Annotated in this window: 77 protein-coding genes (1 of these 77 cut by a window edge); 22 read left to right on the plus strand and 55 right to left on the minus strand. The window is 60.9% G+C overall.

What is annotated here, in order from left to right:
• The 4 genes in view from truD to L6D74_RS21165 are tightly spaced (at most 55 nt apart) and all read right to left on the minus strand, a layout consistent with a single transcriptional unit that may run on beyond the window.
• On the minus strand, window positions 1-88 hold the 5' end (the start) of the coding sequence (truD, locus tag L6D74_RS21150; protein WP_011332702.1) for a tRNA pseudouridine(13) synthase TruD. It extends 971 nt beyond the left edge of the window; 88 of the gene's 1,059 nt are visible here — the first part of the coding sequence; the start codon lies at window positions 86-88; the stop codon falls past the left edge of the window.
• Window positions 85-558, minus strand: coding sequence for a 2-C-methyl-D-erythritol 2,4-cyclodiphosphate synthase (gene ispF, locus L6D74_RS21155; RefSeq protein ID WP_007954821.1), 474 nt, complete (start codon window positions 556-558; stop codon window positions 85-87). The genes truD and ispF overlap by 4 nt, the downstream gene beginning before the upstream one ends.
• 43 nt (window positions 559-601) lie before the next feature.
• Window positions 602-1,447 carry an S-formylglutathione hydrolase gene (gene fghA / locus L6D74_RS21160; RefSeq protein WP_085647801.1) on the minus strand — a complete coding sequence of 282 codons (846 nt, stop codon included), beginning with the start codon at window positions 1,445-1,447 and terminating at the stop codon, window positions 602-604.
• Between the two features lie 55 nt (window positions 1,448-1,502).
• The gene (locus L6D74_RS21165) at window positions 1,503-2,615 is read right to left on the minus strand and encodes an S-(hydroxymethyl)glutathione dehydrogenase/class III alcohol dehydrogenase (protein WP_007954819.1); all 1,113 of its coding nucleotides are present in this window, start codon (window positions 2,613-2,615) and stop codon (window positions 1,503-1,505) included.
• A gap of 116 nt (window positions 2,616-2,731) precedes the next feature.
• Between L6D74_RS21165 and L6D74_RS21170 the strand changes: the two genes are divergently transcribed.
• Window positions 2,732-3,628, plus strand: a complete 897-nt coding sequence (locus L6D74_RS21170) for a LysR family transcriptional regulator (RefSeq protein WP_007954817.1) — start codon at window positions 2,732-2,734, stop codon at window positions 3,626-3,628.
• Here the strand turns inward: L6D74_RS21170 and ispD are convergent.
• The 23 genes from ispD to rpsB all read right to left on the minus strand — a co-directional run bounded on the left by ispD (window position 3,625) and on the right by rpsB (window position 29,775).
• On the minus strand, window positions 3,625-4,332 hold the full coding sequence (gene ispD / locus L6D74_RS21175) for a 2-C-methyl-D-erythritol 4-phosphate cytidylyltransferase (RefSeq protein ID WP_064593799.1): 708 nt from the start codon (window positions 4,330-4,332) through the stop codon (window positions 3,625-3,627). The genes L6D74_RS21170 and ispD overlap by 4 nt on opposite strands.
• Window positions 4,329-4,607, minus strand: coding sequence for a cell division protein FtsB (gene ftsB / locus L6D74_RS21180; RefSeq protein ID WP_003222158.1), 279 nt, complete (start codon window positions 4,605-4,607; stop codon window positions 4,329-4,331). Before ftsB ends, ispD begins: the two co-directional genes overlap by 4 nt.
• Window positions 4,608-4,778: 171 nt before the next feature.
• Window positions 4,779-6,068: a phosphopyruvate hydratase gene (gene eno / locus L6D74_RS21185; protein ID WP_007954808.1), complete on the minus strand. Its 1,290-nt coding sequence runs from the start codon at window positions 6,066-6,068 to the stop codon at window positions 4,779-4,781.
• Between the two features lie 156 nt (window positions 6,069-6,224).
• A complete protein-coding gene (gene kdsA / locus L6D74_RS21190) occupies window positions 6,225-7,070 on the minus strand; it encodes a 3-deoxy-8-phosphooctulonate synthase (protein WP_007954807.1) in 846 nt (281 codons plus the stop codon).
• Between the two features lie 5 nt (window positions 7,071-7,075).
• Complete coding sequence (locus L6D74_RS21195) at window positions 7,076-8,707, minus strand: CTP synthase (RefSeq protein ID WP_011332696.1); 1,632 nt, start codon at window positions 8,705-8,707, stop codon at window positions 7,076-7,078.
• 274 nt (window positions 8,708-8,981) lie between these two features.
• On the minus strand, window positions 8,982-10,310 hold the full coding sequence (gene tilS / locus L6D74_RS21200) for a tRNA lysidine(34) synthetase TilS (RefSeq protein WP_236190252.1): 1,329 nt from the start codon (window positions 10,308-10,310) through the stop codon (window positions 8,982-8,984).
• A 146-nt stretch (window positions 10,311-10,456) separates the two neighbouring features.
• Window positions 10,457-11,404, minus strand: coding sequence for an acetyl-CoA carboxylase carboxyltransferase subunit alpha (locus tag L6D74_RS21205; RefSeq protein WP_011332694.1), 948 nt, complete (start codon window positions 11,402-11,404; stop codon window positions 10,457-10,459).
• 139 nt (window positions 11,405-11,543) lie between these two features.
• Window positions 11,544-15,065, minus strand: a complete 3,522-nt coding sequence (gene dnaE / locus L6D74_RS21210; RefSeq protein ID WP_236190254.1) for a DNA polymerase III subunit alpha — start codon at window positions 15,063-15,065, stop codon at window positions 11,544-11,546.
• Between the two features lie 76 nt (window positions 15,066-15,141).
• Window positions 15,142-15,768: a ribonuclease HII gene (gene rnhB, locus L6D74_RS21215; RefSeq protein WP_039769682.1), complete on the minus strand. Its 627-nt coding sequence runs from the start codon at window positions 15,766-15,768 to the stop codon at window positions 15,142-15,144.
• Between the two features lie 11 nt (window positions 15,769-15,779).
• Window positions 15,780-16,910: a lipid-A-disaccharide synthase gene (lpxB, locus tag L6D74_RS21220; RefSeq protein ID WP_039769681.1), complete on the minus strand. Its 1,131-nt coding sequence runs from the start codon at window positions 16,908-16,910 to the stop codon at window positions 15,780-15,782.
• A 2-nt stretch (window positions 16,911-16,912) separates the two neighbouring features.
• Window positions 16,913-17,689, minus strand: a complete 777-nt coding sequence (gene lpxA / locus L6D74_RS21225; RefSeq protein ID WP_039769679.1) for an acyl-ACP--UDP-N-acetylglucosamine O-acyltransferase — start codon at window positions 17,687-17,689, stop codon at window positions 16,913-16,915.
• Window positions 17,686-18,126, minus strand: a complete 441-nt coding sequence (gene fabZ, locus L6D74_RS21230; RefSeq protein ID WP_003222142.1) for a 3-hydroxyacyl-ACP dehydratase FabZ — start codon at window positions 18,124-18,126, stop codon at window positions 17,686-17,688. The genes lpxA and fabZ overlap by 4 nt, the downstream gene beginning before the upstream one ends.
• A 106-nt stretch (window positions 18,127-18,232) precedes the next feature.
• The gene (lpxD, locus tag L6D74_RS21235) at window positions 18,233-19,288 is read right to left on the minus strand and encodes a UDP-3-O-(3-hydroxymyristoyl)glucosamine N-acyltransferase (RefSeq protein WP_236190256.1); all 1,056 of its coding nucleotides are present in this window, start codon (window positions 19,286-19,288) and stop codon (window positions 18,233-18,235) included.
• Between the two features lie 3 nt (window positions 19,289-19,291).
• Window positions 19,292-19,795 (minus strand): OmpH/Skp family outer membrane protein, encoded by a 504-nt coding sequence (locus L6D74_RS21240; protein ID WP_003222140.1) that lies wholly within the window; start codon window positions 19,793-19,795, stop codon window positions 19,292-19,294.
• 45 nt (window positions 19,796-19,840) lie between these two features.
• The gene (gene bamA / locus L6D74_RS21245) at window positions 19,841-22,231 is read right to left on the minus strand and encodes an outer membrane protein assembly factor BamA (protein ID WP_039769675.1); all 2,391 of its coding nucleotides are present in this window, start codon (window positions 22,229-22,231) and stop codon (window positions 19,841-19,843) included.
• Window positions 22,232-22,305: 74 nt separating this feature from the next.
• Window positions 22,306-23,658, minus strand: a complete 1,353-nt coding sequence (gene rseP / locus L6D74_RS21250; protein WP_064593789.1) for a sigma E protease regulator RseP — start codon at window positions 23,656-23,658, stop codon at window positions 22,306-22,308.
• 53 nt (window positions 23,659-23,711) lie between these two features.
• Window positions 23,712-24,902, minus strand: coding sequence for a 1-deoxy-D-xylulose-5-phosphate reductoisomerase (ispC, locus tag L6D74_RS21255; RefSeq protein WP_064593787.1), 1,191 nt, complete (start codon window positions 24,900-24,902; stop codon window positions 23,712-23,714).
• Complete coding sequence (locus tag L6D74_RS21260; protein WP_236190258.1) at window positions 24,899-25,705, minus strand: phosphatidate cytidylyltransferase; 807 nt, start codon at window positions 25,703-25,705, stop codon at window positions 24,899-24,901. Before L6D74_RS21260 ends, ispC begins: the two co-directional genes overlap by 4 nt.
• Window positions 25,705-26,460 carry a polyprenyl diphosphate synthase gene (gene uppS / locus L6D74_RS21265; protein WP_007954779.1) on the minus strand — a complete coding sequence of 252 codons (756 nt, stop codon included), beginning with the start codon at window positions 26,458-26,460 and terminating at the stop codon, window positions 25,705-25,707. The genes L6D74_RS21260 and uppS overlap by 1 nt, the downstream gene beginning before the upstream one ends.
• 14 nt (window positions 26,461-26,474) lie before the next feature.
• Window positions 26,475-27,032, minus strand: coding sequence for a ribosome recycling factor (gene frr, locus L6D74_RS21270; RefSeq protein WP_011332684.1), 558 nt, complete (start codon window positions 27,030-27,032; stop codon window positions 26,475-26,477).
• Window positions 27,029-27,772, minus strand: coding sequence for a UMP kinase (gene pyrH, locus L6D74_RS21275; RefSeq protein ID WP_011332683.1), 744 nt, complete (start codon window positions 27,770-27,772; stop codon window positions 27,029-27,031). Before pyrH ends, frr begins: the two co-directional genes overlap by 4 nt.
• 211 nt (window positions 27,773-27,983) lie before the next feature.
• Window positions 27,984-28,847 (minus strand): translation elongation factor Ts, encoded by an 864-nt coding sequence (tsf, locus tag L6D74_RS21280; RefSeq protein WP_064593783.1) that lies wholly within the window; start codon window positions 28,845-28,847, stop codon window positions 27,984-27,986.
• Between the two features lie 190 nt (window positions 28,848-29,037).
• Window positions 29,038-29,775 carry a 30S ribosomal protein S2 gene (gene rpsB / locus L6D74_RS21285; protein ID WP_008052780.1) on the minus strand — a complete coding sequence of 246 codons (738 nt, stop codon included), beginning with the start codon at window positions 29,773-29,775 and terminating at the stop codon, window positions 29,038-29,040.
• Window positions 29,776-30,149: 374 nt separating this feature from the next.
• Here rpsB and map point away from each other — a divergent pair, with 374 nt between their 5' ends.
• From map to L6D74_RS21310, 5 genes are all read left to right on the plus strand, one after another.
• Complete coding sequence (gene map / locus L6D74_RS21290; RefSeq protein ID WP_039769663.1) at window positions 30,150-30,932, plus strand: type I methionyl aminopeptidase; 783 nt, start codon at window positions 30,150-30,152, stop codon at window positions 30,930-30,932.
• A gap of 40 nt (window positions 30,933-30,972) precedes the next feature.
• On the plus strand, window positions 30,973-33,675 hold the full coding sequence (locus L6D74_RS21295; protein ID WP_236190260.1) for a [protein-PII] uridylyltransferase: 2,703 nt from the start codon (window positions 30,973-30,975) through the stop codon (window positions 33,673-33,675).
• 43 nt (window positions 33,676-33,718) lie between these two features.
• Window positions 33,719-34,918, plus strand: a complete 1,200-nt coding sequence (gene dapC, locus L6D74_RS21300) for a succinyldiaminopimelate transaminase (protein ID WP_236190262.1) — start codon at window positions 33,719-33,721, stop codon at window positions 34,916-34,918.
• A gap of 167 nt (window positions 34,919-35,085) precedes the next feature.
• Window positions 35,086-35,820 (plus strand): zinc metalloprotease, encoded by a 735-nt coding sequence (locus tag L6D74_RS21305; protein ID WP_064593776.1) that lies wholly within the window; start codon window positions 35,086-35,088, stop codon window positions 35,818-35,820.
• Between the two features lie 178 nt (window positions 35,821-35,998).
• Window positions 35,999-36,673: a zinc metalloprotease gene (locus tag L6D74_RS21310; protein WP_064593769.1), complete on the plus strand. Its 675-nt coding sequence runs from the start codon at window positions 35,999-36,001 to the stop codon at window positions 36,671-36,673.
• 22 nt (window positions 36,674-36,695) lie between these two features.
• On the opposite strand, the gene L6D74_RS21315 is transcribed toward L6D74_RS21310, so the two are convergent.
• Window positions 36,696-38,327 (minus strand): Na+/H+ antiporter, encoded by a 1,632-nt coding sequence (locus tag L6D74_RS21315; protein ID WP_236190264.1) that lies wholly within the window; start codon window positions 38,325-38,327, stop codon window positions 36,696-36,698.
• A gap of 181 nt (window positions 38,328-38,508) precedes the next feature.
• Between L6D74_RS21315 and L6D74_RS21320 the strand changes: the two genes are divergently transcribed.
• From L6D74_RS21320 to L6D74_RS21335, 4 genes are all read left to right on the plus strand, one after another.
• On the plus strand, window positions 38,509-38,871 hold the full coding sequence (locus L6D74_RS21320; RefSeq protein WP_003222107.1) for an ArsC family reductase: 363 nt from the start codon (window positions 38,509-38,511) through the stop codon (window positions 38,869-38,871).
• A gap of 31 nt (window positions 38,872-38,902) precedes the next feature.
• Window positions 38,903-39,937, plus strand: coding sequence for a 2,3,4,5-tetrahydropyridine-2,6-dicarboxylate N-succinyltransferase (gene dapD / locus L6D74_RS21325; protein WP_007954762.1), 1,035 nt, complete (start codon window positions 38,903-38,905; stop codon window positions 39,935-39,937).
• A gap of 150 nt (window positions 39,938-40,087) precedes the next feature.
• Complete coding sequence (locus L6D74_RS21330) at window positions 40,088-41,293, plus strand: aminotransferase class V-fold PLP-dependent enzyme (protein ID WP_236190266.1); 1,206 nt, start codon at window positions 40,088-40,090, stop codon at window positions 41,291-41,293.
• Window positions 41,290-41,694, plus strand: a complete 405-nt coding sequence (locus L6D74_RS21335) for a SufE family protein (protein ID WP_236190267.1) — start codon at window positions 41,290-41,292, stop codon at window positions 41,692-41,694. The genes L6D74_RS21330 and L6D74_RS21335 overlap by 4 nt, the downstream gene beginning before the upstream one ends.
• Before the next feature lie 25 nt (window positions 41,695-41,719).
• Here L6D74_RS21335 and tcdA read toward each other — a convergent pair whose 3' ends face one another.
• Window positions 41,720-42,538 (minus strand): tRNA cyclic N6-threonylcarbamoyladenosine(37) synthase TcdA, encoded by an 819-nt coding sequence (gene tcdA, locus L6D74_RS21340; protein WP_236190268.1) that lies wholly within the window; start codon window positions 42,536-42,538, stop codon window positions 41,720-41,722.
• Between the two features lie 274 nt (window positions 42,539-42,812).
• Between tcdA and L6D74_RS21345 the strand changes: the two genes are divergently transcribed.
• From L6D74_RS21345 to L6D74_RS21360, 4 genes are all read left to right on the plus strand, one after another.
• Window positions 42,813-45,404, plus strand: a complete 2,592-nt coding sequence (locus L6D74_RS21345) for a glycosyltransferase (RefSeq protein WP_064593757.1) — start codon at window positions 42,813-42,815, stop codon at window positions 45,402-45,404.
• Window positions 45,405-45,502: 98 nt separating this feature from the next.
• Window positions 45,503-46,654, plus strand: a complete 1,152-nt coding sequence (gene dapE, locus L6D74_RS21350) for a succinyl-diaminopimelate desuccinylase (RefSeq protein ID WP_221398802.1) — start codon at window positions 45,503-45,505, stop codon at window positions 46,652-46,654.
• On the plus strand, window positions 46,654-47,463 hold the full coding sequence (locus L6D74_RS21355) for a putative RNA methyltransferase (protein ID WP_236190269.1): 810 nt from the start codon (window positions 46,654-46,656) through the stop codon (window positions 47,461-47,463). The genes dapE and L6D74_RS21355 overlap by 1 nt, the downstream gene beginning before the upstream one ends.
• 75 nt (window positions 47,464-47,538) lie before the next feature.
• Window positions 47,539-47,916: a hypothetical protein gene (locus L6D74_RS21360; RefSeq protein ID WP_236190270.1), complete on the plus strand. Its 378-nt coding sequence runs from the start codon at window positions 47,539-47,541 to the stop codon at window positions 47,914-47,916.
• Window positions 47,917-48,008: 92 nt separating this feature from the next.
• Here the strand turns inward: L6D74_RS21360 and L6D74_RS21365 are convergent, their stop codons facing one another.
• Entirely contained in the window at window positions 48,009-48,218 is a 210-nt protein-coding gene (locus L6D74_RS21365) for a cold shock domain-containing protein (RefSeq protein ID WP_007954750.1), read from the minus strand.
• Between the two features lie 237 nt (window positions 48,219-48,455).
• On the opposite strand from L6D74_RS21365, the gene plsB reads away from it, so the two are divergent.
• From plsB to L6D74_RS21380, 3 genes are read left to right on the plus strand one after another with little or no spacing between them, the layout of a single operon-like run.
• Window positions 48,456-50,960, plus strand: coding sequence for a glycerol-3-phosphate 1-O-acyltransferase PlsB (plsB, locus tag L6D74_RS21370; RefSeq protein ID WP_103386562.1), 2,505 nt, complete (start codon window positions 48,456-48,458; stop codon window positions 50,958-50,960).
• 51 nt (window positions 50,961-51,011) lie between these two features.
• Window positions 51,012-51,410, plus strand: coding sequence for a YbaY family lipoprotein (locus L6D74_RS21375; RefSeq protein ID WP_127797051.1), 399 nt, complete (start codon window positions 51,012-51,014; stop codon window positions 51,408-51,410).
• Between the two features lie 26 nt (window positions 51,411-51,436).
• Window positions 51,437-52,126: a DUF4197 domain-containing protein gene (locus tag L6D74_RS21380; protein WP_011332665.1), complete on the plus strand. Its 690-nt coding sequence runs from the start codon at window positions 51,437-51,439 to the stop codon at window positions 52,124-52,126.
• Here the strand turns inward: L6D74_RS21380 and L6D74_RS21385 are convergent.
• From L6D74_RS21385 to L6D74_RS21395, 3 genes are all read right to left on the minus strand, one after another.
• The gene (locus L6D74_RS21385; protein ID WP_236190271.1) at window positions 52,123-53,517 is read right to left on the minus strand and encodes a Fic family protein; all 1,395 of its coding nucleotides are present in this window, start codon (window positions 53,515-53,517) and stop codon (window positions 52,123-52,125) included. The genes L6D74_RS21380 and L6D74_RS21385 overlap by 4 nt on opposite strands.
• A 582-nt stretch (window positions 53,518-54,099) precedes the next feature.
• A complete protein-coding gene (locus L6D74_RS21390) occupies window positions 54,100-57,168 on the minus strand; it encodes an efflux RND transporter permease subunit (RefSeq protein WP_236190272.1) in 3,069 nt (1,022 codons plus the stop codon).
• Window positions 57,169-57,174: 6 nt separating this feature from the next.
• On the minus strand, window positions 57,175-58,275 hold the full coding sequence (locus L6D74_RS21395; protein WP_064593735.1) for an efflux RND transporter periplasmic adaptor subunit: 1,101 nt from the start codon (window positions 58,273-58,275) through the stop codon (window positions 57,175-57,177).
• A 94-nt stretch (window positions 58,276-58,369) separates the two neighbouring features.
• Here L6D74_RS21395 and L6D74_RS21400 point away from each other — a divergent pair, with 94 nt between their 5' ends.
• Complete coding sequence (locus L6D74_RS21400) at window positions 58,370-59,005, plus strand: TetR/AcrR family transcriptional regulator (protein ID WP_236190273.1); 636 nt, start codon at window positions 58,370-58,372, stop codon at window positions 59,003-59,005.
• Between the two features lie 45 nt (window positions 59,006-59,050).
• Here the strand turns inward: L6D74_RS21400 and L6D74_RS21405 are convergent, their stop codons facing one another.
• Entirely contained in the window at window positions 59,051-59,833 is a 783-nt protein-coding gene (locus L6D74_RS21405) for a class I SAM-dependent methyltransferase (protein WP_236190274.1), read from the minus strand.
• Window positions 59,834-59,926: 93 nt separating this feature from the next.
• Here L6D74_RS21405 and L6D74_RS21410 point away from each other — a divergent pair, with 93 nt between their 5' ends.
• Entirely contained in the window at window positions 59,927-60,541 is a 615-nt protein-coding gene (locus tag L6D74_RS21410; protein WP_064593729.1) for a hypothetical protein, read from the plus strand.
• A 4-nt stretch (window positions 60,542-60,545) separates the two neighbouring features.
• On the opposite strand, the gene L6D74_RS21415 is transcribed toward L6D74_RS21410, so the two are convergent.
• The 7 genes from L6D74_RS21415 to ppc form a co-directional block, all read right to left on the minus strand.
• Entirely contained in the window at window positions 60,546-61,238 is a 693-nt protein-coding gene (locus tag L6D74_RS21415) for an extensin-like domain-containing protein (protein ID WP_236190276.1), read from the minus strand.
• A gap of 2 nt (window positions 61,239-61,240) precedes the next feature.
• Window positions 61,241-62,077 (minus strand): isocitrate lyase/PEP mutase family protein, encoded by an 837-nt coding sequence (locus tag L6D74_RS21420; RefSeq protein ID WP_236190278.1) that lies wholly within the window; start codon window positions 62,075-62,077, stop codon window positions 61,241-61,243.
• 32 nt (window positions 62,078-62,109) lie between these two features.
• Window positions 62,110-62,970 (minus strand): DUF72 domain-containing protein, encoded by an 861-nt coding sequence (locus L6D74_RS21425; RefSeq protein WP_039769627.1) that lies wholly within the window; start codon window positions 62,968-62,970, stop codon window positions 62,110-62,112.
• Window positions 62,970-63,278: a hypothetical protein gene (locus tag L6D74_RS21430; RefSeq protein WP_007954720.1), complete on the minus strand. Its 309-nt coding sequence runs from the start codon at window positions 63,276-63,278 to the stop codon at window positions 62,970-62,972. The genes L6D74_RS21425 and L6D74_RS21430 overlap by 1 nt, the downstream gene beginning before the upstream one ends.
• Window positions 63,279-63,508: 230 nt before the next feature.
• Window positions 63,509-64,183 (minus strand): tRNA (adenosine(37)-N6)-threonylcarbamoyltransferase complex dimerization subunit type 1 TsaB, encoded by a 675-nt coding sequence (gene tsaB / locus L6D74_RS21435; RefSeq protein ID WP_236190279.1) that lies wholly within the window; start codon window positions 64,181-64,183, stop codon window positions 63,509-63,511.
• Between the two features lie 93 nt (window positions 64,184-64,276).
• A complete protein-coding gene (gene adk / locus L6D74_RS21440) occupies window positions 64,277-64,927 on the minus strand; it encodes an adenylate kinase (protein ID WP_064593717.1) in 651 nt (216 codons plus the stop codon).
• Window positions 64,928-65,215: 288 nt separating this feature from the next.
• Complete coding sequence (gene ppc, locus L6D74_RS21445) at window positions 65,216-67,846, minus strand: phosphoenolpyruvate carboxylase (protein ID WP_221398791.1); 2,631 nt, start codon at window positions 67,844-67,846, stop codon at window positions 65,216-65,218.
• 214 nt (window positions 67,847-68,060) lie between these two features.
• Here ppc and L6D74_RS21450 point away from each other — a divergent pair, with 214 nt between their 5' ends.
• The 3 genes from L6D74_RS21450 (at window position 68,061) to lptF (ending at window position 70,025) form a co-directional block, all read left to right on the plus strand.
• Window positions 68,061-68,405: a hypothetical protein gene (locus tag L6D74_RS21450; RefSeq protein ID WP_011332654.1), complete on the plus strand. Its 345-nt coding sequence runs from the start codon at window positions 68,061-68,063 to the stop codon at window positions 68,403-68,405.
• Between the two features lie 365 nt (window positions 68,406-68,770).
• Window positions 68,771-69,175 carry a DUF4398 domain-containing protein gene (locus L6D74_RS21455; protein WP_011332653.1) on the plus strand — a complete coding sequence of 135 codons (405 nt, stop codon included), beginning with the start codon at window positions 68,771-68,773 and terminating at the stop codon, window positions 69,173-69,175.
• A 55-nt stretch (window positions 69,176-69,230) separates the two neighbouring features.
• On the plus strand, window positions 69,231-70,025 hold the full coding sequence (gene lptF / locus L6D74_RS21460; protein WP_039769619.1) for a lipotoxin F family OmpA-related lipoprotein LptF: 795 nt from the start codon (window positions 69,231-69,233) through the stop codon (window positions 70,023-70,025).
• A 68-nt stretch (window positions 70,026-70,093) separates the two neighbouring features.
• On the opposite strand, the gene L6D74_RS21465 is transcribed toward lptF, so the two are convergent.
• From L6D74_RS21465 to L6D74_RS21530, 14 genes are all read right to left on the minus strand, one after another.
• Complete coding sequence (locus tag L6D74_RS21465) at window positions 70,094-70,423, minus strand: PA3694 family proteiin (RefSeq protein ID WP_011332651.1); 330 nt, start codon at window positions 70,421-70,423, stop codon at window positions 70,094-70,096.
• Window positions 70,420-71,334, minus strand: coding sequence for an alpha/beta hydrolase (locus L6D74_RS21470; protein WP_103386452.1), 915 nt, complete (start codon window positions 71,332-71,334; stop codon window positions 70,420-70,422). Before L6D74_RS21470 ends, L6D74_RS21465 begins: the two co-directional genes overlap by 4 nt.
• Before the next feature lie 64 nt (window positions 71,335-71,398).
• On the minus strand, window positions 71,399-72,676 hold the full coding sequence (locus L6D74_RS21475; RefSeq protein ID WP_064593712.1) for a flavohemoglobin expression-modulating QEGLA motif protein: 1,278 nt from the start codon (window positions 72,674-72,676) through the stop codon (window positions 71,399-71,401).
• 33 nt (window positions 72,677-72,709) lie between these two features.
• Window positions 72,710-73,264: a hypothetical protein gene (locus L6D74_RS21480; RefSeq protein ID WP_064593709.1), complete on the minus strand. Its 555-nt coding sequence runs from the start codon at window positions 73,262-73,264 to the stop codon at window positions 72,710-72,712.
• 141 nt (window positions 73,265-73,405) lie between these two features.
• The gene (locus L6D74_RS21485; protein ID WP_011332647.1) at window positions 73,406-74,110 is read right to left on the minus strand and encodes a TetR/AcrR family transcriptional regulator; all 705 of its coding nucleotides are present in this window, start codon (window positions 74,108-74,110) and stop codon (window positions 73,406-73,408) included.
• A 118-nt stretch (window positions 74,111-74,228) separates the two neighbouring features.
• On the minus strand, window positions 74,229-75,731 hold the full coding sequence (lysS, locus tag L6D74_RS21490; protein WP_039769614.1) for a lysine--tRNA ligase: 1,503 nt from the start codon (window positions 75,729-75,731) through the stop codon (window positions 74,229-74,231).
• Between the two features lie 69 nt (window positions 75,732-75,800).
• Window positions 75,801-76,896, minus strand: a protein-coding gene (gene prfB, locus L6D74_RS21495; protein ID WP_102621447.1) for a peptide chain release factor 2 whose coding sequence is annotated in 2 segments (ribosomal slippage) — window positions 75,801-76,823 and window positions 76,825-76,896 — 1,095 coding nt in all. Because the reading frame shifts where the segments join, the coding sequence is not laid out codon by codon here.
• 106 nt (window positions 76,897-77,002) lie between these two features.
• Window positions 77,003-78,004 (minus strand): response regulator, encoded by a 1,002-nt coding sequence (locus tag L6D74_RS21500; protein WP_011332645.1) that lies wholly within the window; start codon window positions 78,002-78,004, stop codon window positions 77,003-77,005.
• Between the two features lie 48 nt (window positions 78,005-78,052).
• Window positions 78,053-79,063: a chemotaxis response regulator protein-glutamate methylesterase gene (gene cheB / locus L6D74_RS21505; protein WP_085647776.1), complete on the minus strand. Its 1,011-nt coding sequence runs from the start codon at window positions 79,061-79,063 to the stop codon at window positions 78,053-78,055.
• Window positions 79,060-81,354 (minus strand): hybrid sensor histidine kinase/response regulator, encoded by a 2,295-nt coding sequence (locus L6D74_RS21510; protein WP_236190280.1) that lies wholly within the window; start codon window positions 81,352-81,354, stop codon window positions 79,060-79,062. Before L6D74_RS21510 ends, cheB begins: the two co-directional genes overlap by 4 nt.
• A complete protein-coding gene (locus tag L6D74_RS21515; protein ID WP_007954679.1) occupies window positions 81,351-82,034 on the minus strand; it encodes a chemotaxis protein CheW in 684 nt (227 codons plus the stop codon). The genes L6D74_RS21510 and L6D74_RS21515 overlap by 4 nt, the downstream gene beginning before the upstream one ends.
• Window positions 82,031-83,308 carry a CheR family methyltransferase gene (locus L6D74_RS21520; RefSeq protein ID WP_236190281.1) on the minus strand — a complete coding sequence of 426 codons (1,278 nt, stop codon included), beginning with the start codon at window positions 83,306-83,308 and terminating at the stop codon, window positions 82,031-82,033. The genes L6D74_RS21515 and L6D74_RS21520 overlap by 4 nt, the downstream gene beginning before the upstream one ends.
• The gene (locus tag L6D74_RS21525; RefSeq protein WP_236190282.1) at window positions 83,305-83,841 is read right to left on the minus strand and encodes a chemotaxis protein CheW; all 537 of its coding nucleotides are present in this window, start codon (window positions 83,839-83,841) and stop codon (window positions 83,305-83,307) included. The genes L6D74_RS21520 and L6D74_RS21525 overlap by 4 nt, the downstream gene beginning before the upstream one ends.
• On the minus strand, window positions 83,841-85,463 hold the full coding sequence (locus L6D74_RS21530) for a methyl-accepting chemotaxis protein (protein WP_074691247.1): 1,623 nt from the start codon (window positions 85,461-85,463) through the stop codon (window positions 83,841-83,843). The genes L6D74_RS21525 and L6D74_RS21530 overlap by 1 nt, the downstream gene beginning before the upstream one ends.
• Window positions 85,464-85,998 lie beyond the last annotated feature (535 nt).

The raw sequence follows: 85,998 nt of genomic DNA on the forward strand, positions 1-85,998 counted from the left end.
CCTGGAAATCTTCGGCGATGGCTTTCAGGACCGCGGTGCCGAGGGCATCGCCATAGGCCCGCGGGCCGAGCAGTTGCAGTTCGTTCATGCGCGCAGCAACAAGGCAACGGAATGCACGGCGATGCCTTCTTCGCGACCGACGAAGCCGAGCTTCTCGGTGGTGGTGGCTTTCACGTTCACTTGATCCAGTTCTACTTGCAGATCCGCGGCAATCAGCGCGCGCATCGATTCGATATGAGGGGCCATTTTCGGCGCCTGGGCAACGATGGTGTTGTCGACGTTGCCGACCTTCCAGCCTTTGGCGTGGATCAGACTGACCACGTGACGCAGCAGCACTCGGCTGTCGGCGCCCTTGAATTGCGGGTCGGTATCCGGGAAATGCTTGCCGATATCACCCAGCGCAGCCGCGCCGAGCAAGGCGTCGCTCAAGGCATGCAGCAGGACGTCACCGTCGGAGTGAGCGAGCAGCCCGAAGCCGTGTGCGATTCGCACGCCGCCCAGAGTAATGAAATCGCCTTCAGCGAAACGGTGCACATCATAGCCGTGGCCAATACGCATAAAAAAACGCCCCGAATTTTGTCAGGGCGTGATTCTACCTGCATTAACCCTTCAGGGCGCGTGCGTGATGCTGCAAGTGGTCGTCAATGAAGCTGGCGATGAAGAAATAGCTGTGGTCGTAGCCCGGTTGCAGACGCAACGTCAACGGATGACCCGCTTGTTTTGCCGCTTGTTGCAGGGCTTCGGGTTTTAGTTGGGTGGCGAGGAAGTCGTCGCGGTCACCCTGATCGACCAGCAGTGGCAGTTTCTCGTCCGCTTCGGCGATCAGTGCACAGGCATCCCACTCGCGCCACTTCGAACGGTCTTCGCCCAGATAGCGGGAGAACGCTTTCTGGCCCCACGGACAATCAATCGGATTATTGATCGGCGAGAACGCTGACACTGACTGATAACGCCCCGGATTGCGCAACGCACAGACCAGCGCACCGTGACCACCCATGGAATGGCCGCTGATGCTGCGTTTGTCCGACGCCGGGAAATGCGCTTCAACCAGTGACGGCAATTCCTGCACAACGTAGTCATGCATCCGATAGTGCCGCGACCAGGGTTCCTGCGTGGCATTCAGATAAAACCCGGCACCGAGGCCGAAATCCCAGGCCCCGTCGGGATCACCCGGTACATCCGGGCCGCGCGGACTGGTGTCAGGTGCCACGATGATCAGCCCCAGTTCAGCCGCCATGCGCATGGCACCGGCCTTCTGCATGAAGTTCTCGTCCGTGCAGGTCAGGCCCGACAGCCAGTACAGCACCGGCAACTTGCCGCCCTGCTCTGCCTGCGGCGGCAGATACACGGCAAACACCATGTCGCAGCCCAGCACTTCGGAGCGATGGCGATAGCGCTTGTGCCAACCGCCGAAACTTTTCTGACAGGAGATGTTTTCCAGACTCATGTAAGACTCCTACGCAGCCACGGCTGCACATCGGCAGCCGTCGTATCGCGATTGATCAGAAATGAATGACGGTGCGGATGCTCTTGCCTTCGTGCATCAGGTCGAAGGCTTTGTTGATGTCTTCCAGGCCCATGGTGTGGGTGATAAAGGTATCCAGCGGGATTTCGCCGCTTTGCGCCATGTCGACATAGCTTGGCAGTTCGGTCCGGCCACGCACGCCACCGAACGCCGAACCGCGCCAGACGCGACCGGTCACCAGTTGGAACGGACGGGTGGCGATTTCCTGGCCGGCGCCGGCAACACCGATGATCACCGACTCACCCCAACCTTTATGGCAGCACTCGAGGGCCGCGCGCATCAGTTGCACGTTGCCGATGCATTCGAAGGAGAAGTCGACGCCACCGTCGGTCATGTCGACGATCACTTCCTGGATCGGACGATCGAAATCTTTCGGGTTCACGCAGTCGGTAGCGCCCAGTTGTTTGGCGATTTCGAACTTGGCCGGGTTGATGTCGATAGCGATGATCCGTGAGGCCTTGGCCTTCACTGCACCGATCACGGCCGACAGGCCAATGCCGCCGAGACCGAAGATGGCCACGGTGTCACCCGGCTTCACCTTGGCGGTGTTGATCACCGCACCGATACCGGTGGTCACGCCGCAACCGAGCAGGCAGACCTTTTCCAGCGGTGCATCCTTGGAGATCTTGGCCACGGAGATTTCCGGCAGCACGGTGTATTCGGAAAAGGTCGAAGTACCCATGTAGTGGAAAATCGTTTGGCCCTTGTAGGAAAAGCGCGAAGTGCCGTCCGGCATCAGGCCCTTGCCCTGGGTGGCCCGAATGGCCTGACACAGGTTGGTCTTGCCCGACTTACAGAATTTGCACTGGCCACATTCCGGGGTGTACAGCGGAATCACATGGTCGCCGACGGCCACCGAGGTCACGCCTTCGCCGATCGCTTCAACGATGGCGCCGCCTTCGTGGCCGAGGATCGACGGGAAGATACCTTCCGGGTCCGCGCCGGACAGGGTGTAAGCGTCAGTGTGGCAAACCCCGGAAGCCACCACGCGCAGCAATACTTCACCGGCCTTGGGCATGGCGACATCGACTTCTACGATTTCCAGCGGCTTCTTGGCCTCGAAGGCAACGGCGGCGCGCGACTTGATCATGCTGACTCTCCTGTGAATCCATTGAATAAAAAAGCAGACAAGGAGTGTAGTCCAGCGCTGCTTGATGAATAATCCGGGCAAAAGCAAAACATTATTGCCATACAGGGATAATCCCCATGTCCGAAAACCGCTGGGAAGGTATCGACGAGTTTGTCGCCGTTGCCGAATGCAGCCAATTCACCGCCGCTGCGGAACGCCTGGGCGTTTCTTCCTCGCACATCAGTCGACAAATCGTACGGCTGGAGGAGCGTTTGCAGACGCGACTGCTGTATCGCAGTACTCGGCGCGTCACCCTGACCGAGGCGGGTCAGACTTTCCTGCAACATTGCCAGCGTCTGCAAGACGGTCGTGAAGAAGCGTTGCGTGCAGTCGGCGATCTGACCAGCGAACCCAAAGGCATGCTGCGCATGACCTGCGCCGTGGCCTATGGCGAACGCTTCATCGTGCCGCTGGTGACCCGGTTCATGGGGCACTACCCGCAACTGCGCATCGACATTGAATTGACCAACCGCCAGCTCGATCTTGTGCATGAAGGCCTGGATCTGGCGATCCGTCTTGGTCGACTTCAGGATTCCCGGCTTGTAGCGACCCGACTGGCACCGCGGCGCATGTATCTGTGTGCGTCGCCTTCCTACCTGGAACGGTACGGGCGCCCACACAGTTTGTCGGAACTGGGACGGCACAATTGCCTGATCGGCAGCTCGGACATCTGGCAGCTAGAACAAAACGGGCGGGAATTTTCCCAGCGGGTGCAGGGAAACTGGCGCTGCAACAGTGGGCAAGCGGTGCTGGATGCGGCGCTACAAGGCGTCGGACTGTGTCAGTTGCCGGACTATTACGTGCTGGAGCATCTGCACAGCGGCGCGTTGATTTCTTTACTGGAGGCGCATCAACCGCCGAATACAGCGGTGTGGGCGTTGTATCCGCAGCAGCGGCACTTGTCGCCGAAGGTGCGCAAACTGGTGGACTTTCTCAAGGAAGGTTTGGCCGAACGGCCTGAGTATCGGATTTAACGACGGTTGGTCCAGCGCTGGCGCAGCCATTCCAGATCTTCAGGCCGAGTGACCTTGAGATTGTCCGCACGACCTTCGATCAGACGCGGCGCCATGCCGGCCCACTCCATTGCCGAGGCTTCATCGGTGATCACAGCATCAGCCACCAGACTGTCGGCCAGTGCACGGTGCAAGGCACCGAGGCGGAACATCTGCGGCGTGTAGGCCTGCCAGATCACGCTGCGATCCACGGTTTCCACCACACGACCGTGCTTGTCGACCCGTTTCAGGGTGTCGCGCGCCGGCACGGCCAGCAAGCCGCCGACCGGATCGTTCGCCAGTTCAGTAAGCAATTTGTCGAGATCGTCACGGCTCAGGTTCGGTCGTGCCGCATCGTGCACCAGCACCCAGTCCTCGTCGTCGGCACCTTGCGCATGCAGATGCAGCAAGGCGTTGAGCACCGAGCCGGAACGCTCGGCACCACCGTCAACCCGTTGAATGCGCGGATCGCTGGCGCTGGCCAGATTCGGCCAATAAGGATCATCAACGGCAAGACTGACCACCAGGCCCTTGAGGCTCGGGTGATCGAGGAAACAGCCGAGGCTGTGTTCGAGAATTGTGCGCCCGCCCAGTTGCAGGTATTGCTTGGGACGGTCCGCAGCCATTCGGGCACCGACGCCCGCGGCAGGAATCACGGCCCAGAAGGCCGGCAGGGAGTCGATCATTGGGCCAACTGGTAAAGGGTTTCGCCGTCCTTGACCATGCCCAGTTCGTGACGAGCCCGCTCTTCAACGGTCTCCATGCCCTTCTTCAACTCGCTGACTTCAGCGTCCATCACCCGGTTGCGCTCCAACAAGGCTTCGTTCTCGGCGTGTTGATCAGCAATCTGCTGATTCAGTTCGGCGACTTGCGCCAGACTGCCATTGCCCACCCACAGGCGGTACTGCAGACCGGCCAGCAGCAAGAGCAAAACGAGAAACAACCAGTAAGGACTGCGCATCGAATATCAGGTATCCAGTGAAAAAAGACAGCCACGCCAAAACTTTGAAGCATCTGATAGCACGAAGCCTGGAATATCCAGGCTTGTGCATATAAGGCATCAGATTAGTGGCAAATCCATCGCTGTCACGACTTTTCCGACACAATCCGGTGTCTTTCTATCATTTACTGCTCAGCCGCGAAACTCGCTGCGACCGTTGTACTTGGCCTTGCCATTCAACTGCTCTTCGATACGCAGCAGTTGGTTGTACTTGGAAACACGGTCGGAACGGCACAGCGAACCGGTCTTGATCTGGCCAGCCGAAGTACCCACGGCCAGGTCGGCAATGGTCGAGTCTTCGGTTTCGCCGGAGCGGTGCGAGATCACGGCGGTGTAACCGGCAGCCTTGGCCATCTGGATGGCTTCCAGGGTTTCGGTCAGGGTGCCGATCTGGTTGAACTTGATCAGGATCGAGTTGGCGATCTTTTTATCGATGCCTTCTTTCAGGATCTTGGTGTTGGTCACGAACAGGTCGTCGCCGACCAGTTGGGTCTTCTCGCCGATCTTGTCGGTGAGGATCTTCCAGCCAGCCCAGTCGGACTCGTCCAGACCGTCTTCGATCGAGATGATCGGGTAACGCTCGGTCAGACCTTTGAGGTAGTCCGCGAAACCTTCAGCGGTGAACACCTGGCCTTCGCCGGACAGGTTGTACTTGCCGTCTTCGAAGAATTCGCTGGCTGCGCAGTCCAGAGCCAGGGTCACGTCGGTGCCCAACTTGTAACCGGCGTTGGCAACAGCTTCGGAGATCACTTTCAGTGCGTCTTCGTTGGACGCCAGGTTCGGCGCGAAACCACCTTCGTCACCGACGGCGGTGCTCAGGCCACGGGCCTTCAGCACAGCTTTCAGGTGATGGAAAATCTCGGTGCCCATGCGCAGACCTTCCGAGAAGGACTTGGCGCCAACCGGCTGAACCATGAATTCCTGGATGTCGACGTTGTTGTCGGCGTGTTCGCCACCGTTGATGATGTTCATCATCGGAACCGGCATCGAGTACACACCCGGAGTGCCGTTCAGATTGGCGATGTGAGCGTACAGCGGCAGGTCCTGATCCTGTGCAGCCGCCTTGGCCGCGGCCAGGGATACGGCGAGGATGGCGTTGGCGCCCAGGGTCGCTTTGTTTTCAGTACCGTCCAGCTTGATCATCGCGTGATCCAGGGCTTTCTGGTCGCTTGGGTCGGTGCCCAGCAGCAGATCGCGGATCGGACCGTTGATGTTGGCTACCGCCTTGAGCACGCCCTTGCCCAGGTAACGGCTCTTGTCGCCATCACGCAGCTCGAGCGCTTCACGCGAGCCAGTGGATGCACCGGACGGCGCACAGGCGCTGCCGATGATGCCGTTGTCGAGAAGCACGTCCGCTTCCACGGTGGGATTGCCACGGGAGTCGAGAACTTCACGACCTTTGATGTCGACGATTTTTGCCATTGTTGTAAACACTCCAAAGTTGACGAAAACGACGCAGCTAGAGGAAATCTTTTTACCGTCGGCAAGTGGTGTGCAGCGGGCAGCTTGCAGACGACAACGCTCATACCCGAGGGCATGAGCGACAAATCGTGCGGTACTTTACCGGAGAATTGAGGTTTACGCGGTTTCTACCGTCGGAAAACTCTTCACCAGTTCGTCCAGGGCTTTGAGCTGGGCCAGGAATGGCTCCAGTTTGTCCAGACGCAAGGCGCAAGGGCCGTCGCATTTGGCGTTGTCGGGATCCGGGTGCGCTTCGAGGAACAGGCCCGCCAGCGACTGGCTCATGCCAGCCTTGGCCAGGTCGGTGACCTGGGCGCGGCGACCGCCGGCGGAATCGGAACGACCGCCAGGCATCTGCAGCGAATGGGTCACGTCGAAGAATACCGGGTACTCGAACTGCTTCATGATGCCGAAGCCGAGCATGTCGACCACGAGGTTGTTGTAGCCGAAGCTCGAACCGCGCTCGCAGAGGATCAACTGATCGTTACCCGCTTCCACGCACTTGTTCAGGATGTGTTTCATTTCCTGAGGCGCGAGGAACTGGGCTTTCTTGATGTTGATGACGGCATTGGTCTTGGCCATCGCGACGACCAGATCGGTCTGGCGCGACAGGAAGGCCGGCAGCTGGATGATGTCGCAGACCTCGGCGACGACCGCGGCCTGGTCAGGCTCGTGGACGTCGGTGATGATCGGTACGCCGAAGGCTTGTTTGATGTCCTGGAAGATGCGCATGCCTTCTTCCAGGCCAGGACCGCGATAGGAGGTCACAGAAGAACGGTTGGCCTTGTCGAAGCTGGCCTTGAAAACGTAAGGGATACCGAGTTTTTCGGTGACCTTCACGTACTCTTCGCAAACCTGCATGGCCATGTCACGACTTTCCAGCACGTTCATGCCGCCGAACAGCACCATGGGTTTGTCGTTGGCAATCTCGATGTCGCCGACGCGGATGATCTTCTGTGCCATCGGGGTTACGCCTTCTTCTGGTGTTGAGCCAATGCCGCTTTGACGAAGCCGCTGAACAGCGGATGGCCATCGCGTGGCGTCGAGGTGAACTCAGGGTGGAACTGGCAAGCGACGAACCATGGATGATCCGGCGCTTCGACCACTTCAACCAGCGCGGCATCGGAAGAACGACCGGAAATCTTCAGGCCGGCTTCAATGATTTGCGGCAGCAGGTTGTTGTTCACTTCGTAACGGTGACGGTGACGCTCGACAATCACATCCTTGCCGTAGCAGTCGTGCACCTTGGAGCCGGCTTCGAGCAGGCATTCCTGAGCGCCGAGACGCATGGTGCCACCCAGATCGGACGCTTCGGTACGCACTTCAACGGCACCGGTAGCGTCTTCCCACTCGGTAATCAGGCCGACAACCGGATGGCCGCTGGCACGATCGAACTCGGTGGAGTTGGCGTCTTTCCAGCCCAGCACGTTACGGGCGAACTCGATGACCGCCACTTGCATGCCCAGGCAGATACCCAGGTACGGAACCTTGTTTTCGCGAGCGTACTGAACGGCAGTGATCTTGCCTTCCACGCCGCGCAGACCGAAGCCGCCCGGTACGAGGATCGCGTCGACGCCTTCCAGCAGCGCGGTGCCCTGGTTCTCGATGTCTTCGGAATCGATGTAGCGCAGGTTGACCTTGGTGCGGTTGGTGATGCCGGCATGACTCATCGCTTCGATCAGCGACTTGTAGGCATCCAGCAGTTCCATGTACTTGCCGACCATCGCGATGGTGACTTCGTGCTCTGGGTTCAGCTTGGCATCGACAACTTTTTCCCACTCGGACAGGTCGGCGCCATTGCATTGCAGGCCGAAACGCTCGACGACGAAATCGTCCAGACCCTGGGCGTGCAGTACGGCCGGGATCTTGTAGATGGTGTCGACGTCTTCCAGGGAGATCACCGCACGCTCTTCAACGTTGGTGAACAGCGCGATCTTGCGACGCGACGACACATCCACCGGATGGTCGGAGCGGCAGATCAGCACGTCTGGCTGCAGGCCGATCGAACGCAGTTCCTTCACGGAGTGCTGGGTCGGCTTGGTCTTGGTCTCGCCAGCGGTGGCGATGTACGGAACCAGGGTCAGGTGCATCAGCATCGCGCGCTTGGAGCCGACTTCCACACGCAGCTGGCGGATGGCTTCGAGGAACGGTTGCGATTCGATGTCACCCACGGTACCGCCGATTTCCACCAGGGCCACGTCGGCATCGCCGGCGCCCTTGATGATGCGACGCTTGATTTCGTCGGTGATGTGCGGAATCACCTGGATGGTTGCACCCAGGTAGTCACCACGACGCTCTTTGCGCAGCACGTGCTCGTAGACACGGCCGGTGGTGAAGTTGTTGTTCTGGGTCATGGTCGTGCGGATGAACCGCTCGTAGTGGCCCAGGTCCAGGTCGGTCTCGGCGCCGTCGTGGGTGACGAACACTTCACCGTGCTGGAACGGGCTCATGGTGCCCGGGTCGACGTTGATGTACGGATCCAGCTTCAGCATGGTGACCTTAAGCCCCCGCGCCTCCAGGATGGCCGCCAATGAAGCCGATGCAATGCCTTTCCCCAAAGAAGAAACAACACCGCCCGTGACGAATATGTAGCGCGTCATGAAAAACCCTAGAAGTCTGCGTTAAAGCGGTCCGAGCCGCCGGGGAAAGCGAAGGAAGGCCGAAGCCCCCGATCACCTGCATTAATCACAGTGCACCTTTCAAAAAAACCGCCGCGTTGGGACAGACCGGAAGTGAAAACACCGGTACGTTGCTCGCTACACATTTTTTGGAATCGCCCAGCAAAGACTGCTTGGTAATCGGCAACTCCTGCAATTCAGGCGAATCCACAGAAGTTGTATCAAGAAGGGAGCGTAGTCTACCGGAATGCCCCCTTCATCTCAAACCTTGATCTTCGTCCGAAGGCTGCCAATGCAATCGCCAGCCTTCCAGCACATGGCCGTCGAGCCCCGGCAGGTTCGCCACGGCGAGCAATTCTTCACCGCGAAACAGCAGCGGCAATCTGCCACGCACGAAGCCCGGCACCGCGCGCTCATTAAGCAGGCGCTTGAGATCACGATGACCGCGATCCGCCAGATGCATCACCTCGCCGCCCTGCCGATAGCGGACTTGCAGCGGCCCGGCGGGAGTCTGACCGCTGAACATGACACGTCCGTTATCGGGCAAGCGTAGCGCCAGCGACGGCTCGTGCCAGTCGCCGCTGACCACCGGTGTACGCAACCATTGTCCGCTGAGCCACCACAGGCGACCGGCGCTTCGGTGCAGCTCGCCATCCGCCAGACGCCAGATCGGCGAGGCATCCTTGCCGGCGTCACGCACATCGACCCAACCCGACCAATGGTCGGTATCCGGCAGTCGGGTCAAAGGTCCAAGCCAGTGGCTGAGTGCATTTCGCTGACGGGCATCGGACAATTTCGCGATGGCCGCAAACTCCAGCGATGGCAATCCCGACCACTCGAACTCAGCGGGCAATTTCGCAGTAGCCAGATCGATTTGCGCCAGCTCATCGAGCAAACCTTGCGCCTCACGCAGATGCGCCGCGCTGCGGGCCATGCTGGCGTGCGCCTGAGGCCAGCGACCGCTCAGCAACGGCAGAACCTGATGCCGTATGTAGTTGCGCGAAAACTGTCGATCCTGATTCGAAGGGTCCTCGACCCAGCGCAAGCCGTGGTCCTGCGCATAGGCTTCCAGCTCGGCACGTGTGACGTCGAGCAACGGCCGCACCAGACTGCCCTGCCCCAGCGCTCGCGTGGCCGGCATTCCGGACAACCCACGCACGCCGGCGCCACGCAGCAGACGAAACAACAGCGTTTCAGCCTGATCGTCGCGATGCTGCCCGGTCAGCAGCACATCATTGGCCTGAGTCGCCGCACTGAACGCCGCATAGCGAGCATCCCGTGCCGCGCGCTCTACACTCGCCCCCGGCTGCACCTGCACACGCTGCACTTGCAACGGCACCGACAGTTCGTCGCAGACATCCTGACAATGCGCCGGCCACGCATCGGCCGCAGCCTGAAGGCCGTGATGAACATGAATGGCGCTTAGCGCCGGAAGGGATTCGGTTTTGGCGAGATTGGCCAGGAGGTGCACCAGAACGGTGGAGTCGAGGCCGCCGGAGAAGGCGATGCGCCAATGGGAAGCACCGAGCCAGGGCTTGAGATTGCGCAGAAGCCTGGAAGGCAAATCAATCGAGGGCTGACCCATTTTTCTACCTTTTCACAAACCAAATGTGGGAGCGGGCTTGCTCGCGAAAGCGGTGAAACAGCCAACACAATTGTTGAATGTTACATCGCATTCGCGGGCAAGCCCGCTCCCACAGTGTTTTGCATCGTTGGCCAAAACGGCTCGACTTAGAGACCGTAGCTCATCAGACGATCATAACGACGCTTGAGCAGCGCTTCGTTGTCGAACTTCTTCAGCATCGCCAGTTGCGAGCTCAGCTCGGCGCGGATCGATGCTGCGGCAGCGGCCGGATCACGGTGGGCGCCACCCAGAGGCTCGCTGATCACCTTGTCGACGATGCCCAGACCTTTCAGACGCTCGGCGGTGATGCCCATCGCTTCAGCAGCATCCGGCGCCTTCTCTGCGGTTTTCCACAGAATCGAAGCACAGCCTTCCGGCGAGATCACCGCGTAAGTCGAGTACTGCAGCATGTTCAGCTGGTCGCACACGCCGATCGCCAGTGCACCGCCGGAACCACCTTCACCAATCACGGTGGCGATGATCGGGGTTTTCAGGCGGGCCATGACGCGCAGGTTCCAGGCGATCGCTTCGCTCTGGTTGCGCTCTTCAGCATCGATGCCAGGGTAGGCGCCCGGGGTGTCGATGAAGGTCAGGATCGGCATCTTGAAACGCTCGGCCATTTCCATCAGGCGGCAGGCCTTGCGGTAGCCTTCCGGACGCGGCATGCCGAAGTTGCGGCGTACCTTTTCACGCACTTCACGGCCCTTCTGGTGACCGATCACCATCACTGGCTGGTCTTCCAGGCGTGCCACGCCGCCCACAATGGCCGCGTCGTCGGAGAAGTGACGATCACCGTGCAGTTCGTCGAACTCGGTGAAGATGTGCTCGATGTAGTCCAGGGTGTAAGGACGTTTCGGGTGACGCGCCAGACGTGCGATCTGCCAGCTGGTCAGCTTGCCGAAGATGTCTTCGGTGAGCGTCTTGCTCTTGTCCTGCAGGCGGGAGATCTCATCGCCGATATTCAGCGAATTGTCATTACCGACCAAGCGCAACTCTTCGATCTTGGCTTGCAGGTCGGCGATCGGCTGTTCGAAATCTAGAAAATTCGGGTTCATAGGCGTCCGTCTTGGGTCGTGTCCCAAATGAGCTTGGGCCGGCCGGTTGTCTATTCGCGCCCTACCTTAAGGGAGAGGCGCGCTGAGGTCGAGATTAAAAATTCAGGTTGTGGGCAGGCGCTTTGATGGCACCTGCCGGTCAACGGTATTGGAGGAAGACGTTGTCTCGCCCGAACTGGTCACGCAGGGCTTGAATCAAGGCATCCGCCGGGTCAATCCGCCAGGTCTCGCCAAACTGCAGCAAGGTCTTCGCATCGGGACTGGTGTATTCCATGGTGATCGGGCACGCACCGCGATGACGCTTGAGCAAATCACCCAACCAGCGTAGCTGATCGCCTTTCAGATCCTGTGTCTGCAACTTCAGGCGCAGGCTCTCGGCAAGATTGGTGCGTGCATCTTCCATGCTCATCACCCGCTTGACCCGCAGGCGCAGGCCGCCGGAGAAATCGTCGTTGCTGACCTCGCCTTCGACCACCACCATTGCGTCGGTCTGCAGCAGCGATTGCGCGGAGTGGAACGCATCGGCGAACAGCGATGCCTCGATCCGCCCGGAGCGGTCGTCGAGGGTGATGAAGCCCATCTTGTCGCCCTTTTTGTTCTTCATCACCCGCAGGGCGATGATCATCCCCGCCACGGTCTGGGTGTCCCGGGCCGGTTTCAGGTCGATGATGCGCTGGCGGGCGAAACGGCGGATTTCGCCTTCGTATTCGTCGATCGGGTGGCCGGTCAGGTACAGGCCCAAGGTGTCTTTTTCACCTTTGAGCCGTTCCTTGAGGGTCAGCTCTTTCGCCTTGCGGTGGACCGCGTAAACGTCCGCGTCTTCCTCGACGAACAACCCGCCGAACAGGTCGGCGTGACCACTGTCGCGGGTGCGCGCGGTCTGCTCGGCCGACTTGATCGCCTCTTCCATCGCCGCCAGCAGCACGGCGCGGTTGCGGTCGATATTGGCCTGGTAAGCCTTTTGCTCGTCATGGAAGTACGGGCCGAGGCGATCCAGCGCGCCGCTGCGGATCAGACCGTCCAGCGTGCGTTTGTTGATGCGTTTGAGGTCGACCCGGGCGCAGAAGTCGAACAGATCCTTGAACGGACCGGCCTGACGGGCCTCGGTGATCGCTTCCACCGGGCCTTCACCGACACCTTTGATCGCGCCCAGGCCATACACGATGCGGCCTTCGTCGTTCACCGTGAACTTGAACTCCGAGGTGTTCACGTCCGGCGCGTCGAGGCGCAGCTTCATCGTGCGCACTTCTTCGATCAAGGTCACAACCTTGTCGGTGTTGTGCATATCCGCCGACAGTACCGCGGCCATGAACGGCGCCGGGTAGTGGGCTTTCAGCCAGGCGGTCTGGTACGAGACCAGGCCGTAGGCGGCGGAGTGGGATTTGTTGAAGCCGTAACCGGCGAATTTTTCCACCAGATCGAAAATGTTACCGGCCAGATCCGCGTCGATATTGTTCGACGCACAACCCTCAATGAAACCGCCGCGCTGCTTGGCCATTTCCTCGGGTTTCTTCTTGCCCATCGCCCGACGCAGCATGTCCGCACCACCGAGGGTGTAACCGGCCATGACTTGGGCGATCTGCATCACCTGTTCCTGATACAGGATGATGCCGTACGTCGGCGCCAGTACCGGTTGCAAACCTTCGTACTGGTAATCCGGGTGCGGATACGCAAGTTCAGCGCGACCGTGTTTACGGTTGATGAAGTCATCCACCATGCCCGACTGCAGCGGGCCCGGACGGAACAGGGCCACCAGTGCGATCAGGTCTTCGAGGCAGTCGGGCTTGAGTTTTTTGATCAGCTCTTTCATGCCGCGGGATTCGAGCTGGAACACCGCGGTGGTTTCAGCTTTTTGCAGCAGCTGATAAGTCGGCTTGTCATCCAGCGGGATGAACGCGATGTCCAGCGGCGGTTCGTTGACCTTGGCGCGGTCGCGGTTGATGGTCTTCAGCGCCCAGTCGATGATCGTCAGGGTCCGCAGGCCGAGGAAGTCGAACTTCACCAGACCGGCCGCCTCGACGTCGTCCTTGTCGAACTGGGTCACCAGACCGTCGCCGGCCTCGTCGCAATAGATCGGCGAGAAGTCGGTCAGCTTGGTCGGCGCGATTACCACACCACCGGCGTGTTTACCGACGTTCCGCACCACGCCTTCGAGCTTGCGCGCCATCTCCCAGATTTCCGCCGCTTCTTCATCGACCTTGATGAAGTCGCGCAGGATTTCTTCCTGCTCGTAGGCTTTTTCCAGGGTCATGCCGACTTCGAACGGAATCATCTTCGACAGGCGATCCGCCAGGCCGAACGACTTGCCCTGGGCCCGCGCCACGTCGCGGACCACAGCCTTCGCCGCCATGGAACCGAAGGTGATGATCTGGCTCACCGCGTTGCGGCCGTACTTTTCGGCCACGTAGTCGATCACCCGGTCGCGACCATCCATGCAGAAGTCGACGTCGAAGTCGGGCATCGATACCCGTTCCGGGTTGAGGAAACGTTCGAACAGCAGGTCATATTCCAGCGGGTCGAGGTCGGTGATCTTCTGCACATAGGCCACCAGCGATCCGGCACCCGACCCCCGGCCCGGGCCCACCGGCACACCGTTGTTCTTGGCCCACTGGATAAAGTCCATCACGATCAGGAAGTAACCGGGGAACCCCATCTGGATGATGATATCCAGTTCGAAATTCAGCCGGTCAACGTAGACCTGACGCTTGGCCTCGTAGTCCTCGGTGGTGTCCTTGGGCAGCAGCACGCTGAGGCGCTCCTCCAGGCCATCGAAAGAGACCTTGCGGAAATACTCGTCGATGGTCATGCCATCGGGAATCGGGTAATCCGGCAGGAAGTGCTTGCCCAGCTTCACATCAATGTTGCAACGCTTGGCGATCTCGACGGTGTTCTCGATCGCATCCGGCAGGTCGCTGAACAGCTCGGCCATTTCCTCGGCGCTTTTCAGATACTGCTGGTCGCTGTAGTTCTTCGAACGCCGCGGATCGTCGAGGGCCCGGCCCTCACCGATGCAGACGCGGGTTTCGTGAGCGGCGAAGTCTTCCTGCTTGATGAAGCGCACGTCGTTGGTGGCTACCAGCGGCGCACCAAGCTTGTCGGCCAGGGCCACGGCACCGTGCAACTGTTCTTCGTCGTTCGGACGATTGGTACGCTGAATTTCCAGATAGAAGCGATCCGGGAACACCGCCATCCATTCGCGGGCAAGCGCCTCGGCTTCGGCGGGGTTGCCGCCGATCATGGCCATGCCGATCTCGCCTTCCTTCGCGGCGGACAGCATGATCAGGCCTTCGTTGGCCTCGGCGACCCACTCGCGCTCGATGATGACCATGCCGTTGCGCTGACCGTCGATGAAACCACGGGAAATCAATTCGGTCAGGTTGCGATAGCCCTGGGCATTCATGACCAGCAGGCTGATGCGGCTCAGCGGACCATCCGGGTCCTTGTTCGACAGCCACAGGTCGGCGCCGCAGATCGGCTTGATCCCGGCACCCATGGTGTTTTTATAGAATTTGACCAGCGAACACATGTTGTTCTGGTCGGTCACCGCAACGGCCGGCATGCCCATGCCGGTCAGGGCCTTGACCAGCGGCTTGATCCGCACGAGCCCATCGACCAGGGAGTATTCAGTGTGCAGGCGTAGATGAACGAATGAAGCCGGCATAGTGATCCTGTCCAGTTACATAGAGACAACAAGGCCCGGATTGTACCGGGCCCCGAAAAAAACATCAGCCTTGCCGCTAAACCTGCGTCAGGCCTTGCAGCGCTTCGTAAGCCTGACGCACCGGGGCAAACGAACGCCGGTGAATCGGCGTCGGCCCGAGGCGTGACAGCGCTTCCAGATGAACGGGGGTCGGATAGCCTTTATGGCCGCCGATGCCGTAACCCGGGTAGATCAATTCAAACGCCGCCATCTCGCGGTCGCGGCTGACCTTGGCCAGAATCGATGCCGCTGCAATCGCCGGCACCTTGCCGTCGCCCTGCACCACCGCTTCGGAACGCATCGGCAGTTTCGGGCAGCGGTTGCCGTCGATCATCGCCAGTTTCGGCTGGATGTGCAGGCCAGCGACTGCGCGTTGCATCGCCAGCATGGTGGCGTGAAGGATGTTCAGCTCGTCGATTTCTTCGACCTCGGCGCGGGCGATGCACCAGCTGAGCGCCTTCTCGCAGATTTCGTCGTAGAGCTTTTCGCGCTTGGCTTCGGTGAGTTTCTTCGAGTCGTTGAGACCGAGAATCGGCCGGTTCGGATCGAGGATCACCGCTGCGGTGACGACCGCGCCGCACAACGGGCCGCGACCGACTTCATCCACGCCGGCCACCAGTTCTTCGACTTCGGCGACCAGGGTGAAATCCAGGCCCATCTGCATGCTTGTCTTGCTCATCGTGTTTGCCCGATCAGGTTCAGAACGGCGTCAGCCGCCTGATTGGAAGCGTCCAGGCGCAGGGTGCGATGGATCTCGTCGAAGCCACGGGTCTGCTCTTCGCCACCGTCGATCAATGGCGACAGGGTCTGGGCAAGCGCCTCGACCGTCGCATCATCCTGCAACAATTCCGGCACCAGCAGTCGCTGGGCCAGCAGGTTCGGCAGTGAGACGTACGGACTCTTGACCATACGTTTGAGAATCCAGAACGTCAGCGGCGCAAGACGGTACGCCACGACCATCGGGCGCTTGTACAGCAGCGCTTCGAGGGTCGCTGTACCCGACGCGATCAGGACCGCATTGCACGCCGCCAGGGCCAGGTGGGATTTGCCATCGAGCAGGGTCACTGGCAGATCGCGGCCAGCCAGCAATTCTTCAAGCTGGGCACGACGCTCGGGGCTGGCGCACGGGATGACGAAACGCACACCCGGGCGCATGGCCCGCAAGCGCTCGGCGGTATCAAGGAACAACGCACCCAGACGGCTGACTTCGCCGCCCCGGCTGCCAGGCATCAATGCCACCAGCGGACCGTCCGGCAGACCGAGTTCGGCCCGCGCAGCAGAGCGATCGGCCTCCAGTGGAATGGTGTCGGCCAGTGTATGGCCGACGAACCGCACCGGTACGCCCTTCTCTTCGTAGAATCTGGCTTCGAACGGCAGCAGCGTGAGCATCAGGTCGCAGCCTTCGCGGATCTTCAGCACCCGCTTCTGCCGCCACGCCCACACCGACGGGCTGACGTAGTGCACGGTCTTGATTCCGGCCTGACGCAGCTTGAGTTCGATATTGAGGTTGAAATCCGGTGCGTCGATGCCGATGAACACATCCGGTTTTTCAGCGATAAGCGTGGCGATCAGGTCTTTGCGGCGCTTGAGCAGTTCACGCAAGCGTCCCAGGACCTCCACCAGGCCCATGACCGACAGACGCTCCATCGGAAAATAGGAAGTCAGGCCTTCGGCCTGCATCAGCGGGCCACCGACACCGATGAACTCCACCGCAGGGTGCTGTGCCTTGAGGGCCCGCATGAGGCCTGCGCCCAGAATGTCACCGGAAGCCTCCCCCGCCACCAGCGCAATACGCAGATTGGCCATGGTCAGCGGGTGATGCCGCGGGTCGACGACTGGATGGAGTCACGAAACATCGCGACCTCCGGGAACTGGGCGGACGGCTCGGCCAGTTCGGCCAGCGCCTGCTCGACGGTCAGGCCCTGGCGATACACCGTTTTGTACGCACGTCGCAGCGCGTGAATGGCGTCTTCGCTGAAACCGCGACGACGCATGCCCTCGAAGTTCATGCTGCGCGCTTCGGCCGGGTTGCCGAATACGGTGACGAACGCCGGGACGTCCTTGCCGATCGCCGTACCCATGCCGGAAAAGCTGTGGGCACCAATGTGGCAGTACTGATGAACCAGGGTGAAACCGGACAGGATCGCCCAGTCATCAACGTGCACATGGCCGGCCAGCGCGGTGTTGTTGACCAGAATGCAGTGGTTGCCGATGACGCTGTCATGTCCAATGTGGGCATAGGCCATGATCAGGTTGTGATCACCCAGAGTCGTTTCGGAACGATCCTGAACGGTACCACGGTGGATTGTCACACCTTCACGGATGACGTTGTGGTCACCGATCACCAGACGGGTTTCTTCGCCCTTGTATTTCAGGTCCGGCGTGTCTTCGCCTACCGAGGAAAACTGGTAGATGCGGTTGTGCTTGCCAATACGGGTCGGACCTTTGAGGATCACGTGTGGCCCGATGACCGTACCCTCGCCGATTTCCACACCTGCACCGATGATCGACCACGGGCCGACCTCGACGCCTTCAGCCAGGACGGCCGACGGATCGATGATTGCGCGAGGGTCAATCAAACTCATAGCTTGCGTTCCGCACAGATGATTTCAGCAGAGCAGACCGGCTTGCCGTCGACCGAAGCCTGGCATTCGAACTTCCAGATCTGACGCTTGCAGCTGATGAACTTGGCTTCGAGGATCAACTGATCCCCCGGCAGCACTGGCTGGCGGAAACGCAGTTTGTCGGAGCCGACAAAGTAATAAAGGGTGCCGTCGGCCGGTTTCACGTCAAGCATCTTGAAACCGAGGATCCCGGCAGCCTGAGCCATGGCTTCGATAATCAGCACGCCCGGCATGATCGGGTGCGCTGGGAAGTGACCGTTGAAGAACGGTTCGTTGATGCTGACATTCTTGTAGGCGCGAATGCGCTTGCCTTCCGTATCCAGCTCCACTACCCGGTCCACCAGCAGGAACGGGTAACGGTGAGGCAGGTATTCGCGAATCTCGTTGATGTCCATCATTTCGGGGGGAAGCCTATGTAAAGATTGGGAGCGCGACTGACGCGCACTCCTCTAGCAAATCAAGGAGGCAGTCCAGAGGCTGTGCACACTTGATATGGAAATGGTATCAGCCTTCAGATGAAGCATTACCGCCAGGGGTCACTTCCCCGGAGCGCTTTTCCAGCTGTTTCAAACGTCGCGCGATGTCATCGAGCTGACGAATACGGGCCGCGCTTTTGCGCCATTCGGCCGCCGGTTGCATGGCTGTGCCGGAAGAATAGGCACCCGGCTCGGTAATCGAGTGGGTCACCATGGTCATCCCGGTCAGGAATACGTTGTCGCAAATATCGATGTGCCCTACCAGGCCAACACCCCCGGCGAGCATGCAGTGCTTGCCGATTTTGGTGCTGCCGGAAATCCCCACGCACGCGGCCATGGCGGTGTGGTCACCGACCTGCACGTTGTGGGCGATCTGAATCTGGTTGTCGAGCTTCACGCCATTGCCGATCACGGTATCGGCCAGCGCACCGCGGTCGATGGCGGTATTCACGCCAATCTCCACATCGTCACCGATGGTCACGCCACCGATCTGGGCAATTTTCTGCCAGATGCCCTTCTCGTTGGCGAAGCCGAAGCCTTCACCGCCAAGTACGGCACCAGACTGGATCACCACCCGCTTGCCGATCCGCACATCGTGATACAGCGTGACTCGCGGGGCCAGCCAGCCGCCCTCGCCGATTTCACTGCGCGCACCGACAACGCAATGCGCGCCGAGTGTCACATCCGCGCCAATTCGAGCACCGGCTTCGATCACCACGAAGGGACCGACACTGGCGCTCGGATCGACCACGGCATCCTCGGCAATCACTGCCGTCGGATGAATGCCGGCAGCGGCCTTGGGCTTCGGATCGAACAGATGGGAAATGCGTGCGTAAGCCAGGTACGGATCCGGCACCACCAACGCATTACCGGCATAACCTTCCGCGTCGGCAGCCTTGAGCAACAGGGCTGCGGCCTGCGAGCCAGCCAGGTATTTACGGTATTGGGGGTTTGCCAGAAAGCTCAACTGAGCTGGGCCAGCCTCCTGCAAGGTGGCTAGCCCAGTGATTTGCTTCTCGGGGTCGCCACTCAGGGTGGCGCCGAGGAACTCGGCCAACTGGCCGAGCTTGATAGTCACGGTCATGGGTTACTTCAGCTGATTCATGCGCTCGATAACCTGGCGCGTGATGTCGTACTGAGGTTTGACATCGATCACTGCGCCACGCTCGAACACCAGGTCAAAACCACCTTTCTTGATGACTTCTTCCACTGCGCTATCCAGTTTCGGCTTCAGTTGCTTGAGCATTTCGCGGTCGGCAACAGCCTTGGCTTCGTTCAGCTCCTTGGACTGGAACTGGAAGTCACGAGCCTTTTGCTTGAACTCAAGCTCCAGACGCTCGCGCTCGCCTTGCTGCATCTTGTCGCCACCGGCCATCAGACGATCCTGAATGCCCTTGGCACTGCTTTCCAGGGTCTTGAGCTTGGTCAGTTGCGGGCCAAACTTCTTCTCGGCATCCACGGCGTACTTCTTCGCCGCGTCGGATTCCAGCAGAGCCATCTGATAGTTCAGGACGGCGATTTTCATGTCGGCAAATGCCGGGCCTGCCACCAGTACGGAGGCCAGGAGAACCAATTGAGTCAACTTACGCACGATGCACTCCTACAAAATCCATTGTCGTTGTCTTGGGTCAGACGCTTAGAACGTCTGGCCCAGGGAGAATTGGAACACTTGAGTTTCAGCTTCATCCGGTTTCTTGATCGGCATCGCCAGTGCAAAGCTCAGCGGGCCCAGTGCGGTGACCCAGGTCACGCCGACACCGACGGAACTGGCCATGTTGCTCAGACTGATGTCGTTGCACTGAGTGGCAGAAGTCGAGCCGACAGTCGCGTTGGTAGTCTTCTCGCACTTGGAGTCAAATACGTTACCCACGTCCCAGAATACCGAAGTACGCAGCGAACGCTGATCCTTGACGAATGGCAGCGGGAACAACACCTCGACACCACCCTGGATCAACACGTTGCCACCGAACGGCAGCGGATCCTGATCCGGGTCACGCAACGTACCGGCGTTACCGGTCACACCGGCGCCACGACTAGGGGTACTGCGTGGACCCAGCGTGCTGTCTTTAAAGCCGCGGACCGAGTTGAAACCACCAGCATAGTAGTTTTCATAGAACGGCAAGCCGTCGGTCGAACCGTAACCATCGCCATAGCCCAGCTCGGTGTGCAGGCGCATGGTGTAGTTCTCGCTCAAAGGCTGGAACAACTGGCCACGGTAATCGAGCTTGAAGAACGACAGATCGCTGCCTGGAATGGTGGTTTCCAGGGTCAGGCTCTGGGAACGACCACGGGTTGGCAGCACACCCTTGTTCAGGGTCGACTCGGACCAGCCGGCCGAAGCCTTGAAGTTCAGGTAGTTGTCGCCTTCACGCTTAACGAAGTCGAAAATCTCGTCAACGGTGTACTGGCCGGTCTTGATCTTGTCCTGCTGAGCGGACAGGCCGAAGGTCAGACGCGAAGTCTCGCTGATCGGGTAGCCCACGTTCACGCCGGCACCCAGGCTGTCTACCGCATAGCTCGCTACGTCGACATCGAGGTCTTTGTAGTCGGTGGTGCGATAGAAAGCGTTGTAACCCAGGCTCACGCCATCGGCGGTCCAGTACGGGTCAACGTAGCCGAAGTTGTAGCGGCTCTGGTATTCGCTGCGGGTCAGGCCGACGCTGACGCGGTTACCGGTACCGAGGAAGTTGTTCTGGGTGATCGAACCACCGAGGATCAGACCGGCACTCTGGGCGAAACCGACGCTGGCGGTGATCGAACCGGAAGCCTGCTCTTCAACGCTGTAGTTCACGTCAACCTGGTCATCGACACCTGGCACAGCCGGGGTCTCGACGTTGACTTCTTTAAAGAAGCCCAGACGCTCCAGACGGGTCTTGGACTGGTCGATCAGGTAGGTCGAAGCCCAGCCACCTTCCATCTGACGCATTTCACGACGCAGCACTTCGTCCTCGGACTTGGTGTTACCACGGAAGTTGATGCGGTTGACGTAGGCACGCTTGCCCGGATCGACAGCGAACAGGATATCGACGGTGTGATCTTCATCGTGCGGTTGTGGCACGCCGTTGACGTTGGCGAAGGTGTAACCCTCGTTACCCAGACGACGGGTGATCAGTTCGGAAGTGGTGGTCATCAGCTTGCGCGAGAACACCTGACCCTTCTGCACCAGCAACAGCGACTTGACCTGGTCCTCAGGGACTTTCAGGTCACCGCTGAGCTTGACGTCACGAACGGTGTACTTCTCGCCTTCATTGACGTTGACGGTGATGTAGACGTGCTTCTTGTCCGGGGTGATGGACACCTGGGTCGAAGCGATATCCATGTTGATATAGCCACGGTCCAGGTAGTAGGAACGCAGACGCTCCAGGTCACCGGACAGTTTTTCACGGGCATACTTGTCGTCGTTCTTGAAGAACGACAGCCAGTTGGTGGTTTTCAGTTCGAACAGGTCGGTCAGGTCTTCCTCGGGGAAAACCGTGTTGCCCACCACGTTGATGTGCTGAATGGCGGCGACGGTGCCTTCGTTGATCTTCACTTTCAGGCCGACGCGGTTGCGCGGCTGCGAGACCACTTCGGTATCGACGGTAGCCGAGTAACGACCTTGTGCAACGTATTGACGTTGCAGCTCGTTACGCACGCCTTCGAGGGTCGCGCGCTGGAAGATCTCGCCTTCGGCCAGACCGGATTGCTTGAGGCCTTTCATCAGGTCTTCGGTGGAGATCGCCTTGTTGCCTTCGATCTCGATGCTGGCGACCGAGGGACGCTCGACGACCGTGATCACCAGAACGTTGCCTTCGCGGCCCAGCTGGATATCTTGAAAGAAACCGGTTTTGAACAGCGCACGAGTGGATTCCACCAGGCGACGATCATCCGCCTGCTCGCCGACGTTCAACGGCAAGGCACCAAAGACGCTACCCGCGGAGACCCGCTGGAGGCCATTGACGCGAATATCAGAGATAGTGAAGGACTCGGCGTGAACTTCGGCGATCATCAATACGGTGAGAACCGCAGTTAGCAGCAGACGTTTCATGAAGTCCTTTCTTATTCCAACTGGCAATAAACAAACTGCCGCAAAATGCGGCAGATTCGCAATTCAGCGAAGCGTTACAGACGACCCAGATCGTTGACCAGAGCAAGCAACATCACCCCGACCACCAAGCTGATACCGATCTGTATCCCCCAACCTTGCACCCGATCCGACAAGGGACGACCACGCGCCCACTCGATCAGATAAAACAACAAATGCCCCCCATCCAGTACAGGAATGGGCAGCAAATTCAGAACCCCCAGGCTAATACTCAGATAAGCAAGGAAATTCAGGAAATCAGCGACGCCCGACTGGGCAGAAGCGCCCGCCACTTTAGCAATGGTTATCGGTCCACTCAAGTTTTTTACCGAGAGCTCGCCGAAGAGCATTTTCTTCAGTGAATCCAGCGTCAGTACGCTCATGGTCCAGGTACGACGGGCACCCTCGCCAATCGCCGCCAAAGGCCCGTAACTGACCTCGCGAATCATTTCCGGCGGCCAGTCGACAGCCTTCACGCCCGCCCCAAGGTAACCGCTTGGCGACTTTTTATCGCCACGCGCAGCCAATGTCACAGGGACGTCGATTTGAACACCGTCGCGCTCGACGCGCAGCACGATTTTGGTATCAGGACGCGTACGAACGGTATCGACCACCTGCTGCCAGTCATCCAGCGCCTTGCCATCCAGTTTCAGCAGACGATCGCCGGTTTTCAGCCCGGCTGTCTGGGCCGGGCCTTTCGGATCAAGTTCAGCCAGCACCGGCGGCAATGCCGGGCGCCAAGGACGAATACCGAGGGAGCGAATCGGGTCCGGCTCGTCAGCCCCTTTGAGCCATTTATCAAGCGCCAGCTCACGAGGCGAGTCAGCCGTGGAGCCCGGCTCGCGCACCATCAATTGCAGTGAGCCACTTTCCCCCAGGCGTCGCACCAACTGCAGGTTGACCGCAGCCCAGCCCGAGGTCGGCTCTCCGTCGATGGCGACGATCTCCTGACCGGCGCTCAGCCCAGCCGTTGCGGCGATGCTGCCGGACTCCACCGAACCGATGACCGGACGAATCTGCTCGCTACCGAGCATGGCCAACACCCAGAAGAACACCAGCGCGAGCAGGAAGTTGGCCACAGGGCCGGCCGCGACGATGGCGATGCGCTGACGCACGGACTTGCGATTGAATGACTGATGAAGCTGATCGGCCGGCACTTCGCCTTCGCGCTCGTCGAGCATCTTGACGTAGCCACCCAGCGGAATCGCGGCGACTACAAACTCCGTACCCTGCTTGTCGTGCCAGCGCAGCAGCGGCATGCCGAAGCCAACGGAGAAACGCAGAACCTTGACGCCACAGCGACGCGCGACCCAGAAGTGGCCGAATTCGTGAAAGGTGACCAGCACACCCAGAGCGATCAGGGTGCCGGCAATCATATAGAGCGCGCTCATCTACTTTCTCCGCAATCCTGTCCAGTGCCGCGTGAAGCCATGTATTGCAAGACCTATCGGCCGTGACGACTCAACCACTGCCCGGCCAATGTCCGGGCGGTTGCATCAGCGGCGAACACCGCATCGAGATCATCCAGCGCCACCACAGGCTCGAGATTCAAGACTTCCTCGATGATACTCGCGATTTCCAGGTAGCGAACCCGTCCGTCGAGAAACGCGGCAACCGCCACTTCATTCGCCGCGTTGAGCATGGCCGGGGCACTGTTTCCCGCCTCGGCGGCCTGCCGCGCCAGGCGCAGGCACGGGAAACGCTCCTCGTCGGGAGCTTCGAAATCCAGGCGCGCCACAGCGAACAGATCCAGCGGCGCCACGCCCGAATCAATGCGCTCTGGCCAAGCCAGGGCGTTGGCAATCGGCGTGCGCATATCGGGATTGCCCAACTGCGCCAGCACCGAGCCGTCCACATAATCGACCAGCGAGTGAATCACGCTTTGCGGGTGAATCACCACTTCGACTTGCGATGGCTTGGCATCGAACAACCAGCAGGCCTCGATCAGTTCGAGCCCCTTGTTCATCATGCTGGCCGAATCTACCGAAATCTTGCGCCCCATGGACCAGTTCGGGTGCGCACAGGCCTGATCCGGTGAAACATGCGCCAGTTCGGCCATCGGCGTTTGACGAAACGGACCACCGGAAGCCGTCAGCAAAATCCGACGGACCCCAACGTTACTCAGCCCGCGAGCAAAGTCCTGCGGCATGCACTGAAAAATCGCGTTGTGTTCGCTGTCGATCGGCAACAGGACCGAACCGCTCTTGCGCACGGCCTGCATGAACAAGGCGCCGGACATGACCAGCGCTTCCTTGTTGGCCAGAAGAATCTTCTTGCCCGCCTCGACTGCCGCAAGAGTCGGGCGCAGGCCGGCAGCGCCGACGATGGCGGCCATGACGGCATCCACCTCGGGTGCCGCAGCGACCTGACACAATCCTTCCTCGCCGACCAGCACCTGCGTCGGCAGGCCCGCGGCTCGTAAATCATCCTGCAGGTTGCGAGCGGCGCCGACCTCCGGCACTACTGCATATTTAGGAAGATGACGGACACACAGGGCAAACAGTTCGCTCAGGCGGGTAAAACCGCTCAGGGCGAAGGCCTGATAACGCTCCGGATGCCGGGCGATGACATCCAGGGTGCTCAGACCGATCGAACCGGTCGCGCCCAGGACGGTAATCTGCTGTGGGCGACTCACGACGCCGCCATCCACAACAGCACCGCGAATACCGGGATCGCCGCCGTCAGGCTGTCGATGCGATCCAGTACACCACCATGGCCGGGCAGCAGATTACTGCTGTCCTTGATGCCGGACTGGCGCTTGAACATGCTTTCGGTCAGATCGCCCACCACCGAGATGAAGACAATCACCGCCGCACCGATCAAACCCTTGAACAGTTGTGCCACCGTCCAGTCACGGAACAGCGCGACCAACGTGGTGATGACCAGACTTAACGCCAGACCGCCATACACGCCCTCCCAGCTTTTGCCGGGACTGACTTGCGGAGCCAGCTTGCGCTTGCCGAACGCACGACCGGAGAAGTACGCCCCGATATCAGCCCCCCAGACCAGCACCATCACCGCCATGATCAACCAGTTACCGAGCGGGTATTGCTTGATCAGCATCAGCCCTTGCCAGGCAGGCAACAGAATCAGCAAACCGATTACCAGCTTGGCGGCGGCGCTGGACCAATGCTCGCTGGAGCGCGGGTACGTCAGCACCAGCCAGGTCGCCAGCCCCCACCAGATCACCGACGCGCCCAGCACCCATGGTGCCAGCCCCGGCAGGATGTACATGACGAACAGCATCAGCGCGACCACCGCCGCGTAGCCGACACGGAATGCCTGCGCGGTGAAGCCGGCCAGGCGTGCCCACTCCCAGGCACCCAGACTCACGACCAGCCCGATGAACAGGGCAAAACCGGACCCTTCGAGCAGGAAAAAACCACCCAGGGCGATCGGCAATAGAATCAGTGCAGTGATGATGCGTTGTTTAAGCATTAAACCCGGGCTCCAGCTTCGACCTGCTCGCTCGTTTTACCGAAGCGACGCTGGCGCAAAGCGAAATCGGCCAGCGCATTGCGCATGGCTTCGTGTTTGAAGTCCGGCCAGAACAGGTCGGAGAAGTACAACTCGGCGTAGGCCAACTGCCACAAGAGGAAGTTGCTGATCCGATGCTCGCCGCCGGTGCGGATGCACAAATCAGGCAACGGCAGATCACCAGTGACCAGACAGGTCTGCAGCAGATCCGGGGTGATGTCTTCCGGCCGCAAATGCCCGGCCTGAACCTCACGCGCCAGACGCTGTGCCGCTTGCGCAATGTCCCACTGACCGCCGTAGTTGGCAGCGATTTGCAGGATGAAACGGTTGGCACCGGCGGTCATCGCTTCGGCTTCACGCATGGCTGCCTGAAGCTCGGGATGAAACCGCGTACGATCACCAATGATGCGCAGACTGATGTTGTTGTCGTTCAGGCGCTTGGCCTCACGACGCAACGCCTTGAAGAACAGATCCATCAAGGCGCTCACCTCATCGGCCGGGCGCTGCCAGTTTTCACTGGAAAAAGCGAACAGGGTGAGCACCTCGACCTTGGCCTCGGCACACACCTCGATCACCGCCCGTACAGCGTCCACGCCCGCTTTATGCCCGGCGACACCCGGCATGAAGCGTTTTTTCGCCCAGCGATTATTGCCATCCATGATGATCGCGACATGGCGCGGCACCGCGGACGGCGCAGTCTGCTTGGTCTTGTCCATTTAAAACTCGACCCTTATACGGCCATCAGGTCTTTTTCTTTCTCGGCCAGCTTGGCGTCGATTTCAGCCACGAACTTCTTGGTCAGATCGTCGATCTCGCCGGCTGCGCGACGCTCTTCGTCTTCACTGATTTCCTTTTCCTTGACCAGATCCTTCAGGGAGCTGTTGGCATCGCGACGGATGTTGCGCACGGCAACACGAGCGTCTTCAGCCACATCACGCGCCTGCTTGGTGAAACCGCGACGGGTTTCTTCAGTCAGGGCCGGCATGCTGATCAGCAGCAACTCACCCAGGTTAGTAGGGTTCAGGTTCAGACCTGCACTGCCGATGGCCTTGTCCACGGCACCCAGCATGTTGCGCTCGAACGCAACGACTTGCAGGGTACGGGCATCCTTGACGGTGATGTTGGCCACTTGTTTGATCGGGGTATCAGCGCCGTAGTAAGGCACCATCACGCCTTCCAGGATGCTCGGGTGCGCCTGACCGGTGCGGATACGGCCGAAGTTGTGAGCCAGGGACTCAACGGACTTCGTCATGCGCTCTTTAGCGTCTTTCTTGATTTCGTTGATCATTGTTGGACTTCCTCGATCAGAGTGCCTTCAGCGCCACCATGCACGATGTTCAGCAGGGCGCCCGGCTTGTTCATGTTAAATACGCGCAGCGGCATCTTGTGATCGCGGCACAGGCAGATAGCCGTCAGATCCATTACACCCAGCTTGCGATCCAGTACTTCATCGTATGTCAGATGATCGAACTTCTCGGCATGCGGGTCTTTGAACGGGTCAGCGGTGTAGACGCCATCGACCTTGGTCGCCTTGAGCACGACATCAGCGTCGATTTCAATAGCGCGCAGGCAGGCTGCCGAATCCGTGGTAAAGAACGGATTGCCGGTACCGGCCGCGAAGATCACCACGTCCTTGGAGTTCAGGTGGCGCATGGCCTTGCGACGGTCATAGTGATCGGTTACACCGACCATGGAGATGGCCGACATCACGATGGCGGAGATATTGGCACGTTCCAGCGCGTCGCGCATGGCCAGGGCGTTCATCACAGTGGCCAGCATGCCCATGTGGTCGCCCGTGACCCGATCCATGCCGGCCTTGCTCAGCGCTTCACCGCGGAACAGGTTGCCACCGCCGATCACCAGACCGACCTGAACGCCGATGCCGACCAGTTGGCCGACTTCCAGCGCCATGCGATCGAGCACTTTCGGATCGATCCCGAACTCTTCCGAGCCCATCAGGGCCTCGCCGCTAAGCTTGAGTAGAATGCGTTTATAGCGAGCCTGATAACCACTGCCCTGCTGAGCCATTGCGAATCTCTCCTGCGGCGTATTTTAAAAATTCTTTGCGAGCTGTTTACAGCTGGCGTTCACTCTAGCTTGGCGCTGCTTCAGCGCCATCGGAACATGGCTTTGTAAGTCAGTTCCAAGGGGAAACCAATTAAAAATTGGTAACCCTATCTGAAAAGAGGCTGCGCGCGTGAGCGGGCAGCCTCTTTCGGGCGACAGTTGAAAAACCGTCTTATTGCTTGGCGGCAGCCAGCTGGGCAGCAACTTCTTCAGCGAAGTTGTCGACCGGCTTCTCGATGCCTTCGCCTACTTTGAAGTAGGTGAAGGAAACGATTTCAGCGCCGCCTTTCTTGGCCAGCTCGCCAACCTTGATTTCAGGGTTCTTGACGAACGCCTGCTCAACCAGGCTCGCTTCTGCCAGGAACTTGCTGATACGGCCTTTGACCATGTTCTCAACAATGTTTTCTGGCTTGCCTTTGATTTTTTCTTCGTTCAGCTGCAGGAACACAGCCTTTTCACGCTCGATCGCTTCGTCGGAGACTTGCGAAGGCAGCAGGAACTCAGGGTTGCTTGCAGCAACGTGCATTGCGATGTCTTTGGCCAGCTCGACGTCGCCGCCTTTCAGGACAACAGCAACACCGATCTTGTTGCCGTGCAGGTAGGTGCCGACTACGTCGCCTTCTACGCGCACCAGGCGACGGATGTTGACGTTCTCGCCTACTTTGGCAACCAGTGCTTCGCGAGCGGCTTCTTGAGAAGCGATCAGCGGAGCTGCATCGGTCAGCTTGTCAGCGAATGCTTTGTCAACGCTGGCAGCAACGAAGTTTTTGAAGTCGTCCTGCAGAGCCAGGAAGTCGGTCTGCGAGTTGACTTCGATCAGAACGGCAGCCTTGCCGTCGTCCTTGATGGCGATAGCGCCTTCAGCGGCAACGTTGCCAGCTTTCTTGGCAGCCTTGATGGCGCCCGAAGCGCGCATGTCATCAATGGCTTTTTCGATGTCGCCGCCAGCCTTTTCCAGGGCTTTCTTGCAATCCATCATGCCTTCGCCGGTACGCTCGCGCAGTTCTTTGACCAATGCTGCAGTAATTGCTGCCATTTTCAAATTCCTCTTGGATAGGTTTTCAACCATTCCACCCGATCGAACGGGCGTTCAATTCTTCCCGAACCTGTTTGTAGCCGCTGCACGTTACAGATGCTGTAGCTGCGCTGCCGACAGATGGTTTTCGAGGTGGCAAAAAGGGGGCCAAGCCCCCTTTTTGCTTACTGAGTCAACGCCAGGGCGTCAATTACTCAGCTGCAGCCTGAGTTTCTTCAGCTGCGAATTCTACAGTACCGCCAGCAACGTTGTTGCGACCGCGGATGACTGCGTCAGCCATCGAACCCATGTACAGCTGGATAGCGCGGATTGCGTCATCGTTGCCTGGGATGATGTAGTCAACGCCTTCCGGGCTGCTGTTGGTATCGACAACGCCGATGACCGGGATGCCCAGCTTGTTGGCTTCGGTGATCGCGATGCGCTCGTGGTCAACGTCGATCACGAACAGTGCGTCTGGCAGACCGCCCATGTCCTTGATGCCGCCCAGGGAGCGATCCAGCTTCTCAAGATCGCGAGTGCGCATCAGCGCTTCTTTCTTGGTCAGCTTGGCGAAAGTACCGTCTTCGGCTTGTACTTCAAGGTCACGCAGACGCTTGATGGAAGCACGAATGGTCTTGAAGTTGGTCAGCATGCCGCCCAACCAGCGGTGATCGACGTACGGCGAACCGCAACGTGCTGCTTCTTCAGCAACGATCTTGCCAGCGGAACGCTTGGTGCCGACGAACAGAATCTTGTTTTTGCCCTGGGCCAGACGCTCTACGAAAGTCAGAGCTTCGTTGAACATTGGCAGGGTTTTTTCAAGGTTGATGATGTGAATCTTGTTACGCGCGCCGAAAATGTATTTACCCATTTTCGGATTCCAGTAACGGGTTTGGTGACCGAAGTGCACACCGGCCTTCAGCATATCGCGCATGTTGACTTGGGACATGATAGTTCCTTGATAAGTCGGGTTGGGCCTCCACGTATCCCAATGACCAACCATTGATCCGAGGATCAAAGGCACCCAGGCCATCGTGTCGACACGTGTGTGGGTTAATGCTCCCGGAGCTATCCCCGGAAAGCGGCGCATTTTATACCACAGGGGCGACGCAAACGGAACCCGGAATCTGCAATCGCGTCAGGGACATGCGCGCCAGCCCCTTGGAATCGGGACAATGCGCCGCATTGTATAGAGAGAAGCGATACACGCAGGCGCGGATTTGCGCCTTTGGTCTGTTAGAATCGCGTTTTTCGGGGCCGCCAAATCAACAGCCGCGCCCCTGTTCGTATCAGCAAGCGCCGTCGAGCGCAGAGAGAGCCTGTATGACCGTCACCCTCAAAACCCCCGAGGACATCGCTGGCATGCGTGTCGCCGGCAAACTGGCCGCCGATGTGCTGGAAATGATTGCCGAGCACGTCAAGCCTGGCGTGACCACCGATGAGCTGAACCAGATCTGCCACGACTATATCGTCAACGTGCAGCAGGCCATCCCTGCCCCGCTCAACTACAAGGGCTACCCGAAGTCGATCTGCACCTCGATCAACCACGTGGTCTGCCACGGCATCCCGAACGACAAGCCGCTGAAAAACGGCGACACCCTGAACATCGACGTCACCGTGATCAAGGACGGTTACCACGGCGACACCAGCCGCATGTTCCACGTCGGCACCGTGCCGGTCTGGGCCGAGCGCCTGTCGCAGGTCACCCAGGAATGCATGTACAAGGCGATCGAGATCGTCAAACCCGGCTGCCGCCTCGGCGACATCGGCGAAATCATCCAGAAACACGCGGAAAAGAACGGCTTCTCGGTGGTACGTGAATTCTGCGGCCACGGCATCGGCAAGGTGTTCCACGAAGAACCGCAGATCCTGCACTACGGCCGTGCAGGCACCGGCATGGAACTGAAGGCCGGCATGACCTTCACCATCGAGCCGATGATCAACCAGGGCAAGGCCGACACCAAAGTACTGGGCGACGGCTGGACCGCTATCACCAAGGATCGCAAGCTGTCGGCACAGTGGGAACACACTTTGCTTGTCACCGACACCGGCTACGAGATCTTCACCCTGCGCAGCGACGACACGATCCCGCGCATCTCGGCCTGACCCAGACACCGTTCCCAGCCTATAGAAGGAAAGCCAATCGATGCCGCAGGTTGATCCCGAACTCTTCGACCGCGGCCAGTTCCAGGCTGAACTGGCCCTGAAAGCGAGTCCCATCGCGGCGTTCAAGAAGGCGATCCGCCAGGCCCGCGAGGTGCTCGATGCACGTTTTCGGGCCGGTCGCGACATCCGGCGACTGATCGAAGATCGGGCGTGGTTCGTCGATAACATCCTGCAAAAGGCCTGGGACCAGTTCGACTGGAGCGAAGACGCCGACATCGCGCTGGTCGCGGTCGGCGGCTACGGTCGCGGTGAATTGCACCCCTACTCCGACATCGACCTGCTGATCCTGCTGGACAGCGCCGACCACGAAATCTTCCGCGATTCCATCGAGCGTTTTCTCACCCTGCTGTGGGACATCGGCCTGGAAGTCGGTCAGAGCGTTCGTTCGGTGGACGAATGCGCCGAAGAGGCGCGCGCCGACCTGACGGTGGTCACCAACCTGATGGAAAGCCGCACCATCTGCGGCCCCGAGCGCCTGCGCCAGCGCATGCTCGACGTCACCAGCACTGCACACATGTGGCCGAGCAAGGAGTTCTTCCTGGCCAAGCGCGCCGAGCAGAAGGCTCGCCACCACAAGTACAACGACACCGAATACAACCTCGAACCCAACGTCAAAGGCTCGCCCGGCGGACTACGGGATATTCAGACCATTCTGTGGGTAGCCCGTCGTCAGTACGGCACCCTGAACCTGCGTGCCCTGGCCGGCGAAGGCTTTCTGGTCGAGAGTGAAAACGCCCTGCTGGCGTCCTCTCAGGAATTCCTCTGGAAAGTGCGTTACGCCCTGCACATGCTGGCCGGTCGCTCCGAAGACCGCCTGCTGTTCGATCACCAGCGCACCATTGCCGGGCTGCTGGGTTTTGAAGGCGACGACGCCAAACAGGCCGTCGAAAACTTCATGCAGCAGTATTTCCGGGTGGTGATGAGCATTGCCCAGCTCAGCGACCTGATCATCCAGCACTTCGAAGAAGTCATCCTCGCCCCGGAAGACGAAGCGCCGCCACAGCCAATCAACTCGCGCTTCCAGCTGCACGACGGCTACATCGAGGCACGCAACGACAATGTGTTCCGCCGTACGCCGTTCGCCATGCTCGAGATCTTCGTGCTGATGGCCCAGCAGCCGGAAATCAAAGGCGTACGCGCCGACACCATTCGTCTGCTGCGGGAAAACCGTCACCTGATCGACGACAACTTTCGCAACGACATCCGCAACACCAGCCTGTTCATCGAGCTGTTCAAGTGCAAGATCGGCATCCACCGCAACCTGCGGCGGATGAACCGTTACGGCATTCTCGGGCGCTATCTGCCGGAGTTCGGCTTCATCGTCGGGCAGATGCAGCACGACCTGTTCCACATCTATACGGTCGATGCGCACACGCTGAACCTGATCAAACATCTGCGAAAATTGCAGTACACCCAGGTGTCGGAGAAATTCCCGCTGGCCGCCAAGCTGATGGCGAAACTGCCCAAGCCTGAACTCATTTATATGGCCGGCCTGTACCACGACATCGGCAAGGGCCGGCATGGTGATCACTCGGAAATTGGTGCCGTGGACGCTGAAGCGTTCTGTCAGCGCCATCAATTGCCGGTGTGGGACAGCCGCCTGATCGTGTGGCTGGTGCAGAACCACCTGGTGATGTCGACCACCGCCCAGCGCAAGGACCTGTCCGACCCGCAGGTAATCCACGACTTCGCGCTGGCGGTCGGTGACGAAACCCGTCTCGACTACCTGTACGTGCTGACCGTGGCCGACATCAACGCGACCAACCCGACGCTGTGGAACTCGTGGCGCGCCAGTCTGCTGCGCCAGCTCTACACCGAGACCAAGCGCGCCCTGCGCCGCGGCCTTGAGAACCCGGTGGATCGCGAAGAACAGATCCGCCAGACCCAGAGCGCAGCACTGGACATTCTGGTGCGCGGCGGCACCGACCCAGATGACGTCGAGCAGTTGTGGGCGCAGCTGGGCGACGACTACTTCCTGCGCCACACCGCCGGCGATGTGGCCTGGCACACCGACGCCATTCTCCAGCAACCGGCTGACGGCGGCCCGCTGGTGCTGATCAAGGAAACCACCCAGCGCGAATTCGAGGGCGGCACGCAGATCTTCATCTATGCGCCGGACCAGCACGACTTCTTCGCCGTGACCGTGGCTGCGATGGATCAGCTCAACCTGAACATTCACGACGCCCGGGTCATCACGTCCAGCAGCCAGTTCACCCTGGACACCTACATCGTGCTCGATACCGATGGCGACTCGATCGGCGACAATCCGGTCCGGGTCAAGCAGATTCGCGAGGGACTGACCGAAGCCCTGCGCAACCCGGCCGACTACCCGACGATCATCCAGCGTCGGGTGCCGCGCCAGCTCAAGCATTTTGCGTTCGCCCCGCAGGTGACGATCCACAACGACGCCCAGCGTCCGGTAACCGTACTGGAACTCACTGCGCCGGATCGTCCAGGCCTGCTGGCACGGGTCGGCGGGATTTTCCTCGAGTTCGACCTGTCGCTGCAGAACGCCAAAATCGCCACCCTGGGCGAGCGGGTGGAAGACGTGTTCTTCATCACCGACGCCCACAATCAACCGCTGTCCGACCCGCTGCTGTGCAGCCGTTTGCAGGATGCCATCGTCGAACAGTTGAGCGTCAATCAGGAACCCGATATCAACCTGTCGCGCATCAGCATTTGATTGCGCGCCCGGATTCAACCGCTTTGCACGAGATCCCGCACCGATGAACAACGCTCTGTCCCAGCTTCAGCCCTACCCGTTCGAAAAGCTCCGCGCCCTGCTCGGCAGCGTTACGCCAAACCCGGACAAGCGCCCGATCGCGCTGTCCATCGGCGAACCGAAGCATCGCTCGCCAAGCTTCGTCGCCGAGGCGCTGGCCAACAATCTGGATCAGATGGCGGTGTACCCGACCACCCTCGGCATTCCGGCCCTGCGCGAAGCCATCGCGGCCTGGTGCGAACGTCGTTTCAACGTGCCGAGCGGCTGGATCGACCCGGCGCGCAACGTGCTGCCGGTCAACGGCACCCGTGAAGCGCTGTTCGCCTTCACCCAGACCGTGGTCAACAGTGGCGACGACGCGCTGGTGGTCAGCCCGAACCCGTTCTATCAGATCTACGAAGGCGCAGCGTTCCTCGCCGGGGCCAAGCCGCATTACCTGCCGTGCCTGGACGAGAACGGCTTCAATCCGGATTTCGACGCCGTATCGCCGGAGATCTGGAAGCGCTGCCAGATCCTATTCCTGTGCTCGCCAGGCAACCCAACCGGTGCGCTGATTCCGGTCAATGTGCTGAAAAAACTGATCGCCCTGGCCGACGAATACGACTTCGTGATCGCCGCCGACGAGTGCTACAGCGAACTGTACTTCGACGAACAAACCCCGCCGCCGGGCCTGCTCAGTGCCTGCGCAGAACTGGGCCGCCAAGACTTCAAGCGCTGCGTGGTGTTCCACAGCCTGTCCAAGCGCTCGAACCTGCCGGGGCTGCGTTCCGGTTTCGTCGCCGGCGACGCCGACATCCTCAAGGGCTTCCTGCTGTACCGCACTTACCACGGCTGCGCGATGCCGGTTCAGACCCAACTCGCCAGCGTCGCAGCGTGGAATGACGAAGTGCATGTACGCGCCAACCGTGCGCTGTATCGCGAGAAATTCGATGCCGTGCTGGCGATCCTCAGCCCGGTGATGGACGTGCAGCGCCCTGATGGTAGCTTCTATCTGTGGCCGAATGTGCAAGGCGACGATGCCGCGTTCTGCCGTGATCTGTTTGCCGAAGAACACGTGACCGTGGTGCCGGGCTCGTACCTGTCGCGCGACGTCGATGGCGTCAATCCGGGCGCCGGACGCGTGCGGATGGCACTGGTTGCGCCGCTGGCGGAGTGCGTCGAGGCTGCCGAGCGTATTCGCGACTTCGTCCTGCGCCACAAGTAATGTCTGAATGCCCGTGCCGGCCAATCCGGCACGGGTGGTCAAATATCACGTAACACTTCCCCTGTTTTTTGTACCCCATTCCTGTGCCGGCCAGACGTTAGTCTTGAGTCGCGCTATTCGCTGCGCGTGAACCAACGCCAACTCTAACTTCATGGAAGAAGTGAACAATGAAAGAACTTCTGGATTGCCAACTGATTCAATGGCCTGACGATCAGGCCGCTTACACAGCCGCCATCAACGAGAATCCGGCAAATGCCGGTACCCACAGCGCACCCGGCTCACGCCGCAAACGCTCCGTGATCAATTACTCGAAACTCTGGGCAAATGGCCGCACGTTAAAAATCGCATTCATGGATGCACCCGACGCAGACCTTAAGGCCGCGATTATCAAGGCGGCCTGTAAATGGCTGCCCTATATCAACCTCAAGTTTGAATTCGTCGACGATCTGAAAGGTGATATCCGCATCGCCACTCGGAACAATAACAACAGTTCGGTGCTCGGCACTGATGCGCTATTGATTCATCCCGACCATCCGACGATGAATCTGGGCGTCAAACCGGAACATGCCGATTTCGAAACCATCGTGGTTCACGAGTTCGGCCATGTGCTGGGGGCCCTGCACGAACATCAGCACCCTCAAGCCAATATTCCGTGGGACAAACCCAAGGTGTACGCGTTTTACCGAAATCGGGAAATGAATCCGCTGACCCGCGAACAGGTCGACCGCAATCTGTTCGCCTCCTTCGATACGCTGGACGCGCTTTATACGAATTACGACAGGCGATCGATCATGCACCATCCCGTATCGAACGATTTGACCATCGGCAACTGGCAAGTCCCGATCAACCGCAAGATCAGTAAAAAAGACAAACAATTGATGAAACTGCTTTATCCGAAATAAATGCCTGCCTCAAAATAACAATATTCGTCAGGTGCAACGCCTGACGAACCTGGATTGAACACACACCTACTTACATCAAACAACTTTCATACTTTCACGATCAACAATAACTTCACCACCCGAACTCATCGAGTTGCTGGACACGTTAATTATTTCCTGCAAGTAAGGACACTTGAACATGATTCAAACAATCACCCAGTCCCGCCGAAAAAAACGCGCAGCCGGCAAACCGGCTCACTTCTGGACGCCTGGCCAGACATTGCGAATTGCCTTTCTGAATGGCGACCAGGCGTTCAAAGAGGCTGTCAAAACCGCAGCGAGCAACTGGCTGCCTCACATCAACCTGAAGTTCGATTTTGTCGAGGGCGACTCAGGGGATATTCGTATCAAAAGCGAGCCCGGTATTTACTGGTCTGTCATCGGTAACAACGCCCTATTGGTCGAAGCGCCAGACCCGACCATGAGGCTGTCACCGGACCTGCGAGCACCAGCGTTCTTCGCCGCCAATGTCATGCATGAGTTCGGGCACGCATTGGGAGCCGAACATGAGCACCTGCACCCGGAGTCAAACATTCCCTGGAACAAACCTGCGGTTTACGCCTCACACGGCGTGGCCGAAGACGCCGATGAAGACGATTACGCGCGCCAGTCTGTCGATGAACGCTACTTCAACCTGCTCGATGCAGGCTCGTTCGACTATTCGCCTTACGATCCGAAATCGATCATGCATTACCCCGTTCGCCAGGACTGGACCCACGGCGATTTCAAGATTTATTTGAATCGAGTGCTCAGTGAAAAAGACAAGGCCTTCATGGCGAAGGTCTATCCGTACCCTGCTGCACAAACGGCGTAATCGGTGGACCGGGCCTCCTGGATTATTTGACCTGCCCCAGATTGGCCTCACTCAAATCCAGTTCTCCCAACACTTCCCGTAAAACGTCATCACCAATCTGATGCTGACGACTGAGGCTGTACAACTCAAGGCGCTGCGCCCGCAATGCCTTGAGGCGCAAGCGGCGTTCAAGCAGATCCATCTGGAACGCCAATGCCTGGGCTTCGGCGGAATCGTTGAACACCTCCAGCTGATGGCGGTACTCGGACATGATCCGCGCCTTGAGTTCCGCCGCCAGCGCGGCTTGCGCGGCGTCCTGCGGGTTGACCTCTTCGATTTCCAGCGCGTGAATCGCCGCTTCCGCCGTCTTGCGCCAGGCGTCACGGACTTCCTGACGACGCTTGTCGTCCGGGCTCTTTTCGATACCACGCAACAGCAATGGCAGCGCAATACACGCCGCCACCAGCGACAACAGAATTACCCCGGCGGCGATGAAGATCAGCAGGTCGCGCTCGGGAAACACCTCGCTGCCCATCAGCATCGGCACCGACATCACACCCGCCAGGGTCACCGCACCGCGCACACCGCCAACGGTCAGCAACCAGCAGGAACGGGCGGTCGGCACTTGCGTCAGATCACCCTTGCCGCGCAAGCGACGCAGCAGCACCGACAGCCGCCAGATGCTTTGCACCCAGATGAAGCGCAACAGCACCAGCGCCAGAAAGATCGCCACCACATCGAGACAGCGATAGAACAGGGTCGGCCATAACGAGGTCTCGTGGCTGACCACCGCTTTAATGATGTCCGGCAGTTGCAGACCGAGCAGCAGGAAGATCAGGCCGTTGAAGGCGAACTCCAGCAACGACCACACGCTGCGATTGAGCAACCGGGTGCTGGTCTGGCGCGGCAGCAGATCAAGCCAGCTCTGCATCATCCCCGCCGCCACTGCCGAAAGAATGCCCGACGCGCCGAGCCGTTCGGCCAGCACGTAAGCGGCGAATGGCAGCAGCAACATGAACACCACGTGGGTCGCCGGATCGTCCCAGCCCCGGGCGATCATCCAGGCGCGCAACCGGCCGACCAGCCAGCTCAGCGCCACCCCCACTGCCAGCCCGCCGACCGCGACCAGTACGAAGGTCAGGCTGGCGTTGGTCAGGGAAAACGCACCGGTGACCGCCGCGGCCAGGGCGAACTTGAACGTCACCAGGCCCGAAGCGTCATTCATCAGCGCCTCGCCCTGCAACATGTGCATCAATGGTGTGGGCAAGCGGTTCTGCGAAATGGCCGAGACGGCCACGGCATCCGTTGGCGACAGCACCGCCGCCAGCGCAAAGGCCACCGGTAAGGGAATCGTCGGCAGCAGCCAATGAATGAAGTAGCCCGCCCCGACCACGGTAAACAGCACCAACCCGACCGCCAGTGTCAGCACCGGCCCGCGCAGACGCCACAATTCCCGCTTGGGCATGCGCCAGCCATCGGAAAACAGCAGCGGTGGCAGGAACAGAAACAGGAACAGTTCCGGATCAAGGGCCACGTGCAGGCCGAGGGTCGGCCAGGCCAGCAAGGCACCGGCGGCGATCTGCACCAGTGGCAGCGGCAGCGGAATCACCCGTCCAATCAGGCGCGAGACACTGACCAGCATCAGCAGAATCAGGACGGTATAAGCGGTTTGCATAAAGCGGAAATCCCGGACAATCGACAGCGTTGAACTGCCATATTAGCCGCTTAGGCTGTGCGTGGCCGTTGCACCTATGTCGCAGCCCCCTCAGCAAAAGCAACCTCGGCGCCGCGAAACCGTCTGGTCATGGCATAATCCGACACCATTTTTTTCCAGCACCTGTAAAGGGGGCAATTCCTTGACCGTTTCAAGCAAAACGTTGCACCTTTTCGGCATCAAAGCCTGCGACACCATGAAAAAGGCGCGCACCTGGCTCGATGAACACGCTGTCAGCTATGACTTCCACGATTACAAGACCGCCGGCATTGACCGCGAGCACCTGACCCAATGGTGCGACGAGCATGGCTGGCAAACGGTGTTGAACCGCGCAGGCACGACCTTTCGCAAACTCGACGACGAACGCAAAGCCGATCTCGACCAGTCGAAAGCCATCGAACTGATGCTCGCTCAACCCTCGATGATCAAGCGCCCGGTGCTCGATCTCGGTGACCGAACCCTGATTGGCTTCAAGCCAGACATCTACGCGGCCGCGCTCAAGTAAGCAGCCCGTCACTTTTTGTAGAGGTATTCACATGTCCAACTCCCTGTTCAGTATTGCCTTCGGCGTCGGCACCCAGAACCGTCAAGGCGCGTGGCTGGAAGTGTTCTACGCCCAGCCGCTGTTGAACCCTTCGGCCGAACTGGTTGCCGCAGTTGCACCGATCCTCGGCTACACCGAAGGCAACCAGGCCATCACCTTCACCACCGCACAGGCTGCGCAACTGGCTGAAGCCGTGAAAGGCATCGACGCGGTACAAGGCAAGCTGCTGACCCGCCTGGCCGAAAGCCACAAGCCGCTGGTCGCGACCCTGCTGGCCGAAGACGCGCAACTGACTTCGACTCCTGAGGCTTACCTCAAGCTGCACCTGCTGTCCCATCGCCTGGTCAAGCCGCACGGCGTGAGCCTGGCCGGGATCTTCCCGCTGCTGCCGAACGTGGCCTGGACCAGCCAGGGCGCGATCGACCTGAGCGAACTGGCCGAGCTGCAACTCGAAGCCCGTCTGCGCGGCGAGCTGCTGGAAGTGTTCTCGGTGGACAAGTTCCCGAAAATGACCGACTACGTGGTACCGGCCGGCGTGCGTATCGCTGACGCCGCACGTCTGCGTCTGGGCGCCTACGTGGGCGAAGGCACCACCGTGATGCACGAAGGTTTCATCAACTTCAACGCCGGCACCGAAGGCCCGGGCATGATCGAAGGCCGCGTCTCCGCTGGCGTCTTCGTCGGCAAGGGTTCGGACCTGGGCGGCGGCTGCTCGACCATGGGCACCCTGTCGGGCGGCGGCAACATCGTGATCAAGGTCGGCGAAGGCTGCCTGATCGGCGCCAACGCCGGTATCGGTATCCCCCTGGGCGACCGCAACACCGTCGAGTCGGGCCTGTACGTGACCGCCGGCACCAAGGTCGCGCTGCTGGACGAGCACAACAACCTGGTCAAAGTGGTCAAGGCCCGTGAACTGGCCGGTCAGACCGATCTGCTGTTCCGTCGCAATTCGGAAACCGGTGCCGTGGAATGCAAAACCCACAAATCGGCGATCGAACTGAACGAAGCACTGCACGCTCACAACTAAGCGCCGCTGTGACCTCCTGTGGGAGCGGGCTTGCTCGCGAAGACGGTGTGTCAGTCACCCTTCATTTTGACTGACACGACGCATTCGCGGGCAAGCCCGCTCCCACAGGGTTCGGCGTTAACCCGCCCATCTTCACCAGGGCTTGAAACCGTGATGATTCCCTCCCCCTGGCGCGCCGATTTCCCGGCCATCGCCGCCCTGCAACGACAAGACCAGACCTATCTGGACAACGCCGCCACCACGCAAAAACCCCAGGCCCTGCTCGACGCGCTGGCGCATTACTACGCCAATGGCGCGGCCAACGTGCATCGTGCCCAGCATCTGCCCGGCGCCCACGCCACGCAGGCGTTCGAGGACAGCCGCCTGAAGGTCGCCCAGTGGCTGAATGCCGGTGACAGCGGGCGGATCATCTTCACCCACGGCGCCACCAGCGCGCTGAATCTCCTGGCTTACGGCCTGGAACATCTTTTCCTTCCAGGCGATGAAATTGTCATCAGCGCCCTGGAGCATCACGCCAATCTGCTGCCGTGGCAGCAACTGGCACAACGTCGCGACCTGAAACTGGTGATCCTGCCGCTGGACGATGACGGGGTCATCGACCTCGCTGCTGCCGTTCACCTGATCGGTCCGCGCACTCGCTTGCTGGCGGTCAGCCAGTTGTCCAACGTACTGGGCGCCTGGCAACCGTTGCCGGCGTTGCTGGCGATGGCCAAGGCGCACAACGCGCTGACCGTGGTCGATGGCGCTCAAGGCGTGGTTCACGGCCGGCATGACGTGCAGGCGCTCGGTTGCGACTTTTACGTGTTTTCCAGCCACAAGTTGTACGGTCCCGATGGCCTTGGCGTGCTGTTCGGGCGCAACGCCGCGCTCGAACAACTGCGCCCGTGGCAGTTCGGTGGCGAAATGGTGCTGGAAGCCAATTATCACGAGGCGCGTTTCCGCCCGGCGCCACTGGGCTTCGAAGCGGGAACGCCGCCGATTGCCAGCGTGATCGGCCTCGGCGCGACCCTCGATTATCTGGCCGGCCTGGATCAGGACGCCGTGCCCGCCCACGAAGCCGCGCTGCACGATTACCTGTTACGCGGTCTCGCCGCCCGCAATGGCATTCGTCTGCTGGGCAAGCCGCAACTGGCGCTGGCCAGTTTTGTCGTCGAAGGCGTGCACAACGCCGATCTGGCGCACTTGCTGACCGAACAGGGCATCGCCGTGCGTGCCGGGCATCACTGCGCGATGCCGTTGCTCAAGCGTTTCGAACTGGCCGGGGCGATTCGCGTGTCGCTGGCGCTGTACAACGATTCCGAAGATCTGGAGCGGTTCTTTGAAGCGCTGGATCAGGCGCTGGAGCTGTTGCGATGAGCCTGCCGGTCGAGGCCGCCGAGGCGCTGCAAACATTTCAGAACGCCGCCGGCTGGGAACAGCGGGCGCGGCTGTTGATGCAATTTGGTGACCGCCTGCCGCCGTTGGGCGATGCGGACAAGTGCGAGGCCAACCGCGTGCACGGCTGTGAAAGTCAGGTGTGGCTGGTTGGCGAATTGCGCGGCGGCCGCTGGCAGTTCGCAGCCAGTAGCGATGCGCGGATGATTCGCGGGTTGGTGGCGTTGTTGCTGTTACGGGTCAACGGTTTGGCCGCGGACGAGTTGCAGCAGGTGGATCTGCCGGACTGGTTCAATCAGTTGGGACTGTCGCGGCAGTTGTCGCCTTCGCGCAGCAATGGCTTGAATGCCGTGCTGCAGCGGATGAACGAGCTGGCGCAGTAAAAGGGCTGCTGGGCAGCCCTATGCTTCAGGCCTGAGACTTGACCCGATCCGCCGGGCGCCGAACGCCCGCCACAATCTTGTCCACAGCCTTGGTCGCCGCGACCATGCCGAACGTCGCCGTCACCATCATCACCGCGCCAAATCCGCCGGCGCAGTCCAGCTTCACGCCGTCGCCGACAAAACTCTTCTGCAGGCAAATGCTGCCGTCCGGTTTCGGATAGCGCAGCTGTTCGGTGGAGAACACGCACGGCACGCTGTAATGGCGGGTCACTGTGCGCGAGAAGCCGTAGTCACGACGCAGCGTCGAGCGCACTTTCGAGGCCAGCGGGTCGTTGAAGGTGCGGTTGAGGTCGCAGACCTGAATCAACGTTGGATCGATCTGTCCGCCAGCTCCACCGGTGGTGATGATCTGAATCTTGCGGCGCTTGCACCAGGCGATCAGCGCAGCCTTGGCGTTGACGGCGTCGATGCAGTCGATCACGCAGTCGATATTCGGCGTGATGTATTCGGCCATGGTGTCGCGGGTAACGAAGTCCGCCACGGCGTGCACCTTGCAGTCCGGGTTGATCCCGCGCAGACGCTCGGCCATCACCTCGACCTTGGGTTTGCCGACGGTGCTGTCGAGCGCGTGCAACTGGCGGTTGGCGTTGCTGACGCAGACGTCGTCGAGGTCGAAAAGGGAAATCTCGCCCACCCCGCAACGGGCCATGGCTTCCGCCGCCCAGGAACCGACGCCGCCGACGCCGACAATCGCCACATGGGCTGCACGCAGGCGATCGAGGCCCTCGATGCCATACAAACGGGCGATGCCTGCAAACCGCGGATCTTCTGTACTCATGACCATTACCCTGAAAACCGGCGCGCATTATAGGGCCGTCGGCGGCCAAGAGCATCTTTGCGCTATGAACGGCGAACGCGCCTGCTTTAATTGAAGCTGTACGTAACAAAGATTTGTCTTACACGCTGAAACGAAAGAACTTAAGTCAGGTTGGATTGCCCAACATCCGGCATTTCCCTGTCTCTTGTAGGACTCGGCGAACTGCCGGTGTAGGATGCGCGCCCTCCTGGCGTCAACCAGCCGACCCTTCGTTCCACAGCCTTTGGAACCCGACACAGCTATGTCATCGCGTAAATTTGGACTCAACCTGGTGGTGGTTCTGGCAATCGCCGCCCTGTTCACCGGTTTCTGGGCGCTGATCAACCGCCCCGTCTCCGCGCCGAACTGGCCGGAGCAGATCTCCGGTTTCTCCTATTCACCGTTCCAGCAGGGACAGTTCCCACAGAAGGATCAGTATCCGACCGACGATGAAATGCGCCGCGACCTGGAGATCATGAGCAAGCTGACGGACAACATCCGCATCTACTCGGTCGACGGTTCCCTGCAGGACATCCCGAAACTGGCGGAAGAATTCGGTCTGCGCGTGACCCTGGGGATCTGGATCAGCCCCGACCAGGAGCGCAACGAGCGGGAGATCGCTAAAGCTATCGAGTTGGCCAACTCTTCGCGCAGTGTGGTTCGCGTGGTGGTCGGCAACGAAGCACTGTTCCGGGAGGAAATCACGCCTGAGGCCCTGATCGTCCTGCTGGATCGTGTCCGTGCAGCGGTGAAGGTACCGGTCACCACCTCCGAACAATGGCATATCTGGGAGAAATACCCGCAACTGGCCAAACACGTCGACCTGATTGCCGCCCACGTTCTGCCCTACTGGGAATTCATTCCGGTGGACAAGGCCGGGCAGTTCGTTTTCGACCGCGCCCGCGACCTGAAAAAGATGTTCCCGAAAAAGCCGCTGCTGCTGTCCGAAGTGGGCTGGCCGAGCAACGGCCGCATGCGCGGTGGCGCCGATGCGTCGCCGGCGGATCAGGCGATCTACCTGCGCACACTGGTCAACAAGCTCAACCGCCAGGGCTTCAACTACTTCGTGATCGAAGCGTTTGACCAGCCGTGGAAGGCCAGCGACGAAGGTTCGGTTGGCGCCTACTGGGGCGTGTTCAACGCCGCGCGCCAGCAGAAATTCAACTTCGAAGGCCCGGTGGTGGCGATCCCGCAATGGCGCGTGCTGGCCATCGGTTCGGTGGTGCTGGCGCTGTTGTCGCTGACCCTGCTGATGATCGACGGCTCGGCCCTGCGTCAGCGCGGCCGTACCTTCCTGACCTTTATCGCGTTCCTCTGCGGTTCGGTGCTGGTGTGGATCGGCTACGACTACAGCCAGCAATACAGCACGTGGTTCAGCCTGACGGTGGGCTTCCTGCTGGCGCTCGGTGCGCTCGGGGTGTTCATCGTGTTGCTGACCGAGGCCCACGAACTGGCCGAAGCGGTGTGGATTCACAAACGCCGGCGTGAATTCCTGCCGGTGGTCGGCGATTCTGATTACCGCCCGAAAGTTTCGATCCACGTGCCCTGCTACAACGAGCCGCCGGAGATGGTCAAACAGACCCTCAACGCCCTGGCCAACCTCGACTATCCGGACTTCGAAGTCCTGATCATCGACAACAACACCAAGGACCCGGCGGTCTGGGAACCGGTGCGCGACTACTGCGAAACCCTCGGCCCGCGCTTCAAGTTCTTCCACGTCTCGCCCCTGGCCGGTTTCAAGGGCGGCGCGCTGAACTACCTGATCCCGCACACCGCCAAGGACGCCGAAGTGATCGCGGTGATCGACTCCGACTACTGCGTGCACCCGAACTGGCTCAAGCACATGGTGCCGCACTTCGCCGACCCGAAAATCGCCGTGGTGCAGTCGCCGCAGGATTATCGCGACCAGAACGAAAGCACCTTCAAAAAGCTCTGCTACGCCGAATACAAAGGCTTCTTCCACATCGGTATGGTCACCCGCAACGACCGCGACGCGATCATCCAGCACGGCACCATGACCATGACCCGTCGTTCGGTTCTGGAAGAACTGGGCTGGGCCGACTGGTGCATCTGTGAAGACGCCGAACTCGGTCTGCGGGTATTCGAGAAAGGCCTGTCGGCGGCGTATTACCACGACAGTTACGGCAAGGGTCTGATGCCGGACACCTTCATCGACTTCAAGAAACAGCGTTTCCGCTGGGCCTACGGTGCGATCCAGATCATCAAGCGTCACACCCGCAGCCTGCTGCGCGGCAAAGACACCGAGCTGACTCGCGGCCAGCGTTACCACTTCCTCGCAGGCTGGCTGCCTTGGGTGGCGGACGGCATGAACATCTTCTTCACCGTCGGCGCGCTGTTGTGGTCGGCGGCGATGATTATCGTGCCGCAGCGGGTCGACCCACCGCTGCTGATCTTCGCGATCCCGCCGTTGGCGCTGTTCGTGTTCAAGGTCGGCAAGATCATCTTCCTCTACCGTCGCGCCGTGGGCGTGAACCTCAAGGATGCATTCTGCGCGGCACTGGCCGGTCTGGCGTTGTCGCACACCATCGCCAAAGCGGTGCTGTACGGCTTCTTCACCAGCAGCATTCCGTTCTTCCGCACCCCGAAAAACGCCGACAACCATGGCTTCTGGGTGGCGATTTCCGAAGCCCGGGAAGAGCTGTTCATCATGCTGCTGTTGTGGGGCGCGGCGCTGGGGATCTTCCTGGTGCAGGGCATTCCGAGCAACGACATGCGCTTCTGGGTGGCCATGTTGCTGGTGCAGTCGCTGCCGTACGTGGCGGCGCTGATCATGGCGTTCCTGTCGTCGCTGCCAAAACCTGCGGCTGCGCCTGAACCGGCACCGGTGGTCTAAATCCTCACCGATGCACTAAACGGCGGCCAATGGTCGCCGTTTTGCTTTAAGATAACCGCCATTTTGCGCGCCTTGCCCCCCAGCTTTCGGAGTTTTCCATGACGGCCCACGCCGACCTTTCGCCGACCCTTCAACTCGCCATCGACCTGATCCGCCGTCCGTCCGTGACGCCGGTCGACGCCGATTGCCAGAAGCAGATGATGCAGCGCCTGGGCGATGCCGGTTTCCAGCTGGAACCGATGCGCATCGAAGATGTGGATAACTTCTGGGCGACTCACGGCAAAGACGAAGGCCCGGTGCTGTGCTTCGCTGGCCACACCGACGTGGTACCAACCGGCCCGGTGACGGCCTGGCAGATCGACCCGTTCAACGCAGTGATCGACGAGCACGGCATGCTCTGCGGCCGTGGCGCGGCGGACATGAAAGGCAGCCTGGCTTCGATGACAGTCGCCGCCGAGCGCTTCGTCGCCGACTACCCGGATCACAAGGGCAAGGTCGCGTTCCTGATCACCAGCGACGAAGAAGGCCCGGCGCATCACGGCACCAAGGCTGTGGTCGAGCGTCTGGCAGCCCGTAACGAGCGTCTGGACTGGTGCATCGTCGGCGAACCGTCGAGCACCACGCTGGTGGGCGACGTGGTGAAGAACGGTCGTCGCGGCTCCCTCGGCGCCAAACTGACCGTGCGCGGTGTCCAGGGCCACGTCGCCTATCCGCATCTGGCGAAGAACCCGATCCACCTCGCTGCCCCGGCTCTGGCCGAGCTGGCAGCCGAGCATTGGGATCACGGCAACGACTTCTTCCCGCCGACCAGTTTCCAGATTTCCAACGTCAACTCCGGCACCGGCGCGACCAACGTGATTCCGGGCGATCTGGTGGCGGTGTTCAACTTCCGCTTCTCCACCGAGTCGACCGTTGAAGGGCTGCAGAAACGCGTCGCCGACATCCTCGACAAGCACGGCCTGGACTGGCACATCGACTGGGCGCTGTCCGGTCTGCCATTCCTCACCGAGCCGGGTGCGCTGCTCGACGCGGTGTCGTCGAGCATCAAGGACATCACTGGCCGCGAGACCAAGGCGTCCACCAGCGGCGGCACCTCCGACGGTCGTTTCATCGCGACCATGGGTACGCAGGTTGTTGAGCTGGGTCCGGTCAACGCAACCATCCACCAGGTCAACGAGCGCGTGCTGGCGGCCGATCTCGACGTGCTGACCGAGATCTACTACCAGACCCTGATCAAGTTGCTCGTCTGATGCTCGCGTGCCCGATCTGCAGTGAACCGCTAAACGCGGTGGACAACGGCGTGGTCTGCCCCGCCGGCCACCGCTTTGACCGTGCGCGCCAGGGTTACCTCAACCTGCTGCCGGTGCAGCACAAGAACAGCCGCGATCCCGGTGACAATCAGGCGATGGTCGAGGCCCGCCGCGACTTTCTGAACGCCGGGCATTACGCGCCGGTGGCCAAGCGTCTGGCGGAGCTGGCGGCGAGTTATGCGCCGGCGCGCTGGGTCGATATCGGTTGTGGCGAGGGTTACTACACCGCGCAGATCGCCGAGGCTTTGCCCGACGCCGACGGTTACGCGCTGGACATCTCGAAGGAAGCGGTCAAACGCGCCTGCAAACGCAATCCGGCACTGACCTGGTTGATCGCCAGCATGGCCCGGGTGCCACTGGCCTCCGGCAGTTGCCAGTTTCTGGCCAGTGTATTCAGTCCGTTGGACTGGGAAGAAGCCAAGCGCCTGCTCAGCGTCGGCGGCGGTCTGATGAAAGTCGGCCCGACCAGCGGCCATCTGATGGAACTGCGCGAACGCCTGTACGACGAAGTGCGCGAATACACCGACGACAAGCACTTGGCCCTGGTGCCGCAAGGCATGGCGCTGGCGCACAGTGAAACCCTGGAATTCAAACTGACGCTGGACAAGCCCGAGGATCGCGCCAACCTGCTGGCGATGACGCCCCACGGCTGGCGCGCCAGTGCCGAGCGCCGCGCGGCGGTCATCGAACAGACCGAGCCGTTCGTGACCACGGTCTCGATGCGCTACGATTATTTCGTTCTTCAATAACTTTTGGTCTCGGGCAACGACCCGGGGCCGGCTAAATCCGCGAATGGATTTTTCAGACCCGCAGTGAGGATATCCATGCGCCAACCGGACATCGAGATTTACCTGAAAGACGCCGACGTCGACCACAAGGCCATTTCCGCCTGGCTGGGCGCCGCCCTCGGCCCGTGCAGCGACTGGGTACAGAAAGGTCAGACGTACAAGTGCAAGGCCGGCAACATCCCGGTGACCTGGCTGCCGAAAGCCGTGGGCAAGTGGAACAGCCTTTACCTGGAAAGCGATGCGACCCCTTGGGACGACGACATCGCCTGCGCCCGGGCAGCCTTTGCCGCGCTGAACGTCGAAGTGCGCTGCGCGCCGGGGACGTGGGTCGAGGATGAAGGTGAAGAGACGGCGGATCGCTGGATTCGGATCAGCGTCGATGGTGAAGAAGAAATCACCTGGAAAACTGCATAACAAAGCCGTACACAAAACCTGTGGGAGCGGCGGTTCGACGCTTCGACTTGCCCGCTCCCACAGTGTTTTTTCGGGGATCCGAAGAGTGCGGTTTACAACCCGACCACGTCTTCAGCCTGCAACCCCTTCTGCCCTTCCACCACCGCGTATTCAACCTGCTGACCCTCGGTCAGCGAACGGTGGCCTTCGCCACGGATCGCGCGATAGTGCACGAACACGTCCACCCCGTCTTCGCGCTGAATGAAGCCGTAGCCCTTGGCGTCGTTGAACCACTTCACGTTGCCGGTTTCACGTGTTGCCATCTGTTCATACTCCTTTTTTATTATTGAACAGGCTTTTCGCAGGAAAGCCTTTGAGGAACGTCAGCCTGCGTCCGACGTCCATAAAAGGGCCCCGGCGACAGATCGCCGAGTATATGACAGGCGGCAAAACTCTCAACAGGAGATTACTTCGCCGCTTTTTTGCCGATTTTCGAGTAATCCGGCAAACTGTCGACCGCCCGAGCAAACGCTCGGTTTATCCACTCACGCAGAAGCCGTATGACCCGTTCCCCGTTCCGCCGTCTTGTGTTTGGCACCTTGCGCCGACTGTTGTATCTCTGGGTTCGCTCCGAGACGATCAACCAGTCGTCGTTCACCCTCAACCTCGACCGCAGTCGTCCGGTGTTCTACGTCCTGCAAAATCCATCGCTGACTGATCTGGCGGTGGTCGACACCGAGTGCACCAAGGCCGGCCTGCCGCGCCCGGTGCTGCCGGTGTCCGTGGGTTCGCTGATCGAACCGGCGGCGTTTTTCTACCTGACGCCGGACCCGGACTGGCTCGGTCGCCAGGACAAGCGCGGTGCACCGCCGACCCTGACCCGACTGGTCAGCGCCCTCAGCCAGAACGCTGCCGAAGACGCGCAGATCATTCCGGTCAGCGTGTTCTGGGGCCAGTCGCCGGACAGCGAAAACAGCCCGTGGAAACTGCTGTTCGCCGACAGCTGGGCCGTCACCGGGCGTCTGCGTCGCCTGCTGAGCATCATGATTCTGGGGCGCAAGACCCGCGTGCAATTCTCCGCACCGATCCACCTGCGCGAACTGATCGAACACAACAAGGGCCACGAGCGCACGGTGCGCATGGCCCAGCGGATCCTGCGGGTGCACTTCCGCAACCTCAAGGCTGCAGTGATCGGTCCGGACATTTCCCACCGCCGCAACCTGGTCAAAGGCCTGCTCAACCAGCCGCTGGTCAAGCAAGCGATCCTCGACGAAGCCGAGCGCGAAAACATCTCCCCGGAAAAAGCCAAGGCCCAGGCCCTGCGCTACGGTAACGAGATCGCCTCGGACTACACCTACACCGCGATCCGTTTTCTGGAAGTGGTGCTGAGCTGGTTCTGGAACAAGATCTACGACGGGATCAAGGTCAACCACATCGAAGGCGTGCAGAAGGTCGCCCAGGGTCACGAAGTGATCTACGTGCCGTGCCACCGCAGCCACATCGACTATCTGCTGCTGTCGTACTTGCTGTTCCGCAATGGCCTGACCCCGCCGCACATCGCCGCCGGGATCAACCTCAACATGCCGGTGATCGGCAGCCTGCTGCGCCGTGGCGGCGCGTTCTTCATGCGCCGCACGTTCAAGGGCAATCCACTGTACACCTCGGTGTTCAACGAATACCTGCACACCCTGTTCACCAAAGGTTTCCCGGTCGAGTACTTCGTCGAGGGCGGTCGCTCGCGTACCGGGCGCATGCTGCAACCGAAAACCGGGATGCTCGCAATCACCATGCGCAGCTTCCTGCGTTCGTCGCGGATGCCGATCGTGTTTGTGCCGGTGTACATCGGTTATGAGCGCGTGCTCGAAGGCCGAACCTACCTCGGCGAGCTGCGTGGCGCGAGCAAGAAGAAAGAATCGATCTTCGACATCTTCAAAGTCATCGGCGCGCTAAAGCAGCGCTTCGGCCAAGTGGCGGTGAACTTTGGCGAGCCGATCAAACTGGCGGAATTCCTCGACAGCGAACAGCCCGACTGGCGCCAGCAGGAACTCGGCCCGCAGTACAAGCCGGCGTGGCTCAACGAAACCACCAATCGCCTCGGCGAAAAAGTCGCGCAGCACCTGAACGAAGCGGCGGCGATCAACCCGGTCAACCTGGTGGCGCTGGCGCTGCTGTCGACCACCCGCCTGGCGCTGGATGATCGGGCCATGGCGCGGGTGCTGGATCTGTATCTGGCGCTGCTGCGCAAGGTGCCATACTCACCGCACACCACGTTGCCGGAAGGCGATGGCCGCGCGCTGATCGAGCACGTGAAGGACATGGATCTGCTGTCCGAGCAGAACGATGCGCTGGGCAAGATCCTTTATCTGGACGAGCAGAACGCCGTCCTGATGACGTACTACCGCAACAACGTGCTGCACATCTTCGCCCTGCCGGCGCTGCTGGCGAGCTTCTTCCAGAGCACCTCGCGCATGAGCCGCGAACAGATACTGCGCTACACCCGCGCGCTGTATCCGTACCTGCAATCAGAGCTGTTCATTCGCTGGACCCTGGACGAACTGGATGCGGTGATCGATCAGTGGCTGGAAGCGTTCGTTGAACAAGGCCTGCTGCGTTTCGAGAAAGACGTGTACCTGCGCCCGGCACCGAGCTCGCGGCATTTCGTGCTGCTGACCCTGCTGTCGAAGAGCATCGCCCAAACCTTGCAACGCTTCTACATGACGGTTTCCCTGCTGCTCAACAGCGGCCAGAACAGCATCAGCGCCGAAGAGCTGGAAGACCTGTGCACGGTCATGGCCCAGCGCCTGTCGATCCTGCATGGCCTGAACGCACCGGAGTTCTTCGACAAGAGCCTGTTCCGCCACTTCATCCAGACCCTGCTCGACCTCGACGTACTGCGTCGCGACGAAGCCGGCAAGTTGAGCTACCACGAACTGCTCGGCGAACTGGCCGAAGGCGCGGCCAAACGGGTGTTGCCGGCGGAGATTCGCTTGTCGATCCGTCAGGTGGCACTGCACCGCAGTGAAGATGCGGCCGATCAGCCCGCCGCCCCTGTGCAAAGCGACTAAATTCCTACAGGCGCCAGGCTTCTTCTGGCGCCGTCGATACGGAGATCTCCGATGAAAAAACTTTCCCTTCTTGCCGCCGCCACGCTGCTCAGCGCCTGCCAGTCGACCTCTCCGGCCGGCAAGGTCAGCCTCGACGGCGAAGTGTTCTACCTGCAACGCATCGCCCTGCCGCCCAGTGCGACCTTGAGCGTGAGCCTGCAGGACGTTTCGCTGGCCGACGCTCCGGCCGTGGTACTCGACGAACAGAAAGGCCCGGTCAAAGGCCAGGTGCCGCTGCCGTTCCACTTGAGCTACGATCCGGCCCAGGTCAAACCCGGCCACCGCTACTCGGTCAGCGCGCGCATTGAAGTCAACGGCGAGCTGATGTTCATCACCACCGAAAACCATGCCGTGCAGCTTGATGGCAAGGATCCGCAGCCACTGAAGATCCGCGTCGACTCGGCCCGTTAACGCCCTTTTCAAACAAGGAAGCTTTCATGCTCCGTCCTACCCTTCGCTTCGCCGGCCTGTGCGCGGGCCTGATGATCTCCGCCAACGCACTGGCCCTGTCCCTCAGCGACCTGTCGCAAGGCGACGCCACCGGTGGCCTCAAGGATGCCCTGACCCAGGGCGCGCAACTGGCCGTCAAACAACTCGGCACCCCGGGCGGTTTCAGCAACAACCCGGACGTGAAGATCGAACTGCCGGGCAAACTCGGGAAAGTCGCCGGCAAGATGAAAGCCTTCGGCATGGGCGCTCAAGTTGAAGAACTGGAAACCGCCATGAACAAGGCCGCGGAAACCGCCGTCACCCAGGCCCAGCCGATCCTCGTCGACGCCGTGAAGAAAATGAGCGTGGAAGACGCCAAAGGCATCCTCAGCGGCGGCAACGACTCCGCTACTCAATACCTGGACAAATCCAGCCGCGAACAGATCCGCACCAAGTTCCTGCCGATCGTCAAACAGGCGACCGACAAGGTCGGCGTAGCCCAGAAATACAACGCCTTCGCCGGCCAGGCCGCAACCTTCGGCGTAGTGGATGCGAAGAGCGCCAACATCGAAAGCTACGTGACCGAACAAGCGCTCAACGGCCTGTTCGAAATGATCGGCAAACAGGAAGAAACCATCCGCAAGAACCCGGCCGCTGCGGCGACGAGTCTGGCGAAAAAAGTGTTCGGTACGCTCTAAACCGGCACCACACGGGAGTGAATTTTCTCACTCCCGTTGTTCAATCCGTCGCCTGCAGACACACGTAAAAAGTACACCCACTCGCGTCCCATTTTCTTCTTCTCGAAAACCTGCAGCTCAACCAACCCGCTCAACGCCGACACCGCTGTGTTGTAGGCACAACCAAGATGCTCCTTGACGTTCCCCGCCGTGAACTCCTTCGCCACCCCGCTCCTGGCCACCTGATAAATGGCCCGCTGCCGCTCTGTCAGCCGATCAAAAAAGCCCGAACAGGTCAACCAGCGCTCGAAGCCTTCGCTGTACGCCACACTCTTGCGGTACACATCGGTAAAACCCTCCACCGCCCGCAAAATCACGGAACACTGAAACTCGATGAAGTACGTCAGGTCGAGCTCATCAGCCTCGCTGTGCAAATACGACCGCCCGTACTTTACCGGCGCGTTGCGCAGCAAAAGACTGATCGCGATATAGCGGAACGCCGAAAACTCATGCTTGAACATGAACCAGTAAAACAGCGCCCTGGCGACCCGCCCGTTGCCATCGCGAAAGGGATGTTCATAGCCCAGGGCAAAGTGCAGCGTGATCGCCTTGATCAGCGGATGCAGGTAGTTTTTTTGCCGAGGTGAACCCTGTGGTTGATTGATCCACTGCGAGAGCAAATCCAGTCGCCTCACCAATCCGACCGCAGGCGGTGGCGAGTGCACGGTATTTCCTTCGCCGTCCTGCACCACCACTTCATCGTTCGTCCTGAAAAGTCCGGGGTCGTACTGCTCGTCATCAATACCCTCGACACCGACTCGATGGATTGACGCAATCAACTCCACGCTCAAAGGCTCGAAACGTTTTTCCCAGGCGAAATTCATCATCCGGAAATTACCCATCACCATCCGCTCATCCGGCGTCCGGGGCTGACGCCATTGCTTGAGCATGTCCTTGGCAACGCGGGTAGTGGTCGCGGCGCCTTCCAGCTGACTGCTGCTGATCGCCTCATCCTCGATCAGATCGTTAAGCAAATAACTGAAATGCGCCCGCTCGCCTATCTGGCTGGTCATGTACTCCAGCGACGCCGTCGTGGTTTGCCGATCAACCACTGAAAGGGCCTTCTGCGCGGTTGGCGTCGGCACAAACTTTCCCCACTGCGCCGGCTCCCCCAAAGGCAGAAGATGAATGTACTGAGCGGCCCGCGCCTTCTTGACCAACGCCCAACACAAACGCGAATCCAGCCCGCTGGCCCAGCGATACCGCAAATCCTCAAAAGGCAGATACCGCCCCCGATCATCCAGCGGCTTGAGCAACGCAAGATAGTCCGCCAGACGCTGCTTGTGAGGCGCGCGCATCAACAACTCAAAGACCGGATCGGCCCGACCTTTCAATACCGGCGGTTTCTTCATCAACGCTGCTCAACCAAGGCTGAAAAACAGCCTCGAGTACAGCACCGCCAACACAGCGACTCAATATCGGAGGCGTCTGAAAAAAACGTAGGAGACGGCGCAAGGTCCTACAAAGCTGCTTGCTCCCAAAAGAAAAGATCGGCCCACAGACCGCCATCGCTAGCAGGCTAGCTCCCACAGTTGACACGGGTTTCCTCAAAAATATGGCGTAGCCAAACCACTCAACACGATGAGCGTTAGCTCGAGTACCGCTTTTGACGTGCCGGCCCCTTCGGCCGGCTGAGTGGAGGGATTTATCCGGGGGTGGGAGCGCAGCGACCGTTTGGCGAAGCCAAACACATCGAGAGGAGGTGCAGCGAAGCAAACCGTAGGCGATGCCCCCGGATGAATCCCGGAGCGAAGGAACCCCGAGCCCCCGCGAGGGGCCGAACGCCGGGGCCCAGCCTTTTGGTTCCTTTTTGGCGTTTGAAAAAGGGACTCGCCGTAAGGGCGAAACCGCCAGCCGCAACACCCGCAGAAACGGATATTCACCCAAAACCCCAAGAGCATGGTCGGCCCAAAGGCCGCCACGCTCAAACAGCCTCAAGCCTCCTTGCGAACCCTGAACCAAGCCGCATACAACGCCGGCAAAAACAAAAGCGTCAAAGCAGTAGCAACAATCAACCCCCCCATAATCGCCACCGCCATCGGCCCAAAAAACACACTGCGAGAAAGCGGAATCATCGCCAGCACCGCCGCCAGCGCCGTCAACACAATCGGCCGGAACCGCCGCACGGTCGCCTCGATAATCGCCTGCCACGGCTTGAGCCCGGCGGCGATGTCCTGCTCGATCTGATCCACCAGAATCACCGAGTTACGCATGATCATCCCCGACAGCGCGATCGTCCCGAGCATCGCCACAAACCCGAACGGCTGACGGAACACCAGCAGAAACAGCGTCACCCCGATCAACCCCAGCGGCGCCGTCAGAAACACCATCGCCGTGCGCGAAAAACTGCGCAACTGCACCATCAGCAACGTCAGCACCACGACAATGAACATCGGCACCCCGGCGTTCACCGACTTCTGTCCACGCTCCGAATCCTCCACCGTACCGCCGACATCCAGCAGATAGCCGTCCGGCAATTCGGCGCGGATCGGATCAAGCGTCGGCATGATCTGCTTCACCAGCGTTGCCGGTTGTTCCTTGCCATAGATGTCCGCCCGCACGGTCACGTTCGGCAGACGATTGCGGTGCCAGATGATGCCTTCCTCGAAGCCATATTCCAGCGTGGCAATCTGCGACAGCGCGACGCTGCGACCGTTGTCGGTCGGCACCGCCAGACTCGGCAGCAACGACAATTCGGTGCGCTCGTGCACGGTGCCGCGCAGGAGGATTTCGATCAGTTCGTTGTCCTCGCGGTACTGGCTGACGCTGGAGCCGGTCAGCGAACTCTGGAGGAATTTCGCCAGATTCGCCGTGCTCACACCCAGTGCCCGGGCGCGATCCTGATCGATGTTCAGGTACACAACCTTGCTCGGCTCTTCCCAGTCCAGATGCACGTTGACCACATGCGGGTTCTCGCGCACCTTGGCCGCGACTTTCCGGGCCAGTGCACGGACTTCCTCGATGTGCTCGCCGGTGACGCGGAACTGCACCGGATAGCCAACCGGAGGACCGTTTTCCAGGCGCGTGACCCGCGAGCGCAAGGCCGGGAACTGCTCGTTCAACGTGTCGATCAGCCAGGTGCGCAGGGCTTCGCGCTCCTCGATGGTTTTCGCCAGAACGACAAACTGGGCGAAGCTCGCCGCCGGCAGTTGTTGATCCAGCGGCAGGTAGAAACGTGGCGAACCGGTGCCGACGTAAGCGACATAGTTGTCGATGCCGGCGTGATCCTTGAGCATCGCTTCCAGCCGTTTGACTTCGGCCGTGGTATTGGCCAGCGAGGCGCCCTCGGCAAGCTTCAGATCGACCATCAGCTCCAGTCGCCCGGAAGCCGGGAAGAACTGCTGCGGCACGAACCGGAACAACGCCAGCGACGCAACAAATAGCAGCACGGTGAGCACGATCACGGTTTTGCGCCGACGTACGCACCACTCCACCAGACGCCGCACCCGTTGGTAGAACGGCGTGCCATAGGGATCGGTTTGGCCGTCAGCCGCACCGTGTTTGGCCGCATGAATTTTCGCCAGATCCGGCAGGAGTTTTTCCCCCAGATACGGCACGAACACCACCGCCGCTACCCAGGATGCGAGCAAGGCGATGGTCACCACCTGGAAGATCGAGCGAGTGTATTCGCCGGTGCCGGACTGCGCCGTGGCAATCGGCAGGAAGCCTGCGGCCGTAATCAGCGTACCGGTGAGCATCGGGAACGCGGTGCTGGTCCAGGCATAACTGGCAGCCTTGATCCGGTCGAAACCCTGCTCCATTTTGATCGCCATCATTTCCACGGCGATGATCGCGTCGTCCACCAGCAAGCCCAGCGCCAGTACCAGCGCACCGAGGGAAATCTTGTGCAGGCCGATGCCGAGGTAATACATGCAGGCGAACGTCATCGCCAGCACCAGCGGAATGGTCAGCGCCACCACCATGCCGGTGCGCACGCCGAGGGAAAAGAAGCTCACCAGCAACACGATGGCCAGCGCTTCGACCAGCACCTGGACGAACTCGCCGACGCCGGTTTTCACAGCTGCGGGCTGATCGGAGACCTTGCGCAATTGCATGCCGGCCGGGAGGTTTTTCTGGATGCGGGCGAACTCGATTTCCAGAGCCTTGCCCAGCACCAGAATGTCGCCGCCGTCCTTCATCGCCACCGCAAGGCCGATGGCGTCTTCGCCCATGAAGCGCATGCGCGGTGCCGGAGGATCGTTGAAACCACGCCGCACGTCAGCGACATCGGAGATGCGGAACGTACGATCCCCGACCCGGATCGGGAAGTTCTTGATCTCGTCGACTGTCTGAAAATTCCCCGACACCCGCAGCTGCAAACGCTCGCTGCCGGTTTCGAAAAACCCTGCGGTGGACACCGCGTTCTGTTCCTCCAGCGCCTGCTGCACGGCTGCCAGCGGCAAGCCGAGGGTGGCGAGTTTGACGTTGGACAATTCGACCCAGACCTTCTCGTCCTGCAAACCGAGCAGATCGACCTTGCCCACGTCCTTGACCCGTTGCAGCTGGATCTGGATGCGGTCGGCGTAATCCTTGAGCACCGCGTAGTCGAAACCGTCGCCGGTCAGCGCATAGATATTGCCGAAGGTGGTGCCGAACTCATCGTTGAAAAACGGCCCCTGAATGCCCGGCGGCAGGGTCTGGCGAATGTCGCTGACTTTCTTGCGCACCTGATACCAGAGATCCGGAATCTCCACCGAATGCATCGAGTCGCGGGCAATGAACGTGACCTGGGATTCACCGGGGCGCGAGAACGAAACGATCCGCTCGTACTCGCCGGTTTCCATCAGTTTCTTTTCGATGCGTTCGGTAACCTGGCGCGAGACTTCCTGAGCCGTTGCGCCGGGCCAGCGGGTCTGGATGACCATCGCCTTGAAGGTGAACGGCGGGTCTTCGCTCTGGCCGAGCTTGGTGTAGGACAAGGCACCGACAATCGCCAGCAAAAGCATCAGGAACAGTACGATCTGGCGATTGCGCAGCGCCCAGGCGGAAAGATTGAAACCCATCGGGGATTACTCCTTGTCCGCCAGATTGACCACGCGGTTGGAGCGATCCACCGGACGCACCTGCTGCCCTTCCAGCAATACGTGAACGCCAGCGGCGACCACCCAGTCGCTGGCGTTCAGGCCTTCGAGCACCGGCACGGTTTTCTCACCGAATGGGCCGACGCGCACCGGGGTCTTTTTCAGGGTGTTGTTGGCGCTGACGACCCAGACGTAGGTCGCGCCGTTTTCGGCCGTCAGTGCCGAGAGCGGCACCGACAGCGGGATGACATCGGCGGTCTGCACGAAGACCCGGGCGCTCTGGCCCAGTTCTGCCGGGACCTTGCCGGCGGTGAATGAAATGCGTGCGGCGAAGGTGCGGGATTTCGGATCGGCCGCCGGCGACAGCTCGCGGATCTGCCCGGCGAAGCGCTGGTTCTGTTGCGTCCACAACTCCACCGAGACCGGCTGGCCGACCTTGAAGCGGCCGAAGCTCTGCTCCGGCAGGCTGATCAGCACTTCCCGTTCGCCGTCAGTGGCGAGAGTGAAAACGGTCTGCCCGGCGGCGACCACTTGCCCGACTTCCACCGAACGCTTGGCCACCACGCCATCCTGGGGCGCGCGCAGCACGGCGTAACTGGCCTGATTGGTCGAGACGTTGAATTCGGCTTTGATCTGTTTGAGGCGGGCCTCGCCGGAGCGATAGAGATTTTCGGCATTGTCGTAGGCCGAGCGGCTGACCATCTGCCGTTCCATCAGGGTCTTGTAGCGGTCACGCTCGGCACGCACCAGGTTCAGGTTGGCTTCGGCCGCCGCGACTTGGGCTCGGGTGGCTTCCAGTTGCAGGCGTACATCCTGCGGATCGAGCTCGGCGAGTGGCTGATCGGCCTTCACGCGCTGGCCTTCCTCGACCAGTCGTCGGCTGACTTTGCCGCCGATGCGGAACGCCAGATCGGGTTCGTAGCGGGCGCGAACCTCGCCCGGATAACTTTCCATCGCCTGCGCCGAAGGCTCTGGCTGCACTACCATGGCCGGTCGCACGCTGACTTGCGTTACCTCTTCCTTGCCACACGCCGACAATAAAAAAGCCAGACTGACTGGCACCGCAAAGGACAACGCATGGCGGAACATGGTGAAGGACCTTTCGCTAAGGAGGCTTGGAATAATTATACTGGCCGGTATGTTATTAATAGCAAACTCACCAGTCCAGTATTAAAAGCGAAGAATGTCGAACAATCTTTCCACTCCAAACGGCCCGGGCCGACCGAAGGATCCGGCCAAGCGCCAGGCGATCCTCGAGGCGGCAAAAATCCTGTTCCTGAGTCATGGCTATGCCAACACCAGCATGGACGCGGTGGCCGCCGAGGCTGGCGTGTCGAAGCTGACGGTCTACAGCCATTTCAACGACAAGGAGACGCTGTTCTCTGCCGCCGTGGTGGCCAAATGCGAGGAGCAATTGCCACCGCTGTTTTTCGAATTGCCGGACGGCATCGCGGTGGAAAATGTGTTGCTGAACATTGCGCGAGGTTTTCATCACCTGATCAACAGCGATGAATCGGTGAACCTGCATCGTCTGATCATGGCCTTGGGCAGTCAGGATCCCAACCTGTCACTGATCTTCTTCGAGGCCGGCCCTCAGCGCATGGTGCAGGGCATGGAACGTTTGCTGCGGCGGATCCACGAAACCGGCGTGCTGAGCATCGACAACCCGCACAACGCCGCCGAACACTTCTTTTGCCTGATCAAGGGCGCCGGGAATTTCCGTCTGTTGTACGGCTGCGGTGAGCCGCTGACCGACGAGGCGGCGGAAAATCATGTGCAGGAAGTGGTCGAGCTGTTCATGCGGGCCTTTCGACCCTGAAAACAAAAATCCCACGCCATGCGTGGGATTTTCTTATGCGACGGCTCAGGCCTTGAGCGCTTTCTTCGGGTAGATGTCATAGCGGCTGGATTTGCCATCCAGCGCATGGCTCGGCTTCGGCCCTTCGATGCACGGCGCCTTGCGCGGGCGCTTGACCACCACCCGGTGCGTGGCCAGCGCCAACGCCGCTTCCAGCAAGGCCGGTGCATCCGGGTCATCGCCTACCAACGGGCGGAACAGGCGCATTTCCTTCTTCACCAGCGCGGTTTTCTCACGGTGCGGGAACATCGGGTCGAGGTAGATCACCTGCGGCGGCTCGCTCTCCCAATTGCGCATCACGTCGATGGAGTTGCCCTTGAGCAGCTTCATCCGCGCCACGATCGGCGCCACCTCGAAGTCTTCAGCCGCGCGGGCCAGACCATCTTCCAGCAACGCGCCGATCAATGGCTGGCGCTCGATCAGGCTCATCTCGCAACCAAGACTGGCCAGCACGAACGCATCCTTGCCCAGCCCTGCCGTGGCATCCAGCACCCGTGGACGCACGCCTTGGGCGATGCCGACCGCCTTGGCGATCATCTGCCCGCTGCCACCGCCGTACAACCGGCGATGGGCCGCGCCACCCTCGACAAAGTCCACCCGCACCGGCCCCGGCGCATCCGGCCCCAGCTGTTGCAGCTGCAAACCCTGCTCGCCGACCTGCAAGGCGAACTCGCCGTCAGCCACCTGCAACGGCAGATCCAGGCGCTGCGCCCACTGCTCGGCCTGCGCTTCGAACGTCGGGCCGAGGGCCTCGACATGGATGCGGCAGGCCGCGGGTTGCTCAATCATGGAAAACACGCTCAAAAAAGTTAAGGATCGGCAAAAACCGCCGATAACCCAATCAACGCGCATTTTGCCAGAGCTGAGCGTCAACCGAAAAAAATGTCAGGCATTCTTCCCACATCGATTGGCTACCTTTCGCCCACAGGCGATTTCAGCCGTCATAACACTCAAGCATTGGGCGGCGTCAGCCACCTGTGGCAGGATTTTTTTGCCCAGGCACTGGCCGAGCAATCGAGTGATGTGGTGCCGGCCTGCGGCACGTTCCCACCGGTTGACCTGGAAAGCCCTGAAGAACCGACTGTCGGCAGCGAACTGCACGCGCACATCGTCAGCCAGCGCGAATGCGATGTGGTTGAAACCGAGGTGCGTCCGCCGGAGCCGCTGTTCCTGCCGATCGCCGAAATCGACATGACACTGGCCGAGCCGTACCCTCCGTTCCCGCCAGAAGAAATCAAGACTCAGCAAAAGCAGCAGGATTTCGACAGCAGCTGGGTTCGTCCGGTCGTGATCAACAACGGCCAGCCGATTCCGGAGCCGGGCCCTGCCCCGCAGAAAAAACCGCTGTACCTGCCGATTGCCGAGTTCGATCTGGATCTGCTGCAGCCATACCCGCCGTTCCCGCCGGAAGCCATCGTCGAGCAGCAGAAAGCCCTGGACTTCGATAACGGCTGGGTGCGCCCAATCGTTCAGCAGAACCTGCGCATCGCCGCCTGATCCCTCAGCGACACACGCTCCAGCGCCCGACATCGACATGAAAGTGATTGCGATGGGCGGCGTTGTAATCCGGACTCAACACCACACTGAACGCCTCGCAGGCACCGTCGCGCACCTGCCGTAGAAACTGCGCGTCCCGGTTTTGCTTCGGCCAGTCCTTGAGCACGCTGATCGCACGACCATCCGCCAGCCGGAAGCCGGCGATGTCCAGCGCATCGGCACTGGCATGGCGGCTGAGCGCGCCGCTATCGCGGTTGTAGACGTTGCGGCAGGCGAAGCTGCCGAGGTGATCGACCCGCGCCACAGGCTGACCGTAGGCCTGCTGCGCCGCCGGTTGCAACGTGTGGCGCTCGAACATCGCAAACGCCACGGCCAACGGGCAACTGGCGAGAAAGCTGCTGCTGAGCCCCACCCCGCCGCCCTGCACGCGCAAAGCGCTGATCAACGGACATTTGGCATCCGGACTGTCGGCCTGTGGCGAAACCCGCAGGCCGGAGCTGCCCAATGCCTGCTGGCACAACAGCGGATCGCTGCGCAGGCGCATCAACTTGTAACCCGTGAGCCAGTTGGGCGTCGCCTGCACGTCCAGTGGCGCCCACGGGTTCCACTGCGGCGGCACATTGAGCCAGCCGCGCCAGACGCCGATCAGCCCGCCACCAATGATCAGCAGCCCTGCCAACAGCAGCCAGCGCCCCATGCTCATCCCTTGAAGAATTGATTGGCCTTGGCGTACGGCATCGAACGGGAGGTGAAGGTGAACGTGCCGGACTGCTGGATTTCTTCCGCCGCGCGGAGAAACTCACCCAATGCCGCCAGTGCCAGCGCCGAGCCGGTGCTGATCCGCTTCACGCCCATTTCTTCCAGCTCCTGCACGGTCAGTTTCAAGCCGCCGGACATCAACACATTGACCGGTTTCGGCGCCACTGCGCGCACTACCGCGAGGACTTCTTCGGCGGTGCGCAGGCCCGGCGCGTACAACACATCGGCGCCAGCTTCGGCAAAGGCCTGCAAGCGGCGGATGGTGTCGTTGAGATCGGGATTGCCGTGCAGGTAGTTTTCCGCTCGAGCGGTCAGGGTGAAGGGAAACGGCAAGGTGCGCACGGCAGCGACGGCGGCTTCGATCCGTGCCACCGCGTGTTCGAAGCAGTAGATCGGCGAGTCTTCCCGGCCGGTGGCATCTTCGATCGAGCCACCCACAGCGCCCGCCTCGGCGGCGCGGATCAGACTTTGTGCCGATTCGGCCGGGGCATCGGCGAAGCCGTTTTCCAGATCCACCGCCACCGGCAGATCGGTGGCCGCGACAATCGCCCGGACATTGGCCAGGGTATCGTCGAGACTCAGGCCGCCATCGGGTTTGCCTTGGGAAAACGCATAGCCGGCGCTGGTGGTCGCCAGCGCCTGATAGCCGAGATTGGCGAGCATCCTGGCGGAACCGGCATCCCACGGATTGGGAATCACGAAAATCCCGGGGCGTTCGTGCAGGGCTTTGAAGGCTTCGGCTTTACGGGCTTGTTGTTGACGGGCTTGGGCGTCCATCGGCAGGCTCCTGGGCAGCAAAGAAATCCGCCTCAGAGCAGGCCAAGTTGCTCGGCGGCGGGTTCTCTGTATAGCTCAGGCAAGGGTCGCAGGCCAGGCAAACGTTGCATCAGTTGTGCGTGAAAACGTTGCGCCAGCTTCGCCGCAAGAATGTTGTCGGCGGTGTGCAGGAAGATGTACGGCGTGCGGCCCTCTTCGATCCACTCGGCGATTTTAGCCACCCACGGCACCAGAAACGGATCGTTGGCCTCAAGCTCCGGATGGCCGATGAAGCGCACCTGCGGGAACTGGGTGAACGCCGCCGGACGCGTCGGAACGCGGGGCTTTTTCGATTGAGCGTGGATCACCGACGACTCGGTCGACAGGCAACTGAACAAGGCGCGCGGATCAAGGCAGATGCGCTCCACGCCGCGATCCAGCAGCAGCCGGTTGAGCAGTCGCTCACTCTCACCCTTGGCGAAGAACTGTTCGTGGCGCACTTCCACCGCCAGCGGGCAATCCAGCGCATCGATGAACGCGGCGAGCTCCGGCAAGCGGTGCGGGGTGAAGCTTTTCGACAGTTGCAGCCACATTGGCGAGACGCGCTCACCGAGCGGCTTGAGCAACTGGAGGAAGGTTTCGGCGGCAGTCAGTTGATCGCGCAGGTCGCCGCTGTGGCTGATGTCACCGGGAAACTTGGCGGTGAAGCGAAAGTGCTCCGGCATCACCTCGGCCCAACGCTGCACGGTGGCCGGCGACGGGCTGGCGTAGAAGGTCGTGTTGCCTTCCACGGCGTTGAACACTTGTGAATAGAGTCCGAGGAAATCGGAGGTCTTGGCGTCTACCGGATACAGATACTCGCGCCAGGCGTTTTCGCTCCAGGACGGGCAACCGAGGTAGTAAGGCAAATCCATCAGATGTACAGATCGAGGCCCAGCACGTCTGCATCCCAATCGACAAAACCGGCGGTGCTCAGGTAGCTGGCCAGGGCCATGGCCACGCTTTTCTTCATCGCGCGGTGATAAATCATGTCTTGTTGGCGGGCGGGCAGATTGCTCAGGCGTTGCGCGGTGGCTTTGGCGGCACGGGCAGCCAGTTGCTCTTCGGTCGGGAATTCCAGCTCGCCGTCGATATCGTCGACGGACTCATCCAGCGCCGGATTGCCTTTGCGAGGCTTGCGCTTGATGGGGTAGGAATGAGTGGAAACGCCGTCTATACGCATAAAGTCATGCTCGGTATCGATGATGGCAATTTAGCGGCACCTGACCGACTTAGCAAATCGCCGAGTGATAACTAGAACACATAAAAGGCAAAAGGTTTAAAGCGCGGGGTTAGAAACGGACGATTGGCGTTTGCCGACGAGCGCATCGCGAGCAGGCTCGCTCCCACAAGGCTTGCAATACTCATGTGGGAGCGAGCCTGCTCGCGATTGGGAAAACTTGATTTCGAGGATCAACGAGCCTTGGGGGTGGCCACTTTGTCGCGCAGGTAAACCGGCTGGGCGTCGTCTGCCGGAATCGCTTCACCGCGCTCCCAGGCAAATCGCGCCAGGGTCAGCAGGTCTTCGGCATGGGGCAGCATGCCGGCATCGGATCCGCTCAGGTTTACAGCGATGCGTTCGCCATAACCCCAGCCCGTGCCGGCACCGAACCAGTCACCCGAAGCATCGTCCGGCAGCGCAGCGACTTCCGGCGGCAGCACCGCCTCGGCGCCGACCAGACGCATCTCCCCGGCCGTCTCGCGGTAGCAGCCCCAATACACCTCATCCATCCGCGCATCGATGGCAGCCGCGACCTGGCTCACGCCGTGCTCGCGATAAGCCCGTTGCGCCAGCACGGCCAGGTTCGACACCGGCAACACCGGGCGATCCAGCGCAAAGGCCAGGCCTTGCACCACGCCAATGGCAATCCGCACACCGGTGAATGCGCCCGGGCCACGTCCGAAGGCGACGGCGTCCACCGCTTGCAGGGTGGTGCCGGCGTCGGCCAGCAGTTGCTGGATCATCGGCAGCAGTTTCTGCGCGTGCAGGCGCGGGATCACCTCGTAATGGCTCGTGACCTTGCCGTCATGCAGCAAGGCAACGGAGCAAGCTTCAGTCGCGGTGTCCAGGGCCAGCAAGGTGCTCATCGATGTGTCCGTAAATCAGGTGGGGAAAAGTGCGCCAGTATAAACAACTACGGCCCGCAAGCGGGCCGTGGATGATGCAGCGGATCAGGTTTTTCAGCTCAGGGCTTCAAGCACCTTGGCAGTGATCGCTTCAACCGAACCGACGCCAGGGATATGGCTGTACTTCGGCTTGCCACCGTTTTTGGCGGACAGGTTCTGGTAGAACTCCACCAGCGGCTTGGTCTGCGAATGGTAGACCGACAGGCGATGACGCACGGTTTCTTCGGTGTCGTCCTTGCGCTGTACCAGCTCTTCGCCGGTGATGTCGTCTTTACCGGCCAGTTTCGGCGGGTTGTAGACGATGTGGTAAACGCGGCCGCTGGCCTCGTGAACGCGACGACCGGCGATACGCTGAACGATTTCTTCGTCTTCAACGGCGATTTCGACCACGGCGTCCAGCTCGACACCGGCAGTCACCAGCGCTTCAGCCTGAGGAATGGTGCGCGGGAAGCCATCGAACAGGAAACCCTTGGCACAATCGGCTTGAGCGATACGGTCCTTGACCAGCGCGATGATCAGGTCATCCGACACCAGGCCGCCGGCATCCATGATGCTCTTGGCCTTGATGCCCAGCTCGGTGCCGGCCTTGACCGCAGCACGCAGCATGTCGCCGGTGGAGATTTGCGGAATGCCGAATTTCTCGGTGATGAACTTAGCCTGAGTACCTTTACCGGCCCCGGGAGCTCCCAGCAGAATGACGCGCATCGATGTGCTCCTCAATTTTTTATATAAAAAACAATGGATTCGCCTCGTGGGGCCAATCTCATAAAACGGGTCGTGGCCGCCCAAACGGCCAAAGGCTGATCAAGATACACAGCAGGCTGCGCCCACACAAGACGCCAAAAGTCGGAGAAACCGGCGCCCGCCGCGACCTTGCGACGCGGTTCCCCAAGTCGCAACCCCATCATTAACTGTCGCCTGACCGCATTTTTCCTACAGTCAATAAACGGCACCCGAGGTTCGCCCCGGGTGCCCCGCCCCACGCAGAAAACCTTAGCCGGTATTTCGCAAACCGGCGGCAATCCCCGCCACAGACACCAGCAACGCCTGTTCCACCGGGCTGCCCTGCTCGACATTCTGCTGCCGCGAACGCGCCAGCAACTCGGCCTGCAATAGATGCAGCGGGTCGAGGTAGGTGTTGCGCAGACGGATGAATTCCAGGGTGTCTGGGCTATGTGCCAGTAGCTGCGACTGACCGGTCAGGCCGAGGACAACGGAACAGGCCTGCGACAATAGGTCGCGTAAGTGCGCACCCAACGGCAGCAACTCCGGCTCCACCAGACGCTCGTCGTAGGACAGCGCGATATCGGCGTCGGCCTTGGCCAGCACCATTTCCAGCATGTCGATGCGGGTGCGGAAGAACGGCCACTGCTCGCGCATCTGCCCCAGCAACTCGCCTTCGCCGCGCTCCAGCGCATTGTTCAGTGCGGTTTCCCAGCCGAGCCAGGCCGGCAGCATCAGGCGGGTCTGGGTCCAACCGAAGATCCACGGAATCGCCCGCAGGCTTTCGATGCCACCAGCACGGCGCTTGGCCGGACGGCTGCCCAATGGCAAGCGGCCCAACTCCTGCTCCGGTGTGGACTGGCGGAAATACTCGACGAATTGCGGATTCTCCCGCACCACCGCACGGTAAGCAGCGACGCCGTCGGCGGCCAGTTCGTCCATCAGATGCCGCCATTCGGGAGTCGGTGGCGGCGGAGGCAACAGGGTCGCTTCGAGCACCGCCGCCAGATACAGATTGAGGTTTTGCTCGGCGATGTCCGGCAGGCCGAATTTGAATCGAATCATTTCCCCCTGCTCGGTGGTGCGGAAACGTCCGGCCACCGACCCCGGCGGCTGCGACAGAATCGCCGCGTGCGCCGGACCGCCACCCCGGCCCACGGTGCCACCGCGACCGTGGAACAGCAGCAGTTCGACTTGCTGCTCACGGCAGATTTCCACCAGCCGCTCCTGCGCCCGGTACTGCGCCCAGGCCGCGGCGGTAGTGCCGGCGTCCTTGGCCGAGTCGGAATAGCCGATCATCACTTCCTGCGGGCCTTGCAGGCGCGCGCGGTAACCCGGCAGCAGCAACAGGCGTTCGATCACCGGGCCGGCGTTGTCGAGGTCGGCGAGGGTTTCGAACAGCGGCACCACGCGCATCGGCCGCAGTACGCCGGATTCCTTGAGCAGCAACTGCACCGCGAGCACATCGGAAGCGGCACCGGCCATGGAGATCACGTAGGAGCCCAGCGAAGCGCCCGGCGCGGCGGCGATTTCCTTGCAGGTGGCGAGCACTTCGGCGGTGTCGGCCGAGGGTTTGAAATGCGCCGGCAGCAACGGCCGACGGTTTTGCAGTTCGCGGGTCAGGAAGCTGATGCGCTGTTCTTCGTCCCACTCCTCGTATTTGCCGAGGCCGAGGTAATCGGTGATTTCGCTCATGGCCGCGCTATGGCGGGACGAGTCCTGACGCACATCGAGTCGCACCAGGAACAGACCGAAGGTCACGGCCCGGCGCAGGCAATCGAGCAACGGCCCATCGGCGATCACGCCCATGCCGCATTCGTGCAGCGAGTTGAAACACAGCTCCAGCGGATCGAGCAGGTCGCGGTTGTTGTGCAGCACATCGGCCGGTGCCGGGGTGGTTGCGGTCAGCGATGCATGGGCCCAGTTACGCGTGGCGCGCAGCCGTTCACGCAATTGTTTGAGCACTGCCCGATACGGCTCGGCACTGTCGCCGGCCCGGGCCTTGAGCGCTTCGCTGGCCTGCTGCATCGACAGTTCGGCGGCCAGGTGATCGACGTCACGCAGGTACAGATCCGCCGCCATCCAGCGTGCCAGCAACAGCACTTCGCGGGTCACGGCAGCGGTCACGTTCGGGTTGCCGTCACGGTCGCCGCCCATCCACGAAGCGAAGCGGATCGGCGCAGCTTCCAGCGGCAAGCGCAAACCGGTAGCGGCGAACAGCGCCTGATCGGCCTTGCGCATATGGTGGGGAATCGCCTGCCACAGCGAATGTTCGATCACCGCAAACCCCCACTTGGCTTCGTCCACCGGGGTCGGTCGGGTGCGGCGGATTTCTTCGGTGTGCCAGGCTTCGGCGATCAGGCGTTGCAGGGTGTTGTGGATCTGCTCGCGTTCGGTCGTGGTCAAGTCACGATGATCTTGGGCTGCCAGTTGCGCGGCAATCGCGTCGTACTTCTGGATCAGCGTGCGCCGGGCCACTTCGGTCGGGTGCGCGGTGAGCACCAGTTCGATTTCCAGCCGCGCCAGTTGCCGAGCCAGGGATTCGGCGCTGTGCCCTTCGTTGCGCAGGCGGGCGAGCAGTTCCGGCAGCACGCGGGACTCGAACGGCGCGGCCTGGGTCTCTTCCCGGCGATGAATGAGCTGGTACTGCTCGGCGATGTTCGCCAGGTTGAGAAACTGGTTGAACGCGCGCGCCACCGGCAGCAGTTCGTCTTCGCTCAATTGATTGAGGCTGGCGCTGAGTTCGGCGTCCATCGAGCCGCGCCGGTCGGCCTTGGCGCCCTTGCGAATCTGCTCGATCTTGTCGAGAAACGCCTCGCCGTACTGGTCACGAATGGTGTTGCCCAACAGCTCACCGAGCAGGTGAACGTCTTCGCGCAAGCGTGCATCAATATCGGTCATCAGCATCTCTCCAGCAGTAATCGGTGACGGATCGCAAGTGAGTGGATGAACAGAGAGTGCCGCTCTGGAACGCTTCTTACAAGCAGACGACGAAGGGACTTTAAACCTTGAGGGTTGCAGCTAGTCTCAACAGTAAGCCGCACAACGGCTTGCCGCCGGCAGACGCCGGACACTCACCAAGACCTGCCATGAGCAGGTGCGACATGAGGTTTTTATGAAAATCCGTGAACTCGCCCAGCATTGGGAAGAAACCGCCAAGGGTCGCCTGACCGATACCGGCTACACGATTCATCTGGACGTGGAAGCCGCCGCACGGCTGGCGGCGATTGCCGAGATGTACCCTAAACGCCATGCCGAAGAACTGCTCGGCGAGCTGATCGGCGCCGCCCTCGAGGAGTTCGAAGCGAGCCTGCCGTATGTGAAAGGCTCGACCGTGGTCGCCACCGACGAAGAAGGCGATCCGCTGTATGAGGATGTCGGCCCGACCCCGCGTTTTCTCGCGTTGTCACGGCGTCATCTGCATGACTTGTCGGCTGCTGCCGGGAAACAGAAACACTGATTCCTGCCCCTTCAGAACGGTGGGAATGGTTTGCCCTCGATGGCGTCAGTTCAGCAGCACATGTGCTGTATTTGATGGCCTCATCGCTGGCAAGCCAGCTCCCACAGGGACTGTGTCCCCCCTCTGCTTTTGCGCCGTTTCTCGCCCGCGCGTACCTCTGCCCACCGCCAAAGTTCCCGGTTTAGAGCCCTGTCCGTTCGGTCAAAGTTTTTTTTGGCGATGGGCCATCTTTTCTGAACTTTTGAAAAATGCCTTCGGTCGGAACAGGTAACCACGCCTGGAACGAGCGTTTCAAAACGCGCTGACACACGACGGTTGTCACTCCTCGACCAGGATGGATTTCGAAGCTTCCAAGGAGTTAACCAATGGAGTTGAAGACCATGAAGACCCAAACCTCGTTCTCCCACCTGCGCGGTCTGAAACTGGCTGCTCTGGCCATCGGCACCAGCTTCGTGCTGGCCGGTTGTGCCGGCAATCCACCGACCGAGCAATACGCAGTCACTCAATCGGCAGTCAACAGCGCGGTCAGCGCCGGCGGTACCGAGTTCGCCGCAGTGGAGATGAAGCAGGCTCAGGACAAGCTGAAGCAAGCCGAAATCGCCATGCACGACAAGAAGTATGACGAAGCCCGTCGCTTGTCCGAGCAGGCCGAGTGGGATGCCCGCGTCGCCGAACGCAAGGCTCAGGCAGCCAAGGCCGAACTGGCTGTGAAGGACTCCCAGAAAGGTGTTCAGGAACTGCGTCAGGAAAGTCAGCGCCCAGTGCAGTAAGCGCGCATCCCGACCGCAAGGCTGAAACTCTTATCGATATAAAGGACGAACGATTATGCGTAAACAACTGATGATCCCCGCTCTCCTGGCTGCAAGCGTTGCCCTGGCTGCCTGCTCCACGCCGCCCAACCCGAACCTGGAACAGGCACGCACCAACTACGCCGGCCTGCAGGCCAACCCGCAGGCAAGCAAGGTCGCAGCGCTGGAAACCAAGGACGCCAGCGACTATCTGGACAAGGCCGACAAGGCTTATCTGGATAAAGAGGACGCCGCCAAGGTCGATCAACTGGCTTATCTGACCAACCAGCGCGTAGAAGTGGCCAAGCAGACCATCGCTCTGCGCACCGCTGAAAACAACCTGAAGAACGCCGCCGCCCAACGTGCCCAGGCCCGTCTGGATGCCCGCGATCAGCAGATCAAACAGCTGCAGGACAGCCTCAACGCCAAGCAGACCGATCGCGGCACGCTGGTGACTTTCGGTGACGTGCTGTTCGCCACCAACAAGGCCGACCTGAAATCCAGCGGTCTGGTGAACATCAACAAACTGGCGCAGTTCCTCCAGGAAAACCCTGATCGCAAAGTGATCGTCGAGGGCTACACCGACAGCACCGGTACCGCGAGCTACAACCAGTCGCTGTCCGAGCGTCGCGCGACTTCGGTGCAGGTTGCGCTGATCAAGATGGGTGTAGACCCTTCGCGTATCGTCGTACAGGGTTATGGCAAGGAATACCCGGTGGCGGATAACACCTCGGTCTCGGGCCGTGCGATGAACCGTCGCGTGGAAGTGACCATTTCCAACGACAACCAGCCAGTGATGCCGCGTTCGGCCGTGAGCTCGACCGCGCACTGATTCGCTGAGCGGTAAATGAAAAGCCCCGCCTGATTTGATCAGGCGGGGCTTTTTTGTCCGTCGCAGATTTACTCTTCGAGCTTCTGCGGGGTTTCCTGGCCCATGCAGCGCACAGCCTTTTTCTGACTGTTGACCAGCACCCCGGTCAGGCCTTTCTGTTCGGTGTCGAACAGCACCAGCACGCCATCGATGCATTGCGCCACTTGCGGCGCCGGGGTCAGGGAGACCTTGTAGTCTTCGCCGGGAACGGTCTTGAGCATGGTGAAGTCGTTGAGCAGCAACGCATCCTCGGGTTTGGCGAAGTGCAGGTAGCCGTAGTACCACAGGGCGCCGACGGTGCCGAGGATACTGCAGATGCCGGTGATGATCAGCGGGATGGCGTTACGTTCTTCACTCATTGCGGACTCTCTGGTGGTTCGTCTTCAGAATTCGGGGGTGTTGGATAATTCGGGATCTCGCCGAGGCGGCGCAGGCCGTTGAAGTGTTCGGGATCGTCGAGGTAGCGCAGCATCACCTGACGCCAGACCGGGTCGCCGAAGGTCTGCACATGCCCGCCCCGGGTCAGCTGCAGCACACGCGGTGGCGGCGCAGCTTGATACAGACGGATGCCGTTGGAAAGGGGCACCAGCGGATCGTCGAGGCTGTGGAAGATCAGTTTCGGCACGCCGTTGAGCTGCGGCATGGCGTTGATCGCACTGTCGCTGTCCGGCACCAGCCATGACAGCGGCACCTGAAACGGCCAGGTCAACCATGAAGTGCTGAGGGCGTATTGGCCGACGCTGCGGTAACTGGCGGGCACGCCGTCGAGTACCAGGGCCTTGAGCTGTTTTTGCCTTTGCGGATGTTGCACCAGCCAATGCACCGCCATCGCCCCGCCGAGACTCTGGCCCAGCAGCACCAGCGGCTTGCCTTTGACCTCCGGCGCCTTGTCCAGCCAGGCGAAGGCGGCATCGATGTCCTGATAGATCGCCGGCAGGCTCGGTTCGCCCTCGGACAAACCGTAACCGCGATAGTCCACCAGTAGCACTTGATAGCCGTTCTTCGGCAACCACCAGCTCCCGCCCAGGTGCATCGGCAAATTGCCGCCGTTGCCGTGCAGGTGCAGCACCGTGCCCTTGACCTCAACCCCGGGTTTGGCCGGCAGCCACCAGGCATTCAGCTTGAGGCCGTCGGCGGTGGTCAGGGTGACGGTGCGGTATTCGAGCTTGGCCTTTTCCGGGGTGAAGATCTGCCCCGGTTCAGGGTAGAACAGCAAGGAACTGCAACCGCCGAGGGTCAGGAGCAGGCAAAGGATGCCGAGGATTCTCATCCGGTGAAACCTCGCGAAGAGAGTTGAAACACAACCCTGAGGAAAACAAATGACCTTGTGGGAGTTACAGGATGTTGGAGTAATCCGCCTCGATCCGGTCCAGGCTCAAGTGATTGAGGAAGTTGGAGAAGCACATCCACGCCGACAACGCGTTCATGTCGCGGAACTGGTCCGGCAGGTACTTCGGCGGCACCACCAATCCTTCGTCCACCAACTGACGCAGGGTTCGCATGTCTTCCAACGTGGTCTTGCCACAGAACAACAGCGGGATCTGCTCGAGCTTGCCCTTACGCACGGCCAACTGAATGTAGTTGTAAACCATGATGAAGCCCTTGAGGTAGGACAAGTCTTTGGTAAACGGCAGACCGGTCGGCGTCGATCCACGGAAAACCCGACTGGCGTTGCCGTAGCTTTCCGCCATCTCGAAGCCCTGCTCGCGGAAGAACTCGAAAATCTGCAGGAAGTCCGCGCCCTCCTCGACCATGTGAATGGCGCGGGTGCGGTTGGTCAGTTTACGCAGGCGGCTCGGGTAGGAGGCGAAGGTGATGATTTCCATCAGGATCGCCAGGCCTTCCTGAGTCACCGTCGACGAAGGCGGCCCCTTGGACAGGAAGGTGCAGATCGGCTGGTTCAGACCGTTGAGCGTGGTGCCGACGTGCACCAGGCCTTCGTGGACTTCCAGCGCGCGCACGTCGCGGTCGTTGAACATCGCATCGGTGCGGATCTTGATGTAGTCGGCACCCGCCGCCGCGTCGGCGACGATACCGTCGGACTCGAACACGCGGATGGTTTCCTCGGCCTCGCCGAACACCTTGTTCAGGCGGGTTTGCAACAGGTGCACGGCGTCCTTGGCGGTGAGGATCTTCGGTTCGTCCTTCAGGTCGCCACGGCCGTCGATGTTGTTCAGGTAATCCGACATCATCAGGCCGAGGTCGGCCAGGGTCGGGTCACCGGCGTGGAACGCGTCGGACGCGGCGCCGTACAGCTCCTGGGAAATCAGGCCGAAATCTTCGGTGCCACGCGCTTCGAGCATGCGCACCACCATCCGGTATTCCTTGCACATGCGGCGCATGATCTGGCCGACCGGGTTGAACTGGCCGAGCTGGCGGGTGATGTCGCGCTCGATGTTCTGGAATTCCAGCTTGACCTTGCTCGAATCGAAGGACAGCGGCCGGTTGAGGTAGTAGTCACGATCCACCGCCGGCAATTCCTTGCCCTTGGCCTTGAGGAAGCCCTTGCGGATGTTCTCGTCCCACTTGACCGCGTCGAGCACGCGGATCGGCGTCTGCGCCAGCACTATGCGATCGGACAGAATGCGTATCGTCTGCTGGTAATCGTCCACCCGAAACTCCTGTAGAAAACGTGACGAACTGAATTATTTGGCTTTGGCCTGATGCTGATAGCGCGCCGCTTCGACGAAAACGTCGGAATTGGCCGGGTCGTCGAGGTAAGCAAAGACCTTTTCAAGCGGGCTGTCGACCTGCACGCCCTCGCCGTCATCGGTCTGGAAGCCCTGGCCGTCGAGGGCTTTCTGGGCGATGGCCTGGTTGATCTGTTCGAGGTCGAGGTTGTAGATCACCAGTTCGCGCTTGTCGGTGATCTCGAAGCCGGCGATGGTGAAGTGCCCGCCGTATTGCGCCGGCACCTTCGCCGACAGGTACCAGCGGTTGCCGTGGCGCGACACCGTGAACGGATAGGCTTCACGCTCGCGGGGTTTGGCTTTGAAATAAGCAACCGCCTGATAGCGGTCGTTGCCCAGGCGCGTCAGCTCCAGATTCATCGGTTCGCCCCAGGCATTGGTGCTCGACCATTGGCCGAGCAGGCCCTTGGGCGCCGGTTCACTGGCGGGCAGCGGCTCCTTGAAGGTCACCAGACATCCGCTGAGCAGCAGGAACGACAAGGCGATCAGCACGCCACGCCAGGCTTTCATTCGACACTCCCTAGAACCTGAAACACCTTCCCCTGTGGGAGCGGGCGTGCTCGCGAATACGGTTTCACATTCAACACTTCAGTTGACTGACCCACCGTATTCGCGAGCAAGCCCGCTCCCACAAGGGACCTCCATCGGCTATCAGACCGACGCGAGTACCAGGTGCATATAGCGCGTCAGAATGCCGAGCATGTCCTCTTCGGCCAAAGGCTCGGCGTCGTTGAGCAGGCCCTGATATTCCATCCGTCCGATAATCGCCGTCAACACCTTGGCATCCTGCTGTGGCTCGCGCGAGCCCAATACCTGGAACAACTGGCAGGTGCCCTGCAACAGAATCTGCTGATGGGAACGCACCAGTTCCGCCAGCCGCGGGTTTAAAAGTGCTTCCTGACGGAACGCCTGCTCGGCCATCAAATGCTCGCGACGGTTGACCAGTTGCCGATGCACGTAATCAGCCATCAAACGCGCGATATCGTCGGCCAGTTGCGAACGCGACTCCGGGCTGCCGTCGCCGCTGACCACCATTTCACGCAACAGGCCTTCGTTGTTGATCCACAGCTTGGCCATGTAGGCCGCGCTGCGCTCGACGTACTGGGCGAAGGTATCGGTGAGCAGGTCATCGATGTCCTTGAAGTAATACGTGGTGGCCGACAGCGGCACACCGGCCTCGGCCGCCACCGCCCGGTGACGCACGGCGCGTACGCCGTCGCGCACGACAATGCGCATCGCCGCATCGAGAATGTCCTGTCGACGCTGTTCACTGCCCTGCCGGCTGGCCTTGCGGCCCTGGTACTGAACACTTTCAGCGACCGCAGTGGCGATTCCCGCTGCACCCTCTTGAGCCATTGCACCGATCACGACAGGCATACCTCTGTTGTTTTCTTCAAAATTAACCATTTGATACGTTTGTACCAGACAGGCAATAAAAAGCCGCCCATTTCAGGCGGCTTTTTTATTGAAACACTTACGCTTGTGGCCGCATGTGCGGGAACAGGATCACGTCGCGGATCGACGGGGAGTTGGTCAGCAGCATCACCAGACGGTCGATGCCGATACCTTCACCGGCCGTCGGCGGCATGCCGTACTCCAGCGCGCGAACGAAGTCGGCGTCGTAGTGCATGGCTTCGTCGTCGCCGGCGTCCTTGTCGGCCACCTGCGCCATGAAGCGCTCGGCCTGGTCTTCCGCGTCGTTCAGCTCGGAGTAGGCGTTGGCGATTTCACGGCCGCCGATGAACAGCTCAAAGCGGTCGGTGACGTTCGGGTTGTCATCGTTGCGACGGGCCAGCGGCGACACTTCGAACGGGTACTGGGTGATGAAGTGCGGCTGTTCCAGCTTGTGCTCGACCAGCTCTTCGAAAATCATCACCTGCAGTTTGCCCAGACCTTCGAAGCCCAGCACCTTGGCGCCGGCCTTCTTGGCGATGGCGCGAGCCTTGTCGATGTCGTTCAGGTCATCGGCGGTCAGCTCAGGGTTGTACTTGAGGATCGAGTCGAACACCGACAGGCGCACGAACGGCTCGCCGAAGTGGAACACCTTGTCGCCGTACGGCACGTCGGTGCTGCCCAGAACCAGCTGCGCCAACTCGCGGAACAGTTCTTCGGTCAGGTCCATGTTGTCTTCGTAGTCGGCGTAAGCCTGGTAGAACTCCAACATGGTGAATTCAGGGTTGTGACGAGTCGAAACGCCTTCGTTACGGAAGTTGCGGTTGATCTCGAACACTTTTTCGAAGCCGCCAACCACCAGGCGCTTGAGGTACAGCTCCGGCGCGATACGCAGGAACATTTCCATGTCCAGCGCGTTGTGATGGGTTTCGAACGGCTTGGCCGCGGCACCGCCAGGAATGGTCTGCAGCATCGGCGTTTCGACTTCGAGGAAGTCGCGCTTCATCAGGAAGCTGCGGATATGCGCGATCACTTGCGAGCGAACGCGGAAGGTCTGGCGCACGTCTTCGTTGACGATCAGGTCAACGTAGCGCTGACGGTAGCGCTGTTCGGTGTCGGTCAGGCCGTGGTGCTTGTCCGGCAGCGGGCGCAGGGATTTGGTCAGCAGGCGCACGCTGGTCATTTCGACGTACAGATCACCCTTGCCGGAGCGGGCCAGGGTGCCTTCGGCGGCGATGATGTCGCCCATGTCCCAGGTTTTCACCGCGGCCAGGGTTTCTTCGGACAGAGTCTTGCGGTTGACGTAGACCTGGATGCGACCGGTCATGTCCTGGATCACCATGAACGAGCCACGGTTGAGCATGATGCGACCTGCAACCTTGACCGGGATCGCAGCCTCTGCCAGCTCTTCCTTGGTCTTGTCCGCGTACTGTTTCTGCAACGCATCGCAGTAGTTGTCGCGGCGGAAGTCGTTCGGGAAGGCATTGCCCTTGGCGCGCTCGGCAGCAAGCTTTTCCTTGCGCAGAGCGATCAGGGAGTTTTCTTCCTGTTGCAGGGCTTGCGGATCGAGTTGTAGGTCGCTCATGTCTTTAAATTTTCCATCACAGGTTCGTTGCCCCCGCCGGCGACGGGGGACTTGAGGTCGGTTGAAAGCTTACAGCCCCGATTTCAGGCTGGCTTCCAGGTATTCGTCGATGTCGCCGTCGAGTACCTTGTCGCAGTCGCTGCGTTCGATGTTGGTGCGCAGATCCTTGATCCGCGACGCATCGAGCACGTACGAACGGATCTGGTGCCCCCAGCCGATGTCCGACTTGGTGTCTTCCAGCGCCTGGGACGCCGCGTTGCGCTTCTGCATTTCCTGCTCGTACAACTTGGCCCGCAGCATTTTCATGGCGGTGTCCTTGTTGGCATGCTGGGAACGTTCGTTCTGGCAGCTCACCACGGTGTTGGTCGGTACGTGGGTGATACGTACGGCCGAGTCGGTGGTGTTTACGTGCTGACCACCGGCACCGGAGGAACGATAGGTGTCGATCCGCAGGTCTGCCGGGTTGATTTCGATTTCCACCTTGTCGTCGATCTCTGGCGAGACGAAAACCGCGGAGAACGAGGTGTGGCGACGGTTGCCGGAGTCGAACGGGCTCTTACGCACCAGACGGTGCACGCCGATCTCGGTACGCAGCCAGCCAAAGGCGTATTCGCCCTTGATGTGCACGGTCGCACCCTTGATCCCGGCGACTTCACCGGCCGACAGCTCCATGATGGTCGCGTCGAAACCGCGCTTGTCGGCCCAGCGCAGGTACATGCGCAGCAGGATGTTGGCCCAGTCCTGGGCTTCGGTGCCGCCGGAACCGGCCTGGATGTCCAGGTAGGCGTTGTTCGGGTCCATCTCGTGGCTGAACATACGGCGGAATTCGAGCTTGGACAGGGACTCCTCGAGACCTTGAAGGACTTCGACGACGTCGTTGACCGCGCCCTCGTCGTTCTCTTCAACGGCCATGTCCAGCAGCTCGCGGCAATCGGCCAGGCCACCGTTCAGTTCGTCGAGGGTATCGACGATCTGCGCCAGCGCAGCGCGCTCGCGGCCCAGTTCCTGGGCGTATTCAGGTTTGTTCCAGACGGCAGGATCTTCAAGCTCGCGATTGACTTCGATCAGACGCTCATGCTTTTGATCGTAGTCAAAGATACCCCCGAATAGTTTCGGAGCGCTCGGACAGGTCCTTGATGGTGTTCAGGATCGGGTTGATTTCCATGACGGGCAGCACTCGTTGGCGAACTTTTGAAAGCCGGCGAGTATAACGTAATCAAGCTGTCACGGCAGCCCGTCCGGCGGCTCTTGTGGCGAATGAACCCAATGGTTCATTCGATCCCCACCTGATTGCGCCCGTTGTTCTTGGCCAGGTACAGGCCACGGTCCGCCGCCGAGATCAGCAACCGGCAGTCGCTGCCCGACTCCGGCACCATGGTCGCCAGACCGATGCTGATGGTCAGGCTCGACCCTTCGGCCGGCGCATTGTGCGGAATCTTCAGCGCCGCGACCGTCTGGCGCAGCTTCTCCGCCACCAGTCGGGCCCCGCCCGGCGAGGTGTTGGGCAGCACCAGCGCAAATTCTTCGCCGCCATAACGCGCCGGCAGATCGGACGGCCGGGCACTGGCCTCGCGGATTGCCGTAGCGACCTTGCGCAAGGCCTCGTCGCCTTCAACGTGGCCGAAGGTGTCGTTGTAGGACTTGAAGTAATCGACGTCGATCATCAGCAGCGACAACTGGCTCTGGTCGCGCAACGAGCGGCGCCATTCCAGCTCCAGGTATTCGTCGAAGTGCCGGCGGTTGGACAGCCCGGTCAGGCCGTCGGAGTTCATCAGCCGTTGCAGGACGAGGTTGGTGTCGAGCAATTGCTGCTGGCTGACCCGCAACGCGCGGTAGGCCGCGTCCCGTTGCAGCAACGTCATGTAGGAGCGCGAGTGATAGCGGATCCGCGCCACCAGCTCGATGTTGTCCGGCAGTTTCACCAGGTAATCGTTGGCCCCGGCGGAGAACGCCGCGCTCTTGATCAGCGGGTCTTCCTTGGTCGACAGGACGATGATCGGAATGTCCTTGGTCGCTGGGTGATTGCGGTATTCGCGCACCAGGCTCAGACCGTCGAGGCCCGGCATCACCAGATCCTGCAGGATCACGGTCGGCTTGATCCGCACCGCATGGGCCACGGCAAGATGCGGGTCGGAGCAGAAGTGGAAGTCGATGTTCTCTTCATTCGACAGCCCACGGCGCACGGCTTCGCCGATCATCGCCTGATCGTCCACCAACAACACCATGGCGGCGTTCTCGTCGGTTTTGATGTCATCGATCTGTAAGTCATTCATGGGCGGTCACCTGAGTGCTGCGGGGGCCAGGATTGCCGATGGACGTATTCATTTGGGGAATATCTCCAGCAATCGTGGCGCTATCTTTTCCAGTGGACGGATTTCTACGGCCGCGTCGATGGCCGCTGCGGCCTTGGGCATGCCGTACACCGCACTGCTTTGCTGATCCTGCGCGATGGTCAGGTAACCCTGTTGGCGCATGAGCTTAAGCCCTTGCGCCCCGTCGCGTCCCATCCCTGTCAATAAAACCCCTACTGCGTCACCGTTCCAGTAATTGGCGACGCTTTCGAAAAACACGTCGATCGAGGGGCGGTAGATCTCGTTGACCGGCTCGGCGGTGTAGGCCAGCGTGCCGTTCTTGAGCAAACGAATATGGTGGTTGGTGCCGGCCAGCAGCACCGCGCCGGCCTGCGGCGGTTCGCCTTCGCGGGCCAGACGCACGTCCAGGCCGCTGGCGCTGGCCAGCCATTCGGCCATGCCGGCGGCGAATACCTGATCAACATGCTGCACCAGCACGATGGCCGCCGAAAAGTGGCGCGGCAGGCCCTTGAGCAAGACTTCCAGCGCCGCCGGGCCACCGGCCGAAGAGCCGATCGCCACCAGTCGCTGGCGCGAGGCGGCACTGCGCGGTGTCGCAGGTGCCGGACGTGAGCGGGCGGTTTTCTCGCCGATCAGCCAGCCGATGTTGAGGATCTTGCGCAGCAGCGGCGCCGCCGCTTCCTGAGGATTGCCACCGCCGATGGCCGGGGTGTCGACCACGTCCAGCGCGCCATGGCCCATGGCTTCGAACACCCGGTGCACGTTCTGCTGGCGGTCCACGGTGACGATGACGATCGCGCACGGGCTCTCGGCCATGATCCGCCGGGTGGCCTCGACGCCATCCATCACCGGCATGATCAGGTCCATCAGGATCAGGTCCGGGGTGTTTTCCGCGCACAGACGCACCGCTTCGGCGCCGTTGTTGGCGACCCACAGCACCTGATGCGCCGGCTCGAAGGCCAGCGCGCGACGCAGGGCCTCCACTGCCAAAGGCATGTCGTTGACGATTGCGATCTTCATGCCCGCGCTCCTCCGATGAGCTCAACCACTGCGTCGAGCAGGGCGTCGTCATGAAAACTGGCCTTGGCCAGATAATAGTCGGCCCCGGCGTCCAGTCCACGGCGGCGGTCTTCCTCGCGATCCTTGTAGGACACCACCATCACCGGCAGCGATTGCAGACGGTTGTCGCGGCGCAGCAGCGAGACCAGCTCGATGCCGTCCATACGCGGCATGTCGATGTCGGTGATCAGCAGATCGAAATCCTCGGAGCGCAGGGCGTTCCAGCCGTCCATGCCGTCCACCGCAACGGCGACGTCGTAGCCGCGATTGAGCAGCAGCTTGCGTTGCAGCTCGCGCACGGTCAGCGAGTCGTCGACCACCAGAATCCGCTTGCGCGCGGCTTCCGTCGCCTGATTGCCGTGGCGGGCAATACGCTCCAGACGCCCGGTATTGAGCAGTTTGTCCACCGAACGCAGCATGTCTTCGACGTCGACGATCAGCACCACCGAACCATCGTCGAGCAAGGCCCCGGCGGAAATGTCCTGCACCTTGCCCAGCCGCTCGTCCAGCGGCAGCACCACCAGCGTGCGCTCGCCAATGAAGCGCTCGACCGCCACGCCGTAGATCGCATCGCGCTCGCGGATGACCACGACTTTCAGCGTATCGCCGCTGTTCTGACTGGCCGGACGTTGCAATAACTGACTGGCCGCGACGAGCCCGACATGTCGGCCCTCGTGCCAGAAATGCTGGCGCCCTTCGACCTGCACGATGTCCTCCGGCGCCAGGTCGCACATACGCTCGATGTGCGCCAGCGGGAAAGCGTAGGCCTCGTCGCCGACTTCCACCACCAGGCTGCGCACCACCGACAGGGTCAGCGGCACCTCCAGATGGAAACGGCTGCCCTCGCCCGCCGTCTGCTCCAGCACCACCGCGCCGCGCAACTGGCGGACCATGTGCTGCACGGCATCGAGGCCGACGCCGCGACCGGACACCTCGGTGACCTTGTCGCGCAGGCTGAAACCCGGCAGAAACAGGAAGGTCAGCAGTTCTTCTTCACTCAACTGGGCGGCGGTTTCCGCGGGCGACAACTGGCGTTCGACGATGCTGCGCCGGACCTTTTCCAGATCCACGCCGTTGCCGTCGTCGCTCAGTTCGAGCACCAGCAGACCGGCCTGATGCGAGGCGCGCAGACGGATCAGGCCTTCCTCGGACTTGCCCTTGAGCAGGCGTTCCTGTGGGGTTTCGATGCCGTGATCGACCGCATTGCGCAGCAGGTGCGTCAGCGGAGCTTCGAGTTTTTCCAGCACATCGCGGTCGACCTGGGTCTTCTCGCCCTCGATCTCCAGCCGCACCTGTTTGCCGAGGCTGCGACCGAGGTCGCGCACCATCCGCACCTGCCCCGACAGCACATCAGCGAACGGCCGCATGCGGCAGGCCAGTGCGGTGTCGTAAAGCACTTGCGCGCGCTGGCTGGCCTGCCAGGCAAACTCGTCGAGTTCGGCGTTTTTTTCTGCCAGCAGTTGCTGGGATTCGGCGAGCAAACGCCGCGCATCCTCCAGCGCTTCCTGAGCTTCAAGGCTCAGGGCATGTTCCTTGAGGTGCACATTGAGACTCTCCAGTGCCCGCAGACCGTTGCTCTGCATGCGCTTGAGGCGCTGCATCGTGGCCAGGTGCGGCTTGAGACGCTGGGTTTCCACCAGGGATTTGCTCGACAGGTCGAGCAGGCTGTTCAGACGTTCGGCGGTGACCCGCAGCACCCGCTCGCCACCTTCGGTGGCGCGTTTGCTCTTGCGCGGCGCGGGTTCCGGTTCGGCAACCTCGACCGGGATTTCAACCGGCGCAGGCTCCGCCACCGACGGTGGCTGAAGCTGCAACTCGGCCATCAGCGGCGCACTCGCAGCGGCGGGCACTAGTGGCGGCGCCGTCGGATCGAGCAATCCGCCCATCAACGCCACGTAAGCCTCGATGTCCGCCGGTTGGGGGGCGTTGGCCGGGGTGGCGATGCGCATCAGCAAGTCGGTGCCCTGCAACAGCGCGTCGATATGTTCCGGGCGCAGGAACAACCGTCCTTCCTGAGCGCTGACCAGACAATCTTCCATCACGTGGGCGACGCTGACGCCGCTGTCGATACCGACGATCCGCGCCGCCCCTTTCAAGGAGTGCGCCGCACGCATACACGACTCGAGCTGATCGGCCTGGGTCGGGTTGCGCTCCAACGCCAGCAGCCCGGCGCTGAGCACCTGAGTCTGGGCTTCGGCTTCGAGGCTGAACAGCTCGAGCAAGGAGGCGTCGCGCATTTGCTCGGGGGTCATGTGAGGCTCCGGGACACGGCGGACAGCAACTGTTCTTCATCCAGCCAACGCAGGCTGCGACCTTTGAAAGGCAACACGCCTCGGGTGTATTTGGCGCTGGCTTGCGCACCGGAGCGTGAGGCGGCATCGAGGATTCGCTCGTCGATGGCGTGAATCCCGTCGACTTCGTCCACCGGCACCACCACCGGCCCGCCCTGGGCCGAGATGATCAGCATGCGCGGCATGATCCGCGCGCCGGTCGCCGGGGCCGCGTTGCTGTCGAGGTCGAGCAGTTCAACCAGCGACAGGCACGCCACCAGCGCACCGCGCACGTTCGCCACGCCGAGCAAGGCCCGGGAGCGCTGGTGCGGCAGCGAGTGAATCGCCTGCAACGGCGCGACCTCCACCAGACTGCGGGTGGCCAGGCCGAGCCATTCTTCGCCGAGGCGGAACATCAGCAGCGAACGGGTCTTCAGCTCGGTTTCGACCTGGGTCGCCACCGGATCGCGCTCGTCCTGCTGCAACGCATAGCGGTCGAGCAGGCGCGTGGCGGCGGCGGAATACACCGAGCAATTGCGGCAATGGATGTGCTCGTCCAGCAGCGGGCAGGACTTGTCGCCATGGATGCCGATGCGGTTCCAGCAATCGTCGATGGCCCGGGCGTCTTCGTGGGTGACGTTCAAGGTGTCGGACGGGATCATCGTTTACGCTCACTGTCGGCGGTGCGGTCGCTGCGGGCGGCGCGCTCCTGCAATCGTCTGGCGCCGGCCGTGTCGCCCTGGGCTTGCAGCAAGGCGGCCAGGTGCATCAGGGCTTCGGGGTGTTGCGGCTCGAGGTACAACGCTTTGCGGTAAAAGCCCTGGGCTTCTAAGGCGCTGCCGGCGACATCGCTGAGCAGGCCGAGCCAGTAAAACACCTGGGCCACCGGCTCATGGCTGCGCAAATACTGTTCGCACGCGGACCGGGCTTCGGCGCTTTTGCCTTCGTTGGCCAGGGCGGCGATGTTGGCCAGCAAGGTCGCCGCTTCGGGGTTGGTGCTCTTAGCCGTCGCCGGCAAAGGCGTCACGCCAGCAAACGGACGGTTGCGCACCGGCGGCGGTGGCGTGCTGCGCAGCGGTTGGCGCGCAGGCAACGGCAGCGCAATCGCGGTCGGCATCGGTAACGGTTCGGGTTGTGGATCGCTGTGACGGCTGAAGGCGAAAGACTGTGGAATCCCGATCGAACGCATGCCGAGCCGCCCAAGCAGACTGCCCTCGGCCGGGCCGATAAACAGCACGCCATCGACATGGGTCAGGCGCTTGAGCACGGCGAACACCTGCTGCTGGGTCGGCTGATCGAAATAGATCAGCAGGTTGCGGCAGAACACGAAATCGAACGGCGGCTCGTTGACCAGCAATGACGGATCGAGCACGTTGCCGACCTGCAGGCGCACCTGCTCGCGGACGATTTCATTCACCCGAAAGCCCTCGTTCTCGGCGAAAAAATGCCGCTCGCGAAAGTCCAGTTCCTGGCCGCGAAACGAGTTTTTGCCGTACAGCGCCCGCCGCGCCTTGTCCACTGACAAGGGGCTGACGTCCATGCCATCGACCTTGAACTGATGGGGCTTGAGGCCGGCATCGAGCAAGGCCATCGCAATCGAATAGGGTTCTTCACCGGTGGAACACGGCAAGCTGAGGATGCGCAGCGCGCGCATATTGTTCAATTCGCCCAGGCGTTTGCGCGCCAGTTTGCCCAGAGTGGCGAAGGATTCCGGGTAACGGAAAAACCAGGTCTCGGGGACGATCACCGCTTCGATCAGCGCCTGCTGTTCATCCCGCGAGCCTTGCAGGGTCTGCCAGTACTCATCGGCATTCACCGTTTGCGACAGGGTGATGCGCTGGCGCACGGCCCGTTCGATGATCGCCGGCCCGACCGAAGCGACGTCGAGGCCGATGCGTTCCTTGAGGAAATCGAAGAAGCGCTGGTCGCTGCTCATGGCTGCTCCTCAAGCCGCGCCGGATCCAGCGGCGGTGTCGGGAACAGCAACGCGCGCACCGACTCGTCCAGCAAGTCGTTGACCCGCACCCACTGCACCAGCCCCTGCGCATCCTCACGCACCGGGCCCAGGTACGGCGCCTGACGATTGTCGAGGCCGTACGGCTGGAAATCAGCCGGGTTGCAGCGCAGGGTATCGGTGGCCTGTTCGAGGATCAGGCCCAGCCATTGCGAGGGTTGCGAGTCATCCGCTCGGTAATGCACCAGCACCAGTCGTGTGCTGGTACGCGCTTGCGCAGGATGGCCGAAGGTCAGGGCACTGAGGTCGATCACCGGCACCACTGTGCCACGGTAGGCGAACACCCCCGCCACCCAGTGCGGCGCCCGGGCAATCGGCTTCAACGGCAGGCGCGGCAGCACTTCGGCCACTTCCATGGCACGCAAGGCGTAGCGTTCGCTGCCGATGCGAAACAGCAGGAACAACGCCTGCTTCGCCACCGGCGCAGCGCTGCGTTTGGCGGTGATTTCGCTCATCAGACTTTGAATCGCGAAACGCCGCTGCGCAGGCCCACGGCCACCTGGCTCAGTTCGTCGATGGCGAAACTGGCCTGACGCAACGATTCGACGGTCTGGCTGCTGGCATCACCCAGCTGCACCAGCGCGTGGTTGATCTGCTCGGCGCCGGTGGCCTGGGCCTGCATGCCTTCGTTGACCATCAACACCCGCGGCGCCAGCGCCTGCACCTGATGGATGATCTGCGACAGCTGCTCGCCCACTTGCTGCACCTCAGCCATGCCGCGACGCACTTCCTCGGAGAACTTGTCCATGCCCATCACCCCGGCGGACACCGCCGACTGGATCTCGCGGACCATCTGTTCGATGTCATAGGTGGCGACAGCAGTCTGATCCGCCAGACGCCGCACTTCAGTGGCGACCACCGCGAAACCACGGCCATATTCACCAGCCTTCTCCGCTTCGATCGCGGCGTTCAGGGACAGCAGGTTGGTCTGGTCGGCGACCTTGACGATGGTCACCACCACCTGATTGATGTTGCCGGCCTTCTCGTTGAGGATCGCCAGTTTGGCGTTCACCAGATCCGCCGCGCCCATCACCGAGTGCATGGTGTCTTCCATCCGCGCCAGGCCTTGTTGCCCGGAACCGGCCAGTACCGAGGCCTGATCGGCGGCGGTGGAGACTTCAGTCATGGTGCGTACAAGGTCGCGAGAGGTTGCCGCGATTTCGCGGGATGTCGCGCCAATTTCAGTGGTGGTCGCAGCGGTTTCGGTGGCGGTCGCCTGTTGCTGCTTGGAGGTGGCGGCGATCTCGGTCACCGAGGTGGTGACCTGTACCGACGAGCGCTGGGCCTGGGACACCAGCGAGGTGAGCTCGGTCATCATGTCGTTGAAGCCGGTTTCCACGGCACCGAACTCGTCCTTGCGGTCGAGGTTCAAGCGGCTGCTCAGATCGCCGGTGCGCATGATGTCGAGGATCTGCACGATGCGGTTCATCGGCGCCATGATCGCGCGCATCAGCAGCAGACCGCAGAAACCGGCGGCCAGCACGGCCACCAGCAGTGAGACGAACATGCTGACCTTGGCCGCCGCCACGGCCTCATCAATGTTGGCCATGGCCTTGTCGGCGACTTTCTTGTTCTCGCCAATGATGTCGTTGAGCTTCATCCGGCCCGAGTACCAGGTCGGAGTCAATTGCTCGTGGAACAGCTTGACGGCGTCGGCTTCCAGATTGCGTTTGTGCAGATCGAGCACCGCATCCTGAATTTTCAGGTAGGCGTCGTGATATTTCTCGAACGCCGCGAATTCGAGCTTGTCCTCGTCCGTCACCACCGTGCCACGATAATTGGCCATCTGTTCCTGAAGCCGAGATTCGAAAGCCTTGTAATCGGCCGCATCTTCACTGCTGATGCCCTGCCCTTCCTTGAGCCCCAGCAGTTCCTGTGTTTGCAGATAACTGTCGACCCACGCGCCACGAATCATCGAGCTGTAATAGACGCCGGGAATCGCGTCGTCACGGACGCTGTTTTCACTGGCTTCGATCTTCAGCAGCCGCGAATACGAGACGACCACCATCAACAGCATGATGGCGATAATCACCGCAAAGCTCGCCAAAATGCGTTGGCGCAACGTCCAGTTCTTCACAGTCAGTCCTCGGGGCGGGTCGAAATGCGGGGGAGTATAGCTGAGGGCGGTGTTTCATTTATAAGACGGTTTGCCGCGCCCAGGCCTTCCGGTCATAAAACACGACGGGCTCTGGACTGGGACTTTCAAGGAATCGGAGGGTGGCGTGCCAGTGACGCAATGGCAAAAAGGGGCGATGGATTGGTCATTTCAGTTTTAGATGATCCGAAGAGGCAGTAGCCATGTGCCATGGTGCGCAACTTCTTGCGCACTTGATTCGCGAAATCGCCGCCTTATTTCGCTACAGCCCCCGGTTACCGTCGCCTGTAGCCGAGTGCGCAACTTCTTGCGCAGTACTGCGCAAGAAGTTGCGCACTTTTGCTTTCATCGCTGTTCAAAAAACGCTCAAACACGCGAGCCAGAGCGGTCAAGTCCCCGGCTCCCGGGGACGTGGCAAAAGCTGGCACGCTCCTTGATAACAGTCAGGCACCCACCGGGCGATTTCGCCTCCCGGGCACCCTAACTTTATCCGCAAGGAGAGCATCCCATGGCAACA

Source organism: Pseudomonas pharyngis, assembly GCF_021602345.1.
Lineage (GTDB): Bacteria > Pseudomonadota > Gammaproteobacteria > Pseudomonadales > Pseudomonadaceae > Aquipseudomonas > Aquipseudomonas pharyngis.

Bases quoted from the DNA above. Each gene is read 5' to 3' on its own strand.
- L6D74_RS21395 (WP_064593735.1), bottom strand. From the start codon at position 58,275: ATGTTCCGCCATGCGTTGTCCTTTGCGGTGCCAGTCAGTCTGGCTTTT.
- ispF (WP_007954821.1), bottom strand. From the start codon at position 558: ATGCGTATTGGCCACGGCTATGATGTGCACCGTTTCGCTGAAGGCGAT.
- L6D74_RS21375 (WP_127797051.1), top strand. From the start codon at position 51,012: ATGAAAAAACTTTCCCTTCTTGCCGCCGCCACGCTGCTCAGCGCCTGC.
- tcdA (WP_236190268.1), bottom strand. From the start codon at position 42,538: ATGGTCATGAGTACAGAAGATCCGCGGTTTGCAGGCATCGCCCGTTTG.
- L6D74_RS21430 (WP_007954720.1), bottom strand. From the start codon at position 63,278: ATGCGTATAGACGGCGTTTCCACTCATTCCTACCCCATCAAGCGCAAG.
- L6D74_RS21480 (WP_064593709.1), bottom strand. From the start codon at position 73,264: ATGAAAGCCTGGCGTGGCGTGCTGATCGCCTTGTCGTTCCTGCTGCTC.
- tsaB (WP_236190279.1), bottom strand. From the start codon at position 64,183: ATGAGCACCTTGCTGGCCCTGGACACCGCGACTGAAGCTTGCTCCGTT.
- uppS (WP_007954779.1), bottom strand. From the start codon at position 26,460: ATGGACAAGACCAAGCAGACTGCGCCGTCCGCGGTGCCGCGCCATGTC.
- dapE (WP_221398802.1), top strand. From the start codon at position 45,503: ATGACGGCCCACGCCGACCTTTCGCCGACCCTTCAACTCGCCATCGAC.
- fabZ (WP_003222142.1), bottom strand. From the start codon at position 18,126: ATGATGGACATCAACGAGATTCGCGAATACCTGCCTCACCGTTACCCG.
- lysS (WP_039769614.1), bottom strand. From the start codon at position 75,731: ATGAGCGACCTACAACTCGATCCGCAAGCCCTGCAACAGGAAGAAAAC.
- L6D74_RS21500 (WP_011332645.1), bottom strand. From the start codon at position 78,004: ATGAATGACTTACAGATCGATGACATCAAAACCGACGAGAACGCCGCC.
- L6D74_RS21405 (WP_236190274.1), bottom strand. From the start codon at position 59,833: ATGATTGAGCAACCCGCGGCCTGCCGCATCCATGTCGAGGCCCTCGGC.
- dnaE (WP_236190254.1), bottom strand. From the start codon at position 15,065: ATGCCGGCTTCATTCGTTCATCTACGCCTGCACACTGAATACTCCCTG.
- L6D74_RS21510 (WP_236190280.1), bottom strand. From the start codon at position 81,354: ATGACCCCCGAGCAAATGCGCGACGCCTCCTTGCTCGAGCTGTTCAGC.
- pyrH (WP_011332683.1), bottom strand. From the start codon at position 27,772: ATGGCTCAGCAGGGCAGTGGTTATCAGGCTCGCTATAAACGCATTCTA.
- lpxD (WP_236190256.1), bottom strand. From the start codon at position 19,288: ATGACCGTGACTATCAAGCTCGGCCAGTTGGCCGAGTTCCTCGGCGCC.
- L6D74_RS21305 (WP_064593776.1), top strand. From the start codon at position 35,086: ATGAAAGAACTTCTGGATTGCCAACTGATTCAATGGCCTGACGATCAG.
- ispD (WP_064593799.1), bottom strand. From the start codon at position 4,332: ATGATCGACTCCCTGCCGGCCTTCTGGGCCGTGATTCCTGCCGCGGGC.
- lptF (WP_039769619.1), top strand. From the start codon at position 69,231: ATGCGTAAACAACTGATGATCCCCGCTCTCCTGGCTGCAAGCGTTGCC.
- dapC (WP_236190262.1), top strand. From the start codon at position 33,719: ATGAACAACGCTCTGTCCCAGCTTCAGCCCTACCCGTTCGAAAAGCTC.
- L6D74_RS21390 (WP_236190272.1), bottom strand. From the start codon at position 57,168: ATGGGTTTCAATCTTTCCGCCTGGGCGCTGCGCAATCGCCAGATCGTA.
- L6D74_RS21310 (WP_064593769.1), top strand. From the start codon at position 35,999: ATGATTCAAACAATCACCCAGTCCCGCCGAAAAAAACGCGCAGCCGGC.
- L6D74_RS21455 (WP_011332653.1), top strand. From the start codon at position 68,771: ATGGAGTTGAAGACCATGAAGACCCAAACCTCGTTCTCCCACCTGCGC.
- L6D74_RS21345 (WP_064593757.1), top strand. From the start codon at position 42,813: ATGTCATCGCGTAAATTTGGACTCAACCTGGTGGTGGTTCTGGCAATC.
- L6D74_RS21315 (WP_236190264.1), bottom strand. From the start codon at position 38,327: ATGCAAACCGCTTATACCGTCCTGATTCTGCTGATGCTGGTCAGTGTC.
- bamA (WP_039769675.1), bottom strand. From the start codon at position 22,231: ATGAAACGTCTGCTGCTAACTGCGGTTCTCACCGTATTGATGATCGCC.
- ppc (WP_221398791.1), bottom strand. From the start codon at position 67,846: ATGACCGATATTGATGCACGCTTGCGCGAAGACGTTCACCTGCTCGGT.
- dapD (WP_007954762.1), top strand. From the start codon at position 38,903: ATGTCCAACTCCCTGTTCAGTATTGCCTTCGGCGTCGGCACCCAGAAC.
- L6D74_RS21165 (WP_007954819.1), bottom strand. From the start codon at position 2,615: ATGATCAAGTCGCGCGCCGCCGTTGCCTTCGAGGCCAAGAAGCCGCTG.
- L6D74_RS21365 (WP_007954750.1), bottom strand. From the start codon at position 48,218: ATGGCAACACGTGAAACCGGCAACGTGAAGTGGTTCAACGACGCCAAG.
- rseP (WP_064593789.1), bottom strand. From the start codon at position 23,658: ATGAGCGCGCTCTATATGATTGCCGGCACCCTGATCGCTCTGGGTGTG.
- rnhB (WP_039769682.1), bottom strand. From the start codon at position 15,768: ATGCAGATGGGCCTGGATTTCACCCTGGTCGCCGAAGTCGAAGAACTG.
- map (WP_039769663.1), top strand. From the start codon at position 30,150: ATGACCGTCACCCTCAAAACCCCCGAGGACATCGCTGGCATGCGTGTC.
- L6D74_RS21170 (WP_007954817.1), top strand. From the start codon at position 2,732: ATGTCCGAAAACCGCTGGGAAGGTATCGACGAGTTTGTCGCCGTTGCC.
- ftsB (WP_003222158.1), bottom strand. From the start codon at position 4,607: ATGCGCAGTCCTTACTGGTTGTTTCTCGTTTTGCTCTTGCTGCTGGCC.
- L6D74_RS21465 (WP_011332651.1), bottom strand. From the start codon at position 70,423: ATGAGTGAAGAACGTAACGCCATCCCGCTGATCATCACCGGCATCTGC.
- L6D74_RS21450 (WP_011332654.1), top strand. From the start codon at position 68,061: ATGAAAATCCGTGAACTCGCCCAGCATTGGGAAGAAACCGCCAAGGGT.
- kdsA (WP_007954807.1), bottom strand. From the start codon at position 7,070: ATGGCACAGAAGATCATCCGCGTCGGCGACATCGAGATTGCCAACGAC.
- L6D74_RS21520 (WP_236190281.1), bottom strand. From the start codon at position 83,308: ATGAGCAGCGACCAGCGCTTCTTCGATTTCCTCAAGGAACGCATCGGC.
- tilS (WP_236190252.1), bottom strand. From the start codon at position 10,310: ATGGGTCAGCCCTCGATTGATTTGCCTTCCAGGCTTCTGCGCAATCTC.
- tsf (WP_064593783.1), bottom strand. From the start codon at position 28,847: ATGGCAGCAATTACTGCAGCATTGGTCAAAGAACTGCGCGAGCGTACC.
- L6D74_RS21525 (WP_236190282.1), bottom strand. From the start codon at position 83,841: ATGAGCGAAATCACCGCCAAACGCAGCGCTGCGCCGGTGGCGAAGCAG.
- L6D74_RS21380 (WP_011332665.1), top strand. From the start codon at position 51,437: ATGCTCCGTCCTACCCTTCGCTTCGCCGGCCTGTGCGCGGGCCTGATG.
- L6D74_RS21485 (WP_011332647.1), bottom strand. From the start codon at position 74,110: ATGGCTCAAGAGGGTGCAGCGGGAATCGCCACTGCGGTCGCTGAAAGT.
- L6D74_RS21420 (WP_236190278.1), bottom strand. From the start codon at position 62,077: ATGGACGCCCAAGCCCGTCAACAACAAGCCCGTAAAGCCGAAGCCTTC.
- L6D74_RS21415 (WP_236190276.1), bottom strand. From the start codon at position 61,238: ATGGGGCGCTGGCTGCTGTTGGCAGGGCTGCTGATCATTGGTGGCGGG.
- L6D74_RS21515 (WP_007954679.1), bottom strand. From the start codon at position 82,034: ATGATCCCGTCCGACACCTTGAACGTCACCCACGAAGACGCCCGGGCC.
- adk (WP_064593717.1), bottom strand. From the start codon at position 64,927: ATGCGCGTCATTCTGCTGGGAGCTCCCGGGGCCGGTAAAGGTACTCAG.
- lpxB (WP_039769681.1), bottom strand. From the start codon at position 16,910: ATGGCCAATCTGCGTATTGCGCTGGTGGCGGGGGAGGCTTCCGGTGAC.
- rpsB (WP_008052780.1), bottom strand. From the start codon at position 29,775: ATGTCCCAAGTCAACATGCGCGATATGCTGAAGGCCGGTGTGCACTTC.
- L6D74_RS21360 (WP_236190270.1), top strand. From the start codon at position 47,539: ATGCGCCAACCGGACATCGAGATTTACCTGAAAGACGCCGACGTCGAC.
- L6D74_RS21470 (WP_103386452.1), bottom strand. From the start codon at position 71,334: ATGAGAATCCTCGGCATCCTTTGCCTGCTCCTGACCCTCGGCGGTTGC.
- L6D74_RS21425 (WP_039769627.1), bottom strand. From the start codon at position 62,970: ATGGATTTGCCTTACTACCTCGGTTGCCCGTCCTGGAGCGAAAACGCC.
- lpxA (WP_039769679.1), bottom strand. From the start codon at position 17,689: ATGAGTTTGATTGACCCTCGCGCAATCATCGATCCGTCGGCCGTCCTG.
- frr (WP_011332684.1), bottom strand. From the start codon at position 27,032: ATGATCAACGAAATCAAGAAAGACGCTAAAGAGCGCATGACGAAGTCC.
- L6D74_RS21260 (WP_236190258.1), bottom strand. From the start codon at position 25,705: ATGCTTAAACAACGCATCATCACTGCACTGATTCTATTGCCGATCGCC.
- L6D74_RS21355 (WP_236190269.1), top strand. From the start codon at position 46,654: ATGCTCGCGTGCCCGATCTGCAGTGAACCGCTAAACGCGGTGGACAAC.
- L6D74_RS21410 (WP_064593729.1), top strand. From the start codon at position 59,927: ATGTCAGGCATTCTTCCCACATCGATTGGCTACCTTTCGCCCACAGGC.
- L6D74_RS21205 (WP_011332694.1), bottom strand. From the start codon at position 11,404: ATGAACCCGAATTTTCTAGATTTCGAACAGCCGATCGCCGACCTGCAA.
- L6D74_RS21335 (WP_236190267.1), top strand. From the start codon at position 41,290: ATGAGCCTGCCGGTCGAGGCCGCCGAGGCGCTGCAAACATTTCAGAAC.
- cheB (WP_085647776.1), bottom strand. From the start codon at position 79,063: ATGAAGATCGCAATCGTCAACGACATGCCTTTGGCAGTGGAGGCCCTG.
- plsB (WP_103386562.1), top strand. From the start codon at position 48,456: ATGACCCGTTCCCCGTTCCGCCGTCTTGTGTTTGGCACCTTGCGCCGA.
- L6D74_RS21385 (WP_236190271.1), bottom strand. From the start codon at position 53,517: ATGAAGAAACCGCCGGTATTGAAAGGTCGGGCCGATCCGGTCTTTGAG.
- L6D74_RS21295 (WP_236190260.1), top strand. From the start codon at position 30,973: ATGCCGCAGGTTGATCCCGAACTCTTCGACCGCGGCCAGTTCCAGGCT.
- eno (WP_007954808.1), bottom strand. From the start codon at position 6,068: ATGGCAAAAATCGTCGACATCAAAGGTCGTGAAGTTCTCGACTCCCGT.
- L6D74_RS21400 (WP_236190273.1), top strand. From the start codon at position 58,370: ATGTCGAACAATCTTTCCACTCCAAACGGCCCGGGCCGACCGAAGGAT.
- fghA (WP_085647801.1), bottom strand. From the start codon at position 1,447: ATGAGTCTGGAAAACATCTCCTGTCAGAAAAGTTTCGGCGGTTGGCAC.
- L6D74_RS21195 (WP_011332696.1), bottom strand. From the start codon at position 8,707: ATGACGCGCTACATATTCGTCACGGGCGGTGTTGTTTCTTCTTTGGGG.